General features: G+C 58.6%; 107 protein-coding genes, 1 tRNA gene and 1 pseudogene (2 of these 109 only partly in view). 37 read left to right on the forward strand and 72 right to left on the reverse strand.

The window, feature by feature from the left end:
* From nrdA to yfaE, 3 genes are all read left to right on the forward strand, one after another.
* Positions 1–2,261 carry the 3' portion of a class 1a ribonucleoside-diphosphate reductase subunit alpha gene (gene nrdA, locus MKS11_RS14305; RefSeq protein WP_004201691.1) on the forward strand. Its footprint begins 25 nt before the window's first position, so 2,261 of the gene's 2,286 nt are visible here — the last part of the coding sequence; its start codon lies beyond the left edge, outside the window; it ends in the stop codon at positions 2,259–2,261.
* A 101-nt stretch (positions 2,262–2,362) separates the two neighbouring features.
* A complete protein-coding gene (nrdB, locus tag MKS11_RS14310) occupies positions 2,363–3,493 on the forward strand; it encodes a class Ia ribonucleoside-diphosphate reductase subunit beta (RefSeq protein ID WP_004140835.1) in 1,131 nt (376 codons plus the stop codon).
* Entirely contained in the window at positions 3,493–3,747 is a 255-nt protein-coding gene (gene yfaE, locus MKS11_RS14315; RefSeq protein WP_004201692.1) for a class I ribonucleotide reductase maintenance protein YfaE, read from the forward strand. Before nrdB ends, yfaE begins: the two co-directional genes overlap by 1 nt.
* Positions 3,748–4,210: 463 nt before the next feature.
* Here the strand turns inward: yfaE and glpQ are convergent, their stop codons facing one another.
* Together glpQ and glpT are read right to left on the reverse strand one after the other, a co-directional pair.
* The gene (glpQ, locus tag MKS11_RS14320) at positions 4,211–5,281 is read right to left on the reverse strand and encodes a glycerophosphodiester phosphodiesterase (protein WP_004201693.1); all 1,071 of its coding nucleotides are present in this window, start codon (positions 5,279–5,281) and stop codon (positions 4,211–4,213) included.
* Between the two features lie 9 nt (positions 5,282–5,290).
* Positions 5,291–6,637 (reverse strand): glycerol-3-phosphate transporter, encoded by a 1,347-nt coding sequence (gene glpT, locus MKS11_RS14325; RefSeq protein WP_023318769.1) that lies wholly within the window; start codon positions 6,635–6,637, stop codon positions 5,291–5,293.
* A 272-nt stretch (positions 6,638–6,909) separates the two neighbouring features.
* Here glpT and glpA point away from each other — a divergent pair, with 272 nt between their 5' ends.
* From glpA to glpC, 3 genes are read left to right on the forward strand one after another with little or no spacing between them, the layout of a single operon-like run.
* On the forward strand, positions 6,910–8,532 hold the full coding sequence (gene glpA, locus MKS11_RS14330) for an anaerobic glycerol-3-phosphate dehydrogenase subunit A (protein ID WP_053810123.1): 1,623 nt from the start codon (positions 6,910–6,912) through the stop codon (positions 8,530–8,532).
* Entirely contained in the window at positions 8,522–9,781 is a 1,260-nt protein-coding gene (gene glpB / locus MKS11_RS14335; protein ID WP_211773117.1) for a glycerol-3-phosphate dehydrogenase subunit GlpB, read from the forward strand. The genes glpA and glpB overlap by 11 nt, the downstream gene beginning before the upstream one ends.
* Positions 9,778–10,956, forward strand: a complete 1,179-nt coding sequence (gene glpC, locus MKS11_RS14340; RefSeq protein WP_023318771.1) for an anaerobic glycerol-3-phosphate dehydrogenase subunit GlpC — start codon at positions 9,778–9,780, stop codon at positions 10,954–10,956. Before glpB ends, glpC begins: the two co-directional genes overlap by 4 nt.
* A gap of 21 nt (positions 10,957–10,977) precedes the next feature.
* Here glpC and yfaU read toward each other — a convergent pair whose 3' ends face one another.
* From yfaU to MKS11_RS14370, 6 genes are all read right to left on the reverse strand, one after another.
* The gene (gene yfaU / locus MKS11_RS14345) at positions 10,978–11,781 is read right to left on the reverse strand and encodes a 2-keto-3-deoxy-L-rhamnonate aldolase (protein ID WP_048325201.1); all 804 of its coding nucleotides are present in this window, start codon (positions 11,779–11,781) and stop codon (positions 10,978–10,980) included.
* Between the two features lie 14 nt (positions 11,782–11,795).
* The gene (locus tag MKS11_RS14350; RefSeq protein WP_004201705.1) at positions 11,796–13,085 is read right to left on the reverse strand and encodes an MFS transporter; all 1,290 of its coding nucleotides are present in this window, start codon (positions 13,083–13,085) and stop codon (positions 11,796–11,798) included.
* Between the two features lie 41 nt (positions 13,086–13,126).
* On the reverse strand, positions 13,127–14,332 hold the full coding sequence (rhmD, locus tag MKS11_RS14355) for an L-rhamnonate dehydratase (protein WP_284109605.1): 1,206 nt from the start codon (positions 14,330–14,332) through the stop codon (positions 13,127–13,129).
* 10 nt (positions 14,333–14,342) lie between these two features.
* Positions 14,343–15,128, reverse strand: a complete 786-nt coding sequence (locus MKS11_RS14360; protein ID WP_284109606.1) for an IclR family transcriptional regulator — start codon at positions 15,126–15,128, stop codon at positions 14,343–14,345.
* A gap of 203 nt (positions 15,129–15,331) precedes the next feature.
* Positions 15,332–16,528 (reverse strand): nicotinamide mononucleotide deamidase-related protein YfaY, encoded by a 1,197-nt coding sequence (locus MKS11_RS14365; RefSeq protein WP_211773116.1) that lies wholly within the window; start codon positions 16,526–16,528, stop codon positions 15,332–15,334.
* A gap of 102 nt (positions 16,529–16,630) precedes the next feature.
* On the reverse strand, positions 16,631–17,173 hold the full coding sequence (locus MKS11_RS14370; protein WP_004201712.1) for a YfaZ family outer membrane protein: 543 nt from the start codon (positions 17,171–17,173) through the stop codon (positions 16,631–16,633).
* Positions 17,174–17,587: 414 nt separating this feature from the next.
* On the opposite strand from MKS11_RS14370, the gene nudI reads away from it, so the two are divergent.
* A complete protein-coding gene (nudI, locus tag MKS11_RS14375; protein ID WP_186384452.1) occupies positions 17,588–18,013 on the forward strand; it encodes a nucleoside triphosphatase NudI in 426 nt (141 codons plus the stop codon).
* Here nudI and MKS11_RS14380 read toward each other — a convergent pair.
* Both MKS11_RS14380 and tctD read right to left on the reverse strand, forming a co-directional pair.
* The gene (locus MKS11_RS14380; protein ID WP_004201716.1) at positions 18,005–19,411 is read right to left on the reverse strand and encodes a HAMP domain-containing histidine kinase; all 1,407 of its coding nucleotides are present in this window, start codon (positions 19,409–19,411) and stop codon (positions 18,005–18,007) included. The two genes, nudI and MKS11_RS14380, sit on opposite strands and share 9 nt — an antisense overlap.
* Entirely contained in the window at positions 19,398–20,075 is a 678-nt protein-coding gene (tctD, locus tag MKS11_RS14385; RefSeq protein WP_004201723.1) for a transcriptional regulator TctD, read from the reverse strand. The genes MKS11_RS14380 and tctD overlap by 14 nt, the downstream gene beginning before the upstream one ends.
* Positions 20,076–20,208: 133 nt before the next feature.
* Here tctD and MKS11_RS14390 point away from each other — a divergent pair, with 133 nt between their 5' ends.
* The 3 genes from MKS11_RS14390 to MKS11_RS14400 are packed head-to-tail and all read left to right on the forward strand — an operon-like array spanning position 20,209 to position 23,165.
* Positions 20,209–21,189 (forward strand): tripartite tricarboxylate transporter substrate binding protein, encoded by a 981-nt coding sequence (locus MKS11_RS14390; RefSeq protein ID WP_017899284.1) that lies wholly within the window; start codon positions 20,209–20,211, stop codon positions 21,187–21,189.
* A 15-nt stretch (positions 21,190–21,204) separates the two neighbouring features.
* Complete coding sequence (locus MKS11_RS14395) at positions 21,205–21,636, forward strand: tripartite tricarboxylate transporter TctB family protein (protein ID WP_004201725.1); 432 nt, start codon at positions 21,205–21,207, stop codon at positions 21,634–21,636.
* An 11-nt stretch (positions 21,637–21,647) separates the two neighbouring features.
* Entirely contained in the window at positions 21,648–23,165 is a 1,518-nt protein-coding gene (locus MKS11_RS14400; RefSeq protein WP_004201726.1) for a tripartite tricarboxylate transporter permease, read from the forward strand.
* Here MKS11_RS14400 and menE read toward each other — a convergent pair.
* The 7 genes from menE to MKS11_RS14435 all read right to left on the reverse strand — a co-directional run bounded on the left by menE (position 23,162) and on the right by MKS11_RS14435 (position 30,750).
* On the reverse strand, positions 23,162–24,523 hold the full coding sequence (gene menE, locus MKS11_RS14405) for an o-succinylbenzoate--CoA ligase (RefSeq protein ID WP_211773115.1): 1,362 nt from the start codon (positions 24,521–24,523) through the stop codon (positions 23,162–23,164). The two genes, MKS11_RS14400 and menE, sit on opposite strands and share 4 nt — an antisense overlap.
* On the reverse strand, positions 24,520–25,485 hold the full coding sequence (menC, locus tag MKS11_RS14410; protein ID WP_085845911.1) for an o-succinylbenzoate synthase: 966 nt from the start codon (positions 25,483–25,485) through the stop codon (positions 24,520–24,522). The genes menE and menC overlap by 4 nt, the downstream gene beginning before the upstream one ends.
* The gene (gene menB, locus MKS11_RS14415; protein WP_004201730.1) at positions 25,485–26,342 is read right to left on the reverse strand and encodes a 1,4-dihydroxy-2-naphthoyl-CoA synthase; all 858 of its coding nucleotides are present in this window, start codon (positions 26,340–26,342) and stop codon (positions 25,485–25,487) included. Before menB ends, menC begins: the two co-directional genes overlap by 1 nt.
* A gap of 14 nt (positions 26,343–26,356) precedes the next feature.
* Positions 26,357–27,115, reverse strand: a complete 759-nt coding sequence (gene menH, locus MKS11_RS14420) for a 2-succinyl-6-hydroxy-2,4-cyclohexadiene-1-carboxylate synthase (protein WP_114506356.1) — start codon at positions 27,113–27,115, stop codon at positions 26,357–26,359.
* Positions 27,112–28,782, reverse strand: coding sequence for a 2-succinyl-5-enolpyruvyl-6-hydroxy-3-cyclohexene-1-carboxylic-acid synthase (gene menD / locus MKS11_RS14425; protein ID WP_049004649.1), 1,671 nt, complete (start codon positions 28,780–28,782; stop codon positions 27,112–27,114). The genes menH and menD overlap by 4 nt, the downstream gene beginning before the upstream one ends.
* A gap of 81 nt (positions 28,783–28,863) precedes the next feature.
* Positions 28,864–30,153 carry an isochorismate synthase MenF gene (gene menF / locus MKS11_RS14430; RefSeq protein ID WP_087771676.1) on the reverse strand — a complete coding sequence of 430 codons (1,290 nt, stop codon included), beginning with the start codon at positions 30,151–30,153 and terminating at the stop codon, positions 28,864–28,866.
* A gap of 135 nt (positions 30,154–30,288) precedes the next feature.
* A complete protein-coding gene (locus MKS11_RS14435; protein WP_004201734.1) occupies positions 30,289–30,750 on the reverse strand; it encodes a GNAT family N-acetyltransferase in 462 nt (153 codons plus the stop codon).
* 57 nt (positions 30,751–30,807) lie between these two features.
* Between MKS11_RS14435 and rnz the strand changes: the two genes are divergently transcribed.
* Entirely contained in the window at positions 30,808–31,728 is a 921-nt protein-coding gene (gene rnz, locus MKS11_RS14440; protein WP_004201736.1) for a ribonuclease Z, read from the forward strand.
* Between the two features lie 56 nt (positions 31,729–31,784).
* Here the strand turns inward: rnz and nuoN are convergent, their stop codons facing one another.
* From nuoN to MKS11_RS14510, 14 genes are all read right to left on the reverse strand, one after another.
* Positions 31,785–33,242 carry an NADH-quinone oxidoreductase subunit NuoN gene (gene nuoN, locus MKS11_RS14445; RefSeq protein ID WP_004201737.1) on the reverse strand — a complete coding sequence of 486 codons (1,458 nt, stop codon included), beginning with the start codon at positions 33,240–33,242 and terminating at the stop codon, positions 31,785–31,787.
* 6 nt (positions 33,243–33,248) lie between these two features.
* Complete coding sequence (gene nuoM, locus MKS11_RS14450; protein ID WP_004201738.1) at positions 33,249–34,778, reverse strand: NADH-quinone oxidoreductase subunit M; 1,530 nt, start codon at positions 34,776–34,778, stop codon at positions 33,249–33,251.
* Between the two features lie 298 nt (positions 34,779–35,076).
* A complete protein-coding gene (gene nuoL / locus MKS11_RS14455) occupies positions 35,077–36,918 on the reverse strand; it encodes an NADH-quinone oxidoreductase subunit L (protein ID WP_004201740.1) in 1,842 nt (613 codons plus the stop codon).
* A complete protein-coding gene (nuoK, locus tag MKS11_RS14460) occupies positions 36,915–37,217 on the reverse strand; it encodes an NADH-quinone oxidoreductase subunit NuoK (RefSeq protein ID WP_002913148.1) in 303 nt (100 codons plus the stop codon). The genes nuoL and nuoK overlap by 4 nt, the downstream gene beginning before the upstream one ends.
* Positions 37,214–37,768: an NADH-quinone oxidoreductase subunit J gene (gene nuoJ, locus MKS11_RS14465; protein WP_004201743.1), complete on the reverse strand. Its 555-nt coding sequence runs from the start codon at positions 37,766–37,768 to the stop codon at positions 37,214–37,216. The genes nuoK and nuoJ overlap by 4 nt, the downstream gene beginning before the upstream one ends.
* 10 nt (positions 37,769–37,778) lie before the next feature.
* The gene (gene nuoI, locus MKS11_RS14470; RefSeq protein ID WP_002913152.1) at positions 37,779–38,321 is read right to left on the reverse strand and encodes an NADH-quinone oxidoreductase subunit NuoI; all 543 of its coding nucleotides are present in this window, start codon (positions 38,319–38,321) and stop codon (positions 37,779–37,781) included.
* Between the two features lie 14 nt (positions 38,322–38,335).
* Positions 38,336–39,313, reverse strand: a complete 978-nt coding sequence (gene nuoH, locus MKS11_RS14475; RefSeq protein WP_002913156.1) for an NADH-quinone oxidoreductase subunit NuoH — start codon at positions 39,311–39,313, stop codon at positions 38,336–38,338.
* On the reverse strand, positions 39,310–42,036 hold the full coding sequence (gene nuoG, locus MKS11_RS14480; protein ID WP_004201744.1) for an NADH-quinone oxidoreductase subunit NuoG: 2,727 nt from the start codon (positions 42,034–42,036) through the stop codon (positions 39,310–39,312). The genes nuoH and nuoG overlap by 4 nt, the downstream gene beginning before the upstream one ends.
* A gap of 33 nt (positions 42,037–42,069) precedes the next feature.
* Positions 42,070–43,407 carry an NADH-quinone oxidoreductase subunit NuoF gene (gene nuoF / locus MKS11_RS14485; RefSeq protein ID WP_002913158.1) on the reverse strand — a complete coding sequence of 446 codons (1,338 nt, stop codon included), beginning with the start codon at positions 43,405–43,407 and terminating at the stop codon, positions 42,070–42,072.
* Positions 43,404–43,904, reverse strand: coding sequence for an NADH-quinone oxidoreductase subunit NuoE (nuoE, locus tag MKS11_RS14490; protein WP_002913160.1), 501 nt, complete (start codon positions 43,902–43,904; stop codon positions 43,404–43,406). Before nuoE ends, nuoF begins: the two co-directional genes overlap by 4 nt.
* Before the next feature lie 2 nt (positions 43,905–43,906).
* Positions 43,907–45,715, reverse strand: coding sequence for an NADH-quinone oxidoreductase subunit C/D (gene nuoC, locus MKS11_RS14495; protein WP_004201746.1), 1,809 nt, complete (start codon positions 45,713–45,715; stop codon positions 43,907–43,909).
* Between the two features lie 87 nt (positions 45,716–45,802).
* Positions 45,803–46,477, reverse strand: a complete 675-nt coding sequence (gene nuoB / locus MKS11_RS14500; RefSeq protein ID WP_002913178.1) for an NADH-quinone oxidoreductase subunit NuoB — start codon at positions 46,475–46,477, stop codon at positions 45,803–45,805.
* Positions 46,478–46,492: 15 nt separating this feature from the next.
* The gene (gene nuoA / locus MKS11_RS14505) at positions 46,493–46,939 is read right to left on the reverse strand and encodes an NADH-quinone oxidoreductase subunit NuoA (RefSeq protein ID WP_002913181.1); all 447 of its coding nucleotides are present in this window, start codon (positions 46,937–46,939) and stop codon (positions 46,493–46,495) included.
* Positions 46,940–47,588: 649 nt separating this feature from the next.
* On the reverse strand, positions 47,589–48,515 hold the full coding sequence (locus tag MKS11_RS14510; protein WP_004201747.1) for a LysR family transcriptional regulator: 927 nt from the start codon (positions 48,513–48,515) through the stop codon (positions 47,589–47,591).
* Positions 48,516–49,390: 875 nt separating this feature from the next.
* Here MKS11_RS14510 and alaA point away from each other — a divergent pair.
* Positions 49,391–50,608 (forward strand): alanine transaminase AlaA, encoded by a 1,218-nt coding sequence (gene alaA / locus MKS11_RS14515; RefSeq protein WP_004201748.1) that lies wholly within the window; start codon positions 49,391–49,393, stop codon positions 50,606–50,608.
* Between the two features lie 81 nt (positions 50,609–50,689).
* Complete coding sequence (gene yfbR / locus MKS11_RS14520; protein WP_004201749.1) at positions 50,690–51,289, forward strand: 5'-deoxynucleotidase; 600 nt, start codon at positions 50,690–50,692, stop codon at positions 51,287–51,289.
* 45 nt (positions 51,290–51,334) lie between these two features.
* On the opposite strand, the gene MKS11_RS14525 is transcribed toward yfbR, so the two are convergent.
* The 4 genes from MKS11_RS14525 to yfbV form a co-directional block, all read right to left on the reverse strand.
* A complete protein-coding gene (locus MKS11_RS14525; protein WP_004201750.1) occupies positions 51,335–53,167 on the reverse strand; it encodes an SLC13 family permease in 1,833 nt (610 codons plus the stop codon).
* 76 nt (positions 53,168–53,243) lie between these two features.
* Positions 53,244–53,903, reverse strand: coding sequence for a sugar phosphatase (locus MKS11_RS14530; RefSeq protein ID WP_004201751.1), 660 nt, complete (start codon positions 53,901–53,903; stop codon positions 53,244–53,246).
* A gap of 11 nt (positions 53,904–53,914) precedes the next feature.
* Positions 53,915–54,409 (reverse strand): YfbU family protein, encoded by a 495-nt coding sequence (locus MKS11_RS14535; protein ID WP_004201754.1) that lies wholly within the window; start codon positions 54,407–54,409, stop codon positions 53,915–53,917.
* Between the two features lie 87 nt (positions 54,410–54,496).
* The gene (yfbV, locus tag MKS11_RS14540) at positions 54,497–54,952 is read right to left on the reverse strand and encodes a terminus macrodomain insulation protein YfbV (RefSeq protein ID WP_002913194.1); all 456 of its coding nucleotides are present in this window, start codon (positions 54,950–54,952) and stop codon (positions 54,497–54,499) included.
* A 338-nt stretch (positions 54,953–55,290) separates the two neighbouring features.
* Here yfbV and ackA point away from each other — a divergent pair, with 338 nt between their 5' ends.
* Positions 55,291–56,493, forward strand: a complete 1,203-nt coding sequence (gene ackA, locus MKS11_RS14545; RefSeq protein ID WP_284109608.1) for an acetate kinase — start codon at positions 55,291–55,293, stop codon at positions 56,491–56,493.
* Between the two features lie 190 nt (positions 56,494–56,683).
* Positions 56,684–58,831 (forward strand): phosphate acetyltransferase, encoded by a 2,148-nt coding sequence (gene pta / locus MKS11_RS14550; protein ID WP_004201759.1) that lies wholly within the window; start codon positions 56,684–56,686, stop codon positions 58,829–58,831.
* Positions 58,832–58,919: 88 nt separating this feature from the next.
* Here pta and yfcD read toward each other — a convergent pair whose 3' ends face one another.
* From yfcD to yfcF, 3 genes are read right to left on the reverse strand one after another with little or no spacing between them, the layout of a single operon-like run.
* On the reverse strand, positions 58,920–59,471 hold the full coding sequence (yfcD, locus tag MKS11_RS14555) for an NUDIX hydrolase YfcD (RefSeq protein WP_002913197.1): 552 nt from the start codon (positions 59,469–59,471) through the stop codon (positions 58,920–58,922).
* Positions 59,472–59,528: 57 nt separating this feature from the next.
* The gene (gene yfcE / locus MKS11_RS14560) at positions 59,529–60,080 is read right to left on the reverse strand and encodes a phosphodiesterase (protein ID WP_087771673.1); all 552 of its coding nucleotides are present in this window, start codon (positions 60,078–60,080) and stop codon (positions 59,529–59,531) included.
* A 56-nt stretch (positions 60,081–60,136) separates the two neighbouring features.
* A complete protein-coding gene (yfcF, locus tag MKS11_RS14565; RefSeq protein WP_004201762.1) occupies positions 60,137–60,781 on the reverse strand; it encodes a glutathione transferase in 645 nt (214 codons plus the stop codon).
* A 169-nt stretch (positions 60,782–60,950) separates the two neighbouring features.
* Here yfcF and yfcG point away from each other — a divergent pair, with 169 nt between their 5' ends.
* The 3 genes from yfcG to MKS11_RS14580 all read left to right on the forward strand — a co-directional run bounded on the left by yfcG (position 60,951) and on the right by MKS11_RS14580 (position 62,920).
* Positions 60,951–61,580: a GSH-dependent disulfide bond oxidoreductase gene (gene yfcG / locus MKS11_RS14570; protein ID WP_004201763.1), complete on the forward strand. Its 630-nt coding sequence runs from the start codon at positions 60,951–60,953 to the stop codon at positions 61,578–61,580.
* Positions 61,581–61,645: 65 nt separating this feature from the next.
* Positions 61,646–62,008, forward strand: a complete 363-nt coding sequence (gene folX, locus MKS11_RS14575) for a dihydroneopterin triphosphate 2'-epimerase (protein WP_002913200.1) — start codon at positions 61,646–61,648, stop codon at positions 62,006–62,008.
* Positions 62,009–62,026: 18 nt separating this feature from the next.
* Complete coding sequence (locus MKS11_RS14580; RefSeq protein ID WP_004201764.1) at positions 62,027–62,920, forward strand: TIGR01777 family oxidoreductase; 894 nt, start codon at positions 62,027–62,029, stop codon at positions 62,918–62,920.
* On the opposite strand, the gene MKS11_RS14585 is transcribed toward MKS11_RS14580, so the two are convergent.
* A complete protein-coding gene (locus tag MKS11_RS14585; protein WP_032425776.1) occupies positions 62,900–63,016 on the reverse strand; it encodes a hypothetical protein in 117 nt (38 codons plus the stop codon). The two genes, MKS11_RS14580 and MKS11_RS14585, sit on opposite strands and share 21 nt — an antisense overlap.
* A gap of 119 nt (positions 63,017–63,135) precedes the next feature.
* Here MKS11_RS14585 and MKS11_RS14590 point away from each other — a divergent pair, with 119 nt between their 5' ends.
* Complete coding sequence (locus tag MKS11_RS14590) at positions 63,136–63,663, forward strand: GNAT family N-acetyltransferase (RefSeq protein ID WP_017899517.1); 528 nt, start codon at positions 63,136–63,138, stop codon at positions 63,661–63,663.
* A gap of 5 nt (positions 63,664–63,668) precedes the next feature.
* Here the strand turns inward: MKS11_RS14590 and hisP are convergent, their stop codons facing one another.
* From hisP to argT, 5 genes are all read right to left on the reverse strand, one after another.
* Positions 63,669–64,442, reverse strand: coding sequence for a histidine ABC transporter ATP-binding protein HisP (hisP, locus tag MKS11_RS14595; protein ID WP_002913206.1), 774 nt, complete (start codon positions 64,440–64,442; stop codon positions 63,669–63,671).
* A 7-nt stretch (positions 64,443–64,449) separates the two neighbouring features.
* Positions 64,450–65,166 (reverse strand): histidine ABC transporter permease HisM, encoded by a 717-nt coding sequence (gene hisM, locus MKS11_RS14600; RefSeq protein ID WP_002913207.1) that lies wholly within the window; start codon positions 65,164–65,166, stop codon positions 64,450–64,452.
* Positions 65,163–65,849 (reverse strand): histidine ABC transporter permease HisQ, encoded by a 687-nt coding sequence (locus tag MKS11_RS14605; protein ID WP_004201769.1) that lies wholly within the window; start codon positions 65,847–65,849, stop codon positions 65,163–65,165. Before MKS11_RS14605 ends, hisM begins: the two co-directional genes overlap by 4 nt.
* Positions 65,850–65,915: 66 nt before the next feature.
* Positions 65,916–66,698, reverse strand: a complete 783-nt coding sequence (gene hisJ, locus MKS11_RS14610; protein ID WP_002913209.1) for a histidine ABC transporter substrate-binding protein HisJ — start codon at positions 66,696–66,698, stop codon at positions 65,916–65,918.
* A 268-nt stretch (positions 66,699–66,966) separates the two neighbouring features.
* Positions 66,967–67,749, reverse strand: coding sequence for a lysine/arginine/ornithine ABC transporter substrate-binding protein ArgT (gene argT, locus MKS11_RS14615; RefSeq protein WP_004180753.1), 783 nt, complete (start codon positions 67,747–67,749; stop codon positions 66,967–66,969).
* A gap of 40 nt (positions 67,750–67,789) precedes the next feature.
* Here argT and MKS11_RS14620 point away from each other — a divergent pair, with 40 nt between their 5' ends.
* Positions 67,790–67,951, forward strand: a complete 162-nt coding sequence (locus MKS11_RS14620) for a hypothetical protein (protein WP_004140952.1) — start codon at positions 67,790–67,792, stop codon at positions 67,949–67,951.
* 65 nt (positions 67,952–68,016) lie between these two features.
* On the opposite strand, the gene MKS11_RS14625 is transcribed toward MKS11_RS14620, so the two are convergent.
* From MKS11_RS14625 to pdxB, 10 genes are all read right to left on the reverse strand, one after another.
* Positions 68,017–68,601 carry a UbiX family flavin prenyltransferase gene (locus MKS11_RS14625; RefSeq protein WP_259595846.1) on the reverse strand — a complete coding sequence of 195 codons (585 nt, stop codon included), beginning with the start codon at positions 68,599–68,601 and terminating at the stop codon, positions 68,017–68,019.
* 137 nt (positions 68,602–68,738) lie between these two features.
* Complete coding sequence (purF, locus tag MKS11_RS14630) at positions 68,739–70,256, reverse strand: amidophosphoribosyltransferase (RefSeq protein ID WP_004180758.1); 1,518 nt, start codon at positions 70,254–70,256, stop codon at positions 68,739–68,741.
* 33 nt (positions 70,257–70,289) lie between these two features.
* Complete coding sequence (cvpA, locus tag MKS11_RS14635) at positions 70,290–70,778, reverse strand: colicin V production protein (RefSeq protein WP_002913214.1); 489 nt, start codon at positions 70,776–70,778, stop codon at positions 70,290–70,292.
* A 217-nt stretch (positions 70,779–70,995) separates the two neighbouring features.
* Positions 70,996–71,682, reverse strand: a complete 687-nt coding sequence (gene dedD / locus MKS11_RS14640) for a cell division protein DedD (RefSeq protein ID WP_004201770.1) — start codon at positions 71,680–71,682, stop codon at positions 70,996–70,998.
* Complete coding sequence (gene folC, locus MKS11_RS14645) at positions 71,672–72,940, reverse strand: bifunctional tetrahydrofolate synthase/dihydrofolate synthase (RefSeq protein ID WP_017899514.1); 1,269 nt, start codon at positions 72,938–72,940, stop codon at positions 71,672–71,674. Before folC ends, dedD begins: the two co-directional genes overlap by 11 nt.
* Before the next feature lie 75 nt (positions 72,941–73,015).
* Positions 73,016–73,936, reverse strand: a complete 921-nt coding sequence (accD, locus tag MKS11_RS14650; protein ID WP_004201773.1) for an acetyl-CoA carboxylase, carboxyltransferase subunit beta — start codon at positions 73,934–73,936, stop codon at positions 73,016–73,018.
* A gap of 185 nt (positions 73,937–74,121) precedes the next feature.
* A complete protein-coding gene (locus MKS11_RS14655) occupies positions 74,122–74,781 on the reverse strand; it encodes a DedA family protein (protein ID WP_002913221.1) in 660 nt (219 codons plus the stop codon).
* A 26-nt stretch (positions 74,782–74,807) separates the two neighbouring features.
* Positions 74,808–75,620, reverse strand: coding sequence for a tRNA pseudouridine(38-40) synthase TruA (truA, locus tag MKS11_RS14660; protein ID WP_004201775.1), 813 nt, complete (start codon positions 75,618–75,620; stop codon positions 74,808–74,810).
* Entirely contained in the window at positions 75,620–76,633 is a 1,014-nt protein-coding gene (locus MKS11_RS14665; RefSeq protein ID WP_004201776.1) for an aspartate-semialdehyde dehydrogenase, read from the reverse strand. Before MKS11_RS14665 ends, truA begins: the two co-directional genes overlap by 1 nt.
* A gap of 63 nt (positions 76,634–76,696) precedes the next feature.
* Positions 76,697–77,833 (reverse strand): 4-phosphoerythronate dehydrogenase PdxB, encoded by a 1,137-nt coding sequence (pdxB, locus tag MKS11_RS14670; protein ID WP_284109610.1) that lies wholly within the window; start codon positions 77,831–77,833, stop codon positions 76,697–76,699.
* Between the two features lie 110 nt (positions 77,834–77,943).
* Here pdxB and flk point away from each other — a divergent pair, with 110 nt between their 5' ends.
* Positions 77,944–78,921, forward strand: coding sequence for a flagella biosynthesis regulator Flk (flk, locus tag MKS11_RS14675; RefSeq protein ID WP_087771672.1), 978 nt, complete (start codon positions 77,944–77,946; stop codon positions 78,919–78,921).
* 86 nt (positions 78,922–79,007) lie between these two features.
* On the opposite strand, the gene MKS11_RS14680 is transcribed toward flk, so the two are convergent.
* Both MKS11_RS14680 and fabB read right to left on the reverse strand, forming a co-directional pair.
* Entirely contained in the window at positions 79,008–80,183 is a 1,176-nt protein-coding gene (locus tag MKS11_RS14680; RefSeq protein ID WP_043520214.1) for an MFS transporter, read from the reverse strand.
* A gap of 209 nt (positions 80,184–80,392) precedes the next feature.
* On the reverse strand, positions 80,393–81,613 hold the full coding sequence (fabB, locus tag MKS11_RS14685; protein WP_002913291.1) for a beta-ketoacyl-ACP synthase I: 1,221 nt from the start codon (positions 81,611–81,613) through the stop codon (positions 80,393–80,395).
* Between the two features lie 158 nt (positions 81,614–81,771).
* On the opposite strand from fabB, the gene mnmC reads away from it, so the two are divergent.
* Entirely contained in the window at positions 81,772–83,760 is a 1,989-nt protein-coding gene (gene mnmC, locus MKS11_RS14690; RefSeq protein ID WP_032456482.1) for a bifunctional tRNA (5-methylaminomethyl-2-thiouridine)(34)-methyltransferase MnmD/FAD-dependent 5-carboxymethylaminomethyl-2-thiouridine(34) oxidoreductase MnmC, read from the forward strand.
* A gap of 61 nt (positions 83,761–83,821) precedes the next feature.
* On the opposite strand, the gene MKS11_RS14695 is transcribed toward mnmC, so the two are convergent.
* The 6 genes from MKS11_RS14695 to prmB are packed head-to-tail and all read right to left on the reverse strand — an operon-like array spanning position 83,822 to position 88,379.
* On the reverse strand, positions 83,822–84,103 hold the full coding sequence (locus MKS11_RS14695; protein WP_017899509.1) for a YfcL family protein: 282 nt from the start codon (positions 84,101–84,103) through the stop codon (positions 83,822–83,824).
* A 31-nt stretch (positions 84,104–84,134) separates the two neighbouring features.
* The gene (locus tag MKS11_RS14700) at positions 84,135–84,683 is read right to left on the reverse strand and encodes an elongation factor P hydroxylase (protein WP_004201786.1); all 549 of its coding nucleotides are present in this window, start codon (positions 84,681–84,683) and stop codon (positions 84,135–84,137) included.
* A complete protein-coding gene (locus tag MKS11_RS14705; protein ID WP_004201787.1) occupies positions 84,683–85,492 on the reverse strand; it encodes a sulfite exporter TauE/SafE family protein in 810 nt (269 codons plus the stop codon). The genes MKS11_RS14700 and MKS11_RS14705 overlap by 1 nt, the downstream gene beginning before the upstream one ends.
* A complete protein-coding gene (gene mepA, locus MKS11_RS14710; RefSeq protein WP_048295254.1) occupies positions 85,492–86,316 on the reverse strand; it encodes a penicillin-insensitive murein endopeptidase in 825 nt (274 codons plus the stop codon). The genes MKS11_RS14705 and mepA overlap by 1 nt, the downstream gene beginning before the upstream one ends.
* 2 nt (positions 86,317–86,318) lie before the next feature.
* Entirely contained in the window at positions 86,319–87,404 is a 1,086-nt protein-coding gene (gene aroC / locus MKS11_RS14715) for a chorismate synthase (protein WP_017899506.1), read from the reverse strand.
* A gap of 42 nt (positions 87,405–87,446) precedes the next feature.
* Positions 87,447–88,379 carry a 50S ribosomal protein L3 N(5)-glutamine methyltransferase gene (gene prmB, locus MKS11_RS14720; RefSeq protein WP_002913346.1) on the reverse strand — a complete coding sequence of 311 codons (933 nt, stop codon included), beginning with the start codon at positions 88,377–88,379 and terminating at the stop codon, positions 87,447–87,449.
* 167 nt (positions 88,380–88,546) lie between these two features.
* On the opposite strand from prmB, the gene smrB reads away from it, so the two are divergent.
* A complete protein-coding gene (gene smrB / locus MKS11_RS14725) occupies positions 88,547–89,098 on the forward strand; it encodes an endonuclease SmrB (RefSeq protein ID WP_004201792.1) in 552 nt (183 codons plus the stop codon).
* 18 nt (positions 89,099–89,116) lie between these two features.
* Here the strand turns inward: smrB and sixA are convergent, their stop codons facing one another.
* The 4 genes and pseudogenes from sixA to MKS11_RS14745 all read right to left on the reverse strand — a co-directional run bounded on the left by sixA (position 89,117) and on the right by MKS11_RS14745 (position 93,709).
* Entirely contained in the window at positions 89,117–89,602 is a 486-nt protein-coding gene (sixA, locus tag MKS11_RS14730; protein WP_004201794.1) for a phosphohistidine phosphatase SixA, read from the reverse strand.
* A gap of 209 nt (positions 89,603–89,811) precedes the next feature.
* Positions 89,812–91,956: a fatty acid oxidation complex subunit alpha FadJ gene (gene fadJ, locus MKS11_RS14735; protein ID WP_087771671.1), complete on the reverse strand. Its 2,145-nt coding sequence runs from the start codon at positions 91,954–91,956 to the stop codon at positions 89,812–89,814.
* Positions 91,956–93,266 (reverse strand): annotated as a pseudogene (gene fadI, locus MKS11_RS14740) (acetyl-CoA C-acyltransferase FadI). Before fadI ends, fadJ begins: the two are co-directional and overlap by 1 nt.
* Positions 93,267–93,424: 158 nt before the next feature.
* Complete coding sequence (locus tag MKS11_RS14745) at positions 93,425–93,709, reverse strand: YfcZ/YiiS family protein (RefSeq protein ID WP_004201797.1); 285 nt, start codon at positions 93,707–93,709, stop codon at positions 93,425–93,427.
* A 373-nt stretch (positions 93,710–94,082) separates the two neighbouring features.
* Between MKS11_RS14745 and fadL the strand changes: the two genes are divergently transcribed.
* A complete protein-coding gene (gene fadL / locus MKS11_RS14750; RefSeq protein ID WP_023318794.1) occupies positions 94,083–95,405 on the forward strand; it encodes a long-chain fatty acid transporter FadL in 1,323 nt (440 codons plus the stop codon).
* A gap of 59 nt (positions 95,406–95,464) precedes the next feature.
* On the opposite strand, the gene mlaA is transcribed toward fadL, so the two are convergent.
* Positions 95,465–96,226 (reverse strand): phospholipid-binding lipoprotein MlaA, encoded by a 762-nt coding sequence (gene mlaA, locus MKS11_RS14755; protein WP_004201799.1) that lies wholly within the window; start codon positions 96,224–96,226, stop codon positions 95,465–95,467.
* A 289-nt stretch (positions 96,227–96,515) separates the two neighbouring features.
* Between mlaA and MKS11_RS14760 the strand changes: the two genes are divergently transcribed.
* The 5 genes from MKS11_RS14760 to MKS11_RS14780 all read left to right on the forward strand — a co-directional run bounded on the left by MKS11_RS14760 (position 96,516) and on the right by MKS11_RS14780 (position 101,136).
* On the forward strand, positions 96,516–97,445 hold the full coding sequence (locus tag MKS11_RS14760) for a formate/nitrite transporter family protein (RefSeq protein WP_048295258.1): 930 nt from the start codon (positions 96,516–96,518) through the stop codon (positions 97,443–97,445).
* Positions 97,446–97,534: 89 nt separating this feature from the next.
* A tRNA-Arg gene (locus tag MKS11_RS14765) sits at positions 97,535–97,609 on the forward strand.
* Positions 97,610–97,972: 363 nt separating this feature from the next.
* Positions 97,973–99,310, forward strand: coding sequence for a sensor domain-containing diguanylate cyclase (locus MKS11_RS14770; protein WP_087771670.1), 1,338 nt, complete (start codon positions 97,973–97,975; stop codon positions 99,308–99,310).
* 118 nt (positions 99,311–99,428) lie between these two features.
* Positions 99,429–99,911, forward strand: coding sequence for a WbuC family cupin fold metalloprotein (locus tag MKS11_RS14775; RefSeq protein WP_023318837.1), 483 nt, complete (start codon positions 99,429–99,431; stop codon positions 99,909–99,911).
* A 364-nt stretch (positions 99,912–100,275) separates the two neighbouring features.
* Positions 100,276–101,136, forward strand: a complete 861-nt coding sequence (locus tag MKS11_RS14780) for a hypothetical protein (protein ID WP_065802946.1) — start codon at positions 100,276–100,278, stop codon at positions 101,134–101,136.
* A 30-nt stretch (positions 101,137–101,166) separates the two neighbouring features.
* On the opposite strand, the gene cynR is transcribed toward MKS11_RS14780, so the two are convergent.
* Entirely contained in the window at positions 101,167–102,075 is a 909-nt protein-coding gene (gene cynR, locus MKS11_RS14785; RefSeq protein ID WP_048295260.1) for a transcriptional regulator CynR, read from the reverse strand.
* Between the two features lie 132 nt (positions 102,076–102,207).
* Between cynR and MKS11_RS14790 the strand changes: the two genes are divergently transcribed.
* From MKS11_RS14790 to ypdK, 3 genes are all read left to right on the forward strand, one after another.
* Positions 102,208–102,666, forward strand: a complete 459-nt coding sequence (locus tag MKS11_RS14790; RefSeq protein WP_284109611.1) for a nucleoside deaminase — start codon at positions 102,208–102,210, stop codon at positions 102,664–102,666.
* Complete coding sequence (locus MKS11_RS14795; protein WP_004202032.1) at positions 102,663–103,859, forward strand: CynX/NimT family MFS transporter; 1,197 nt, start codon at positions 102,663–102,665, stop codon at positions 103,857–103,859. Before MKS11_RS14790 ends, MKS11_RS14795 begins: the two co-directional genes overlap by 4 nt.
* A 337-nt stretch (positions 103,860–104,196) precedes the next feature.
* Positions 104,197–104,268, forward strand: coding sequence for a membrane protein YpdK (gene ypdK, locus MKS11_RS14800; RefSeq protein WP_099119320.1), 72 nt, complete (start codon positions 104,197–104,199; stop codon positions 104,266–104,268).
* A 69-nt stretch (positions 104,269–104,337) separates the two neighbouring features.
* Here the strand turns inward: ypdK and alaC are convergent, their stop codons facing one another.
* Positions 104,338–105,552 (reverse strand): alanine transaminase, encoded by a 1,215-nt coding sequence (gene alaC, locus MKS11_RS14805; protein WP_004202031.1) that lies wholly within the window; start codon positions 105,550–105,552, stop codon positions 104,338–104,340.
* Positions 105,553–105,935: 383 nt separating this feature from the next.
* Here alaC and MKS11_RS14810 point away from each other — a divergent pair, with 383 nt between their 5' ends.
* The gene (locus MKS11_RS14810; protein WP_017899496.1) at positions 105,936–107,633 is read left to right on the forward strand and encodes a sensor histidine kinase; all 1,698 of its coding nucleotides are present in this window, start codon (positions 105,936–105,938) and stop codon (positions 107,631–107,633) included.
* An 11-nt stretch (positions 107,634–107,644) separates the two neighbouring features.
* Positions 107,645–108,382 carry a LytTR family DNA-binding domain-containing protein gene (locus MKS11_RS14815; protein WP_004202028.1) on the forward strand — a complete coding sequence of 246 codons (738 nt, stop codon included), beginning with the start codon at positions 107,645–107,647 and terminating at the stop codon, positions 108,380–108,382.
* Between the two features lie 54 nt (positions 108,383–108,436).
* On the opposite strand, the gene glk is transcribed toward MKS11_RS14815, so the two are convergent.
* Positions 108,437–109,402, reverse strand: a complete 966-nt coding sequence (gene glk / locus MKS11_RS14820; protein WP_004202027.1) for a glucokinase — start codon at positions 109,400–109,402, stop codon at positions 108,437–108,439.
* Between the two features lie 263 nt (positions 109,403–109,665).
* On the opposite strand from glk, the gene MKS11_RS14825 reads away from it, so the two are divergent.
* Positions 109,666–110,901: an ion channel protein gene (locus MKS11_RS14825; protein ID WP_284109612.1), complete on the forward strand. Its 1,236-nt coding sequence runs from the start codon at positions 109,666–109,668 to the stop codon at positions 110,899–110,901.
* Here MKS11_RS14825 and MKS11_RS14830 read toward each other — a convergent pair.
* On the reverse strand, positions 110,898–112,559 hold the full coding sequence (locus tag MKS11_RS14830; protein ID WP_064183433.1) for an alpha-keto acid decarboxylase family protein: 1,662 nt from the start codon (positions 112,557–112,559) through the stop codon (positions 110,898–110,900). The two genes, MKS11_RS14825 and MKS11_RS14830, sit on opposite strands and share 4 nt — an antisense overlap.
* Positions 112,560–112,739: 180 nt before the next feature.
* Between MKS11_RS14830 and MKS11_RS14835 the strand changes: the two genes are divergently transcribed.
* Both MKS11_RS14835 and MKS11_RS14840 read left to right on the forward strand, forming a co-directional pair.
* Positions 112,740–113,732 (forward strand): aldo/keto reductase, encoded by a 993-nt coding sequence (locus tag MKS11_RS14835; protein WP_065878302.1) that lies wholly within the window; start codon positions 112,740–112,742, stop codon positions 113,730–113,732.
* A 130-nt stretch (positions 113,733–113,862) separates the two neighbouring features.
* On the forward strand, positions 113,863–114,222 hold the full coding sequence (locus MKS11_RS14840; RefSeq protein WP_004202022.1) for a DUF2502 domain-containing protein: 360 nt from the start codon (positions 113,863–113,865) through the stop codon (positions 114,220–114,222).
* A 57-nt stretch (positions 114,223–114,279) separates the two neighbouring features.
* Here MKS11_RS14840 and MKS11_RS14845 read toward each other — a convergent pair whose 3' ends face one another.
* Positions 114,280–114,966, reverse strand: partial view of an Nramp family divalent metal transporter gene (locus tag MKS11_RS14845; RefSeq protein ID WP_004202021.1) — the 3' portion only. 555 nt of this gene lie beyond the right edge of the window; the window shows 687 of its 1,242 coding nt (coding positions 556–1,242); its start codon lies beyond the right edge, outside the window; it ends in the stop codon at positions 114,280–114,282.

Below are 114,966 nucleotides of genomic sequence, written 5' to 3' on the forward strand. Positions count from 1 at the left end.
AGCGCGACGGGACCACCGAGCGCATCAATCTCGACAAAATCCATCGCGTACTGGATTGGGCGGCAGAAGGACTGAATAACGTTTCGATTTCCCAGGTAGAGCTGCGCTCGCATATCCAGTTCTATGACGGCATTAAAACCGCGGACATCCACGAAACCATTATTAAAGCCGCTGCGGACCTGATCTCCCGCGAGGCGCCGGATTACCAGTACCTCGCCGCGCGTCTGGCGATCTTCCACTTGCGTAAAAAAGCCTTCGGCCAGTTTGAGCCGCCGGCGCTTTACGATCACGTGGTGAAGATGGTCGAGAAGGGTAAATACGATCATCATCTGCTGGAAGACTACACGGAAGAAGAGTTCCAGCAGATGGACGGTTTCCTCGACCACTGGCGCGACATGAACTTCTCCTATGCTGCCGTGAAGCAGCTGGAAGGCAAGTATCTGGTACAGAACCGCGTCACCGGCGAAATTTATGAGAGCGCGCAGTTCCTTTATATTCTGGTGGCTGCCTGCCTGTTCTCTAACTACCCGCGCGAAACGCGTCTGGACTACATCAAGCGTTTCTACGACGCGGTGTCGACCTTTAAAATCTCGCTGCCGACGCCGATCATGTCCGGTGTGCGTACCCCGACCCGTCAGTTCAGCTCCTGCGTGCTGATCGAGTGCGGCGACAGCCTGGATTCCATCAACGCCACCTCCAGCGCGATTGTGAAATACGTTTCCCAGCGCGCCGGCATCGGCATCAACGCCGGCCGCATTCGCGCGCTGGGCAGCCCGATCCGCGGCGGCGAAGCCTTCCACACCGGCTGCATTCCGTTCTACAAACATTTCCAGACTGCGGTGAAGTCCTGCTCGCAGGGCGGCGTTCGCGGCGGCGCGGCGACCCTCTTCTACCCAATGTGGCATCTGGAAGTGGAAAGCCTGTTGGTGCTGAAAAACAACCGCGGTACCGACGCCAACCGCGTTCGTCACATGGACTACGGGGTGCAGATCAATAAGCTGATGTACACCCGTCTGCTGAAGGGCGGCGACATTACCCTGTTCAGCCCTTCCGACGTCCCGGGCCTGTATGACGCCTTCTTCGCCGATCAGGACGAGTTTGAGCGCCTGTACACCCAGTACGAGCAGGACGACAGCATTCGCAAGCAGCGCATTAAAGCGGTTGAGCTGTTCTCGCTGATGATGCAGGAGCGCGCCTCCACCGGCCGCATCTACATCCAGAACGTCGACCACTGCAACACCCACAGCCCGTTCGATCCGGTGGTCGCCCCGGTGCGCCAGTCTAACCTGTGCCTGGAGATCGCTCTGCCGACTAAACCGCTGGAAGACGTCAACGACGAAAACGGCGAAATCGCGCTATGCACCCTGTCGGCCTTCAACCTCGGGGCTATCGACAGCCTCGACGAGCTGGAAGAGCTGGCGGTGCTGGCGGTGCGTGCCCTGGACGCGCTGCTCGACTATCAGGATTACCCCATCCCGGCCGCCAAACGCGGCGCAATGGGCCGCCGTACGCTGGGCATCGGCGTGATCAACTTCGCTTACTATCTGGCGAAGCATGGCAAACGCTACTCCGACGGCAGCGCCAACAACCTGACCCACAAAACGTTCGAAGCGATTCAGTACTACCTGCTGAAGGCCTCCAACGAGCTGGCTATCGAACAGGGCGCCTGCCCGTGGTTCAACGAAACCACCTATGCGCAGGGTATCCTGCCGATCGATACCTACAAAAAAGACCTGGACGGCATCGTCAGCGAATCCCTGCACTACGACTGGGAAGCGCTTCGCGAGTCCATTAAAACCCACGGCCTGCGCAACTCTACGCTCTCCGCGCTAATGCCGTCCGAGACCTCGTCGCAGATCTCCAACGCCACCAATGGCATCGAGCCGCCGCGCGGTCACGTGAGTATCAAAGCCTCGAAGGATGGGATCCTGCGCCAGGTGGTGCCGGATTACGAAAACCTGCAGAACGCCTACGAGCTGCTGTGGGAAATGCCGAACAACGACGGCTACCTGCAGCTGGTGGGTATCATGCAGAAGTTTATCGACCAGTCGATCTCTGCAAATACCAACTACGATCCGACGCGCTTCCCTTCCGGAAAAGTGCCGATGCAGCAGTTGCTGAAAGACCTGCTCAACGCCTATAAATTCGGCGTCAAAACGCTGTACTATCACAACACCCGTGATGGCGCTGAAGACGCTCAGGATGACCTGGCCCCGTCCATTCAGGACGACGGCTGCGAAAGCGGCGCTTGTAAGATCTAAGGTATTTTTGCCGGGTGGTGCTACGCTTACCCGGCCTACGATTTTGTAGGCCCGGCCAACCCATTCCCGCCGGGCAATACAGTTCAACAGGACTCACTTCAATGGCATACACCACTTTTTCACAGACGAAAAACGATCAGTTGCTTGAGCCAATGTTTTTTGGCCAGCCGGTTAACGTGGCCCGCTACGATCAGCAAAAATACGACATCTTTGAAAAGCTGATTGAAAAGCAGCTCTCCTTCTTCTGGCGCCCGGAAGAGGTTGACGTTTCCCGCGATCGCATCGACTACCAGGCGCTGCCGGAACATGAAAAACACATTTTCATCAGCAACCTGAAGTACCAGACGCTGCTCGACTCCATCCAGGGCCGCAGCCCGAACGTCGCTCTGCTGCCGCTGATCTCCATCCCGGAGCTGGAGACCTGGGTGGAAACCTGGGCCTTCTCTGAGACCATTCACTCGCGCTCGTACACCCATATCATCCGCAACATCGTCAACGATCCGGCGACCGTGTTCGACGATATCGTCACCAACGAGCAGATCCAGAAGCGTGCCGAGGGGATCTCCCACTATTACGATTCGCTGATCGAGATGACCAGCTACTGGCACCTGCTGGGCGAAGGCACCCACACCGTCAACGGCAAGACCGTGACCGTCAATCTGCGCGAGCTGAAAAAGAAACTCTATCTGTGCCTGATGAGCGTTAACGCCCTGGAAGCGATCCGCTTCTACGTCAGCTTCGCCTGCTCCTTCGCTTTCGCCGAGCGCAAACTGATGGAAGGCAACGCCAAAATTATCCGCCTGATCGCCCGCGATGAAGCGCTGCACCTGACCGGCACTCAGCATATGCTGAACCTGCTGCGCTCCGGCAGCGACGATCCGGAAATGGCGGAAATCGCCGAAGAGTGCAAACAGGAGTGCTATGATCTGTTCGTGCTGGCGGCCCAGCAGGAGAAAGAGTGGGCGGACTACCTGTTCCGCGACGGCTCGATGATTGGCCTGAACAAAGATATTCTCTGCCAGTACGTCGAGTACATCACCAATATCCGCATGCAGGCGGTGGGCCTTGATCTGCCGTTCCAGACCCGCTCCAACCCGATCCCGTGGATCAACACCTGGCTGGTCTCCGACAACGTTCAGGTGGCGCCGCAGGAAGTAGAGGTCAGCTCTTACCTGGTCGGCCAGATCGACTCTGAAGTCGATGCCGACGATCTGAGCAACTTCCAGCTGTAATGAAGCGGATCTTCTTGAAAATCTCTGACACTCGCCTTGAGTGTCAGGATGAACACCCTTCCCTGTTGGCTGCTCTTGAATCGCATAATATCGACGTCGAGTATCAATGCCGCGCAGGCTATTGCGGCTCCTGCCGCACCCGTCTGGTCTCCGGCCAGGTTGACTGGCTGACCGAGCCGCTGGCCTTTATCCAGCCGGGCGAGATTTTGCCCTGCTGCTGCCGGGCGAAAGGCGATATTGAGATCGAGATGTAGTCTTGTCAGGTGGCGCTACACTTACCTGAGCTACTGTTCCAGGACCGGCCGTTTACGTACTGCCGCCCTGGGCTGCTGAAACTGACGGTGTTGACGGCCTCAAAATCGCTGAGACGTTCCCGGAAGGCCGGGGCAGCCCGCATGGATGCGGGCTGAGGGCCGTGTTTTGCTTGGATGCTGCCTCAGCCCGATCCGAAGCCTGCAGGGATAAGTCGAAGGGACCGCGCAGCGGCGATTTTGCTGGCCGGAGCCCGGGGGTACAGGGGGAGGCGGCGACTGGCCTCCCCCTGTGCACTCCCTTCGCTATGAAAGGCATAACGCAGAAGAAATATCGGGAGCACAATCTTCCAGGAAATATCATAGAACAAACGTTATTCCCGGGTCGAAATCGTTGCACGCCGAGAACCGTGTCAACAAAACCGCAGTTCGTACGCCGGGTAAGGCGCAACCGCCACCCGGCTTTTTAGCGTTTCGCGTCCAGGAACTGCACCGCTTTATCCGGGAAATCGGTAAACAAGCCGTCGACGCCCGCCTGGTTATACAGCAGGTCATAGAGCTGATTAACGTTAGTCGCGTACTCCGGCAACTGATCCGCGCGCACGGTGTACGGATGCACCTGCAGATGGCTGGCGTGCGCCTCTTTCACCATCGCCGTCAACTTCACCGCCCCCGGCTTTGAGCCTTCCGCCACCAGCATATGGTAATCCGGACCAATACCGTCGGCGTATTGTGCAATCTGCGCCATGGCCCCCGGCTTGAACATCCAGTCATAGCTGTAGTTCACCCATTGGCCATCGGCCTGTTTCTGCTGGGTTTCATTCCAGTCGGTATAGGCGATGAGCTGCACCAGATTAAGATCCATGCCCATCTTCGGCTCCAGTTCATTTTTAATGCGCTTCAGCTCGTTGGCGTCAAAGCACTGCAGATAGACCTTATCCTGCTTGCTGGTATAGCCATATTCTTTCAGCACTTTCAGGGTGCTGGCAGCAATATCTTTGCCTTCCTGATGGTGGAACCACGGCGCTTTGATTTCCGGGTAAATACCGATGTTTTTGCCGGTGGAATGATTCAGCCCCTGGACAAACTCAATCTCCTCTTCAAAGGTATGAATGCGGAAATCGGATTTGCCCATCGGGAAACGCCCGGGATAGGTTTGCACGTTCTTGCCATCTTTCGGCTCAAAGCCTTCGGTAAACTTCAGCGACTTAATCTCGGCCAGGGTAAAGTCGATGGCGTAGAAACGGCCATCTTGACGCGCCCGCTGCGGGAAGCGCTGAGCGACGTCGGTCACCCGGTCGAGATAATGGTCGTGCAACACCACCAGCCGGTCGTCTTTGGTCATCACCAGGTCTTGCTCAAGGTAATCCGCCCCCTGCGCGTAGGCCATCGCTTTCGCCGGCAGGGTATGTTCGGGCAGATAACCGCTGGCGCCCCGGTGGGCGATAACCATTTTATCCGCCGCTGTCGCGCTGAAGCACAGCGCCGAACTGGCCAACATCATGCCGCTCATTAGCGTGGTGAGTTTCATGTTCATCGCCGCTCCTTAGGCTTGTTTCAGCTGTTGATGATGACGGCGTTCACCGAGCATCACGATAACCAGCAGGACGACCGCCAGCACACTGCCGCCGATCATTACCATAAAGCCGCCGTCCCAGCCGAAGAAATCGACGGTGTAGCCGACGATGGCGCTCGCGGCCACGGAGCCGCCGAGATAACCGAACAGACCGGTGAAGCCTGCCGCGGTGCCGGCAGCTTTCTTCGGCGCCAGCTCCAGCGCATGCAGACCAATCAGCATCACCGGGCCGTAGATCAGGAAGCCGATAATAATCATACAGGCCATATCCACGCCCGGGTTACCCGCCGGGTTCAGCCAGTACACGATGGTAGCGATGGTCACCAGGGTCATAAAGAACACGCCGGTGGCGCCGCGGTTGCCTTTAAACACCTTATCCGACATCCAGCCGCACAGCAGGGTGCCCGGGATCCCCGCGTACTCGTACAGGAAGTAGGCCCAGGAGGATTTATCCAGCGCGAAGTGCTTCACCTCTTTCAGGTAGGTCGGCGACCAGTCGAGAATGCCGTAGCGCAGCAGATAAACGAAGACGTTGGCGACCGCGATGTACCACAGCAGCTTGTTCGGCAGAATGTACTGCATAAAGATCTGCTTCGCCGTCAGCTCTTCTTCGTGCTTTTCGCTATAGTCATCCGGATAGTCGTTTTTATACTCTTCGATTGGCGGCAGGCCGCAGGATTGCGGAGTATCGCGCATCATCGCAAAGGCGAAAATCGCCAGCAGGATAGCGGCGAACGCCGGCATATAGAGCGCCGCGTGCCAGTCGTTAAACCAGGCCATACCCAACAGGAACAACAGCGGCGGGATCCCGCCGCCGACGTTATGCGCGCAGTTCCACACTGAAACAATTCCGCCACGCTCTTTCTGCGACCACCAGTGGACCATGGTACGGCCGCACGGCGGCCAGCCCATCCCCTGGAACCAGCCGCAGAGGAACAGCAGCACGAACATGATCATGATGCTCGAGGTGGCCCACGGTACGAAGCCCATCACCAGCATCACCAGCGCGGCGAGGATCAGCCCCGCCGGCAGGAAAATGCGTGGATTCGAACGGTCAGAGACCGATCCCATGATGAATTTCGAAAATCCGTAGGCAATGGAGATGCCGGAAAGGGCGAAACCGAGGTCGCCGCGGGAGAAACCCTGCTCGATAAGATAGGGCATCGCCAGGGCAAAGTTCTTACGAACCAGATAGTAAGCGGCATAACCAAAGAAGATGCCGATAAAAATCTGCCAGCGTAACCGACGATAGAGCGGGTCGATCTCCGCGGCTGGCAAACGCGCTTTATGCGCGGCGGGTTTAAAAATACTTAACATATCAGCCTCCGTGGCCCTTGCTGTTTTTTACTGACGTCACGACAACAATCCCAGATTAATCACTAACTTCGAATCTGGCCGCGATGGTAGGCAATACGTAGAGCTGATACTGTGAAACATCGCACAATTTGTTACAGAAATATGACAAAAGGTTCCAATGTGAGCACGAAATCACATAACACGCTCAAATAACGCGCGAATGTGCTCGAAATCAAACAATAACCTTATAGACTGTGGCTAAATGGTGTTAAACGAAAGCAAAGGAGCTGAAGATGACGGGACGTCTGGATAGCGAGGTCATAATCATCGGCGGCGGAGCAACCGGCGCCGGTATCGCCCGCGATTGCGCCCGGCGCGGATTACGCACACTGCTCATTGAGCGTCATGATATCGCCACCGGGGCCACCGGCCGTAATCATGGGCTGTTGCACAGCGGCGCCCGCTATGCGGTGACTGACAACGAATCCGCCCGCGAATGCATCAGTGAGAACCGCATCCTGCGCCGCATCGCCCGTCACTGTATCGAACCTGCCGGCGGTCTGTTCATAACCCTGCCTGAAGACGATCTGGCATATCAGCAGACCTTTATCGCCGCCTGCCAGCAGGCTGGCATAGAGGCCACGCCGCTCTCTGCGCAGGAGGCGCTGCGCCGCGAGCCCGCCGTCAACCCGGCGCTGCTGGGGGCGGTGCAGGTTCCGGACGGCACCATTGACCCGTTTCGCCTCACCGCGGCCAATATGCTCGACGCCCGCGAACACGGCGCGCAGATCCTCACCGGCTGCGAAGTCACTGGCCTGCTGCGCCAGGGCGATCGCGTCTGCGGCGTCCAGGTGTACGACCGTCAGCTTCACCAGACCCGCACGCTGCACGCCGGGGTAGTGGTTAATGCCGCCGGGATCTGGGGGCAGCGCATTGCGGAATATGCCGACCTGCGCATCACCATGTTCCCGGCGAAGGGATCGCTGTTGATCCTCGACCACCGGATTAACAACCTGGTGATCAACCGCTGCCGTAAGCCGGCCGATGCCGATATTCTGGTGCCCGGGGATACCATCTCGCTGATCGGCACCACCTCGATGCATATTCCTTATGACGAAATTGACGACAACCGGGTCACGACCGCGGAAGTTGATACCCTGCTGCGCGAAGGCGAAAAGCTGGCGCCGGTCATGGGCCGCACCCGGATCCTCCGCGCCTACTCCGGCGTCCGCCCGCTGGTGGCCAGCGACAACGATCCCAGCGGACGCAGCGTCAGCCGCGGCATCGTCCTGCTCGACCATGCTCAGCGTGACGGCATGGAAGGCTTCATTACCATCACCGGCGGCAAGCTGATGACCTATCGCCTGATGGCCGAGTGGGCCACCGACGCCGTCTGTCGTAAGCTGGGAAACACTATCCCCTGTACCACGGCCGAGAGCCCGCTGCCCGGCTCACAGGAGCCGACGGAAAGCACCCTGCGAAAAATTATCTCCCTGCCTGGCCCGCTGCGCGGCTCTGCCGTCTACCGCCATGGCGATCGCACTCCGGCCTGGCTTGGCGACAGCCGCCAGCACCGTAGCCTGGTCTGCGAATGCGAAGCCGTCACCGCTGGTGAAGTGAAATACGCGGTGGAAAATCTGGCGGTCAACACCCTGCTCGACCTGCGCCGCCGTACCCGGATTGGCATGGGGACCTGCCAGGGGGAACTCTGCGCCTGCCGCGCCGCCGGGCTGCTGCAGCGCTTTAACGTCACCACCCCCGCGCAGTCGTTGGCCCAGCTGTCGGCGTTTCTCAATGAACGCTGGAAGGGCGTGCAGCCCATCGCCTGGGGCGACGCGCTGCGCGAAAGCGAATTCACCCGCTGGGTCTACCTCGGCCTGTGCGGACTGCCACAGGAGCATCAGGATGAAATTTGACTGCGCGATTATCGGCGGCGGACTGGCCGGTCTGCTGTGCGGCCTGACGCTGAATCAGTCCGGCCTGCGCAGCGTTATCATCAGCCGCGGGCAAAGCGCGCTGCATTTTTCCTCCGCGTCGTTAGATCTGCTCTCGGCGCTGCCGAACGGCGATAACGTCACTGACCTCGCGCAAGGTCTGCAGCAGCTCGCTGAACTGCTTCCTGAGCACCCTTATTCCCGGCTCGGTGCCGGGGCGGTGCTCGAATACGCTAAACAGACTGAAGCCCTGCTGACCACCTGCGGGGCGGTGATGCAGGGCGACGCGCACCACCCGCACCGGCGAGTAACGCCGCTGGGGACGCTGCGCGCGGCGTGGCTATCGCCGCAGGAGGTTCCTGTCGCGCCACTCCCCCGACAAGGGGTCTGCCTGGTGGGGATCAGCGGCTTTGCCGATTTTCAGCCGCATCTCGCCGCCGCCGCGCTCGGGCAAACCGGCGTTACCGCCGTGGCGGCGGAAATCGAGTTACCGCTGCTGGATGTGTTGCGTGACAACCCCACCGAATTTCGCGCCGCCAATATCGCCCGCCTCCTCGACGATGAAAACCACTGGCCTGCCCTGCACGCGGCGCTGCTGCCCCTGGCGCAGCAGCATGAGCTGCTGATCATGCCCGCCTGCTTTGGTCTCGCCGACGATCGCCTGTACCACTGGCTGCAGGCGCGCCTGCCCTGCCCGCTGCGTCTGCTGCCGACGCTGCCGCCTTCGGTTCCCGGGATGCGCCTGCACAGTCTGCTGCAGCGGCAGTTTATTCGCGGCGGCGGCACCTGGCTTGCCGGCGATGAAGTGGTGAACATCAGCCATCGACAGGGCGCCGTCGAGGCCGTCTGGACGCGAAATCACGGCGATATTGCGCTGCGTCCGCGTTTTACCGTGCTGGCCAGCGGCAGCTTTTTCAGCAACGGTCTTGTCGCCACGCGGGAGAGCTTGCGCGAACCCATTCTTGGTCTCGATCTGCAACAGACCCTGCCGCGCGACGACTGGTACCAGCGGGACTTCTTTGCCTCCCAGCCGTGGCAGCGCTTCGGGGTGAAAACCGATGCCCTGCTGCGTCCCCTGCTGGGCGGGCAGCCGTTCAGCAATCTGTTCGCCATCGGTTCGCTGCTCGGCGGGTTCGATGCCATTCAGCTCGGCTGCGGCGGCGGGGTCTGTGCCGTCACCGCGCTGCACGCCGCCAGACAGATCCACGCTCTTGCCGGAGGCCGGCCATGAACGATACCCGTTTTGAAAGCTGCATTAAGTGCACGGTCTGTACCACCACCTGTCCGGTAAGCCGGGTCAATCCGCGTTATCCCGGGCCGAAACAGGCGGGGCCGGATGGCGAACGCCTCCGCCTGAAGGATGGCGCGCTTTACGATGAGGCGCTCAAGTACTGCATCAACTGCAAGCGCTGTGAGGTGGCCTGCCCGTCGGATGTGAAAATTGGCGATATCATTCAACGCGCCCGGGCACAGTACGGCCAGCAAAAGCCGACCCTGCGCGACGCCATCCTCAGCCATACCGACCTGATGGGCACCCTTTCCACCCCCTTTGCCCCACTGGTTAATGCCACCACCGGCTTAAAACCGGTACGCCGCCTGCTCGACGCAGCGCTCCATATCGATCATCGCCGCACGCTGCCGAAATATGGCTTCGGTACCTTCCGCCGCGCTTACCGCCAGCTCGCGGCCCACCAGACGCAGTACCCTGAGCAGGTGGCCTTCTTTCATGGTTGCTACGTCAACTATAACCACCCGCAGCTGGGCAAGGACCTGATTCGCGTCGTCAATGCGCTGGGCACCGGCGTGCAGTTGTTATCAAGGGAAAAATGCTGCGGCGTGCCGCTGATCGCCAACGGCTTTTTTGACAAAGCGCGTAAGCAGGCGCTGAGCAACGTCGCCGCGATGCGGGAAAACGCGCTGCCGATCATTGCCACCTCTTCGACCTGCACCTTTACCCTGCGCGATGAATACCCTCACCTCCTGGATGTTGACAACAGCGACCTCCGCGACCGGGTGGAACTGGCCACTCGCTGGATCTGGAAACAACTGGATAGTGGCAAAACGCTGCCGCTGCGCCGGCTGCCGCTGAAGGTGGTCTATCACACCCCGTGCCATATGGAGAAAATGGGCTGGTCGCTGTATACCCTCGAACTGCTACGGCTGATCCCCGGCCTGCAGCTGGAGGTGCTGGATTCCCAGTGCTGCGGCATCGCCGGCACCTACGGGTTTAAGACTGAGAATTACGCGGTATCCCAGGCTATCGGCGCCCCGCTGTTCCGTCAGATTGAGGAGAGCGGAGCCGACATCGTCGTCACCGACTGCGAGACCTGCAAATGGCAGATAGAAATGTCCACCAGCAAACGCTGCGAACATCCGCTGACGGTGCTGGCGCAGGCGCTCGCCTGAGTCCGGCGCCAGCCTGCGCCGTCAATAGCTCGCTTTCCCCTGCGGCTGAGCGCTGGCGGATTTAAACATCGCCAGCCGGCGGTCCAGCGCCTCGGTGTAGAGCATGGTATCGACCCCGACGGCGACGAAATTGGCCCCCCAGGCGAGACATTTTTCCGCCATCGCCGGGTCGACCGCCAGAAATCCGGCCGCTTTTCCCGCCGTGCGAATGCGCCGGATGCTCTGCTCAATCACCCGCTGCACGTCAGGATGGCCGGCATCGTCCGGGTGCCCCAGCGAAGCGGAGAGATCCGCCGGACCGATAAATACGCCGTCAATGCCCTCCACCTCGAGGATAGCGTCCAGATTTTCCAGCGCGGTTCGGCTCTCTACCTGAATCAGCAGACAGAGTTCGTCATTCGCCTCCGCCATATAATTCTCCACTCTGCCCCAGCGTGCCGCCCGGGCCACGCCGGCGCCCACGCCGCGGCTACCGACGGGAGGATAACGGGTTGCCGAGACGACTTCCCGCGCCTGCTCGGCGGTATCGACCATCGGCACCAGCAACGTTCTGGCGCCAATATCCAGCACCTGTTTTATCAGACTGCGGCTGCCCTCCACCGGTCGGATCACCGGCTGACTGGCATAGGGAGCGATGGCCTGGAGCTGATGATAAAGGTCCTGAATGGTGTTCGGGGCATGCTCGCCGTCGATCAGCAGCCAGTCATATCCTGAGGTGGCGGCAATCTCCGCCATATAGGAGGAGGTCGAGCTCAGCCACAGGCCAATTTGCGTCTCACCGCGTAATAATCCACGTTTGAAGGGGTTAGATAATAGTGCGTTCATAGCGATTCCTTTAATCAATGCTGTACGCTGCCGCGCTGAGGAACCGCACGGGTGAGGCTTAATGAGAAGATGATGATCACCCCGACGATGGCCACGCCGGCCAGGGTTAACAGTCCGGCGGCGCTGCTGGCGAACAGCGTTTCGGCCTGCACACGCACGATCGGCGCCAGAAAGCCGCCGATGGCGCCAAACAGGTTAACGAAGCCAATCCCGGCGGCCAGCGCCGTGCCGGAGAGCAGCTGCGTCGGCATCGTCCAGAAGACCGGCTGCACGGCAATCACCCCAACCGCCGCCACGCACAGCGCGATGATAGCCAGCACCGGCGCCACCAGTCCGGAAACCGCAATCCCGACCGCTGCCGCCAGCAGCGTCAGCGCGGCAATATTGCGCCGCTCGCCGGTGCGATCGGAGTAGCGAGGGATAAGCCAGGTGCCGAACAGCGCCGCCACCCATGGGATAGCCGTCACCACCGACGCAATGAAGCCGACTTTGGTGCCCAACAGCGCGGCGACCTGAGTAGGCAGGAAGAAAATCAGGCCATAGACCGCCACCTGAATGGTCATGTAAATCAGCGCCAGCTGCCAGACCCGCCCGTTACGCAGCGCATCGGACAGGCGCGAGGTGACCTTTTTCTCCTCCTCTCGCGCCAGCTCGCCGATCAGCGCCTGTTTCTCCGCAGCGCTCAGGAAGCGGGCATGCTGCGGCGAATCGTCCAGCCAGAAGAAGGTGAACGCTCCCGCAGCGACGGCAAGCAGGCCTTCAATCACAAACATCCAGAACCAGCCGGGATGGCCCATAAACCCATGCATCTCCAGCAGCGCGCCGGATAAAGGCGAACCGAGCGTCAGCGCCAGCGGCGCCCCCATATAAAAAAGCCCCATAATGCTGGCGCGGTTTTGCTGGGGAAACCACTGTGAAGTGAGGTAGATCATGCCGGGGAAGAAGCCCGCCTCCGCCGCGCCCAGCAGGGTGCGTACCAGCAGGAATTTCGCTTCCGTATCCGCCCACGCCATCGCCGCCGACAGCACGCCCCACAGCAGCGTGGTGCAGCCGATCCATTTTCTGGCGCCGAATTTGCGCATCAGCAGGTTGGCCGGTACCCCGAGAAAGGCATAGACCACAAAGAAAATCCCCGCCCCCAGCGCATAGGCTTCGTTGCTGAGGCCCGTATCCAGCTGGTAGGTCTCTTTGGCGAAACCGATATTCGAACGGTCAAGAAACGCCAGCACGTACAGCGCCAGCATAAAGGGGATTAAGCGGGCGCGGTTTTTCTTCACCACGCTCTCCAGCAGAGTGTTGCTCATCATAATATCCTCAGGCGTGGGCCGCCGGGCGGCCCGGGGGATCAGTGTTGATAAGGACGTTTCAGGTTGCAGTCGCGATTGAGCTCGACGCCAAAGCCGGGTTTATCCAGGACCGATTTATGAATGCGCCCCCTCTCAGGCACCGGCTCGCCGAGCAGGATCGGGTCGAACTGCGGACGCAGCGTGGCGCAGTCCGGACTGGTCATCAGAAACTCGCTGAACGGCGTGTTGGTGAAGGTGATCACCGCATGATGTGAGTACACCGACGAGCCGTGCGGCACCACCAGCTGCCCGCGCGCTTTAGCAATAGCCGCTATCTCCACCAGCGTGGTTAAGCCGCCGCACCAGCCGACGTCGGGCTGCATAATATCAATCCCGGTCTCCGACAGGGTGCGGAAGGACTGCTGGGTGCCGTGGTGCTCGCCGCTGGTCACCATCATCCCGGCGGGCGCCTGGCGCTTCAGCTCGCGATAGCCTTCATACTGCTGCGGCGGCAGGCACTCTTCGATCCACTTAAGGTTGTAAGGGGCGCAGGCATGGGCAAGTTTGGTGGCATAGTTAACGTCCTGGCTCATCCAGCAGTCCAGCATTAACCAGAAATCCGGGCCGCATTTTTCGCGCATGTCCGCCACCATGGCGACGTCTTTGCGGATCCCGGCGTCGCCATCGTGCGGCCCCCAGTGGGTGGGCATTTTGCCGCCGATAAAGCCCATCTCCTGCGCCAGATCCGGACGAGCGCCGGTAGCATAGAACTGGATTTCGTCACGCACCGCTCCGCCCAGCAGTTTGTAGACCGGCAGGCCAACCACTTTCCCGAACAGATCCCACAGCGCGAGGTCGACACAGGAGATAGTGTTCATCACCAGACCGCCGGATCCTGCGTAGTAGAGGGTGGCGTTAAGCATCTGGTCATGGATCAGTTTGATATCGCTGACGCATTTGCCTTCGATAAAGCGGTTGAGATGTTTCTCCACGATAAAGCAGCCCATCTCTCCGGCCGTCGACACGGCAAAGCCGGTCTGCCCGTTGTCAGCCTCCACTTCCACAATCAGCGTGCCCAGCACGTTGATGCCAAACGACTGGCGGGACTGCTCATACTGTTTATATTTGCTCATCGGGGTAGCGATATGATCGTCAATCCAGTGGTTAGCCCCCTGATCGTGGTAATCGCCGCCGCCGGCGCCCTGCTCTGCCGTGGCGCCGCCGGTAAACCAGGCACGGACGTGTTTAATTTTCGGTAGGGTCATGGTGTTCTCCTTATGATGAGGCGAGTTGTTCGAAGGGGCTTTTCCACCCCAGCAGTCGTGAAATATCTTTCGCGCAGGCAATCGCCTTACCGGCCAGATAATCGCGATTGTCTTCATTGATTTGCAGACGGGTGCCCACCACCGAGATGGCGGCGGTCAGGTCGTTATTGGCGTTAAACACCGGGGCGGCCTCGCAGCGCACGTCCGGGTAGTCCTCGCCATTATCAAAGCTCCAGCCCCGGGCGCGGATCCGCCCCAGCTCCTCCCGCAGCTGTTGAGCATTGCTGATGGTCGTTGGCGTAGCCCGCTCCCACTGCAGTTCATCGATAATGGATGCCTGAACCCCGGCGGGCTGCCAGGCCAGCAAACATTTGCCGATCCCGGAGCGGTAAAGCGACAGGCTCTTTCCTTCGTGCGAACGCACGCTAATGGTGGCGGGTGATTCAATTTTCAGAATGTAGTAGGCGTTACCGTGATCGATAATGCCCAGATGGCAGAGCAGGCCGCACTCATCCATCAGCCGGGTCAGGCGTGGCCGCGCCAGCTCGCGCAGGTCCATTTTGCTTAGCGCCTGCCCGGCCAGCTCCACCAGTTTGGTCCACAGGCAGTAGTTATCCTGATTATCCATACTGATGAAGCGCTGCTTTTTCAGCTCGCCCAGCAGCAGATAAACCGTGCTTTTCGGGATCCCCAGCTCCGCTATTATCGTCGCCGCGCTGCAGGGTCCGATGCGGCCAATTAAATTGAGGATCTCAATCGCGCGGGTCAGCGCCGGGACTTTCGTTGATTCCAACATACTGGACTCCAATCCTGAATACTGGAATCAGTGTTGCGGTTGTCCGGGCGGTAAAGTGTGAGCGACATCGCGGGGCAATCGCTTTCCCGTATGCTGGACCGTTCGCAGCGGAAAATTGCGACTTAACGCACAGAATTTTTTCAGGAGAGTACAACAGGCTGGACAACCGGCGCCAGGGAGAAGCCCGTGCGCCGGGAAACGACTTACAGCGAGAGGGAATCCACCACGTTAATCCAGCCATGTTCGCTGGCCAGCGGTTGGCCATTCAGCCAGCGACGCAGCAGGTTTAATGCCATCATGGCGCAGACTTCCTGACGTACCGCCAGGCTGTGGCGGGTGACGCTGAACTTCACCCGCAGCGCGAAGGTGCCGTCCGGGGTGGCCAGGGCCACGTTAAGATGCTCGTTCTCCTGGCCGCTCACCGCCAGGGCCAGGCCGGCAAAATGGTTTATGCGCCGCTCGGCCGCCCAGCGGGCCGCCTGCGCCAGCGTCTCCTCCTGCGCCGGGACCACTTCGCTGGCCAGCAGCGGCGCGCCGGCGCGGGACAGCTGGAGCGCCAGCAGACCGCCGGTAAACTGCTCGCTGAGCGTCAGGCTCAGCTGCCGCTCCTGCAGGGAGCGTGCAATCTGCGCCGGTAACCCTTCAGTGCCTTCGAAAATCAGGCTGTCGCCAGCCACTTTACGCACTTCCGGCCACAGAGCCAGCATGGCGTCACGCTGCTCAGCCGGTCCGGTCAGCTTCAGCTCAATGATCGGCATCGACGAGCGGTAGCCCATCACGACGCCAGGCGGTAACGTCAGCGGATTGAGGTTTTGCGCCAGCTCGCTTTCCGAGCGGCCAAAAGTGGTCAGCCGCAGGCATACCGGCGGCTCCGGCAGCGTAAAGCGCTGGCGCAGACGCGGTAAAATCTCCTGCTCGACCATCACTTTAAATTCAGAGGGTACGCCGGGGGTGAAAAACATCAGGCAGCGATTGAGCTGGATGGCAAAGCCACAGGCCGTGCCCACCGGGTTATTGATCATCTCGGCGCTGGCGGGGATTTCCGCCTGCTTACGGTTGCTTTCCGCCATCGGCCGCCCACGTTCGGCAAAGAAGCGGGTCATGGTATCCAGCCACTCCGGATGCAAAATAAGCCCTTCGCCTTTCGCGGTGGCCGCGGCCAGCGCGCTCAGGTCGTCGCTGGTGGGGCCGAGGCCGCCATTGACGATCAGCACATCCGCCTGTTCGCTGCGTTCGCGCAGAATCGCCACCAGCGCATCGAGATCGTCGCCGACGGTATGACGGCGCGTTAACGGTAAACCCTGATTAAAAAAGAAATCCGCCAGCCATGCTGCATTGGTGTCAACGATTTGACCATGCAACACTTCATCGCCAGTGGACAGCATTTCCACATTCAACATTGCTCACTCCTTGCCTGCCAGGTGGCAAATACTATAACGCAAAGCGGGAGGCTGACGAGGAGGAAAATCTGGCGCGGCAAGAAGAGACCGCGCCGGAGGAGATTAGAAGCTGGCGCTGGCGCCGATGTACGGGCCGTCGGCGATGGTGTTATCGCGGTTGCCATCTTTACCCGCCAGGTTCAGATAGCGATAGCCCGCCTGGATGCTGAGCGGACGCATAATGGTCCAGCTGGCGCCGACGTTGGCTTCCTGATAGCTGTCAATACCGCTGGAGAGGGAATCTGGAGAATAGTAGTAGTCGCCATACAGACGGAAGCTGTCGCCGATTTTCCACTGCAGGCCGCCGCCGACCGCGGCCGCATAGCCTTCATCACCCTGTTTCGGGTTGGTGTATACCCCTTTACCGCCCACGGTCGCGAGGAACGGCCCCAGCGGAATATTCAGGCCCAGGCCTAAACCCGCGGCGTCGCCGTCGTTATCGCTGTGCAACCAGTTACCCGAAACAGCCAGACCGGTGGACTCGGTGCCGAAGCCGACCCCAAGGTTGGTGTAATGCTCGCCTGCTTCGCCGGTAACGCTGATCGCATGGGCCGCCGAAGAAACCAGCATGACGCCAGCCAGCGCCATAAAAATGCTTTTTTTCATTATTTACTCTATCCAGAAAATTAAAATCAAAGAAGTCCCGAAAAAACTCGAAAATTCTACTGCGCACTCGTCAGGAATCAATGACCTGGCGAAATGATTTTTCACAAGAGTGTAACCAGTTGCGTCTTTTTACGGCATCGGACGTTGCCGGTGCGGGGCGTCGGGAATTCAGCGTCATTCATATTGATGTTTAATATGATTTACGCCAAATACATTGACGTTAAAAGGGGCACACCGCACGATCGGCGCGGCGAGGGGGAATTCGTCGCCCTTTCCATGGCGGTGCTCCATACGGTTATTTTCGCTTAACGTAGCACTCGACAAGGCCAGGGCTTTATTTCTGTTGCGATTTACCGAGGCGGCTCGCAAACTGTTTCATCAGCCTACCGCCCTATCCCCTGAAGGAGAAAAACCATGCGTCAAAGGACGATTGTTTGCCCGCTAATCCAAAATGATGGCCATTACCTGTTGTGCAAGATGGCTGCCGACCGCGGCGTTTTTCCCGGACAATGGGCCTTATCCGGCGGCGGCGTAGAGCCTGGGGAACGTCTTGAAGAGGCGCTGCGCCGGGAAATCCGCGAAGAGCTCGGCGAAAAACTCATCCTTACCCATATTGCGCCGTGGAGCTTCCGCGATGATACCCGTGTTAAAACTTACCCCGACGGGCGCCAGGAAGCGATCTATATGATCTATCTGATCTTCGACTGCGTCAGCGCCAATCGTGACGTGACGATCAACGAGGAGTTTGACGATTACGCCTGGGTGAAAGCGGATGAGCTTAAAAACTACGATCTCAACGCCGCTACCCACCTCACCCTGAGCATGAAGGGGCTACTCTGACGCCACGGTCGGCAGGCGCAGCGTCGCCTTCAGTCCGCCCAGGCTTTCGCTGCGCGAAAGCTGCAGGTGGCTACGATGCAGACGCGCGATATCGTTTACCAGCGCCAGCCCCAGCCCGGCGCCGGGTATCGCGCCCGCGTTATCGAGGCGGCGAAACGGCATCAGCGCCTGGTGTACCTGCTGGTCGTCAATTCCCGGGCCGCTGTCTTCCACGCTGAGCAGCACGGCGTCGCCGTCGCGATGCAGGCTAAGCGTGACCGTACCATATTCCGGGGTATAGCGAATGGCATTGTCGAGCAGGTTAGCGCACAGTTCCCCCAGCAGAACGCTATCGCCTGCCACCTGTACCGCCGACTGCTCGCCCTCATAGCCAAGATCGATATGTTTGCTCCGCGCTTGCGCAATACGCGAAAAGCAGCTGTTGCGCACAATTTCCGGCAAGTTAATCACCGCAAACGCCTGCTCCCGCTGTTTTACCGTCGCCAGCTGCAGCAACCGCTCCGTTAACAAGACCGTATCGTCCAGCGTGGCGCGCATCGCCTGCAGGCTTTCGCGCCACAGTTGCGGATCGTCGCTGGCCAGCGCAACCGAAGCCTGCGTTTTCAGCACCGCCAGCGGCGTTTTCAGCTGATGGGAAGCATCGGCGCTGAAGCGCTCCTGACGGGAGATCATCACCCGCAGGCGGTCGATATAGCGGTTGAACGCGACAATCAGCAGCCGCGTTTCTGACCAGGGCAGCAGCTCCGGCAGCGGCGTCAGCAGGCCGGGTTCACGGCGCACCATCAGCGCGGAGAGCTGGCGCATGGGCCGCAGCACGCGGCGCAGCAGCCAGGCTGCCAGCACCAGCGTCAACAGGACCAGTAACCCCTGCGACACCCAGGATGAGAAGAGTAATTGTCCAGCCAGCCAGCGGCGGGACTGCAGCGTTTCGGCAATATAGATCTCCGCCATGCCCACGATGCCCCCTTCGTTGATGGGCTGCAGCAGGCGCGCCACGCGAATTGCCTGACCGCGATATTCGGTATGATAAAACCATGCCAGCGCCGGATAGAGCTGAGTTCGCGAGGTGGAGGGCGGCATCGCGGGCAGATCGTCATAGCCGGAAATGACCTTCCCCTGCGGGTCAAGCACCTTGTAATAGAGGCGATCGTTCATGTTGAGCTCGAAGCTGTCCAGCACCACCCAGGGCACATTCACCTCCAGTTGCCCTCCGCGCACCACCAGCCGTTCGGCCACCGTCCGCGCCGACGACAGCAGGGTACGATCGTAGGCTTGCGTCGCCGCCTGCAGCGCGCTGACGTAGCTATTAAACGCGGAGAGTCCCCACAGCAGGACCAGCGGCAGGCCGAGAAACAGCAACAGTTGGGCATAGAGCGATTGCGGCTTACCCCATCTCATGGCGCTCGCACTCAAGCAGATAGCCTAACCCGCGCAGGGTGGTTATACGCACATTGCTCGCCTGAAGTTTCTTGCGCAGACGGTGAATATAGAGTTCGATGCTTTCCGGACTGACGTCGTCGCTAAGACTGAACACCTGTTCGAATAACTGCTGGCGCGAAACCGGGCGGGTGCGGCGAAACATCAGCACCTTCAATAACGCCAGCTCACGCGGCGTCAAAGACAGCATCTGGCCACGGAGTAAAAAATAGCCTTCGTCACAATACGCCAGCTCGCCAAGCTGCTGCACCTCATGCACCTGCCCTTCGCTGCGCCGGAGCAGCGCCCGCAGGCGGGCGTCGAGCTCTTCCAGCTCAAAGGGCTTGGGTAAATAGTCATCCGCGCCGGCATTTAAACCTTTCACCCGGTCCGCTACCGCGCTGCGGGCGGTCAGCAACAGCACCGGCAGAGTCTGCCCGCGCTTGCGCAGCCGCTGGACCACTTCAAGGCCATCGTACCCCGGCATACCGATATCCAGCACCGCCAGCGCATATTGCTCGCTTTGCAGCAGATGGTCGGCCGCACGCCCGTCAGCGACGCAATCCACGGCAAAACCGCCCTGCACCAGCGCTTTTTCCAGCCAGTGAGCCAGCTCACGATTATCCTCGGCTAATAAGAGACGCATATCACATCCTGTAACGTTGCTGCCGCATTGAAAGGGAAATGAAAGGTAACTGTTTTAACAATCATGCAACCGAATCGCCATATGTCGGTTCACATAATCAAAAAAACCTGCCCTGTACCTGCTGAGGAAGCCTATGAAAACGCCATTTCTCCGTCATCTGAGCGCCATCGCGCTGTGCCTCTGTACCACATCCGCCTTCGCCGCGGAGGCCCCGTCCCGCACCGAATGTATCGCGCCTGCTAAACCGGGCGGCGGCTTTGACCTGACCTGTAAGCTGATTCAGGTGAGCCTGATGGAAACCGGCGCCATCGAAAAACCGATGCGCGTCACCTATATGCCCGGCGGCGTGGGCGCGGTGGCCTACAACGCCATTGTCGCCCAACGCCCGGCAGAGCCGGGGACCGTCGTCGCCTTCTCCGGCGGCTCGCTGCTAAACCTGTCGCAGGGTAAATTCGGCCGTTACAGCGTCGATGACGTGCGCTGGCTGGCGAGCGTCGGCACCGACTACGGCATGATCGCCGTGCGCGCCGATTCGCCATGGAAAGATCTGAAATCGTTTATGACCGCGATGGAGAAAAACCCCTCCAGTATCGTGATTGGCGCCGGGGCCTCTATCGGCAGTCAGGACTGGATGAAAGCGGCGCTGCTGGCGCAAAAAGCCAACGTCGACCCGCATAAAATGCGCTATGTCGCCTTTGAAGGCGGCGGCGAGCCGGTGACCGCGCTGCTCGGTAACCATGTGCAGGCAGTCTCCGGCGATCTCAGCGAGATGGTGCCCTATCTGCAGGGTAATAAAATCCGCGTGCTGGCGGTCTTCTCCAGTGAACGACTGCCGGGCGCGCTCGCCGATGTCCCCACTGCAAAAGAGCAGGGCTACGACCTGGTCTGGCCGATTATTCGCGGCTTCTTTATGGGCCCGAAAGTCAGCGACGCCGAGTACCAGTGGTGGGTCGATGAATTCACTAAACTGCAGCAAACCGAAGCGTTCAAAAAGCAACGTGAACTGCGCGGCCTGTTTGAATTCAATATGAACGGCAAGGCGCTCGATACCTACGTTAAGCAGCAGGTCAGCGACTACCGCGAACAGGCGAAAGCCTTTGGCCTGGCAAAATAAACCGCGGAGGCGCTCATGAGCGATCGTATTTTTGCCGGAGTATGGCTGTTGTTATGTACTGGCGGTCTGTTTATCGCCTGGCAGATCCATAGCGAATACTCCTATGAACCCGTCGGCCCGCGCCCCTTCCCGCTCGGGATCATCGGCCTGATGCTGCTGTGCTCGGCGTTAATGCTGCTGCGTCGCCCGGACGCCGTCGAGTGGCCGGGACGGCATGTGCTGCAGCGTCTGCTGACCATGGTCGTGGTGCTGGTGGTGTACGCCTGGGGGTTTGAATGGCTCGGTTTTCCGTTGGCCACCGCGCTGCTGACGGCGATCATTGGTCTGCTGTTCGGCGCGACGCTGCCGGCGGCGGGCATTGCCGGCGTCGCGATGGGCGTGTCGTTATGGTACGCCTTCGACACCCTGCTCGATGTCACCCTGCCCCTCGGCATCTGGTTTAATTAACGGAGGCGTTTATGGATACCTGGATCTATCTCTCGCAGGGCTTCGCCGTCGCCATGACGCCGGAGAACCTGCTGATCGCCCTGATCGGCTGCTTTGTCGGGACTATCGTCGGCCTGCTGCCGGGGCTGGGCCCTATCAACGGCGTGGCGATCCTGCTGCCGCTGGCTTTCGCCCTTCACCTGCCCGCGGAATCGGCGCTGATCCTGCTGGCGACGGTCTATATCGGTTGCGAATACGGCGGGCGAATCTCATCGATTCTGTTGAACGTGCCCGGCGATGCCGCCGCCATTATGACCGCCCTCGACGGCTATCCGATGGCCCAGCAGGGTCGCGGCGGCGTTGCGCTGTCGATTTCCGCCGTCAGTTCCTTCTTTGGCTCACTGATCGCCATCGGCGGTATTATTTTGTTCGCGCCGCTGCTCGCCCAGTGGTCGCTGGCGTTCGGTCCGGCGGAATACTTCGCGCTGATGGTCTTCGCCATCGCCTGTCTTGGCAGCATGATGGCGCAGAACCCGCTGAAGTCGTTCCTCGCGGCGTTAATCGGCCTGGGTCTGGCGACGGTGGGCGTAGACGCCAATACCGGGGTTTACCGCTTCACCTTCGACAGCGTCCATCTCTCCGACGGCGTGCAGTTTATTGTGGTGGTGATCGGCTTGTTCTCGGTTTCGGAGATCCTGCTGATGCTGGAGAGCACCAGCGGCGGACAAACCCTGGTGCGGAAAACCGGACGGATGCTGTTTAACACCAAAGAGGCCGCACAGTGCGTCGGCGCGACGCTGCGCTCCTCGGTGGTGGGTTTCTTCGTCGGTATTCTGCCCGGCGCCGGGGCGACCATCGCCAGCGCCATTACCTACATGACGGAGAAAAAACTCAGCGGTAACAGCGATAACTTCGGCAAGGGAGATATTCGCGGCGTGGCGGCGCCGGAAGCGGCCAATAACGCCTCCGCCTGCGGTTCCTTTATTCCCATGCTGACGCTCGGCGTGCCAGGGTCCGGCACCACCGCGGTGATGATGGGCGCGCTGACGCTGTATAACATTACGCCCGGCCCGGCGATGTTCACCGAACAGCCGGATATCGTCTGGGGGCTGATTGCCGCCCTGCTGATCGCTAACGTGATGCTGCTTATCATGAACATTCCGCTGATCGGCCTGTTCACCCGTATGCTGACCATTCCGCTGTGGTTTCTGGTCCCGGCCATCGCCGCGGTCTCCGCCGTCGGCGTTTACGCGGTACACAGCACCACTTTTGACCTGTTGCTGATGGTGGGGCTTGGCGTGCTTGGCTACATCATGCGCAAAATGCACTTCCCGATGTCGCCGCTGATCCTTGGCTTCGTGCTGGGGGAGATGCTGGAGCAGAACCTGCGCCGCGCGCTGTCCATCAGCAACGGCAACCTGGCGATCCTGTGGCAAAGCGGGGTAACCAAAACGCTGCTGGTGCTGGCCATCGCCGTGCTGGTGGTGCCGCCGCTGCTGCGTCTGCGGCGTAAACAGCGCCAGCGTCGCGCCGAAGCCAATATCGGCTAAGCCGGCGAATTGACCCATTCGCGCAGCGCCCGGCGCGAGATCTTAATCCCACCGTTCTTTAACGTTTCCGGCAGCCGCAGCCAACGCACCGGCTGCTGGAAACGCGCCAGCCGCTCCGCGCTCCATGCCGCCAGCACACTGATCTCGCAGCCATCATCGCATTCCACCACCGCGACCGGACGCTGGCCATATTCCGCATCGTCCAGCGGCACGACAAACGCTTGCTGTATCTGCGGATGCGCCACGATGATCCGTTCCACCTCCTCAGGCTGGATCCCTTCCCCACCGCTGAAAAAGAGATTATCCAGGCGCCCGAGGAGAGTGAGCCGTCCATTGATGATCTCGCCGCGATCGCGGGTGGCAAACCACCCTTCGTCGTTGGTCAATGGCAACAATTGACCGTCGCGCCAGTAGCCCGCGGCCATACTCGCCGCCCGCAGCCAGACCTCGCCGGCAACGATTTTCATCTCCCGCCCCGGCAACGGCGCGCCCACATCCGCCGCGCCGTCGGCCTCTTTGGCGCAGACGGTGGAAGCAAATTCGGTCAGGCCATAGCCGCAGTAGGTGCATACCCCCTGCCCCCGCGCCCGCTCGGTCAACTCGACGGGGATCGCCGCGCCGCCAAGCAGCACCGCCTTGAGGGAGAGCGCAGCATCGTCATTCAGCAGGCGCCACAGCTGTGTCGGCACCAGCGAAGCGTGGGTGCAGCCCTGCAGCATCTGCGCCAGCGGCTGTTTATCGCGCACCGTCAGCCGCGCGCCGGCCAGCAGCCAGCGCCACATAATCCCCTGGCCGGAGACATGAAACAGCGGCAGCGACAGCAGCCAGTCATCTTCTGCGGCAAACGGCATCAGCGCCAGCACGCCGGCGGCGCTGGCCAGATGGGCGCTGGCATCATGCACTGCCGCCTTCGGCAGACCGGTCGACCCCGAGGTCAGCGTCATTGAGGCGAAACGATCCCCGCGCCACGGCACAGCATGGGTTCCCACTGTCGTCTGCAGGGTTAACGCCGGTAAATCCCCCGGCAGCGCATCGCCGTTAAGCACCAGCTGATGCTGGACGGTCAACGCTGGCAGCAGTTCCTGCAGCAACGCTGCGGGCAGTTGCGGATTCAGCGGCAGCACCCGCGCGCCGCACTGCAGCAGCGCCAGCCAGGCCAGCAGCGTCGACGGCTGGTTAAAAGCCTGCAGCGCCACCCCATGACCTGCCGTTACGCCCTGCGCGGCAAAGCCGGCCGCCAGCGCGTCAACGTGGGCGCACAGGTCGCGCCAGGTCAGCGGTTGGTCATTCAGGCGCAGCGCCTGCGCCTCTCCGCGCCGCTGGCGCCAGTGGCGCCAGGGCCAGTCGCAAAAGGTCACAACAGCGCCTCCAGCGTATCCATGTTGATCATCGGCAGGGTGCTTTCCGGCCACGGCCGCACCAGCTGGGCGCCCATCAGCGACAGGGTGTCCAGTCCGGGGATGGTCTGCGGCGTCAGCCAGGCGGCAACCCGCGCCAGCTGAGTTAACCCGAGGCTGGACTCGATCGACGAACTGATCACCGCGCTCAGCCCCAGCGCATGGGCCGCGGCGACCTGCTGCTGAACCTGGTGTAAACTGCCGGTTAGCGTCGGCTTAATCACCACCGCGCGCACGCCCGGCTCGGCGACAAAGCGAAAATCCGCCTCGCGAAGGCTTTCATCCCAGGCGATAGCGATCCCGGCTTCGCGGCTAAAGGCCCGCGAGTCCTCCCGCGTTTTACAGGGCTCCTCAATAAACGCAATGCGCTGGCGATACGCCGGATTGACGTATTTCGCAAACTGCTGCGCTTTCAGCGGCGTCCAGGCCCGGTTGGCATCCAGACGCAGCTGCAGGTCGGGGATGGCTTCCAGCAGCAGATTAACCACCATGCCGTCGCGGACCGCCTCCCAGAGCCCCACTTTCACCTTAGCGACTTTCTCGCCGGGCATCGCCGCCAGTCTGGCGAACAGCTCATCCGGATCGCCGGAGCAGAGCGGCGCTGCGCGATAATCCGCGGCCAGCGGCAGCTCGCCGCTGAGCTCCGCCTGCGCGCAGCTGATGCCAAACGCGACAGAGGGCAGCGCAGGAAGCGCCGGCTCCGCGCCGTCGCGCCAGGCCTGCGCCCACGCCAATAGCGCCGCCTGCGCCTCCTCCAGGGTCTCTGCGCTGAATCCCGGCAGGGGAGATATTTCCCCCCAGCCCTCCCGTTCACCCTCCCGCAGGTGGATGAACAGCCCGTCGCGGGTTTTTAACCGCCGTTCGCGCAGCACCACGCCCGCGTCCATCGGTATCTGCCAGCGGTAAACCTGCGATACGCGCATTAGGGATTCCGTTTAAATTTGCTGAAGTCCGGCTGACGTTTCTGGTTGAAGGCATTGCGGCCTTCCTGCCCCTCTTCCGTCATGTAGAACAGCATGGTGGCGTTGCCCGCCAGCTCCTGCAGACCGGCCTGGCCGTCGCAGTCGGCGTTCAGCGCCGCTTTCAGGCAGCGCAGCGCCATTGGACTGTTCTGCAGCATTTCCCGACACCAGCGGACCGTCTCTTTTTCCAGATCCGCCAGCGGCACCACGGTGTTCACCAGCCCCATATCCAGCGCCTGCTGCGCGTCATACTGACGGCAGAGGAACCAGATTTCCCGCGCTTTTTTCTGCCCGACGATGCGCGCCATATAGGAAGCGCCCCAGCCGCCGTCGAAGGAGCCGACCTTCGGCCCGGTCTGACCGAAGATGGCGTTTTCCGCCGCGATGGTCAGATCGCACATCATGTGCAGCACATGGCCGCCGCCGATAGAGTAGCCGGCCACCATCGCCACCACCGGTTTCGGGCAGGTGCGGATCTGGCGCTGAAAGTCGAGTACGTTGAGATGATGTACGCCGGAGTCATCCTGATAGCCGCCGTAATCACCGCGAACTTTCTGATCGCCGCCCGCGCAAAAGGCTTTCTCACCTTCGCCGGTCAGGACAATCACCCCGATATTGTCGTCATAACGGGCATCCGCCAGTGCCTGGATCATTTCTTTGACGGTCAGCGGGCGGAAGGCGTTGCGCACCTGCGGGCGGTTGATAGTGATTTTGGCAATGCCGTCGGCCGATTTGTGGTAGCGAATATCGGTATAGCCTTCGGAACAATCGTGCCATTCAACAGGGGCATAGAGCATTGCTTCATCAAGAGAGATCATAGAATGTCCTTCAGTTAACTTGCCAAAATCTGCGCCAGACAGGCAATCACCGCCGCCGGGTTGTCCCGGTGCGCGTTGTGTCCGGCATGGTGAATAAGATGGAGATCCGCCGCGAGCGCCTGGGCGATGGCGCGAAACTTCGCGTCGCGCTCGCCGCACAGGTAGTGAAAGGGGAAATCGCGCGCCTGCAGGGACGCGCGCAGATCGACCTGCCCGGCAAGGGAGGTCGCCTGCAGCATCTCGGCCAGCGTCGCGCCGTTGTTCCGGCTGCGTAAGGCGACCAGCGCCGCGCGCTGCCCGGCGTTCAGTGAAGCGAAGACCGGCTGCTGATACCAGTCGGCAAAGACCTGCGCCAACGGCTCATGGCGAAAACGGTCCGCCCAGGCGCTGTCGTTGCTGCGCCGCGCCCGCCGCGCTTCGGCATCCTGCAGGCCAGGATGGCCGCCTTCGACGATCAGGCCGCGCAGGCCCGCGCGCGGCTGGCAGGCGAAGTTCATCGCCACCCGGCCCCCCAGCGAGTAGCCGATCAGCCAGTAGTTAAGTATGTTGTAACTATTAAGCGTAGCCTGCAGCAAAATATTGACCCCGGCAAAGTCCTGCACTGCGATATTCGCGGAGCCGCCGTGGCCCGGCAGATCGAGATACAGCCGCGGCCAGGCGCGAAACGCGTCGCCCACTTCCCGCCACTCGTTGCGGTCGCCGGAAAAACCGTGCAGAAAGACCAGCCAGGGATAACCCGGCTGGCCATGTTCGACAGCCGCGCTGAGGGTCACAGGCGGCTTACCTGCGCCAGCAGCTGCTGGAGGGTCTGTGTGCCGTCGGTCTCATTGACCGCCAGCTCAATCACCGTCGCCCCTGCCCTGCGCCAGGCGCCGGCCAGCGCCTCATCCAGCGCCTGCCAGTCAGCCGGGCGATGATAGGCCAGACCGAACATCGCCGCCGCGTGGCTGAAATCAACATCCTGCGGCATTAAGTAGAACTGACGCCGCTCGTCCTGCGGCGTCGGCAACATGGAGAAAATCTGCCCGCCGTTGTTGTTCACCACGATCAGCACCAGCGGCGCCGACGCCTGGCGCAGTAGGGCCAGCGAGTTGAGATCGTACAGCGCCGAAAGATCGCCGACGATGGCCAGGGTTGGCCTGGCGCTGGCGCGCTGCACGCCGGCGGCGGTGGCGATCAAGCCATCAATGCCGCTGGCGCCGCGGTTGCTGTAAACCGGGTAGCCGGCCGGCAGCTGCGCCAGGGCGTCGATCAGGCGCACCACCAGGCTGTTGCCGACAAACAGTTGCCCCTGTTCCGGCAGATAGCGGCGAATTCGCTGCGCCAGCTGCGCTTCGCCAAAGGGTTCGTTGCTGGCGACCGCCGCCTCCCACGCCTGACGGGCCAGTTCAGGAATGGCCGTCGCCCACGGCTGGCGTTTCTCCGCCGGGTGCAGCTCAAGCCAGCGGTCAACGCTGGCAAGCAGACGGCGGCCGCGGTGCTGTGCCGGATCGAGACGACCGGGCAGATTATCCACCAGCCAGTATTCATCAGGCTCGCAGGTGGCCTGCCACTGCAGAACCCGCTTGCCGGTCAGGCTGCTGCCGAGCTGAACCACGATCTGCGCCTGCGCCAGCTCGCTCACCGCTTTGCCATTGCCCAGCCACAGGTCAGCGCACGGCAGCGGCTGCCCGGTCTGCGACAGGACATCGCCGATCAGCGGCCAGCCGAGTGTTTGGGCCCACTCGGCCACTTTTTTCCCTTCGGCAGCGCTCATTCTGCCCGCCACGACCACGCCGCGCTTTTGCCGCCAGAAGAACCAGTCGCGCTGTTTCTCACTTTCCCTCTGCAGCGCCTGACGTAACCAGGGCTTATCGCTCTGCCACCAGCTGCCGAGCTGCTGCTGCCACTCCACGCCGGTATCATCCATATCGCCATACAGCGGTTCGGCGAACGGGCAGTTGATATGCACCCCGCCGGCGTGCAGCTCGCCCAGCACCTGGTCGATGGTCGAGACCAGCCAGCGGGCGGAAATATCCTGCGAGGGACGCGGCAGAGAAATCGTCTGCGACGGATGGGAGGCGAACATCCCCGGCTGACGAATCGCCTGATTGGCGCCGCAGTCGATCAGCTCCGGCGGACGGTCGGCGGTCAGGAGAATCAGCTTTTCCCCGGTGAGCCCTGCCTCAATCAGCGCCGGGTAAAGGTTCGCGGTGGCGGTCCCGGAGGTCACAATGACCGCCACCGGCTGGCGGCTGGCTTTCGCCAGACCGAGCGCCAGGTGGCCGAGGCCGCGTTCGTCAAAATGGGTATGATGGATAAAGGCGCGGTTTTCCGCCGCCGCCAGGGTTAAGGGTGTCGAGCGCGAGCCCGGCGCGATGCAGATATGCTGCACACCGTGGCGCGTTAAAGCTTCCAGGATCACCGCCGCCCAGCGTCGGTTAAATGCGCTTACTGACATGAAATTGTCCGGTATCAAATATTGATGCTAAGTATAGATAAGCCAAAGTGACGGCGTTTTGATATGCATCGTCATTCCCGCTTATGGACAGAGTAGCGAGCGCAGCCCGGCCGCTTTGTTGTCAATCTCCTGCCACTCCTGCAGCGCATCGGAGCCGCTGACGATCCCCGCCCCGGCATACAGTCGCAGGGTGTCGTTGTCCACTTTCGCCGAACGCAGCGCCACGCAAAACTCGCTTTGCGCCAGCGACAGATACCCGGCGGAACCGGCGTACCATTCACGGGAAAAAGGTTCATGGCGCTGAATGAATGCCAGCGCCGCCCGCCGCGGCAGGCCGGCCACCGCGGCGGTAGGCTGCAGCTGCAGCAGACAGCGGCTGTCGTCAGGCTCCGCCAGTTCGGTCCAGATGCAGCGTCGAAGATGCTGTACCTTGCGCAACCTCACCACCTGCGGCGGCAGAACGTCCAGCGTCGAGGCCTCACTCTGCAGGCGCTGGCAGATATCCTCCACCACCAGCATGTTTTCCCGCTGATTTTTGTCGTCTTTCATCAACCAGTCGGCCAACTGCTGCGCCTTCGCGTCATCCTGATGATTAGCGACGGTGCCCGCCAGCGCTTCGGTGCGCAGCAGCGCGCCGCGCCGGCGCCACAGCCGCTCCGGCGTGGAGCCGAAAAACGCGTGACGGGCATTGAACGCCATCAGGAAATGAAAACAGTTAAGATTGCGGCTGCGGCTGGCGGCCATGATGCTCACGGCATCCAGCGGGGCGGCAAACTGCAGGTCGGTTGCCCGCGCCAGCACCACTTTATCCATGTCGCCGGCGGCGATGGCCTGCGTCGCCAGCTCTATCATTGCCTGCCACAGGGGATAATCGGAGGAGTGGCGCTCGCTCAACAGCGGCGGTACGCCGCCAGGGGTCGCCTGGACGGTGGTCAGGCTGGCGAGAAAATCACGCGCCGTCATGGCATCGTCGCGCAGTGAGAGGTCGCTGTGCAGCACCAGCCGCATCACGGCCCTGCCGCCGCACCGACGCCATTCCAGACGCGGCAGCACCAGCCGGCCTTGCTGCGGGGCAAACGCATTCAGGCCGCAGATGCGCAGATCCTGCCGTCCGGCCTGGTGTAAAAAGCGGTTCGCCGCGTCGAGCGAGGGAAAGCTTTTTACCGCCCCCAGCGCCGCCAGCTCCTCGTCGCCATTGCGCTGTTGCCAGTAGAACTGCGGCCACTGCGGCTGCTGGCCGCACCATAGCAGCGGATCGAAGGCATCATTCAGCGGAAAGGCAATATCGATAATTCGCGTGCCGGGTGAGTCAGGAAAGGGCTCACTCAGGCCGTCACGTAAACGGGCCAGCGCAGTGGAAACAGACAGCACGCAAACCTCCACGGTAGTAAAACCCCACATTATAAGGGGTTCGACGGCGGAATAGCAGTACCCATGACGAGGGAGCGGGTTTTATCTTACCTGCTCGCCGGCCCGGAACAGGGTTGGAATGTGAGTGTTGAGGGGTCAAACAGCGCGGCTTTCCCGCGCCATGCCGATGTGCGGAATGCCATCCTCATCATAGACCTCAGTCACCGGCGTAAAACCGAAGTGGGCGTAAAAAGCTTGCAGGTGCGCCTGCGCCCCAAGGTAAATCGACTTTTGCGGCCAGTGCCGCTGACAGCTGGCCAGCGCCTGCGCCATCAACTGATGGCCAAGCTTTTCGCCGCGCGCGGCGGGGCTGACGATAACCCTGCCAATCACCACCGGATCGTACATCTCTTCGCTTTTAAGGATCCGCGCATAAGCCACCAGTTCGCCATCGCGCCAGCCGAGCAGATGGCGATTTTCCCCGACCAAATCATCGCCGTCGACATCCTGATAGGCGCACTGCTGCTCCACGACAAAGACTTCGCTGCGCAGCTTCAGCAGCGCATACAGCTGGGGAACGGTGAGTTCACTATGATGGAGATCCTGCCAGGTCATCATCTGCTGCTCCTTATTGATATACTGATGTTTTGCGACTCGCCCTGAGGACACTGGACGATGGAATTAACTTTTTTGGGGACATCCGCCGGGGTGCCGACCCGCACGCGTAATATGACGTCGATAATACTCAATTTGCAACAGCCAACCCGCGCCGAAATGTGGTTGTTTGACTGCGGCGAAGGGACCCAGCATCAGTTTCTGCATACGCCCCATCATCCTGGCAAACTGAATAAGATCTTTATTACCCATTTGCACGGCGACCATCTGTTCGGCCTGCCCGGGCTGCTGTGCAGCCGCTCGATGCAGGGGAATTCGCTGCCGCTGACGGTCTACGGACCAACAGGAATAAAAGAATTCATTGACACCGCGCTGCGCCTCAGCGGCTCGTGGACCGACTATCCTCTGACCATCATCGAAGTCGGCCCCGGTCTGGTGTTCGACGAAGAGGGCTATCGGGTCACCGCGTTCCCGCTTAGCCATCCGGTGGAGTGCTACGGGTATCGCATTGAGCAACACGACAAGCCCGGCGCCCTCGACGCCGCCCAGCTGATTGCCGACGGCGTGCCTCCCGGGCCGCTGTTTCACCGCCTTAAGCGCGGTGAACAGGTGACGCTGGCGGATGGCCGGGTGATCGACGGCAGCCGCTACCTGGGGCCCGCCACGCCGGGTAAAACGCTGGCCATCTTTGGCGATACCGCCCCCTGCCCGCAGGCGCTGGAGATGGCGCGCGGGGCGGATGTGATGGTCCACGAGACCACCCTGGAGCAGGCGATGGCGGAGAAAGCCAATAGTCGCGGCCACTCCTCCAGTCAGCAGACCGCGACGCTGGCTAAAGAGGCAGGCGTCGGCACGCTTATCGCCACCCACTTTAGCTCACGCTACGATGCCGAGGGCTGCCTGCGGATGCTGGCGGAATGCCGGGAGATTTTCCCGGACACCCTGCTGGCGGAAGACTTTATGGTTTACACGGTGGCGTAACATTCCGGGCATAAAAAAACCGCCATTCCGGCGGTTTTTTTATTGAGACAATCCACTTACATCAGCGGCGTCGCCAGCTGCACGATGCTAATCAGCGGCTGCGGCCAGATACCGAGCACCAGCACCAGCAGGGCAGAGATCAGCACCACGATACCGCCGGCGCTGTACTGCCAGTTCGACGGCGCATCACGGTTCAGCTGCTCCGGCGCGCTCAGGTACAGGCTCACCGCCACGCGCAGGTAGTAGTAGAGACCGATCGCCGAGCCGACAACCACCGCGGCAACCAGCCACCACAGATGGGCGTGAACACCGACGGCCAGCACGTAGAACTTACCGATAAAGCCAAGAGTCATTGGGATACCGGCCAGGGAGAGCATCATCACCGTCATCACCGCCGACAGGATCGGACGGTGCCAGAACAGACCGCGGTAGGAGAACAGCGAGTCCGCGTCCGGGCCACGGTATGGGCTGGACATCAGGCTGACCACGCCGAACGCGCCGAGGCTGCTGAACAGGTAGCCGGCCAGGTAGACGCCAACGGCTTCCATCGACATTTCGCCGCTTTGCAGGGCGATCAGCGCCACCAGCAGATAGCCGAGGTGGGAAATAGAAGAGTAACCGAGCAGACGTTTGATATTGGTCTGGCTCAGCGCCATCAGGTTACCGAAGATGATAGAGGCGAAGGCGATCAGCCCCAGCACCACGCGCACCGCTTCGCTGTTGCCCACCGGCATGTACAGGAACAGACGCATCACCACGCCGAAGATGGCGATCTTGCTGGCGGTCGCCAGGAAGGTGGAGACCGGCGCAGGCGCCCCCTGGTAAACGTCCGGCGTCCACAGGTGGAACGGCACCAGCGACAGCTTAAAGCCAAGACCGACGATCATCAGGCCGAGACCCGCCAGCAGCAGCGGCTCGTGCAGCGTGTTGTCCGCCAGGCTCTTGCCCAGCGCAAGGAAGGACAGGTTGCCGGAGTTCGCATACACCAGCGCCATACCGAACAGCAGGAAAGAGGAGGCTGCCGCGGAGAGGATGGTGTATTTGATGCTCGCTTCCAGCGAACGCTTCTGGCGGAAGGCGTAGCCGACCAGACCGAACAGCGGCAGCGAGATTAACTCAATGCCGAGGAACAGCGCCGCCAGATGATTCGCACCGGCCAGCAGAATGCCGCCCAGGGCGGCGATCAGCACCAGCAGGTAGAACTCTTCTTTGTTGTCCTTGTAACCCTCAAGCCACGGATAGGCGAAAGTACAGGTGGCGAGACTCGCCAGCAGCACCAGCCCAGTGTAGAGCATCGCGTAGCCGTCAACGCGGATCAGCGGCGTGACGTCCATTGCCCCATTCTGGCCGACGAACCAGAGCGAGACCAGCGCGGCGTTAAGCCCGAGAACCGACAGCGTGGCATTGAGAAAATGATTGCGTCGCCACGCAATGGAGAGCATCACAACCACCACCGTCAAGCCGACGATCAGCAGCGGTAGCAGTGCGATCAGTTGTTGTGGAGTTATTGTCATGGCGAATTACGGCCTTGTAGTAGAAACAGAATTAACAAACCACTGCTGAATGTTGCTCATCGCAGCATGCGAGGTGTCGAGGATCGGCTGCGGGAAGAAGCCCAACAGCACCAGCAGCACCACCAGCAGCAGGATGATAGACAGTTCACGCAGGGACATCCCCGGCAGCGCTTTCGCCGCGATTTCGCTTTTCGCTTTACCGAAGTAAGCGCGATGCAGCATCGACAGCGAGTAAACGGACGCGAATACCAGACCAAAGGTCGAGATCACGGTGATCACCGGCACCACTTTATAGCTGCCGAACAGGATCATAAATTCGCCGACGAAGTTACCGGTGCCCGGCATCCCCAGGGTGGCGACGGCGAAGAACATCGACATCGCCGGCAGCCATTTGATTTTGCTCCACAGACCGCCCATCTGACGCATGTCACGGGTATGTAGACGTTCGTACAGCTGGCCGCAGAGAATAAACAGACCCGCCGCGGAGAGACCGTGAGCAATCATCTGGATCACCGCCCCCTGATACGCCAGCTGGCTGCCGGTGTAGATAGCAATCAGCACGAAGCCCATGTGGGACACGGAGGTGTAGGCGATGAGACGTTTGATATCAGTCTGGGCAAAGGCCATCCACGCGCCGTAGAAGATCCCGATCACGCCCAGCCACATGGCGATAGGCGCAAACTCGGCGGAGGCGTTCGGGAACAGCGGCAGCGCAAAGCGCAGCAGACCGTAGGCCGCAGTTTTCAGCAGGATCCCCGCAAGGTCGACGGAACCGGCGGTCGGCGCCTGGGAGTGGGCGTCCGGCAGCCAGCCGTGCAGCGGCACCACCGGCATTTTCACCGCGAAGGCGATGAAGAAGCCGAGCATCAGCAGATATTCCACGCCGTGGGACATCGGGGTTTTCAGTAGCTCTTCATAGTTGAAAGTCCACACGCCGGTGGCGTTGAAGTGGACGAATGCCAGCGCCAGAATGGCAATCAGCATCACCAGGCCGCTCGCCTGGGTATAGATGAAGAACTTGGTGGCCGCCGTGATACGCGTTTTACCATCAGAGGCTTTGTGGCCCCACAGCGCGATCAGGAAGTACATCGGCACCAACATCATTTCCCAGAAGAAGAAGAACAGGAACATGTCGATGGCGAGGAACACGCCGATGACGCCGCCCAGGATCCACATCAGGTTGAGGTGGAAGAAGCCCTGGTATTTTTCGATTTCGCGCCAGGAACAGAGCACCGCCAGCACGCCGAGCAGGCCGGTCAGCACTACCATCAGCAGCGACAGGCCGTCGATCGCCAGATGAATGCTAATGCCGAAGCGTGGGATCCACGGCAGCACGAACTCAGATTGCCACTGCGGAATACCCGCGGATTGCGTCAGAGAATAGCCGCCCTGCATCCACAGCTGCAGGCCAAGCACCAGCGTCAGTCCCATGGTAATCAGCGCGATCCAGCGCGGCACTTTCACGCCAAAGCGTTCGGTCTGCCAGCACAGGAAGCCGCCGATAAAGGGGATTAATATCAACCAAGGCAATAACATGGTGATTTTTATTCCTTATTTAAGTCCGGTTCAGGCTATCTTACTCGTCATAACGAACTCCGGCTGTGCTCACAATCCTCACGTACTTTAGTACGCTCCGATTGCCCCGCGCAGGCGGCGTCCACTTTGACTTCGCCGATAACGCCTGTCCTTTACGACCTGATTTTCAACGAATTCTCACAGAAAATTCACTTCGGTTTGAGGCTTGTTTTGTCGGGTGGCGCTAACGCTTACCCGACCTACGCTCCCGTAGGCCCGGCAAGCACCGCGCCGCCGGGCAACACAATCGTTCTCAAACTCAACGCAATACCATCAGCAGCGCCAGCACCACCACCGCGCCAATGCTCATTGACGCCACATACCAGCGCAGATAGCCGTTCTCGCTCACCAGCAGGCCTTTACCTGCGAAGCGGGAGAGGAGCGCCGGGATGTTCATCAACGAGTTCAGCGGATCGCTCTTCAGCAGCCAGGCAATGCCGAGGAATGGCTTAACGAATACTTTGTCGTATAACCAGTCGAAGCCCCAGGCATGGAACCACCAGGTACCGAAGAAGCGGCCAGGCGCGCTGTTGGCGATAGAGGTCACCAGGGTGCGTTTGCCCAGCCACAGCCATGCGGCGATCAGGATGCCGGCAATAGCGATGATCCCGGAGGCAATCTCCAGCGTCATCACGCTGCCGTGCGCCAGTTCAGTGGTCTGCGGTAAGACGCCTTCCAGCGGCGGCACGATCAGCGCGCCAACGAAGGTGGACAGCACCAGCAGCACAATCAGCGGCAGATGATGGGTGATCCCCTTCCCTGCGTGCGCGTGAATTTGCTCTTTACCGTGGAACACAATGAAAATCATGCGGAAGGTGTACAGCGAGGTCATAAAGGCGCCGACCAGGCCCGCCACCATCAGGTTGATATGACCGTTGGCCATCGCCCCCGCCAGGATCTCATCCTTACTGAAGAAGCCTGCGGTAATGAGCGGCAGAGCGGACAGCGCCGCGCCCCCCACCAGGAAGCAGACGTACACCAGCGGAATAGATTTGCGCAGGCCGCCCATCTTGAAGATGTTCTGTTCGTGATGGCAGGCGAGAATCACCGAACCAGACGACAGGAACAGCAACGCTTTAAAGAACGCGTGAGTCATCAGATGGAAAATCGCCGCGTCCCATGCCTGCACGCCCAGCGCGAGGAACATGTAGCCAATCTGGCTCATGGTGGAGTAAGCGAGAACGCGTTTAATGTCGGTCTGCACCAGCGCGGCGAAGCCCGCCAGCACCAGGGTAACCGCCCCGACGATCCCGACCAGATGCAGCACTTCCGGCGTCATCAGGAACAGACCGTGGGTACGGGCGATCAGGTAGACGCCGGCGGTGACCATGGTCGCGGCGTGGATCAGCGCGGAAACCGGCGTCGGACCCGCCATCGCATCGGCAAGCCACGTTTGCAGCGGCAGCTGGGCGGATTTACCGACCGCGCCGCCGAGCAGCATCAGCGTCGCCCACTGCAGCGTGGTGCTGCCGTTAGCAAAGTGCTGCGGCGCCAGCTCAACCATTTCGCGGAAGTTGAGGGTACCCAGTTCGTTGTAGAGGATGAACAGCGCGAAGGCGAGGAACACGTCGCCGACGCGGGTCACCACAAACGCTTTCATCGCTGCGGCGCCGTTCTTCGGATCGGTGTAGTAGAAGCCGATCAGCAGGTAAGAGCAGAGACCCACCCCTTCCCAACCCAAGTACATCAGCAGCAGGTTGTCGGCCAGTACCAGAACCACCATGCTGGCGATAAACAGGTTGGTGTAGGCGAAGAAGCGGGAGTAGCCCTCTTCACCGCGCATATACCAGGAGGCGAACATGTGGATCAGGAAGCCGACGCCGGTCACCACGGAGAGCATGGTCAGCGACAGGCCGTCCAGCACCAGGTTGAAGCCGATGTTGAAATCCCCTACCGACATCCAGGTCCACAGCGGCACGCTGACCGCCTGTTTGCCGTTAGCGAAAAAGTCGACGCCGACATAGGCGGTGACCAACGCCGCCAGGCCTACCGAGCCCATGCCAACGGTGGCGGAAAGGTTTTCCGACCAGCGCCCGCGGGAGAAGGCCAGCAGCACAAAGCCAATCAATGGCAAAAGAATGGTTAAGGCAAGCATGTTCATCCACGCAACTCACTTACTGAATCGATGTTCAGGTTCTGGCGGCGACGATGGAGCTGCAGCAGCAGCGCCAGACCGATACTCGCTTCCGCAGCCGCAAGGCTGATGGCGAGGATATACATAATCTGACCATCTGCCTGGCCCCAGTAGCTGCCCGCCACCACAAAGGCCAGCGCGGCGGCGTTAATCATGATTTCCAGGCTGATCAACATAAACAGCAGATTGCGGCGGATCACCAGCCCCGTCAGACCAAGCACAAACAGGATGGCCGCGAGGATCAGTCCATGTGTTAAGGGGATCATGCGTGTTCCTCCGTTTTTCTTTTGTCGCTGTCGTTCACGCGGTTGCTCAGCACCTCGCCGGCGCGCTCTTCGCGACCGATGTGGAAGGCGACCACCAGGCCCGCCAGCAGCAGCATGGAGGCCAGCTCCACCGCCAGGACGTACGGCCCAAACAGCGCAATACCCACTTCTTTAGCGTTGATTGCCGCGCCGTCGATACCCTGGTCGTTAATCCCCAGAATGGCGTAAACGATAACCACCAGCAGCACTGCGGAGAGGATGGCCGGGCCAATCCAGATCCCCGGCTGCAGCCATTTGCGTTCCTGTTCGATTTCGCTGCCGCCCAGGTTGAGCATCATCACCACGAAGACGAACAGCACCATAATGGCCCCAGCGTAGACGATAATCTCCAGCGCCCCGGCGAAGTACGCGCCCAGCGAGAAGAACACCCCGGCAATCGCTAACAGCGAAATGATCAGGTACAGCAACGCATGCACCGGATTGGTGTGGGTGACGACCCGCAAGGTTGCGAGGATGGCGATCAGGCCACAGATATAAAAAGCGAATTCCATTGCCCTCTCCTTACGGTAACAGGCTCTTGACGTCGATCGGCTTAGCTTCGTTTTCCGCTTCGCCCTTATCTTTGCCGTCGATTGCCATACCCGCCATCCGGTAGAAGTTATATTCCGGGTATTTGCCCGGACCGGAAATCAGCAGATCCTCTTTTTCGTACACCAGATCCTGACGTTTGTATTCACCCAGCTCGAAGTCAGGGGTCAACTGGATCGCCGTGGTCGGGCACGCTTCTTCGCACAGACCGCAGAAGATGCAGCGTGAGAAGTTGATGCGGAAGAACTCAGGGTACCAGCGGCCGTCTACCGTCTCTGCTTTCTGCAGCGAAATACAGCCCACCGGGCAGGCTACCGCACACAGGTTACAGGCGACGCAGCGCTCTGCACCGTCCGGATCGCGCGTCAGCACGATGCGGCCGCGATAACGCGGCGGCAAATAGACCGGCTCTTCCGGGTACATCCGGGTTTCACGTTTGGCGAAGGCATGCAGGCCAATCATCCAGATACTCCGGACCTGGGTGCCGAACCCCACCAATAATTCTTTTAAGGTCATGTTCAATTCACCCCTTATTGCGCCTGCCAGAGAATGACAGCCGCCGTTACCAACAAGTTGACCAGCGTTAATGGCAGGCATACCTTCCAGCCAAAGGACATTACCTGGTCATAGCGCGGACGCGGTAATGATGCGCGGATCAAAATGAACATCATCATGAAGAACGCGGTTTTCAGCGCGAACCAGATGAAAGGAGGTAACCACGGGCCATTCCAGCCGCCGAAGAACAGCGTGACGATCAGCGCTGAAACGGTGACGATACCGATGTATTCACCCACGAAGAACAGACCGAACTTCATGCCGGAGTATTCAATGTGGTAACCATCGGCCAGCTCCTGCTCCGCTTCCGGCTGGTCGAACGGGTGACGGTGACACACCGCCACGCCGGCGATGGCGAACGTCACGAAGCCGAAGAACTGCGGGATAACGTTCCACAGATGCGCCTGGTTGTTGACGATATCGGTCATGTTGAATGACCCCGCCTGCGCCACCACGCCCATCAGGGAGAGGCCGAGGAACACTTCGTAGCTTAGGGTCTGCGCGGAAGCACGCATCGCCCCCAGCAGGGAGTATTTGTTGTTGCTCGACCAACCGGCGAACAGCACCGCGTAAACCGCCAGGCCTGCCATCATCAGGAAGAACAGGATCCCGATGTTCAGGTCAGCCACCACCCACGTCGGGCTGACCGGCACGATAGCGAAGGCCAGCAGCAGCGAGGTAAAGGCGATAACCGGCGCCAGAGTAAAGATCACGCGATCGGAAAAGCGCGGGATCCAGTCCTCTTTAAAGAACATCTTGATCATGTCGGCGACCAGCTGCAGCGAACCACCCCAGCCCACCCGGTTTGGCCCGTAGCGGTTCTGGAACAGACCGAGCAGACGACGCTCGCCGAAGCTCATGAACGCGCCGCAGGTGACCACCACCAGCAGAATGACCACGGCCTTCAGGATGCTTAACAGAATGTCGATAAGATCCGGCGTTAACCAGCTCATGCTTTCGCCTCCTGCAGTGAATCAATACGCGATCCGGTCAGTACCGGCGCAATGCCCGGCATGCCCATCGGTAAGCCAACCTGTCCTGCGGTCAGACCTTCAGAGATAACCAGCGGCAGACGCAGGGTCTGGCCTTCCACGCTAAAGGAGAGCATCGCCCCGGCGTTGACGCCAAGCTTCGCGGCATCCGCCGGGTTCAGCTTGATGTACGGCTCAGGCATCCGGCTTTGGAACACCGGCGCGCGCTGTGACAACTCATCGCTGCCAAACAGGTGATAATAAGGTGCGATACGCCATTTCCCCTCTTCCGCCTGGAAGCTGGCCGGCACCGCCGTGAAGTATTCCAGCCCGCTGGCGGAAGCTTCAAACAGGCGGACGCCCGGATCGCCATGGCGCAGTTTCCCGCCCACTTCATCCTGGAACTTGTTCCATGCCTGCGGGGAGTTCCAGCCCGGCGCCCAGGCGAACGGGATCTGCGAACGCGGGGCAGACGGCTGGTTGTTCCCTTCCATAGAGAAGGCGAACATCGTGTCTTTATCCTGCGGCTGACGCGGCTCGTGGACGCTGATGTTAGCGCGCATCGCCGTGCGGCCGCTGTAGCGGTGCGGTTCACGCGCCAGTTTCTGCCCACGAATGCGGAAGGTCGCATCCGGCGCGGCATCTTTTATGCCCGCCAGCTGCGGCAGTGCGGCAATCGCGGCATCGATAACGTGGTCCAGCTGCGTCCAGTCAACCTGACGGTTGTTAACGGTGCTGTGCAGAGAATGCAGCCAGCGCCAGCTTTCCAGCATCACGGTTTTCGCGTCGTAGTAGGCCGGGTCGTAGACCTGGAAGAAACGCTGGGCGCGGCCTTCGTTGTTCACCACGGTACCGTCGCTTTCCGCAAAGCTTGCCGCGGAGAGCACCAGGTGCGCTTTGTCCATAATCGCCGTGCGCTGATGGTCAACCACCATCACCAGCGGCGCTTTGGAGAGCGCTGCGTCGACGCGGGCGGCGGAAGCATGACGGTGAAGGTCGTTTTCCAGCACGATAACTGCGTCTGCGGCGCCGCTTTCCAGTTCGTCGAGCGCCTCCTCAAGCGAGCCGCCGCCGATCATACCCAGACCGACGCTGTTCACCGCGCGGGCAACCATGGTCACGCCGACGTCGGCGCCACGGCCTTTCAGGGCTTTCGCCACGTTAGCGGCGGCCTGGATGATCTCCATGCTGCCGGCGTTGGTCCCGGAAATAATCAGTGGTTTTTTCGCCCCGGCCAGCGCCTGGACGATGACATCGACTTTACCCTGCAGTTCGCGGCTCAGGCCGTCAACCGCCGGCGCGCTGTCGTCCAGCGCATGGGCGATGGCGAAGCCGAGACGCGCCTGATCTTCTACCGGCGCGCGGTAGGTCCACGCGGCGATGTCATCCAGGCGGGTGTCATCGATGTTGGTGACGAATAGCGGGTGCTTGGCGCGCTGGCCGATGTTGAGGATCGCCGCAATCTGCCAGTCGGCCACTTTCTGTGCCGCCGCCATTTCGCGTGCTTTCCCTTTCACCGCCTGACGCACCGCCAGCGCGACGCGCGCGCCGGTCTGGGTAATGTCTTCGCCCAGCACCAGTACCGCGTCGTAGGATTCGATATCGCGCAGGCTTGGGGTGTGGATCCCACCTTCGCGCAGCACTTTCAGCATCATCTGCAGGCGCGCTTGTTCGCCTTTGGCGATGCCGGTATAGAAGTTGTCGGCGCCCACCAGCTCGCGCAGCGCGAAGTTGCTTTCAATGCTGGCGCGCGGGGAGCCGATGCCGATCACTTTCTTCGACTGGCGCAGAATATCCGCCGCGCCCTGCATCGCCTGCTCGGCGTTGAGGGTAATCAGATCGTCGCCGCGGCGCTGAACCGGCTGACGCGGACGGTCTTTCAGGTTCACGTAGCCATAGCCGAAACGACCGCGGTCGCAGAGGAAGTAGCGGTTAACGGTCCCGTTATAGCGGTTTTCGATACGACGCAGCTCGCCATAGCGTTCGCCCGGGCTGATGTTGCAGCCAATGGAACACTGCTGGCAGATGCTCGGCGCAAACTGCATGTCCCACTTACGGTTATAACGCTCAGAGTGCGTTTTATCAGTGAAGACGCCGGTCGGGCAGACTTCCACCAGGTTGCCGGAGAATTCGCTTTCCAGGGTGCCATCTTCCGGGCGGCCGAAGTAGACGTTGTCGTGGGCGCCATAGACGCCCAGATCGGTGCCGTCGGCATAATCTTTGTAGTAGCGCACGCAGCGGTAGCAGGCGATGCAGCGGTTCATTTCGTGAGAAATAAACGGCCCCAGATCCTGGTTGCGGTGGGTACGCTTGGTAAAACGATAGCGGCGGAAGCTATGGCCGGTCATCACCGTCATATCCTGCAGGTGGCAGTTGCCGCCCTCTTCGCAGACCGGGCAGTCGTGCGGGTGGTTGGTCATCAGCCACTCCACCACGCTTTCGCGGAACTGCTTCGCTTCGCCGTCGTCGATAGAAATAAAGGTGCCGTCGGATGCCGGAGTCATACAGGACATCACCAGGCGACCACGCGTGTCTTCCGCGTTCTGATATTGCTTCACCGCACACTGGCGGCAAGCACCGACGCTCCCTAGCGCCGGATGCCAGCAAAAGTAGGGAATATCAAGCCCAAGAGAGAGACAAGCCTCCAGCAGGTTGTCCGCTCCGTTGACCTCGTATTCTTTGCCGTCTACATGAATCGTAGCCATTAGCGTGCTTCCAAAAATAAAAAAACCTTTAGATTACCAGCGCGTCTTAAGCAGGTTCGGCTGAATCCCGTTGATTGCATGGGTATTGCTGAACTGCTGCTTAATGCCAGCCTCGAATTCTTCGCGGAAATATTTAATCGCGCTCTGCAGCGGCTCAACCGCGCCCGGCGCGTGCGCGCAGAAGGTTTTCCCTGGGCCCAGGAATCGACACAGTTGCTCAAGCGTTTCGATATCGCCAGGCTGACCTTCGCCGCGCTCCAGGGCGCGCAGGATCTTCACGCTCCACGGCAGACCATCGCGGCACGGCGTACACCAGCCACAGGACTCGCGGGCAAAGAACTCTTCGAGGTTGCGCACCAGCGAGACCATGTTGATCTCGTGGTCAACGGCCATCGCCAGCGAGGTGCCCAGACGGCTGCCCGCTTTACCAATGCTTTCGAACTCCATCGGCAGATCGAGGTGCGCTTCGGTGAGGAAGTCGGTCCCTGCCCCACCCGGCTGCCAGGCTTTAAACTTCAGGCCATCGCGCATACCGCCGGCGTAATCTTCAAGGATCTCGCGGGCCGTGGTGCCGAACGGCAGCTCCCAGACGCCCGGGTTCTTCACGCGGCCGGAGAAGCCCATCAGCTTGGTGCCGGCATCTTTACTGGTGGAGATGTTCTGGTACCACTCGACGCCGTTAGCCAGAATCGCCGGCACGTTGCACAGGGTTTCCACGTTGTTGACGCAGGTCGGCTTACCCCACACGCCGGAGCTCGCCGGGAACGGCGGCTTGGAGCGCGGGTTAGCGCGGCGGCCTTCCAGGGAGTTGATCAGCGCCGTCTCTTCGCCGCAGATATAGCGTCCTGCCCCGGTGTGGACAAACAGCTCGAAGTCAAAACCAGTGCCGAGGATATTTTTCCCCAGCAGGCCCGCCTCGGTGGCTTCGGCAATCGCGCGGCGCAGATGCTGGGCCGCTTCGATATACTCTCCGCGCAGGAAGATGTAGCCGCGATAAGCCTTCAGCGCAAAGGCGGAGATCAGCATGCCTTCCACCAGCAGGTGCGGGAGCTGCTCCATCAGCAGGCGGTCTTTATAGGTGCCCGGCTCCATCTCATCGGCGTTACACAGCAGGTAACGGATGTTCATGGATTCGTCTTTCGGCATCAGGCTCCACTTCAGACCGGTGGAGAAGCCCGCGCCGCCGCGCCCTTTCAGGCCAGCGTCTTTTACCGCCGTGACGATCTCGTCCGGCGCCATGCCGGTCAGCGCTTTTCGCGCCCCTTCATAGCCATTTTTGCTGCGATACTCGTCCAGCCAGACCGGCTGCTTGTCGTCGCGCAGGCGCCAGGTGAGCGGATGCGTTTCCGCAGTACGAATTACGGTTTTCATTTGTACTGCTCCAGCAGGTCAGGAATTGCCTCCGGCGTCAGATGGCTGTGAGTGTCCTCATCAATCATCATGGTCGGTCCCTTGTCGCAGTTGCCCAGGCAGCAGGTCGGCAGCAGGGTAAAGCGGCCATCAAAGGTGGTCTGCCCTGGCTTGATGTTCAGCTTCTTCTCGATGGCGGCCTGAATCCCCTGATAGCCGGTAATGTGACACACCACGCTGTCGCAGTAGCGGATCACGTGACGGCCAACCGGCTGGCGGAAAATTTGGCTATAGAACGTCGCCACGCCTTCGACGTCGCTGGCCGGGATGCCCAGCACATCGGCAATGGCGTAGATCGCGCCATCCGGCACCCAGCCGCGCTGTTTCTGAACGATTTTCAGCGCTTCGATGGACGCCGCACGCGGGTCTTCGTAGTGGTGCTTCTCGTGCTCAATAGCCTCACGCTCTGCCGCACTCAGCTCAAAAGCCTCGGTTTGTGGTTGTTGATTCTCGTGCATAATTAGCGGTCCACGTCTGACATAACAAAATCGATACTACCCAGATAGACGATCAGGTCGGATACCAGGCTGCCGCGGATCGCCGACGGGATCTGCTGCAGGTGCGCAAAGCTCGGCGTGCGGACGCGGGTACGGTAGCTCATGGTGCTGCCGTCGCTGGTCAGGTAGTAACTGTTAATCCCCTTGGTCGCCTCAATCATCTGGAAGGATTCGTTGGCCGGCATGACCGGGCCCCACGATACCTGCAGGAAGTGGGTGATCAGGGTTTCGATATGCTGCAGCGTGCGCTCTTTCGGCGGCGGCGTGGTCAGCGGGTGATCCGCTTTGAACGGCCCTTCCGGCATATTGTCGAGGCACTGCTGAAGAATGCGCAGGCTCTGGCGCAGCTCTTCGACTTTCAGCATCACACGGGTGTAGCAGTCAGAAACGCCACCGCCGGTCGGGACTTCGAAGTCGAAATTTTCGTAGCCAGAATAAGGACGCCATTTACGCACGTCGAAGCCGATACCTGTGGCGCGCAGGCCTGCGCCGGTGGTGCCCCACTCCAGCGCCTCTTTGGCGGTATAGGCTGCCACGCCGACGGAACGGCCCTTCAGAATGGTGTTGCGCAGGGCGGCTTTTTCATAGGAGTCCAGACGCTTCGGCATCCACTCGAGGAACTCACGCAGCAGACGATCCCAGCCGCGCGGCAGATCGTGCGCGACGCCGCCGATGCGGAACCACGCCGGGTGCATACGGAAACCGGTGATCGCTTCCACCAGATCGTAGATTTTCTGCCGATCGGTAAAGGCGAAGAAGACCGGCGTCATCGCGCCGACGTCCTGAATAAAGGTTGAGATATACAGCAGGTGGCTGTTGATGCGGAACAGTTCGGAGAGCATCACGCGGATCACGTTGACGCGATCCGGCACGGTGATCCCGGCCAGTTTTTCTACGGCCAGCACGTACGGCATCTCGTTGACGCAGCCGCCAAGGTATTCGATACGGTCGGTGTACGGGATGTAGCTGTGCCAGGACTGGCGCTCGCCCATCTTCTCGGCGCCGCGGTGGTGGTAACCGATATCCGGCACGCAGTCGACGATCTCTTCGCCATCCAGCTGCAGAATAATGCGGAAGGCACCGTGCGCGGACGGGTGGTTCGGACCGAGGTTGAGGAACATGAAGTCCTCGTTGTCGGTGCCGCGTTTCATGCCCCACTCTTCCGGTTTGAAAGTCAGCGCTTCCATCTCCAGATCCTGTTTGGCTTTGGTCAGCTCAAACGGATCGAATTCGGTGGCGCGCGCCGGGTAGTCTTTACGCAGCGGGTGGCCTTCCCAGGTCGGCGGCATCATGATGCGACGCAGATTTGGGTGGCCATCGAAGGTAATACCAAACATTTCCCAGGTTTCACGCTCATACCAGTTGGCGTTGGGGAACAGTTTGGTGAAGGTTGGCAGATGCAGATCGTTTTCAGACAGCGCCACCTTGAGCATGATGTCGCGGTTGCGGTCGATGGAAATCAGGTGATAGAAAACGGAAAAATCCGCGGCGGGCAGGCCATCGCGGTGCGTGCGCAGACGTTCGTCCATACCGTGCAGGTCAAACAGCATCACGTAAGGCTTCGGCAATTTCTTCAGGAAATCACCCACCTCAAGCAGCTGCTCGCGCTTGACCCATACCACCGGTACGCCGGTGCGGGTTGGCTGAACGGTAAAGGCATCCGGCCCAAAGCGGTTGCGCAGTTCGCCGATCACCGGGTCATCAAGGTGATCGCGGGTTTGCCAGGCTGGTGCGGCGTCATGCGCGGTTAAATCGGTCATATTGTTCACCATTGCAAAAGGTCCGTGGTGACTGCCGGGCGAGACTTCGCGCTGTTGTAGATTGATTTGCGAAGTGATTCTCCCGCCCGCAGGCGCAAATTAAATCTCGTCCGGCGTCCGCAGATTGGTCACTGCAATACGTTCGCCGCGTTTACGCTCGCGTTCCGACTGCATATTGGCGCGATAGACGCCCTGATCGCCAACCACCCATGAGAGCGGACGACGTTCTTTACCAATGGACTCCTGCAGCAGCATCAGCGCCTGCATATAGGCCTCCGGACGCGGCGGGCAGCCCGGGATGTACACATCGACCGGGATGAATTTATCCACGCCCTGGACGACGGAATAGATGTCGTACATGCCGCCGGAGTTCGCGCAGGCGCCCATGGAAATCACCCACTTCGGCTCCAGCATCTGATCATAGAGACGCTGAATCACCGGCGCCATTTTGGTGAAGCAGGTTCCGGCGACCACCATCAGGTCCGCCTGACGCGGAGAGGCGCGCAGAACTTCGGCCCCAAAGCGCGCAACGTCATGCACCGCAGTGAATGACGTCACCATTTCCACATAACAGCAAGAAAGGCCGAAGTTATACGGCCAAATTGAGTTCTTACGGCCCCAGTTCACCATGTCATGCAGCGCGTGTTCGAGTTTCCCCATATACACGCTTTTGTTGACTTCCTGCTCCAGGGGGTCGGTAACGATCTCCTGTTTCTGCAGGGGGTAACGGTCGTTCTCACCGTTAGGATCTATGCGGGTGAGCGTATAATCCATCTTATTGCCTCGCTTTTACTGCATATGACGGTTAGTGGGACTGTCTGTTTCCGGGTTAACCAGCGTGCGACGGGAACGCGCAGGCGTCCAGTCCAGTGCGCCGATGCGAACGAGATAAACCAGACCAGCCAGTAGCACTAAAATGAAAATTGCGGCTTCCACAAAGCCGACCCAACCGCTCTCGCGGATGGAGGTCGACCATGCGTAGAGATACAGGGCTTCCACGTCGAAGATAACGAAGAACATGGCAACCAGATAAAACTTCGCAGAAAGACGTAAGCGGGCCGAACCAACGGAGTCGATCCCCGATTCAAACGGCGTGTTTTTGCTACGCGCGCGCGCGCGACCGCCAAGGTACCAGCCGCCGACGAGCATCAGGCAGCACAGGCCGATAGCGATGATGAGAAATATAGCGAATGCCCAGTGATGAGCGATGACTTCAGTGGATGTTGACATACGCATTGCTTAACCAAAAAAGTGTAGCGCCAAAACCCTCTGCTCTTACTGGCAGATGAACGCCACAGCGTTTCACGGGAGGAATAAAAAATAACCGTGCAAAAAAGCGTCCCTGGAAGATGTGAGAAGCCCAGATGCCGTGGCTTTTTACCCCTTTCTTTAACCTTTTGTCAACTTTAACAAAAGTTTTCATAACATTAATTTACATTGGAATCTTTTCATTAACATTAAATGCCCTTTTATGCGAAATAACCTTGCATACTGTTCGGTTTTAGTGTTGTTGAATCGTGTCCGTTTCCGTCGTAAATCAAAAATCCCTGCTATTTTGACAGGATTTAGCCTCGATTCCTCCCCCCAAAGAGGGGTATTTTCTTGATCTGCGACACGGTTTTGTTAATTACCCCAGGAAATCGGCAACAATCCATCCGGTTTTTTAACATTAGCAGGAAGTGTTGAAAGTGCTGGGAAAAGTCGGCAAGGTGAGCGCCAGGTCACGCCAATATGCTGATTTTCTTGCAAAGAAATAAAAAAAAGATTCAAAACATCAATAATAGTGCAAAAAAAGAGCCACCAGACGGGAAACCCACCCTTGAGGCTCTTTTTGGGCACTTACATTCTGTTACCAGTTTTTGTGATCTTTGTTAGCAAAATAACCTCACAAAATGAAGGTGCTTCCTCCCTCTTCCGGAGTAAGTGCCGGCCCGGCGCGCCAGGGATCGCTCTCCTGGCTCAGAGACTGAAAAATCGCCTGCGGTAGTTCGCCCACCGTCTGCGGATTGCAGCTAACGACGTACCGGGTATCCGGCAGGACCGGCAGGCCATCGCTGATGCCGGCCACGCGCAAATCCGGGCTCATCATTTCGACCGGACGCGCGGTGACCCCCAGCCCGGCTTTCACCGCCGCTTTCACCCCGGAGAGCGACGAGGCGCCGTGAGCCAGATGCCAGGAGACGCGGGCAGCCTCCAGCGCGGCGATGATGTCCTCACGGAACGGGCCAGGCTCTTCGAGCAAGATGAGGGGGATCGATTCCCCTTTCGCCAGCACGTAGTCCGCTGCACAGTACCAGAGGGTAGGCGACGTTCTCAGCGTGAAAGCGGTAAAACCGGGAAGCTGATGGGTGGTTAATGCCAGATCGACCTCTCCCGCGCTCAGCATCGCCATGATGACGGCATGGGGATGGACTTTAATCTCCAGCGTCATTCTGGGATAGAAGCAGCCGATGCGGTTTAACAGAAACGGCAGGATAGTATCAGCGGTTTCTTCCGACGCGCCGATGGTCAGTCCCCCCTGCAGGCTGCCATACATCAGCGACATGCAGGCTTCATCGTTAAAGCGCAGGATTTTGCGGGCATAGCCCAGCAGCTGGATGCCCTGCTCGGTCAGCAGTTTATTGCGTCCGTGACGAGCGAAAAGCTCCTTGCCAACCAGTTGCTCCAGGCGTTGCATTTGCTGGCTGACCGCGGACTGGGTACGACACACTGCGGCGGCGGCGGCGGCGAAGGTGTTCAAATCAGCGACTGCTACAAAGGTGCGCAGCAGATCGAGATCGAGGTTGAGTATCGGACGTGTTGTATTAATCATCTTTCTTCACTTACAGGTGGCTAACGCTGACCTGCCTTGTTGATGCTTTACGCCAGGTTTCCGGCTATTCCCTGAGCCTCGTGCTCACCGTCTGATGGCGGATAAACAACTGGACGAACGTTATTACATGCCAAAGTACTCGTCTGAGCAAATGCGCAGAACACCGGAGTAATATATTGTTCGTATTTCTCATTATTATTTATTACCACGGCCAGCCAGGCGTCTTACGTCGCCCCGGAAAATCGCGCAGTAGTGGTGAGAAAGCCTCTCTTTCGCCGGACTTCTTTTTGGCGAACAACGAACAATAAAATCCTGTAATAACAATATATTAAATATCAATTCAGCCATAATTCATGCCGACTACCACTGATATTAACGGCGATATTCTAACCGATTCCCATCCTTTTTATAAGCCTTAATAAGGATTAACTGAGATAATTTTAAATTTTTTTCAACATTTTATATAAATTAACAAACCTCAGATTATTACCTGTCAAAAATAATAATAATGCGCTTGCGCGCAGTTTTTTATTAAAATTATTTAACATCAAAATTACAAATCAACCGCTATGAGATTAAAAATAGCGTTTTCTAGCCGCCCCCCATTCTCCAGCGCCCCGTTTACCTAACCAACAAACCAGATAAATGATGGTAAAAAAGGCACTACATCAACATAGACGACCGAAAAAATGCCATGAAAAGGCATAAACAATAGGAAAAACCAGCAACCAACAGATAAATCAATTACGCTTAAAATCCTGCATTAGCAAAATCTTCTCCTGCAAAGCCTTCAAAACAGCGGGGAGGCGGAGTACATTGTTCCGTGCTGACTTCCACGGCAGGGAGTGGCGATAACAGCTAAAAGGTCAAGATTCATGTCCCCCATCGAAAAATCCAGCAAGTTAGAGAACGTCTGTTATGACATCCGCGGACCGGTTCTGAAAGAAGCGAAACGTCTTGAAGAAGAAGGCAATAAGGTTCTGAAACTGAACATCGGCAACCCGGCGCCCTTCGGCTTCGAAGCCCCTGACGAGATCCTCGTCGACGTCATCCGCAATCTGCCTACCGCCCAGGGATACTGCGATTCGAAAGGATTGTACTCGGCGCGTAAAGCTATCATGCAGCATTACCAGGCACGGGGAATGCGCGATGTCACCGTGGAAGATATTTACATCGGCAACGGTGTGTCCGAGCTGATTGTGCAGGCGATGCAGGCGCTGTTAAACAGTGGCGATGAGATGCTGGTTCCCGCTCCGGACTACCCGCTGTGGACGGCGGCGGTGTCTCTTTCCAGTGGTAAAGCGGTGCACTATCTGTGTGACGAATCCTCTGACTGGTTTCCGGATCTTGACGATATCCGCGCCAAAATCACGCCTCGCACCCGCGGGATCGTGATCATCAACCCCAACAACCCCACCGGCGCGGTCTACTCCAAAGAGCTGCTGCAGGAGATCGTGGAGATCGCCCGCCAGCACAACCTGATTATTTTCGCCGATGAGATCTACGACAAGATCCTCTACGACGAAGCCCAGCATCACTCGATTGCCGCTCTGGCGCCGGATCTGCTGACGGTGACCTTCAACGGACTGTCGAAAACTTACCGCGTCGCTGGCTTCCGTCAGGGCTGGATGGTGCTGAATGGCCCGAAAAAACACGCGAAAGGCTATATCGAAGGACTGGAAATGCTGGCCTCGATGCGTCTGTGCGCCAACGTGCCGGCCCAGCATGCTATCCAGACCGCGCTGGGCGGCTACCAGAGTATCAGCGAATTCATCATTCCCGGCGGGCGTCTGTATGAACAACGCAACCGCGCCTGGGAGCTGATCAACGATATTCCGGGCGTCTCCTGCATGAAGCCAAAAGGCGCGCTGTACATGTTCCCGAAAATTGACGCCAAACGCTTCAATATTCACGACGACCAGAAAATGGTGCTCGATTTCCTGCTGCAGGAGAAAGTGCTGCTGGTGCAGGGTACTGCCTTTAACTGGCCGTGGCCGGATCACGTGCGTATTGTGACCCTGCCTCGCGAAGACGACCTGGAGATGGCGATCTCCCGCTTTGGCCGCTTTCTCTCCGGCTACCATCAGCTTTAGTCGTGCTGCCGCCGGCATTTGCATCCGGCGGCGATCCCTGCGCACAATGGAACCCGATGTTGTCACTGATTAAGGGTCCCTATGAGTCAGAGTCATTTCTTTGCCCACCTCTCCCGTCTGAAACTGATTAACCGCTGGCCGCTGATGCGCAACGTGCGCACCGAAAATGTCTCCGAGCACAGCCTGCAGGTGGCGATGGTCGCCCACGCGCTGGCGGCGATTAAAAACCGCAAATTTGGCGGCCAGGTCAACCCAGAGCGTATCGCCCTGCTGGCGATGTACCACGACGCCTCCGAGGTTTTAACCGGTGATCTCCCTACCCCGGTGAAATATTTTAATTCACAGATTGCTCAGGAATATAAGGCGATTGAGAAAATCGCCCAGCAGAAGCTGGTGGATATGGTGCCTGACGAGCTGCGCGATATTTTCGAACCGCTGATTGACGAGCATCATTACAGTGAGGAAGAGCAGTCGATCGTCAAACAGGCTGACGCCCTCTGCGCCTACCTGAAATGCCTCGAAGAGCTGTCGGCGGGCAACAACGAATTTCTGCTGGCCAAAGGCCGTCTGGAAAAAACGCTGGCGTCGCGGCGCAGCGCGGAGATGGATTACTTTATGCAGGTGTTTGTCCCGAGCTTCCAGCTGTCGCTGGATGAAATCAGCCAGGATTCGCCGCTGTAATTTTTCAGGCCGGGCAGCGGTCGCCCCCTACCCGGCCTGCATCTCTTAAAACGGGAAGAGCACCGGGATCAGCAGAACGCAGACCACCATCACCAGCACGGTAAAGGGCACGCCGATTTTGACAAAATCGCTAAATGAGTACTTACCCGGGCCAAGCACCAGAGTATTAACCGGCGAAGAGACCGGGGTCATAAACGCCGCCGAAGCCGCCATCGCCACCACCATGGCAAAGGGATACGGCGACACACCCATCGACTTCGCCGCCGCCAGGGCAATAGGCGCCATCAGCACCGCGGTGGCCGTGTTAGAGATAAACAGGCCTATCGCCGCGCACATCACAAACAGGCAGCCGAGCATCAGATAAGGCCCCTCGCCTCCGGCGACGTCCATTAGTCCCTTAACCACCAGATCCACCCCACCGGTTTTCTGCAACGCCAGGGCGAACGGCATCATCCCGACAATCAGAATGATGCTCGGCCAGTGGATCGCCTTGTAGGCGCTTTCGGCGTTGATACAGCGGAATTTGCCCATCAGCAGACAGGCGATGATCGCGGCGATGGGGTTGGGGATTTCATCCGTCAGCATCAGGGCCACCATCAGGACCAGACAGAAAATCGCGTGCGGAGCCTGGCTGTGGGCCGGCGAAGCGTCATCGACCTCAACCGGCATATTGAGCACCACGAAATCCCGGCCGCGCTTCGCCAGCAGGGCAATTTGCCGCCAGTTGCCGACCACCAGCAGAATATCGCCGAGCTGCAGCGGCTCATCGACCACGGAACCATCCATCGCCTTGCCATCGCGCTTCATGCCGACGATATTGAGACCAAACCGGGTGCGGAAGGCTATCTCACGCACCGTTTTGCCTATCATCTCTGAATCCGGGATCAGCGCCACCTCCGCCATCCCCACATCCAGCGCCTGATCGGCAAAATACTCCCCGCGCAGCACCATCGGCTCGAGCATTTGCTCGCCGCAGAACTGGCGCAAGTCGACATCGGAGGCAGACATATCGATCAGCAGGACGTCGCGGGCGCGAAATTCCGAGACCCCATTAACGTTAACAATCACCCGACGGAACCGCCGCCAGCGCTCAACGCCGATGACGTTGGCACAGTAGCGCTCACGCAGCTTTAAATCATCCAGCCGCTGACCGATCATCGGCGAACCGGGTCGGATCGCCAGCCGGCGGGCGCGGCCGGTGAGGTGATATTCGCGGATCAAATCGCGAAAGGTACTTCTTTTTCGCCCATCGCGCGCGGAATCGCCATTATCCGTCTTCAGCATAAAGCGCACCGCCAGCATATAGACGATGCCCAGGATCAGCACCACCAGGCCAATCGGCGTGACGCTGAAAAAACTGAAGCCGTGCAGTCCTTCGCGCAGCAGTTCACTGTTGACCACCAGGTTGGGCGGCGTCGCCACCAGGGTCATCATCCCGCTGATAAGCCCGGCGAAGCTCAGCGGCATCATCAGCCGCGAGGGTGAGGTATTCATCCGCGCCGAGACGCTAAGGACCACCGGAATGAAAATGGCGACCACGCCGGTGGAGCTCATAAACGCGCCCAACCCGGCGACGGTGAGCATCAGGTAGATCAGCATTTTGGTTTCGCTGTTGCCTGCCACGCTAACCAGCCAGGCGCCCATCTTGGTGGCCACCCCGGTACGCACCAGGCCGTCGCCGATAATAAACAGGGCGGCAATCAGGATCACGTTAGGATCGCTGAACCCGGAAAAAGCTTCAGTCAGCGTCAGCGTGCCGCTGAGGACAAAGGCGACAATGACCATCAGGGCGATAGCATCCATGCGCACCTTACCGGTAGCAAACAGCACAACCGCGATGGCCAGGAGGGATAAAACCCAAATCAATTCACCGTTCACAACGTTTCCTTGTCACAAGTGGGAGTCGACATAGTGGCATAAAAAAGCCCCGACGACGCGGGGCGAAATCATGGGTTTACGCTTTAAGACGCACATTTACCACGCCGTCAGTCTGGCGTTCAACCACCAGATCTTCCAGGCTGCTCAGCACGAGGTCAGCTTCATCCCGACGGGGGGCATCGGCGGGCACGTTGACCGCGATAGTGCGACAGCCGGCCGCCAGTCCGGAGAGGAGCCCCGCCGGCGCATCTTCCACCACCGCGCACTCCCCGGCAGGCAGACCCAGCCGCTCGGCGCCCAGCAGATAGGCGTCCGGCGCCGGCTTGCCATGCTTCACCTGCTCAGCGGTGACAAACACCTCCGGCATCGGCAGGCCCGCCGCGCGGTGACGCGCGTGGGCAACCGGAATCGAGCCGGAGGTGACAATCGCCCACGGGATCCCGGCCTCATTGAGCGTATTCAGCAGGGCTAACGCCCCCGGTAGAGCGACGATGCCTTCGATATCAGTGGCTTCCATCTGCTCGAGATAACGGAATTCGGCCTGGATATCCTCCTCGCTGCGACCCGGCATAAAATGGCGAATGGAGGTAATGGCCTGCTTGCCGTGAATAAAACTGAGAATTTCATCATGGTCAATGGCGAAACGATCCCCCCATTTGCACCATGAACGCTCCACCACCGGCAAGGAATCCACCAGCGTCCCGTCTAAATCGAACAGGAAACCTTTACACTGCACGGGCACCTCCCTCAGGCATTGATGATTTGGTTAATTTCGTTACTGCTCAGATGATACTGGCGTGGGCAGGCGTGCCAGACGCTCAGCATCCGCTGATATTTCTCCCACATCGGGGTCTGCGAGTTAAAGCCATGGGTGCCGGCGTCAAAGTGGCTGTAACGGCCTTCAACGTTGACCATAAAGCGCACGTAGCCGAGAAAACGCGCTTCGGTGGCGGCATCAAATCCGAGGAAGGTGACCCGACGCTCGTCGATACCCGCCGCATCTTTCAGGTTGGTCCAGGAGACGTGTAGCGCGTGGTACATCTCCATGATGTCGATAACGGTACGGCAGGTTTCTTCCGTCAGCTGGCCGAACTCGCGGTCCAGTTCACGCATCTGCAGCCCATACCCACGCTCAATGATGGTTTGTAGACGACGGTAGCGCTCCGCATTGTCCGGGTCGAGCATCGTCATCATCTTGTACTGATTGGATAAAATCAGACGCTGCGCATTGGTCATTTCCATGTTGTGACTCCTGTAGCACGGTAGGGCGTGAAATAAAGAAGGCGCATAAATCATGCGCCTTCTTTTATATGCGTTTTCCGTAGTGAATTACAAATCATCAAGGAAAGTTTTATCGAGTTGTTTGAAGGCGCGCTTAAGCGTGTCAGCCAACGCCTGATAATCGGGCTTGCCTTCGACAGGCGCCAGCGCCTGCCCCGCCTCCTGCAGTTTGCCGCGTACTTCGTAGAACCAGTTAAGAATGGAAGGCGGCAGCGGCGTCACTGAACGTTTACCCAACCACCATAACCCCTGCATCGGCAGGCTCAGTGCAAACAGCGCGGTGGCCACGGCGGGCCCCAGCTGGCCGCCCAGCGCTATCTGCCAGCAGAGGGTGAAAATGGCGATCGGCGGCATGATGCGGATGGCGTAGCGGGTGGCACGAATGATGCGGTTTTCAATAAATACCGGCGCGAGGCGCTTGTCGAGAGGCCAGGTCTTCGCGTAGTGCTGCCCGCGGTTGAACAAGCTAAAGAAGCTAACGGGGCGTTTCTCAGGGGTCGACATGGCTTTACCTCAACTTTACATATAAAACTTAAAAAATTCGTGCAAAACACCAACTATGCATGACATCGTTCAAAAGATTTTGGCAAAGGATGCCGCAATCAGGTATCCTGTGCCCGCCTGAAAGGGCGGATAGACTCTTTTGCCAGGCTAGTCAAATTATCGCATATTCTGCCATTGGCTGAAAATTATGCAAAATGGCATAAAATCAAATGTACTTATCTCATCGTGCCTGAAAACAGAACAAGGCATGATGTTAATCATAAATGTCGAGGTCATCCTGCGCTACGCTAATGACACACTGACGTTTTTTTAGCCACGTATCATAAAAAGGTACTTCCATGTCGAGTAAGTTAGTACTGGTTCTGAACTGCGGTAGCTCCTCTCTGAAATTTGCTATCCTTGACGCCGTTAACGGCGACGAATACCTGTCCGGTTTAGCGGAATGCTTCCACCTGCCAGAAGCCCGTATCAAATGGAAAATTGACGGCGGCAAACAAGAAGCCGAATTAGGCGCGGGCGCCGCGCACAGCGAAGCACTGAACTTTATCGTTAACACTATTCTGGCACAAAAACCAGAACTGTCTGCTCAGCTGACCGCAATTGGCCACCGTATCGTCCACGGCGGTGAAAAATACACCAGCTCCGTCGTCATCGACGAGTCCGTGATTCAGGGCATTAAAGACGCGGCGTCCTTCGCACCGCTGCACAATCCGGCACATCTGATCGGCATCGCTGAAGCGCTGAAATCCTTCCCGCACCTGAAAGACAAAAACGTGGCAGTATTCGATACGGCGTTCCACCAGACCATGCCGGAAGAATCCTATCTCTACGCCCTGCCGTACAGCCTGTACAAAGAGCACGGCGTTCGTCGTTACGGCGCACACGGCACCAGCCACTTCTACGTGACTCAGGAAGCCGCTAAGATCCTGAACAAGCCGGTTGAAGAGCTGAACATCATCACCTGCCACCTTGGCAACGGTGGTTCGGTTTCCGCTATTCGTAACGGCAAATGCGTTGACACCTCCATGGGTCTGACCCCGCTGGAAGGCCTGGTGATGGGTACCCGCTCCGGCGATATCGATCCGGCAATCATCTTCCATCTGCACGACACCCTGGGCATGAGCGTTGACGCCATCAACAAAATGCTGACCAAAGAGTCCGGCCTGCTGGGCCTGACCGAAGTCACCAGCGACTGCCGCTACGTAGAAGACAACTACCAGGAAAAAGCCGACGCTAAACGCGCGATGGACGTCTACTGCCACCGCCTGGCGAAATACATCGGCTCCTACACCGCGCTGATGGACGGCCGTCTCGACGCCGTGGTCTTCACCGGTGGCATTGGTGAAAACGCCGCGATGGTGCGTGAGCTGTCGCTGGGCAAACTGGGCGTACTGGGCTTCGAAGTTGACCATGAGCGTAACCTGGCTGCCCGCTTCGGCAAGTCTGGCTTCATCAACAAAGAAGGCACCCGTCCTGCCGTGGTTATCCCGACCAACGAAGAGCTGGCCATCGCGCAAGACGCCAGCCGTCTGACCGCATAATTCCACACCGCCAGCCCTGACCCGCAATACTTCGCGCTGCAGGAAGGCGGCGACACAGCAGATCCCCGGCGCATACGCGACCGGGGTGAGCAAGTAGAGCCAACGCACGTGCAACGTGGAGTATGACGGGTCGCTGGTGGTGCTGTTTTGTATCCCGCCTGATACTGGCGGTAACGAAAGAGGATATACCGTGTCCCGTACTATCATGTTAATTCCTACCGGTACCAGCGTAGGTCTGACCAGCGTCAGCCTCGGTGTGATCCGCGCTATGGAACGCAAAGGCGTTCGTCTGAGCGTCTTTAAACCTATCGCCCAGCCGCGCTCCGGCGGCGATGCCCCGGACCAGACCACCACCATCGTTCGCGCCAGCTCCTCCACCACCACCGCTGCTGAACCGCTGAAGATGAACCACGTTGAATCTCTGCTCTCCAGCAATCAGAAAGATGTGCTGATGGAAGAGATCATCGCCAACTATCACGCGAACACCCAGGACGCGGAAGTGGTGCTGGTGGAAGGCCTGGTGCCGACCCGTAAGCATCAGTTCGCCCAGGCGCTGAACTTTGAAATCGCCAAAACCCTGAACGCGGAAATCGTCTTCGTCATGTCGCAAGGCACCGATACGCCAGAACAGCTGAACGAGCGTATTGAACTGACCCGCAACAGCTTTGGCGGCGCGAAAAACACCAGCATCACCGGCGTTATCATCAACAAACTGAACGCGCCGGTCGACGAGCAGGGCCGTACCCGTCCTGACCTGTCGGAAATTTTCGACGACTCATCCAAAGCGAAAGTCGTGAAGATCGACCCGGCTCAGCTGCAAAAAGGCAGCGCGCTGCCGGTGCTGGGCGCCGTACCGTGGAGCTTCGATCTGATCGCCACCCGCGCGATCGACATGGCCCATCACCTGAATGCGACCATCATCAACGAAGGCGATATCAACACCCGCCGCGTGAAATCCGTGACCTTCTGCGCGCGCAGCATCCCGCACATGCTGGAGCACTTCCGCGCAGGTTCGCTGCTGGTTACTTCCGCAGATCGTCCTGACGTGCTGGTTGCCGCCTGCCTGGCAGCGATGAACGGCGTGGAAATCGGCGCCATCCTGCTGACCGGCGGCTATGAAATGGACGCGCGCATCAGCAAGCTGTGCGAACGTGCCTTCGCCACCGGCCTGCCGGTGTTTATGGTCAACACCAACACCTGGCAGACCTCCCTGAGCCTGCAGAGCTTCAACCTCGAAGTACCGGTTGACGATCACGAGCGCATTGAGAAAGTTCAGGAATACGTTGCCAACTACATCAACGCCGACTGGATCGAATCGCTGACCGCGACCTCCGAGCGCAGCCGTCGTCTCTCTCCGCCAGCCTTCCGCTACCAGCTGACCGAGCTGGCGCGCAAAGCCGGCAAACGCGTTGTTCTGCCGGAAGGCGACGAGCCGCGTACCGTGAAAGCCGCAGCCATCTGCGCCGAACGCGGGATCGCCACCTGTGTGCTGCTGGGCAACCCGGATGAGATTAACCGCGTTGCAGCAGCGCAGGGCGTTGAGCTGGGCGCCGGTATCGAAATCGTCGACCCGGAAGTGGTGCGCGAAAGCTACGTGGCTCGCCTGGTCGAACTGCGTAAGAACAAGGGCATGACCGAAGCCGTCGCCCGCGAGCAGCTGGAAGATAACGTGGTTCTCGGCACCCTGATGCTGGAACAAGACGAAGTCGATGGCCTGGTGTCCGGCGCGGTACACACCACCGCCAACACCATTCGTCCGCCGCTGCAGCTGATCAAAACCGCACCGGGCAGCTCGCTGGTCTCTTCCGTGTTCTTCATGCTGCTGCCGGAACAAGTTTATGTTTACGGCGACTGCGCGATCAACCCGGATCCGACCGCAGAGCAGCTGGCGGAAATCGCGATTCAGTCCGCTGACTCCGCGATTGCCTTCGGCATCGAACCGCGCGTGGCGATGCTCTCCTACTCCACCGGTACTTCCGGCGCGGGTAGCGATGTAGAAAAAGTCCGCGAAGCGACCCGTCTGGCGCAGGAAAAACGTCCTGACCTGATGATCGACGGCCCGCTGCAGTATGACGCCGCGGTGATGGCTGACGTCGCGAAATCCAAAGCGCCGAACTCGCCGGTAGCTGGCCGCGCGACCGTGTTCATCTTCCCGGATCTGAACACCGGTAACACCACTTACAAAGCGGTACAGCGCTCTGCCGACCTGATCTCCATCGGGCCGATGCTGCAGGGTATGCGCAAGCCGGTCAACGATCTGTCTCGTGGCGCGCTGGTTGACGATATCGTCTACACCATCGCACTGACCGCGATCCAGTCAGCTCAGCAGCAGAAGTAATCGCCCGCTGAGAGAAAGCAAAAGGCAGCCAGATGGCTGCCTTTTTTGTCAGGAGGCGAACAGCAGTTGCTGCCACGCGTTAGCGCGTTTATTCGCGCTCGCTCTCTTCCGCGTCATCATACTCGTTGCCGGCGTTACGGGTCATCCACAGCGCCAGCGCTTTCAGCGAGTCGGGCGTGAACTCATCGCAGCGGGCGGTGATCTCTTCCGGCGTTAACCAGCACACCTCGCTCACCTCCTCTTCCTGCAGGGCAAACGGCCCGTGGGAGACGCAGCTGAACAGGCTTCCCCAGACGCGGCAGAATTTATCTTCGTAGTAGAACTGGCCGTGATCGGCAAACGGCACCCCGGCGATGCCTAACTCCTCTTCCGCCTCCCGACGGGCCGACTCCAGCAACTGCTCATCAGCCTGCACGACGCCGCCGGCGGTGGCATCCAGCATGCCCGGATGAAAGTCTTTTGTCTCGGTGCGTCGCTGCACCAGAATTTTCCCCATTCCGTCGTGAACGACGATATAGGTCGCCCGGTGGCGCAGGCACTGCGCGCGCATCTGCTCGCGGCTGGACTGTGCTATCACCTCATTGTTTTCATTAACAATATCGACCCATTCTGTGCTTGCCAAATGATTCTGTTCCGCCATCAGGAAACCTTACTTTAAAAGCGCTCTTGCGGCGCGTCTTTATGATTGAGGGCTAAATTACGGGTAAATTGCGACCTCTGCAATAACCTGATTATCATTGAGTGCTAAAACCTGCAGACGCCCCTCATCCAGTAGCCCATAGCTGGCGGAATATCCCCCTTTTGGGATACTCACTGAGCCTGGATTAAACAGAGAGAACGCCCCGCGTTTTTCAGCAACCGGAATATGAGTATGGCCATACGTCAGGACATCGCCAGCGGCAAGTGGCGGCAAATTGTCCGGGCTATAAAGATGACCGTGGGTCAGAAACAGGCGGTAGCCTTCGCCAAGCACCTGCTGCCAGGGCGCGGTCATGGGAAAACGAAGCAGCATTTGATCCACTTCGCTGTCGCAGTTACCGCGAACCGCAATGATGCGCTCCGCCACGCTGTTCAGCCGCTCGACCACCTCCGCCGGAGCATAGCCTTCCGGCAGCGCGTTGCGTGGCCCGTGATTAAGCACATCGCCGAGGATGATCAGCCAACTGGCGCTACTTTGCGCGAACCGCTCAAGCACGCGTTCCGTCGCAGGTAGCGAACCATGAATATCGGAGGCAAACATCAGCTTCATAGGTTCCATCTCCACTGGTTACGATGCCTCTATGATAGCGGAAGCGCGGCGGGTTATCAGCCTCCGCGTTTGGCGGAAAGCGCCGCGTAACGCTGGATTGAGGCCCGCTGCCACTGGAAAGTCGCATAATCCGCCAGCGCCTCCGGCACCTCATCACCATTGAGAACCAGACGATTGAGCATCAGCGCCAGGTCGGCATCGGCAATAGACCATTCGCCGAATAAATTTTGCCCGCCGTGGGCCAGCAGCGTGGTAGCGGTGGCAAACAGTTTTTCCGCCGACCGCTTGCCTGCCTCGCTGAGCGCCGGCATTTTCACCCCGCCAAACACCACGGCGGTGGATCGCTCTTCACGAATGGGCACCAGATCGCTGCGTAGCCAGGCCTGGATCTGCCGGGCGCGGGCCCGCTTTTGCAGATCGTGTGGATAAAGGCGCTCCCACTCAGGCGGCGCGAAACGCTCATCCAGATATTCGGTAATCGCCGAAGACTCGCTCAGCGCGAAATCGTCAACCTCCAGCAGCGGTACGCGACGGGTGGCGGTATAGCCCGTCCAGCCGGCCTGCAGATGTTCGCCGCTGCCCAGGTCGATGGTTTTAAGGCTAAAAGGCAGGCTCTTTTCCTGCAGCGCGACATAAACAGACATCACGTACGGTGAGAAAAAATCGGCATCGGACCACAGGGTAATCACAGGCTGGCTCATAACTTCCTCAGGGTTGGTAGACAGGGCAATAAACCAACATAGCCTGTCTTACCAGCGATGTCACTGCTCGTCCGCTGCGTGGCTGGCGCCCCGCTCGCGGATTTTTTCCCGGGTCGCGCAGCTTCACCTATACTCGATCAGTTTGCGACCCACGACGGCGGGAAATATTATGATCGATCTCTACTATGCACCCACCCCAAACGGCCACAAAATCACCCTGTTTCTCGAAGAGGCGCAGCTGGCCTATCGGCTAATTCGGGTCGATATTGGCAAAGGGGAGCAGTTTCATCCGCAGTTTCTGGCGATTTCGCCGAATAACAAAATTCCAGCTATCGTCGACCACATGCCTGCCGACGGCGGCGCGCCGTTGAGCGTCTTCGAGTCCGGCGCCATCCTGCTCTATCTGGCGGAAAAAAGCGGCAAGCTGCTGAGCGGGGAGCTGCGGGCGCGCTATACCACCCTGCAGTGGTTGTTCTGGCAGGTCGGCGGCCTGGGGCCGATGCTGGGGCAAAATCAGCATTTTTCCCACTCAGCGCCGCAAACCGTGCCCTACGCGATTGAGCGTTTTCAGGTGGAAACCCAGCGACTCTATGGGGTACTGAATCATCGCCTGGGATCCAGCCCGTGGCTGGGCGGGGACCACTACAGCATCGCCGACATCGCCGCCTGGCCCTGGGTGAACTGCCATGTCCGCCAGCGGATCGATCTGGCGAACTATCCGGCGGTGCATAACTGGTATGAGCGCATTAAGCAGCGGCCGGCGACGGTGGAAGCGATGCTAAAAATTCAGCCTTATTAACCCCCTGCTCGCCCGTCGCGCTTTGTTGTATGATTGCAGGACTTAAACCACGGAGGAAGCCTGCAATGTCTCAACCAGACGCCATTATTCGTATTAAGAACCTGCGCCTGCGTACTTTTATTGGTATTAAAGAGGAAGAGATCGCCAACCGCCAGGATGTGGTAGTGAATGTGGCCATTCACTACCCTGCCGATAAAGCGCGCGACAGCGAGGACATTAATGATGCGTTGAACTACCGCACCATTACCAAACGCATCATTAGCCATCTTGAGAATGGTCGTTTCTCGCTGCTGGAAAAATTAACTCAGGATGTGCTGAATATCGCATGCGAACATCACTGGGTCACATATGCTGAAGTGGAGATCGATAAACTTCACGCGCTGCGCTATGCCGACTCGGTATCCATGACCATGAGCTGGCGGCGCTAACCATGTCAGGGAGGTGGTATGAAGATCCTGCTTACTGGTGGTACCGGCCTGATTGGCCGACATCTGATACCCAGACTGCTGGAGCTTGGGCATAGCGTCACGGTCTCCACCCGACATCCGGATACCGCCCGCGCCCGTCTCGATCCGCGCGTCACGCTGTGGCGCGATTTCGAGGGCCATCACCACCTCAATGACATCGATGCCGTCATCAATCTGGCGGGCGAGCCCATCGCCGATAAACGCTGGACCGCCGAGCAGAAACAGCGCTTATGCCATAGTCGCTGGGATCTCACTCAGCGGCTGGTGGGCTTGTTCCACGCCAGCGATACTCCTCCCTCCGTGCTGATCAGCGGGTCAGCCACCGGCTATTACGGCGACCTCGGCGAAGTGGTGGTGACTGAAGAAGAGCCGCCGCACAATGAGTTTACCCATAAGCTCTGCGCCCGCTGGGAGCAAATTGCCTGCGAAGCGCAAAGCGAGCGCACCCGCGTCTGTCTGCTGCGCACCGGTGTGGTACTGGCGCCGCGGGGCGGTATTCTTGGCAAAATGACCCCGGCCTTTAAGCTCGGCCTCGGTGGGCCTATCGGCAGCGGCAGACAGTACCTGGCCTGGATCCATATCGACGATATGGTTAACGGCATTCTGTGGCTGCTGGATAACGATCTGCGCGGCCCATTCAATATGGTTTCGCCCTATCCCGTGCATAACGAGCAGTTCGCCCACGCGCTGGGGCATGCGCTCAATCGACCGGCGATTTTCCGCGTTCCCGCCGCCGCCATCCGCCTGCTGATGGGCGAATCCGCTGTGCTGGTGCTCGGCGGCCAGCGCGCGCTGCCTAAGCGACTGGAAGCCGCCGGCTTCGCCTTCCGCTGGTACGATCTCGACGAAGCGCTAAAGGATGTGCTGAGTTAATGGCTGACACAGGGGAGCATTGGCTCCCCTGATTCCATTCTGCTGGCTCATGCTCCACGCCTGGATGGCCTCAGCCTGGCGCTGCAGCATCGCCATATCCCGGACAGCCAGCGCCCTGAAGCGCCTGAGTTCATCGCCAGCCGGCCGGTTCGCCGGTGTTACCTGGCGAAGCAAAGTGCTAAGGTAGGCCTTTCCTTCTTCGAATTGACTGCTTTATGACGACCATCACCACGCCTCGCCTTTCGCTTACCCGCTTTGTTACCGATGACTGGCCCTTTTTTCTGCGCCTGCGCCAGGATCCGCAGGTGATGCGTTTTATGGGCGAAGTGTTAAGCGAGGAGGCGTTGCGCAGCGTGTTCGCCAGTCGCTGCGCCGATCCCGGCGTGTATGTTCTGCGTAATAAGCGCGGCGATGCGCTGGGCGATATTGGGCTTCGCATCAGCCCTAAAAATCCGCACGAGGCCGACGTCGGCTATGCGCTGCTGCCCGAGGCTCAGGGAAAAGGCTATGCCAGCGAAGCGCTGCGGGCGATCTGCGATTATGGTTTCAGCACGCTGGGGGTACAGGCCATCAATGCCTGGGTGTTGGGAGAGAATCGTGGATCATCGCGCCTGCTGGAGAAGCAAGGCTTTGTGCGCACGCAGGTGCTGGAGAAAGCCTATCATCTGAACGGCGTCGATTACGATGACTGGATTTACCGGCTGGAGCGTGAATCCCACCCGGCGCCCGCAGACGCCGGGTAAGCCGTTTATTTCAGCGAACCTTTCAGAAACTGCTGCAGGCGCGGGCTTTTCGGCGCGCCGAACAGCGCGTCCGGATGCCCTTCCTCTTCGATTTTTCCCTGATGCAGGAAAATGACATGCGAAGAGACGTGGCGGGCAAAGCCCATTTCGTGGGTCACCACCACCATGGTTTTCCCCTCTTCCGCCAACTGCTGCATGATGCGTAACACTTCGCCCACCAGCTCCGGATCCAGCGCGGAGGTCGGCTCATCGAACAGCAGCACTTCCGGCTCCATCGCCAGCGCGCGGGCAATAGAGACACGCTGCTGCTGGCCGCCGGAAAGATGCACCGGGTATTTCGCCTGCTGACGTTCGTCTATCCCGACCTTGGCCAGGTATTTTACCGCCCGTTCGCGCGCTTCCTGTTTGCTTAAGCCCAGCACCTGAATCGGCGCCTCCATGACGTTCTCCAGCACCGTCATATGGCTCCACAGATTGAAATGCTGAAACACCATGGTCAACCGGGTGCGCAGCAGGCGCAGCTGGTTCTTGTCGGCCACCTTCAGCTGACCGTCTTTATCCCGTACCAGGCCAATATTCTGGCCGCTGACGACGATCGTGCCTTCGCTCGGTTTTTCAAGGAAGTTAATACAGCGTAGAAAGGTACTTTTCCCGGAACCCGATGAACCGATGATACTGATAACGTCCCCGGCTTTCGCCTGCAGCGAGACGCCCTTCAGCACCTCGTGTTCCCCATAGCGTTTATGCAGATCGATAACGTTTAATTTATTGTCGGACATGGCGTTCTCAATGCGTCGAAGAAGGTTTGATATGCTGCAACCAACGCTTTTCCGCTTTGCGGAACAAGCTAATCAGCACATACGAGATAATTAAATAGAGCACCGCGGCGATGCCAAAGGCGGTGAACGGCTGATAGGTGGCCGAGTTGATATCGCGGGCGATTTTCAGCAGATCCGGCACCGTAGCGGTAAACGCCAGCGCCGTCGAGTGCAGCATCAGGATCACTTCGTTACTGTAGGCCGGCAGCGCAATCCGCAGCGCGGAAGGCAGGATGATGCAGCGGTACAGTTTGACCGAAGAGAAGCCGTAGGCCCGCGCCGCTTCAATTTCGCCCGCCGGTACCGAGCGGATCGCGCCGGCGAAAATTTCGGTGGTATAAGCGCAGGTGTTCAGGGTCAGCGCCAGCACCGTACAGTTTAGCCCGCTGCGGAAAAAGGCGTTCAGCAGTTCAGTGCCTTTGACGATTTCCAGGGTGTACATACCGGAGTAAAAGACCAACAGCTGCACATACAGCGGCGTGCCGCGAAATATGTAAGTAAACAGCCAGATGGGAAACTGGATGAACTTATTGCTCGAAACGCGGCCGATTGCCAGAAAGACCGCCAGGATGCCCCCCATGACCACCGAAGAGATCAGCAACCATAAGGTAATCGCCACGCCGGTAAAGCGATAGCCGTCGGTCCACAGCAGGGATTTCCAGTATTCCTGAATAATTTCAATCACAGGTCAGCCCTCTTGACGCCAACGGTATAGCGGCGTTCGAGCAGCAGCAGTACGCCATTAGAAAGGGTGGTAAATACCAGATAAATCAGGCCGCAGACGATGGCGAAGTAGAACGGCTGCCAGGTGCTTTTGCCCGCCAGCTGCGTGGCTTTGACCACATCCTCCAGCCCCAACAGCGAGACCAGCGCCGTCGCCTTGAGGATAACCTGCCAGTTGTTGCCGATCCCCGGCAGCGCGTAGCGCATCATCGCCGGGAACAGGATGCGCCGGAACGTCTGCCCGCCGCTGAAGCCAAAGGCGGTGGCCGCTTCGATATGCCCCTTCGGCACCGCCAGGTAGGCGCCGCGGAAGGTTTCCGTAAAATAGGCGCCATAGATAAAGCCAAGGGTAATAATCCCGGCGATCATCGGGTCAATATCAAACTGCGCCATGCCCAGCGCGTCGGTAACGCTGTTAAGCGCAATCTGCAGGCCGTAGAAAATCAACAGCATCAGCACCAGGTCGGGGACGCCGCGGATCAGTGTGGTATAGCCTTCAAATACCAGCGCCAGAGGACGATTGCTCGATAGCTTTGCGCCAGCGCCCGCCAGCCCAATCAGGACGGCGAGAACGACCGAGCTGAGCGCAAGCTCCAGGGTGACAAGCGCACCCTGCAAAATAACCTGTGAAAACCCATACAGCATGCTGCCTACCCTGTCTGTCATCCACCATTGCGCGTGAATCGGACGCGCAATGGTGAGGCGTGAGAATTATTCGCCGTATACGTTAAAATCGAAATATTTTTTCGCCAGCTTGTCGTAGGTGCCGTCCTTACGCATCTCTGCAAACGCTTTATTCAGCGCTTCGCGCAGTTCGTTGTCTTCCTTACGCAGCCCCATACCGGTGCCGACGCCGAACAGCTTTTCGTCCTTAATCGACGGACCGCCAAACTGATAATCTTTACCGATAGGCTGTTTCAGGAACCCTTCGCTGGCCGCGACCTCATCCTGGAAAGCGGCGTCAATACGGCCGGCGGTCAGGTCGGAATAGATATTGTCCTGCCCCTGATAGGAGACAATTTCGATACCTTTCGGCGCCCAGTGCTCATTACCATAAGTTTCCTGCGTCGTACCCTGCAGCACGCCCACGCGCTTACCCTTCAGGGTGGCAAGATCCGGCGTTACCGGGCTGCCCTTTTTCACCACCAGACGCGAATCAGCCGCATACAGTTTGTCGGTGAAAGCGATTTCCTGCTGACGCTTTTCGGTAATCGACAGCGAAGACATAATCGCGTCGATTTTCTTCGCTTTTAAAGAGGGGATCAGCGCATCCAGCGGGTTTTCCACAAAGGTACATTGGGTATTAATACGCTTACACAGCTCTTTTGCCAGATCGATATCAAAACCCACCAATTCCCCCTGCGCATTCTTCGATTCGAAGGGAGCATAAGTCGGATCGGTACCGATACGAATTTTTTGCGGAATAGCGGCAAAGACCGTGGAAACGCTGGAAAGGGCCAGCGCTAAAGAGAGAGACAACGCCAGTTTTTTCATAACTATCCTCGACAGACTGTCATTCTAACGGGTTTATTAGAACTATTAACACCAGTTATCGTGCCATTATTCGCCCCTTGAGGGCAAAGATTTATGCACCAGAAAGGCCATTTTTTTGCATCACAAACGCTTAACTATGCATTTTTTTAGCCACAAAAGCGCCTGCCTTTGCACTAAAATGATCCACAGCGTCTGACGATGCACCTTTTCAGGGCTTTTACACGAGCATGGCGGCAGGCCCACCCGATAGCGCGGGCCTGCGGCAGTCTTAGTCGCCGTAGACGTTAAAATCGAAGTATTTCTTCGCCATTTTGTCGTAAGTGCCGTCTTTGCGCATCTCGCCCAGCGCTTTATCAAACGCGGCTTTCAGCTCGGCGTCGTCCTTACGCAGGCCGATACCGGTGCCGTCGCCAAAGTACTTTTTGTCTTTAACGGACGGGCCGGCAAAGGCGAAATCTTTCCCGGCAGGCTGCTTCAGGAAGCCTTCGCTGGCGGCGACTTCATCCTGCAGCGCCGCATCCAGACGACCAGCGGAGAGGTCGGAATAGATCAGGTCCTGGTTCTGATATGCCACCACGTCAACGCCCTGGCTGCGCCAGCGATCGTTAGCATAGGCTTCCTGCGTGGAGCCCTGCAGCACGCCGACGTGCTTACCTTTCAGCGCCTCCAGCGTCGGCTGGATCGGCGAGCCTTTGGCCGCGATCAGCCGGGAGTCGGCGGCATAAAGCTTGTCAGAGAAGGCGATCTCTTGCTGGCGCTTCTCGGTGATGGAGAGCGAGGAGATGATGGCGTCAATTTTCTTCGCCTTGAGGGAGGGGATCAGGGAGTCAAAATCACTGCCGACCCAGGTACATTTCACCTTAATACGGGAGCACAGTTCATTGCCTAAATCGATATCAAAGCCAACAAAGTCCCCTTTCGCGTCTTTCGACGAAAAGGGCGCATAGGTCGCGTCAGTGCCAATGCGAATGCTCTGCGGCAGAGCAGCAAACACACTGGCCGTGCTGCTCATTCCCACGAGTAAAGAGAGAGCCAGAATCGTCTTCTTCATACAGTACCCTTAAGTGTCGTGATGTGGTGCGTTGCTTGTTATGGTGATTGCCGATCAATCCTGCAGTTTTTGTGCCATCTTCCCGGTGCGTGCCGGGAACAGGGTTAAATTTGTTAAAATAAAGTTGCAGGATTGTCTCAAAAGGGAAGATACCAGCATTACTGGCGAAACCGCAGCGCCTGAGCGCAAAAAGACGAAATAAATGTCGAGGATTTGATCGGGACGACAAATTTGCACCAGCGCAGCGCAAGCGTACATTTCACGCACCTATTTGGTGCAACCCTGTGACCCTTGCCAGCGCGTAAATAAGTCTTGTTCCAGGCTAATGTCGAACTGATCGAGTACCCGGTTGACGGTCTGGTTGATAACATCATCCAGGCTTTGCGGCCGATGGTAGAAGGCCGGCACCGGCGGCATAATCACCGCCCCCAGCTCCGCAGCCTGCACCAGCAGTCGCAGATGGCCAAGATGGAACGGAGTCTCCCGCACGCAGAGCACCAGCGGACGACGCTCCTTCAGCACCACATCCGCCGCCCGCGTCAGCAGACCATCCGTGTAGCTATGGACAATACCCGAGAGCGTTTTCATTGAGCAGGGTAAAATCACCATCCCGGCGGTTTTAAACGAGCCGGAGGAGATACTGGCGGCGATGTCGCGGGCATCATGCACCACATCAGCCAGCGCCTGCACTTCACGCACGGTAAAGTCGGTCTCCATCGCCAGCGTCTGGCGCGCCGCCTGACTGAGGATCAGATGGGTTTCAATATCCGGCACATCCCGCAGCACCTGCAGCATCCGCACGCCATAGATGGCGCCGCTGGCGCCGGAAATGCCAATAATCAGTCGTTTCACGTTCTGTTACCCCTTGCGCGTCGTGCCGCAGACTTTGCCGGATTATAGCCGTTGGCGCAACCATTGACGCACCGTTGCCGGGCGAAAAAAAGGCCCGCCGTCCATCAGGAACGGCGGGCCCGTGACGCGTGAACGGCTTAACCCTCGTTGTGCATCTCGAGGTTTTCGACTTCGTTCTGCAGCTGAACCGCTTTGGCATCATCGTTACGCAGGGAATCGAGGTAGTCGAGGTACTGCTGGTCGACATCCCGGGTGACGTACACGCCGTTGAACACAGAACATTCAAACTGCTGAATATCCGGATTTTCCGCGCGCACCGCCTCGATCAGATCGTTGAGATCCTGGAAAATCAGGCCATCGGCGCCGATGATCTGGCGGATCTCATCCACTTCGCGGCCATGAGCGATAAGTTCGTTGGCGGTCGGCATATCGATACCGTACACGTTCGGGAAACGAATTTCCGGCGCGGCTGAGGCCAGATACACTTTTTTCGCCCCTGCTTCGCGCGCCATCTCGATGATCTGCTCCGAGGTGGTGCCGCGAACGATGGAATCGTCCACCAGCAGCACGTTCTTATCGCGGAACTCCGCACGGTTGGCGTTGAGCTTGCGGCGCACAGACTTACGACGCAGCTGCTGGCCAGGCATGATAAATGTGCGGCCGACGTAGCGGTTCTTCACGAAGCCCTGTCGATAAGGCTTGTCGAGGATGCGGGCGATCTCCAGCGCGATATCGCAGGAGGTCTCCGGGATCGGGATAACGACGTCAATATCCAGATCTTCCCACTCGCGGGCAATCTTCTCGCCCAGCTTGGTCCCCATATTAACGCGGGCGCTGTAGACGGAAATTTTGTCGATAAACGAGTCCGGACGGGCAAAATAGACGTACTCGAACAGGCACGGGTTGCTGACCGGGTTATCGGCGCACTGACGGGTAAACAGCTGGCCCTTCTCGGTAATATAAACCGCTTCGCCCGGCGCCACATCGCGCAGGAATTCAAAGCCAAGGGTGTCAAGCGCCACGCTTTCCGAGGCCACCATATACTCGGTGCGGCCATCGCCTACGTCACGTTTGCCCAGCACCAGCGGACGAATGCCGTTCGGGTCGCGGAAGGCCACCATGCCATGACCGATGATCATCGCCACGCAAGCGTACGCGCCGCGGATCAAGCGGTTGGTCGCCGCAATCGCGGCAAAGATGTTATCCGCTTCCAGTGGGTAGTGACGGAAGTTATCCAGCTCACTGGCGAAAATATTGAGGAGGATTTCGGAATCTGAGGTGGTATTGATGTGGCGGCGTTTTTCTTCAAACAGCTTTTTACGCAGCTCATGGGCGTTGGTCAGGTTGCCGTTATGCGCCAACGTGATGCCATACGGCGAGTTGACGTAAAACGGCTGCGCTTCGGAGGCGCTGGAGCTGCCCGCCGTGGGGTAACGCACGTGGCCAATCCCCATATTGCCCTGCATACGCTGCATATGGCGGGCTTCGAATACGTCGCTTACCAGCCCGTTAGCCTTACGCAACCGGAAGCAGTTGTTGGCATCAATGGTGATGATGCCAGCGGCATCCTGTCCACGGTGCTGGAGCACCGTTAGCGCATCATAAATCGACTGGTTAACCGGCATAACACCGGCGATACCGACAATACCGCACATACGTCTTTTCCTCGTTCAGCAACGACCTAAAGTCTATACTTTAGGCAAGAAACTTGACGAGCTTTGCAGGTATTCAAAAAACCATCTGATGACGGGGGTAAAATAGGGAATAAACTGCGACTGATGCCAGTCATCGCTCTTCGCCATCCCGGTAAAGGTGTCAAGGAAGAACAGAATAGCGGCGATGATCAGCACCCCACGTAGCGCGCCGAAGCAGATCCCCAATACCCTGTCGGTACCTGACAAACCGGTTTTCTCCACCAGCTGGCCTATCACATAGTTCACGATAGCGCCAACGATGAGCGTCACGATAAACAGCGCCGCAATAGCAATCCCATTTCGAACCCGTTCATCCTCAAAGCCCGTAAACCAGACAGACAGATCAGCGTAGTAGTGGCTGGCGACATAAAACGCGCAACCCCACGTGACTAACGATAAAGCTTCGCGAACGAAGCCGCGGATCAGGCTGACCAGGCAAGAAAGACCCAGCACCGCCATAATGGCGTAATCAATCCAGACCATATACGTCCCACGATTTTACGCCCTGTCGTCCAGTTCGGGGCGCATTCTAACAGAAAAAGAAAACGTTTGCGTAGGGATTTCCTTGCCCTACAGAAATAAAAATGGCGCTGAAAAAACATTCAACGCCAGACTGTCTTTCGCCTCTTCAGGGCGGCTGAGACAGGGTTTACGGGGCGTTTAGCCCCGCCGCGTTCTTTCCGCATCGCGGAAAAAACAATCAGTTCGGGGTGAAGCCCATCACTACCCCGCTGAGCCCGGAGATCTGTTGCAGATCGCCCAGCTGGCCCTTGAGCTTGTCTTTTGACGCATCCGGCCCGACGAGGATACGGGTAATTTTACCCTGTACCGGCGTCGAAGGCGACGTATACACTTTGAAGCCCGACGCCCGCAGTTTACCAACGATCTCGTTCACCTTATCGGCGTTCTTCAACGCGCCCAGCTGAACCACATAGGCTTTGCCGGTCGGCGCCGGCAGGGCCGCCTGCTGCTGCGGTTGTTGCTGCTGTGGCTTAGCAGGCGGTGGCGTTGGCGTCGCGGCCTGCTGTTGCGGCTGCGGCTTCGGCTGAGGTTTAGGCTGGGGTTTCGCGGCCACTACCGGCTCCTGAACGTCATCGAAGCTGTTGCTGTTCACCGGGATACGCGACGGATCTAACGATGGCGCGGCGGCATCGCCCGCCCGCACCTCTTCCGCCGCCCCTTCCGGCGGCTGCGAAGGCAGCGCCTGAGTCGCCGCCGGCAGCATATCCGGTTCATCACGATCGCCCGGTTTCGGCACCAGCGGGATCGCGGCAAACTCATCCTGGTAATGCTTTTTCTGCCCGTCCAGCAGCCCTGGCAGGATAATCACCCCCAGCGCCACCAGCACGATTGTCCCGACTAAACGGTTCTGAAACTTACTCGCCACCGATTCTCCCCGCGTCTATCTCTTCCATAACCTGTGCGACCGTGTGAAACGAACCACACACCAGCACGGTATCTTCCACTTTAGCGTCAGCCATGGCCGCATGCCACGCCTGCGCCACGCTGCTATAGACTGTGCCGCCACGCAAATGTTCCACCAGCTGCTCCGCCGTCGCCCCGCGCGGCCCTTCCAGCGGCGCGCAGTACCAGGCGTCGACTTCCGGGGCCAGATTGGCCAACGTGCCGGCAATGTCCTTATCATGCAGCATACCAATAACCGCCAGCACGCGTCCCGTTTTCGCTAACGTTTTGAGACGCCCGGCGAGATAAGCCGCCGCGTGCGGGTTATGCGCCACATCGAGGATCACCCGCGGGGCGTCGCTGATTATCTGAAAGCGTCCCGGCAGCATCGCGTCGCGGATCCCCGCGCGCAGGATAGCGTCATCCACGGCAAGTCCGCTGGCGCGCAGCGCCGCCACGGCCGTGGCGGCGTTAGGCAACGGCACCTGAGGCAGAGGCAGGCGGCTTAACGCCCCGCCCGCGTCGCGGAAAGACCATGTCTCGCCTTCCACCTCATAGCGCCAGTCGACGCCGCGGCGCTGGAGCAGGGCGCCCTTCTCGCTCGCCACTTCAGCAATGGTGTGCGGCATATCCGGCTCCCCTACTACCGCCGGTTTTCCGGCACGGAAGATACCGGCTTTCTCCCGGCCGATACTTTCGCGATCCGGTCCCAGCCAGTCGGTATGATCGAGAGCGATGCTGGTAACCACGGCGACATCGGCATCCACGATATTAGTGGCGTCGAGACGGCCGCCGAGCCCCACCTCCAGGATCACCACATCCAGCTGCGCCTGCTTAAACAACCATAGCGCAGAGAGCGTGCCGTACTCAAAGTAGGTCAGCGAGATGTCGCCCCGCGCCGCTTCAATCTCCGCAAACGAGGCCGTATGCGCCGCCTCCGGCAGTTCCGCTCCCTGAATGCGCACGCGTTCGGTGTAACGCACCAGATGCGGAGAGCTGTAGACCCCCACTTTATAGCCGGCCGCCATCAGGACGGTTTCCAGCGTGCGGCAGGTGGTGCCTTTGCCATTGGTACCCGCGACCGTAAAGACGAACGGCGCCGGTTTGACGATATCCATCTGCCGCGCGACCTCGCTGACGCGCGCCAGCCCCAGGTCGATGGTTTTACTGTGCAGATGTTCCAGATAAGAAAGCCACGTAGCCAGGGGCGACGTGGCCTGAGGAATAGGATCTTTTTCCATGATGCCCGCAAGAATTGACGGTTAACGCGTATGAATAAAAAAGGGCAGCGCCGCCAGGCCCTGCCCTCTGCTTTATCAGGCCTCGGGTTCCTGATCCGGTGCCGGCGGCACCACCACGCCTTCATGAGGCGTTTCCGAAGCGGCAACCGGCGCCGGCAGGTTCATCAGCTTCGCCAGAATGCTGGCCAGCTTGAGACGCATTTCCGGACGGCGAACGATCATATCGATCGCCCCTTTTTCAATCAGGAACTCACTGCGCTGGAATCCCGGCGGCAGCTTCTCACGTACGGTCTGCTCAATGACGCGAGGACCGGCAAAGCCGATCAGCGCTTTCGGCTCGGCAATGTTCAGGTCACCCAGCATCGCAAAGCTCGCCGATACGCCGCCCATGGTCGGGTCGGTCAGCACAGAGATGTACGGTAATCCGCGCTCCTGCATTTTCGCCAGCGCCGCGGAGGTTTTCGCCATCTGCATCAGCGACATCAGCGCTTCCTGCATACGGGCGCCACCGGAGGCGGAGAAGCAGATCAGCGGGCAGTTATCTTCCAGCGCCTGCTCCACCGCGCGCACAAAGCGTGCGCCAACGACGGAACCCATCGATCCCCCCATAAAGGAGAACTCAAAGGCGGCGGCCACAACCGGCATCGCGTAGAGCGTACCTTTCATTACCACCAGCGCGTCTTTCTCGCCCGTCTCTTTTTGAGCGGACGCCAGGCGGTCTTTGTATTTTTTTGAATCGCGGAACTTCAGCACATCTTTTGGCTCAAGTTCGCTTCCCAGTTCCACCAGAGAACCTTCATCCAACAGGCTATGCAGGCGATTACGCGCCGACATGCGCATATGGTGATCGCACTTAGGACAAACCTCCAGGTTGCGCTCCAGCTCGGCGCGGTAGAGTACCTGACCGCAGCTGTCGCACTTGGTCCATACACCCTCAGGAATGCTCGCCTTGCGGGTGGGAGTGATGTTGCTTTTAATTCGTTCAATCCAGCTCATTGATAACCTTTCTGCCTGAACCTGGTCGATGCCAGTTTTGTCGTAAGGGGCGCATAATGCCATTTTTGCCTCTTACAGACCATGAATGTTGCACATTAAATCATATCATCCCGGAACATGGGATAAAAAAGTGGTCAAACCGCTGCGCGTGACGCTCTGCACCGTCACGCGCAACACAGGCTAAACTACTTCGCCTGCTTCGCCGCCGCCCGCTTATGGCGAATAATCTCAATCACGCCCGGCAGGACGGAAAGCACGATGATCGCCACGATCAGCAGCTTAAGGTTCTCCTGCACCACCGGCAGATCGCCAAACAGATAGCCGGCGTAGGTGAACAGCAGCACCCACAGCAGCGCCCCGACGACGTTATAGGCCGCAAAATGACGATAGGACATATGCCCCATTCCCGCCACAAACGGCGCGAAGGTTCGGACTATCGGCACAAAGCGCGCGAGGATAATGGTTTTTCCGCCGTGACGTTCGTAGAAGCTATGGGTTTTATCCAGATAGCTGCGACGGAAAATCTTCGAGTTCGGATTGCTGAACAGCTTTTCGCCGAACAGCCGGCCAATGGTGTAGTTGACCGCATCGCCGACGATAGCCGCGATAACCATCAGCAATACCATCAGATGGACATTAAGATCGTTGGTGGGCAGGGCCGAGAGCGCGCCCGCGACGAACAGCAGGGAATCTCCCGGCAGAAACGGCGTCACCACCAGCCCGGTTTCGCAGAACAGAATCAAAAACAGAATGGCATAAACCCAGACGCCGTACTGGGCGACCAGCTCGGCCAGGTGCACATCAATATGCAGGATGAAATCAATTAAAAAGTGAATCAAGTCCATGTTTGTCTTTACCCTTAATGACCCTATTAGTCCGCCAGAAACAGCGGGCCCATTGGCAGCACCGGTAAATCATAATGGGCCGGGTAATCCACCGACACCAGATACAACCCTTCCGCTTTTGCCGTTGCCGCAGCGAGCGTCCTGTCTTTTGCTGCCAGCAGTTCTGCCATCCAGCTCTCCGGCTGGTTTCCGGCCCCGATTTCCATCAGGCTGCCCACAATATTCCTGACCATATGATGTACAAAGGCATTCGCTTTGATATCCACCACCACATAAGCGCCGTAACGGGTAACGTTAATGTGCATCACGTTGCGCCACGGGGTTCGCGACTGGCACTGCACTGCGCGAAACGAGGTAAAGTCATTCTCCCCCAGCAGACACTGCGCGGCGCGCTGCATGCGCGCGGCGTCGAGCGGCTGGTGAAAATGCGTGACGCCATGACTCAATACCGCCGGACGCAGGCGATGATTATAGATGACGTAACGATAGCGGCGCGCCGTGGCGCTGAACCGGGCATGAAAATCCGCCGGTACATGTTTGACCCAACGCACCGCAATGTCACCAGGTAAATTCGCATTTACCCCCAGCGTCCAGGCGGCATCTTTACGCTGCGCCCGGGTTTCGAAATGCACCACCTGGCCGGTGCCATGGACACCGGCGTCGGTGCGGCCGGCGCAAAAGACGGTAATCGGTTCGTTCGCCACCTGCGAGAGCGCCTTTTCCAGCTTCTCCTGCACGCTGCGCACTTCGTTTTGCCGCTGCCAGCCGTAATATTTGCTACCGTCGTACTCGATGCCCAGCGCGATTTTACAGACCGGCTGTTGCTCCATCTCAGACATCAGTACAGGTACTCCTCAATCAGCTTCTCGGCGATCTTCACCGCCATCAGCGCGCCGCCGAAGCGGACGTTATCCGCCACCGACCAGAACTGGACCTGCTCCGGCATGCCGTAGTCATTATGCACGCAGCCGATGGAGAGACGGGCGTTACCGGAGGCGTCGCCAACCTGAGTGGGGAATTCGCCCTCTTCAGACAGTTCGATCTCCTCGCCGCGGGTAAAGGCGTCACGCGCCTCTTCCGCCGCCAGCGGACGCATCGCTTCAAAGTTCACCATCTGCGCATGGCCGTAGAAGACCGGCGACTGGACGACGCTGGCGGAGATCATCAGCCCGTCATCCTGCAGAATTTTGCGCGCTTCATCGACGATACGGCGCTCTTCGCGCACGCTACCTTCACGATCCGGCAGCAGCGGCAGCATGTTGAACGCCAGCTGGCGGCCAAAGAAATCGTCTTCATCGATGGGGATGCCGTTCAACAGCTTGGCGCTCTGCCCTGCCAGCGCATCCACCGCTTTTTTCCCCTGCCCTGAGGCGGAGAGCAGGTTAGTGACGCTAATGCGCGACAGTCCACCCTGATCGATAAGCGGCTTGAGCGCCGTCAGCAGCTGGCTGGTCAGACTGTTGGGCACCGCAATCAGATTGCGGTTGCGGTAATCGCCTAACACAAACGGGTTCACGTCCGGCACCACCAGCGGTACGTCCGGCTCCAGCGCAAACAGGCCGCTGAGATCGATAACCAGACACCCGGCGTTTGTCGCATCTTCGACATACGCCGCACTGGCTTCTGCGCCTGCGGCAAAGAAAGCCAGCTGGGCCTGGGTCCAGTCAAACTCGGCGGCGTCCTTGACGATCACCGACTTGCCACCAAAACGCAGATGTTCGCCCGCGCTTTCATTGCGCGCCAGAGCAAAAATCTCCCCCACCGGGAACTGGCGTTCAGCAAGAGTTTCGAGCAGGGCTTCGCCTACGGCGCCCGTTGCGCCCAGTACGGCAATATTCCAGCCTTCAGACATGGTGGTTTACTCCAGAAATAAAGCGGCCCTGCCGGAGTATCCGGCAGGGGCATTAAGAAGACATTAACGAACAGGATGATGCACGGCGTTAAAACCGAGCTGGCGCAACAGGGCCGCCGCCTGCTCATCGCTGCACTGCACGTACAGCGAAGACCATTCGCGACGTTCCTGATAATTTTTACGCAGCTTGTCGAATTCACCGGCGACGCCCGCCACCTTCCGCAGCGGCGCATCATCGCGGCGCACATCATACACCAAATGAACCAGTCTTTTCAGCGTCGGCTGATCGAGCGGGCCATGCAGGGTGATGCGGCCAAACTCCGGGGCCGGCAACAGGGTATCCAGCGCCACCTGCTGCGGATGGCCGATAAAGGCGCTATAGGCTTCGAACACCTGCGTCGTCCCGCGCGCCTTCCCTTCAAGGGTATAGCCGGCGATATGCGCCGTGCCGATATCCACTCGCTTAAGAAGCTCTACGTTGAGATCCGGCTCCGGCTCCCAAACGTCCAGCACCACGCTCAGGGACTGACCGGCTTCCAGCCGTTTCAGCAATGCAGCGTTATCCACCACCGGCCCGCGGCAGGCGTTGATCAAAATCGTTCCGGGCTTAAGGCGGCTAATCAGCGCCTCATCCGCCAGATGCAGGGTTTTATATTGCCCTTCTTTATACAGCGGGGTATGGAAGGTGATGACATCAGCTTGCTGGACCAGATCGTCGAGGGAGCGGAAGTCGCCTTCGTCGCCGCGGTCGGCACGCGGGGGATCGCAAAGCAGGGTTTTGATACCCAACGCCTCCAGGCGCTTTTGCAGCCGCCCGCCGACGTTACCGACGCCGACGATCCCGACGGTGCGATCGCGCAGCGCGAAGCCGTCACGTTCGGCCAGCATCAGCAGCGCTGAAAAGACATACTCCACCACCGCGATAGCGTTGCAGCCGGGCGCCGCGGAGAAACCAATCCCCGCCTGCTGCAGCCACGCCTGATCGACATGATCGGTGCCTGCGGTCGCGGTGCCGACGAACCTGATGGCCTTGCCGGCAAGCAATGCTTCATTGACCCGGGTGACCGAGCGCACCATTAAGGCATCCGCATCGCTCAGGGCATCGGCCGGAACCGGGCGGCCCGGGATCGCCTGCACGTCGCCTAAACGGCTAAAAAGCTCACGGGCATAGGGCATATTTTCATCAACGAGGATTTTCACAGTTCAGTACCTGTCTGAGAACGAGAGTTAACCGGGGAAGTGTGCCATAATCTGGCCGCCAGGCATACTCATCACCTGGTTCCAGTACCGCGATATCGAAAGGATGAATCATGACGCACCCCCTTGCAGATATGCCAGACCGTCCTCCTGGGCGAGGCCCATCAGGCACTGCCGCCACCGGCGAACCTTCGCTTTCCATGCAGCAACGCACCGTCCTGGAGCGATTGATCACGCGCCTGGTGGCGCTGACCTCGCAGCAGAATGCGGAAGTGTGGGCCTGCGTCAAACATGATCTCGGACTAAAAGGCGACACGCCCCTGCTGGCCCGCCATTTCAGCGCCGCAGAGGCCAGTCTCAACCAGCGCTTAGCCGCCGCGCAGGACAATCATCATCATCGCCAGACCCTGGCGCAGCTCAGCGATCTGCTCGGCCAGGGCAATAACCGTCAGGCGGTGAGCGATTATATTCGTCAGCATTATGGGCAAACGGCGCTGCATGCCCTCAGCCAGACGCAACTGGAGCACATTCTGCATCTGCTGCAGCGTGGTCAGCTGTCTATCCCGCAGCCGCAGCAGCGCCCGCCGACCCTCCGCCCGCTGTTGCCAGCCGAGCACAACACGCTCAATCAGCTGGTGACGAAGCTGGCGGCCGCCACCGGCGAACCAAGCAAGCTGATTTGGCAGTCCATGCTGGAACTTTGCGGCGTCAAGTCAGGGGAGCTGATCCCGGCGACGCACTTCACGCCGCTTTCCTACTGGCTACAGGCGCGGCAGACCCTCAGCGCGCAAACCGCGCCGACGCTGACCTCACTGCAGGGGGCGCTCAAGCAGCCGCTTGAGACCGCAGAGTGGCAGAAGATTGTCGACTTTGCCCGTCGCAACTGGCAGGTTACGCCGCAGACCACGCTGAGCCCGGCGCAGATCCTGGCGCTGTTGAACAAGGTGTTTGTGCTGCGGGTAGCCCGCGCCCAGGAGACGCTGGCGATCCCGCAGGAGGAGCCCGTGACCCGGCGGACATGGGCCGCTAAGCCCTGGCAGCTGGCGCTGGGAGCGGTTGTCCTGCTCCTGATGCTGTGGCTCCTGCTGTAGCCCAGCAGGCACAGGTGGCGTTTACGGCTCCCTTTCATGCCAAACGCCACGGTGTTGACTACAGCGGTTTCAGGCCGGACAACAACCTAGCGGCGAAATGAGATGAGGGTGACGAGGATCCCCAGCGCCGCGCAGAGGGCGCCGGCAAGAAATACCGACGAGTAGCCCAGCGAAGTGGCCAGTAGACCGGTCAGCGGCCCGGTCAGGCCATAAGAGATATCCTGAAAGGCCGCATAGCCGCCGAGCGCAGTGCCGCGCACCTGCGCCGGGACGCGCTTCACCACCTCCACGCCAAGCGACGGGAAAATAAGCGAACAGCCGCATCCGGTCAGCGCCGCGCCGGCCAGCGCTACCCAGACGCCCGACGCCAGCCCCAGCAGCGTCAGACCGACCGCCTCTATCAGCAGCGAGACCATCGCCACTTTAACGCCGCCAAACCGATCCGGCATCCAGCCGAACAGCACCCGCATCAGCACAAAAGCGCCGCCAAACGCCGTCAGGGTAAAGCCGGCCATCGGCCAGTGATGGCTGGCAAAATAGAGGGAGACGAAGGTGCCGATCACCGCAAAGCCGACGCCCTGCAGGCCCAGACCAATCCCCGGCCGCCAGATCATGCCGATGACGCTCCACAGTGAAGGCCGCTCGCCTCCGTGCGCCGCCACTTTGCGCACCGTCCCGTTGATGAGCCAGGCGACGAGCGGCAGTGTCATGGTGACGCAGGCGAGGACCGCCACGCCAAAATGGCTATATATTAACAATCCCAGCGGGGCGCCCACCGCCAGCGAACCGTACATCGCCATGCCGTTCCATGACATCACTTTGCCGGAGCGGGCCGGCCCCACCAGGCCCATCCCCCAGCTCAGGTTGCCGGTCAGCAGCTGGCTTTCGCCAAACCCGAGGATCAGGCGGCCCAGCAGCAACAGGCCCAGCTTCGCGAACACCGGCAGCGGCAGCAGCGCAGCGGCCAGCCAGGCCGCACCGGCCAGGGCGCAGGCCAGCATCCCCTGCAGGACGGAACGTTTGGCGCCGTACTGGTCTGCCAGACGCCCGGCGTAGCCGCGGGTCAGAACGGTGGCGAGGAACTGGATCCCCACCGCCACGCCGACCACAGTGTTACCAAATCCCAGCTCCTGATGGACAAATAGCGGGATCACCGGTAGCGGCAAACCGACGGTCATATAGGTCAAAAAGACGGCGAATGTAATGCGAAAAAGCGAAAAATTCGCGGAAGAATGAGATGTTGTTTCAGTGACTGCGGACATGCATTACTCCAGATTCGCAGAGTAAGGCGAGCAAAGCGACACGCCCCCTCCACCTGACTATCAGGGTTAAGGCGCGTTGGTTGACGTTAAACGCTTACGCATTAGTGGAGAGACTAATGGATTCGCCAGCAGTGTGCCTGCGGGACCTTACCCTGTCAAGATGACAAAAAAGGGGAGCCGGTGGCTCCCCTCAGTGCATCGCGTGCTGATTAGGCGTTGTATTTACGCATCACCAGCGTGGCGTTGGTGCCGCCGAAGCCGAAGCTGTTGGACATCACGGTGGTCAGCTTAGCGTCAGTCGGTTTGGTGACGATGTTCAGGCCGGCTGCCTGCTCGTCCAGCTCTTCGACGTTGATGCTCGGCGCGATAAAGCCGTGCTCCAGCATCAGCAGGGAGTAGATAGCTTCCTGTACGCCCGCCGCGCCCAGCGAGTGGCCGGTCATCGCTTTGGTCGCCGAGATAGCCGGGCTGTTATCGCCGAACACTTCGCGGATCGCGCCCAGCTCTTTCACGTCGCCGACCGGCGTGGAGGTGCCGTGAGAGTTCAGGTAGTCGATCGGGGTATCCACGCCGTGCATCGCCATCTGCATACAGCGCACTGCGCCTTCACCCGATGGAGCTACCATGTCTGCGCCATCGGAGGTTGCGCCATAGCCGACGATTTCGGCATAGATGTGCGCGCCGCGCGCCAGAGCATGTTCCAGCTCTTCCACCACGACCATACCGCCGCCGCCGGCGATAACGAAGCCGTCACGGTTGGCGTCATAGGTGCGGGAGGCTTTTTCTGGAGTGTCGTTGTATTTGGTGGACAGCGCGCCCATGGCGTCAAACTCGCAGGCCATTTCCCAGCACAGCTCTTCGCCGCCGCCGGCAAAGACGATATCCTGTTTGCCCAGCTGAATCTGCTCTACCGCATTACCGATGCAGTGTGCGGAAGTGGCGCAGGCGGAGCTGATGGAGTAGTTAACGCCGTGGATTTTAAACGGCGTGGCGAGGCAGGCAGAAACGCCGGAAGCCATCGCTTTGGTGACCACATACGGACCCACGGCTTTCAGACCACGCGGGCTACGCATGGCATCAGCGCCGAAGACCTGGAATTTCGGGGAGCCGCCGCCGGAGCCTGCGATCAGGCCGACACGCGGGTTATTCTGGTATGCTTCCGGCGCCAGACCTGCGTCGGCAACGGCCTGTTCCATGGACAGGTAAGCATAGATGGAGGCGTCGCTCATGAAGCGCACTACTTTGCGGTCAATGAGGCCAGTGGTATCCAGTTTGACGTTGCCCCATACGTGGCTGCGCATCCCTGAATCTTTAAGCTCCTGAGAGAAAGTGATCCCTGAACGTCCTTCACGCAGAGATGCCAGGACTTCCTGCTGGTTATTACCGATGCTGGAAACGATGCCCAAGCCAGTAATCACTGCACGTTTCATTAAATACCTCTGTAAGTCTAACTATTTTAAGTTTCGTGTCGCACAATAGCGTACACTTGTACGCCGAACAAGTCCGATCAGACATTTTGTGTATAAATTTGCGCCCTCAGGCACACATCGCTAAGATCGCGCTACGCCTTGTGATTCGAGTAACTTACGTGAAACAAAACGCTATACAACCCGCCAACCTGGAATTCAATGCTGAGGGTACACCTGTTTCCCGAGATTTCGACGATGTTTACTTTTCCAATGACAACGGTCTGGAAGAGACGCGCTACGTCTTTCTCGGCGGAAATCGCCTGCCGGAGCGCTTCTCCAGCCACCCTCGCCCGCTGTTGATCGTCGCGGAGAGCGGCTTCGGCACCGGGCTCAATTTCCTCACCCTCTGGCAGGCGTTTGACGTTTTTGTTCGCGATAACCCGGACGTTACCCTGCAAAGGTTACATTTCATCAGTTTTGAGAAATATCCGCTGAAGGCGGAAGATCTCCGCCTGGCGCACCAGCGCTGGCCAGAGCTGGCCCCATGGGCAGAACAGCTGCAGGCGCAATGGCCTTCGGCCTTCGCCGGGTGCCATCGTCTGCTGCTCGACGGCGGACGGGTGACGCTCGATCTGTGGTTTGGCGATATCAACGAGCTGACCAGAGAGCTGGATGATTCGCTGAATCAGCAGGTGGACGCCTGGTTTCTCGACGGCTTTGCCCCGGCGAAAAATCCCGACATGTGGACCCAGGATCTGTTCAATGCCATGGCGCGCCTGGCGCGTCCCGGCGGAACGCTGGCCACTTTTACCTCCGCCGGTTTTGTCCGCCGCGGCCTGCAGGAAGCCGGATTTACCCTGCGTAAAACCAAAGGCTTCGGCCGCAAACGGGAGATGCTGACCGGCGAGATGGCGCAAACGCTGGCCTTTCCGGCGCGCGCGCCCTGGTTCGCCCGCCGCGGCAGCGAGGCCCGCGAAGCGGCCATCGTCGGCGGCGGTATCGCCAGCGCCCTGCTCTCCCTGGCGCTGCTGCGTCGCGGCTGGCAGGTGACCCTCTACTGCGCGGACGACGCCCCGGCGCAGGGCGCCTCCGGTAATCGCCAGGGCGCGCTCTACCCGCTGTTAAGCCAGCACGATCCGGCGCTGGCGCGCTTTTTCCCGGCCGCCTTTACCTTCGCCCGCCGCACCTACGACGCGCTGCCGGTGCTGTTCGATCATCAATGGTGCGGGGTCACCCAGCTTGGCTGGGATGAAAAAAGCGCGCACAAAATCGCCCAGATGCTGGCCCTGGAGTTGCCCCCTGATATCGCCTGCGCGGTGACGGCGGATCAGGCCGCGGAGCTGACCGGCGTCGAGACCGGCTGCGGCGGCATAACCTATCCGGCCGGCGGTTGGCTGTGCCCACAGCAGCTCACCGCCGAGCTGCTGGCGCTGGCGGCGACTCGCGGTCTGCACGTGCATTATGGTTATCAGGTCGAGACGCTGAGTGCGGAAGGCGATGGCTGGCTGCTCAACCACCAGCGCTATCATCAGGCGGTCGTGCTGGCCAACGGCCACCGCATCGCGGATTTTGCGCAAACCGCGCCGTTGCCCGTCTATCCCGTGGGTGGCCAGGTCAGCCATATACCCACCACCCCGCGGCTTTCCGCCTTGCGCCAGGTGCTGTGCTACGACGGCTACCTGACGCCGCAGAATCCGCAAAACCAGCAGCATTGTATTGGCGCCAGCTACCATCGCGGCAAAACCGACACCACCTTCAGCGAAGAAGATCAGCAGCACAACCGGCAACGGCTGGTCGACTGCTTCCCGGGCGCGGAGTGGCCGCAGGACGTGGATATCAGCGCCAGTGACGCCCGCTGCGGCGTGCGCTGCGCCACCCGCGATCATCTGCCGATGGTCGGCAACGTCCCGGACTATGCGGCGACATTGACGCAATACGCCAACCTCCACGAACGGCAGGATAGCGCCGGTAGCGCGCCGGTCTTTCATAACCTGTTTATGCTTGGCGCCCTCGGATCGCGAGGCATTTGCACCGCGCCGTTAAGCGCTGAGATACTGGCGGCGCAGATGAGCGCTGAACCGCTGCCGCTGGATAGCGACACCCTGGCGGCGCTGAATCCGAATCGGCTATGGGTGAGAAAACTGCTGAAGGGAAAAGCGGTGAAATAAAACCATGAGGGCAGGCAATTTCCCGGGTACGGCTGACGCCTGACCCGGGCTACAACATGGCTCAGGCCTGATTTTTTGCCTGCAGATACAGGTTTTCCCACATGCCCTGCACCAGAATTTGGTCCGGCGGCGACAGCTCGCCAGCGCCGATGGCTTTCTCCAGGCTATGGCTGACTTTGCTGTGTATCGCTTCAGCTGAATGCTCGCCCTCACCTTCCAGCTCAGCCACCGCCAGCGTCAGGTGGCCGCGCAGATAACCGCCGGCAAACAGTTCATCATCACTGGCGTGGTCTACCATGTTGTCAATCAGCGCCAGAATGCGTGATTCAAACTCCGCGATCATCGTCTTACCTCTTGTCATGTAATGTGTGGCCTTAGTGCAGGTCTTCCGGCCACGGAAAGTGTTCTGCCGTCAATGGCGGCGTTTGATAATAGTGTTGTAGTGCGCGTATAAGACGCGCCGGACGTTCGGGGATCCCTTGTTCAAGCAGAGTCATCACCTGGGCATGTACCCGGCGCTGAAAGGCGATGCGATCGGGTTCGACGTCACCTTCCAGATTGTCACAGCTGACGTTAAACGGAAATCCCGCCGCTACGCAGAACAGCCACTCCAGGGCCTGCGGTTTCACCTCGACGTCCTCAAACTGGCTTTGGGTCATTGCATCGCGACCGTCCGGGCAGTACCAGTAGCCAAAATCCACCTGTTCGCGGCGAGCCTTGCCGGCGATACACCAGTGGGAGATCTCGTGCAGGGCGCTGGCAAAAAAACCGTGCGCGAAGACGATACGGTGATATGGCGTGCCATCGTCTGCCGGAAGGTAGATCGGCTCATCGTCGCCTTTCACCAGGCGAGTATTAAAATCTGCGGCAAAGCAGCTATCGAAGAGATCGATCAGCTGCTGATAATGGTGTTGCTGTTGCATTAATGAATTCCCAACCACTGCAAAATTTCAGCCCCGTGGCTGTCGTAGAGAAGCTTCGCGCTCATCACCGCCGAGACGATAACGATCATCGGTCGGATCAGCGATTGCCCTTTACTCAGCACCAGTCGGGAGCCGGCGCGGGCGCCAATAAACTGTCCGGCCATCATCACAAAGCCGGTAGCCCAGATAACCTTCCCGCCGATAATAAACAGCAGCAGGCCGCCGACGTTCGAGGTGGCGTTGAGCAGTTTGGCGTGGGCCGTCGACTTCGCCAGGTTAAACCCGGCGAGGGTGACAAACGCCAGCGCATAAAACGAACCGGCGCCGGGGCCGAAAAAACCGTCGTAAAACCCGACGCTGCCGCCGGCGACCAGCGCAAACGGAAGACCGTAGAGCCGACGCTGCCGGTCCGCTTCGCCCAGTTTCGGCATCAGCAGAAAATAGAGACCGATGCCGATCACGAGCAACGGCAGGATCTGCTTAAGAATATCGGACTGCACGTGCTGGACCAGCAGCGCGCCGGCGGTTGAACCGATAAAGGTCATCAGAATATTCAGCTTCTGATCGGCGAGATTGACCACCTTGCGCCGGACAAAGTAGAGGGTCGCCGACAGCGATCCGCCGCAGGCCTGCAGCTTATTGGTCGCCAGCGCCTGGGCCGGCGGCATGCCTGCCGCCATAAGCGCCGGCACGGTCAGTAAGCCCCCGCCCCCGGCCAGTGAATCAATAAAACCGGCCAGGATGGCGACAAAAAAAAGCACCACCAGCACCAGCGGCGATACGGAAAACAACTCGATAAAACTATCCATTACAGCACATGCTCATCCAGTAGCGCCTGGCAGGAAGGCGGCAACGGCGGCGGCGTCTTCTTCACAGGTGGGGTAGACCCGGGTTTAGGTGGCTCGAACCAGCTCTGCAGCTCCGCTCCGCAGCCATCACCGGCCGGCGGTGGCGCCTGATCTTCGCACTCCAGGCTGCCTGCCGGGCAGCGCAGACGGACGTGCATATGGGCGCGATGCTGGAACCAGGGACGAACTTTGCGCAGCCACTGGCGGTCGCTTCCCGCGTCCAGGCACAGCTGCTGTTTAATCGCCGGGTTGACGAAGATGCGGGTCACCTCGCTATCTTCCGCCGCCAGCTTGATCAGCTGGCTGATTTGCGGACTCCACAGCGACGGTACCACGCGTTTGCCATCGCTGGCGACCAGATCCAGGGCCTGCGGCTTCAGCAGCTGGGACGATGTCCAGCGCGTCTGCGGCAGCTGGAGGAAGATATCGACATCGAGGCCCGTCTGATGGCTGGCGTGGCCGCCGTTAAAACGGCCGCCTGCCGGCATCCCCATGTCGCCAATCAGCACGGTCCCCATGCCTTTATTGTGCACCTGATTGCTCAGGCGCTGAATAAACTGAATCAGATCCGGATGACCGAAGTAGCGCCGCTGATCGGTACGCATCACCTGATAGCCGACAGCGTTCAGCGGCAGCGCCTCGGCGCCAACGATACAGCCATTGGAGAACGCGCCAATCGACTGCGCGCTGCCGCCGATAGGCTGGGATATCTTCTGCCATGGCGTGGCGGCCAGGCTGCTGGCGCTGGCCAGCAGCGCCAACAGGGCGATAACGGTGTTTTTCATGGTTACCAGCGTGGAATTGTCGTCGTCACGTCGCCATTCTGCGCGCGCTGACGCATAAAATGATCCATTAAAACGATCGCCAGCATGGCCTCAGCGATCGGTACGGCGCGAATGCCGACGCACGGATCGTGACGCCCTTTGGTGATCATCTCCACCTCTTCGCCAAAGCGGTTAATGGTATGACCGGGAACGGTAATACTGGAGGTCGGCTTCAGCGCGATGTTGGCAACGATCTGCTGACCGCTGCTGATGCCGCCAAGAATGCCGCCAGCGTGGTTGCTCTGGAATCCGGCTTTGGTGATCTCATCGCGGTTTTCGCTGCCGCGCAGCTTCACCACCTCGAAACCGTCGCCAATCTCCACGCCTTTCACGGCGTTGATGCTCATCAGCGCATGGGCGATATCGGCGTCAAGGCGGTCAAAGACCGGCTCGCCAAGGCCCGGCGGTACGCCGTCGGCGACGACGGTAACTTTGGCGCCAATGGAGTCGCCCTCTTTTTTCAGACCGCGCATCAGTTCATCGAGAGCGTCGATTTTCTCCGGATCCGGGCAGAAGAAGGGATTCTGTTCAACCTGTTCCCAGTCCTTAATGGCCAGCGGAATGTCGCCCATCTGCGTCAGGCAACCGCGAATGACGATGCCGAACTTCGCGGCGAGGAATTTTTTGGCAATCGCCCCGGCCGCCACGCGCATCGCGGTTTCGCGGGCGGAGGAGCGACCGCCGCCACGATAGTCGCGTAGACCATACTTTTGTTCGTAGGTGTAATCCGCATGGCCAGGACGAAACAGATCTTTGATCGCGCCGTAATCCTGCGAACGCTGATCGGTGTTCTCAATCAGCAGCCCGATACTGGTCCCGGTGGTGACGCCTTCGAAGACGCCGGAGAGGATTTTGACCTGATCCGGCTCGCGACGCTGCGTGGTGTAACGCGAGGTGCCCGGGCGACGACGATCGAGGTCGTGCTGCAGATCGGCTTCGGTCAGCGGAATGCCCGGCGGCACACCATCAACGATGCAGCCAAGCGCCAGGCCGTGCGACTCGCCGAAGGTGGTGACGCGAAAGAGTTGTCCAATTGTATTTCCTGCCATCACGGCTCCATTATTTGTCGTTATGTTGGCGTGTTGTTTTTTTTAGTCTTTATAAATACCGAAGTGCGCGCGAGCGTCAATCAGCTGTTGTTTGGTCAGCATAAAGACGCCGTCGCCGCCGTTATCAAACTCAAGCCAGGTAAACGGCACGTCCGGATACTGCTCCATCAGATGTACCATGCTGTTACCGACTTCACAAATCAGAATGCCGTCGTCGCTGAGATAATCCGGCGCATTGCCGAGGATGCGGCGCGTCAGCTTCAGGCCATCGCTTCCGGAGGCCAGACCCAGAACCGGCTCATGCTCATACTCTTCCGGCAGGTCGGCCATGTCCTCTTCATCGACATACGGCGGATTAGTGACGATCAGATCGTACTGTAGCTTCGGCAGATCGCGAAACAGGTCGGAACGGATCGGGGTCACGTGATGGATCAGGCCATGGGATTCCACGTTGTGCTCGGCGACGGCCAGCGCGTCCGGGGAGATATCCACGGCGTCGACTTCGGCTTCCGGGAAGGCATAGGCGCAGGCGATGGCGATGCAGCCGCTGCCGGTGCACATATCAAGGATATGCTGCGGCTTATGGTTAATTAGACCGGCAAACTGGTTATTGATCAGTTCGCCGATCGGGGAGCGCGGCACCAGCACCCGCTCATCAACGTAAAACTCATGGCCGCAGAACCACGCTTTGTTGGTCAGATAGGCGACGGGAATACGCTCGTTCACGCGGCGAATCACCCGCTCTACAATGCGGTGTTTCTCGCTGGAGGTCAGGCGCGCAGTGCGCATATCTTCCGGGATATCCAGCGGCAGATACAGCGAAGGCAGCACCAGCTGTACCGCCTCGTCCCACGGGTTGTCAGTCCCGTGACCGTACCAGATATTAGCAGCGCTGAAACGGCTTACCGCCCAGCGCAGCATGTCCTGAATGGTATGCAGCTCATTGACTGCCTCATCAACAAAAATTTTATCCACGACATCCTCCAGGGCACACTCTGCTATAAATTCGGCGGCTAGTGTGCCATGAAGACGGCGATAAATCAGCATTCTTGCGTAGGGTGGCGGGGGAAAAAACAGGTTTTCCTTGCCCGAAGGGATATTGAGTCGGGTAAACTAGCGCAAAGTATTAATGAGAGCGGACAATGAAAAAGAAGACATCGCTTAGCGAGGAGGATCAGGCGCTGTTCCGTCAGCTGATGACCGGCACGCGGAAGATCAAACAGGACACCATCGTGCACCGCCCGCAGCGCAAGAAAATCACCGAGGTTGCCCCTAAGCGTCTGTTGCAGGAACAGGCCGACAACAGCCACTATTTTTCCGATGAGTTTCAGCCGCTACTGAATACCGAAGGCTCGACGAAATATGTCCGCGCCGACGTCAGCCATTTTGAGCTGAAAAAGCTGCGCCGTGGGGATTATTCGCCGGAACTGTTTCTCGATTTGCATGGGCTCACCCAGCAGCAGGCCAAACAGGAACTGGGCGCGCTGATTGCCGCCTGCCGCCGCGAGCATGTGTTTTGCGCCTGCGTGATGCACGGGCACGGCAAGCACATTCTCAAACAGCAAACCCCGCTGTGGCTGGCGCAGCATCCACACATTATGGCTTTTCATCAGGCGCCAAAAGAGTACGGCGGTGACGCCGCACTGCTGATTCTGATTGAGGTCGAGGAGTGGCAACCACCGGAGCTGCCTTGACGGCGAGCTCCGGGGCCGTCAGATGGCGTTGGCCATTTTGAGGTTGCAGGGGCTTTTCTGCCAGAGGTATTCACCCTTGCCGTCGGCGTCCAGATTGACGCAGGCGATAGCCGAGGTGGTGAACATCGGGGGCGTTTCCCCCGGGCACAGCTCTGAGACGAGGTACCCCACCAGCGGCAGGTGGGAGACGACCAGCGCCGTCGCCACGCCTTCATTTGCCAGCGCCTGCAGATAGGCGCTCACCATACCTACATCGCCGCACGGCGTGAGTTCCGGCATCACGTCGACATGTTTCGGCAGGTTCATGCACTCCCCAACAATATCCAGCGTCTGTTCCGCACGCAGATAGGGACTGACAAGAACGCGCTCAATATCCACTTTTTGACCTTTCAGCCAGGTTGCCATCTGACGAGACTCATCACAACCGCATACGGTTAATGGACGAACCGAGTCGCTGGCTGCATCGAGGGCAGCGTCGCCGTGACGCATAATAAAAACTTGCATATTGCACCGCTTTTGTTAACCAGAAGCACCGAAGTTTAGCCTGCGAAGACAATACGCAGGCAACCCGGTGGCCGGGCATTGTGCCTGATCCATTCAACGAATGAAACGCTGTTTTTTACCTCAATGGCGTAAGTATAGTCAATGATTGTTTACAAAACAGCCAATCAACAGCGTCATCCGCAGCCGGATTTACCTTCTTTGACCACAACTTAGGTCAGCCATTCATCCGCTGGCCAAAAGGTGGTCCCCTGTTCGGCCATGCGTAACAAAGTGTCACAGGGTGTAAAACGTGGGCCGTACTGGGCGGCCAGGCGCTGCAGGATCGCGGCAACTTCACCCGCGCCGATAGTATCCATATACCGGAACGGGCCGCCAAGAAATGGCGGAAACCCTATACCAAATACGGCGCCGATATCACCATCGCGCGCGCTACGGATGATCTGCTCATCAAAGCAGCGCGCCGCCTCGTTAAGCATCAGCATCACACAGCGCTCGGCCACCTGCTGCGCGGACAACCGCGACTGCGGGCGGTCGATGCCCAGCAGCGGATAGACTGCCGGGTCGGGCCGTTTTTTGCTTTTACGCCCTTTTATCTCATAAAGATAGAAACCACGATTATTTTTTCTACCTTTGCGATCGTCCTTCAAAATCGCGTCAATGATGTTTGCAGGCGGGCTAAAACGTTCTCCAAAGGCATTCTCCAGTACGGGAATAATTTTGGTGCCGGTATCGATACCCACCTCATCCAGCAGTTGAACCGGTCCCACCGGAAAACCGAATTTCACCAGGGCCTTATCAATCACCTCAACCGGTTCTCCCTCCACCAGCAGACGCATCGCTTCATTTATATACGGCGCGAGAATGCGGTTCACATAGAAGCCCGCTTTGTCCGCCACGACGATCGGCGTTTTTCCCTGACGTTTAGCCAGTTGCACCACCGTGGCAATGGTCCGCGGATCGGTTCCCTTATGCGGGATCACCTCAACCAGCGGCATTTTCTCCACCGGACTGAAAAAGTGCAGGCCGACCACCCGCTCAGGGTGGCTGGCATGGGCAGCTATATCGCCTATCGGTAACGACGACGTATTCGAGGCAAAGATAGTCTGCGGCCCGCCGTTTTGCTCCACTTCACTGACCATCCGCTGTTTCAGCGCCAGGTCTTCGAATACCGCCTCAATCACCACGTCGCGATGGGCAAAGCCCTGATAGTCGGTAGTGCCTGTGATCAGCGCCAGCTGACGATCGCGCTCGCTGGGGCGCAGTCGGCGCTGGCGAACCTGTTTGTTCAGCAGATCCCAGCTGTACTTTAAGGCGTGGTTGATCCCGCTCGGCTGAATATCTTTAATTCGCACCGGCAGTCCGCCTTTACAGGCGGTCACATAGGCGATCCCCCCGCCCATCAGGCCGCCGCCCAGGACTGCAACGCTTCTCAGCGGAGCGGGTTCCGCCTCAGCGCCACGGTCTTTTTTCAGATCGGTACTGGCAAAGAAGATCGATCGCAGCGCCTGCGACTGCGGGGTCATCGCCAGTTCGCCAAACGCGCGGGCCTCTTCGGCGTAACCGCTGCTGCAGCCGTGGGCCAGACCATTCTCGACGACCTGCAAAATTCGCTTCACCGCCGGGTAGTTGCCCTGGGTCTTGCGCTGCGTTTGCTTGCCGACGTACTGAAATAACAGATGGCGACCGAGGGGGCCCGCCAGCACGCGTTCGCGAACCGGCACCTCGCGGCTGGTCGGGCGTCCCTTCAGCGCCAGCTCCACCGCCGCCTGCAGTAAAATTGTCTGCGGCACCACCTCGTCCACCAGACCGGCCTTCAGCGCCTGGCGCGGCCGTAATTGCCTGCCGGTGAGCATCATATCCAGCGCCGTGCTGACGCCGATTAGCCGCGGTAAACGCTGCGTCCCACCGGAACCCGGCAGCAGACCAAGCTGTACCTCCGGCAACCCGAGTCGGGTTTTTTCGTCATCGCTACAGATGCGGCCATGGCAGGCCAGCGCCAGCTCCAGTCCGCCGCCCAGACAGGCGCCATGGATGGCGGCAATGACCGGAATCGACAAGCCATGGATTTCGGCCATAATCTGCTGCCCCTGGCGCGCCAGCGCTTCCGCCTCCTGCGCGCTGCGGCAGCGGGTAATCATGTTGATGTCTGCGCCGGCGATAAAGTTATCGGCTTTGGCGGAGATAAATACCACGCCGCGCACCGACTTATCGTCGCGTATCTGGCGTATCAGTCCCCGCACCTGATTGCCGAACTCGGCCTTCAGGGTATTCATTTTTTTACCCGGAGCATCAATGGTGATCACCGCGATTTTGTCCTCACGGACCTCAAGCTTAAAAGCGGAAACAGTATCCATTATTCAGCCTCCACAATCATCGCCGCGCCCAGACCGCCTGCCGCGCAGGCCGTCACCAGACCAAATCCCCCTCCCCGTCGCCGCAGCTCATGCAGCGTCTGGGTGATCATCCGCGCGCCGGTGGCGGCAAAGGGGTGACCGTAGGCGATAGAGCCGCCGAGGACGTTAAATTTACTCTCATCCACCTCACCGGTGGCCTGCGCGCGGCCCAGCACCTCGCGGGAAAAGCGGTCGCTTGCCAGACACTGGAGATTGGCCAGCGTCTGCGCGGCGAAAGCTTCGTGCATATCGATAAGCGTGAGATCCGCCAGCGTCAGGCCAGCGCGCTCCAGCGCCAGCGGCGTGGACCATGCGGGCCCCAGCAGCATATCCTGCCAGACATCGATGGCGGTAAAGGCATAGCTGCGCAGATAACCCAACGGCGTCAGACCCAGCTCTTTGGCCCGCGACTCGGTCATCAGGATCACCGCCGCCGCGCCATCCGTCAGCGGCGTGCTGTTGGCGGCGGTAACGGTGCCATGTTTACGGTCGAAGGCCGGACGTAACTTTTGGTAATCCGCGAGGGTTGAATTTTTACGGATATTGTTATCCTGCTCCAGCGGTTAGCGGAAGGGAGAAGCATAGGCGGTCATCACCTCTGCGGACAGCTTGCCCTCCTCCCAGGCTTTCGCTGCCAGCTGGTGTGAACGATGTGCCAGCGCATCCTGTTGTTCCCGGGTGATCCCCCAGCTTTTCGCCATATGCTCGGCGGTATCGCCCATCCGTAAGCCGGTTGAATATTCAGCAACCGCCGGGGGAACCGGCAGCAGGTCGCGCGGCCGCAGGCGGGAAAACAGCTTCAGTTTCTGGCTCAGCGTGCGGGCTTTGTTCGCATCTACCAGCGCGCGGGCCAGCGTTTTGCTGACGCCGATAGGCAACACAGAGGAGGAGTCGGCACCGCCGGCGATACCGGCGCGGATGGTGCCGGCCATCAGGCTTTCGGCGACATTCGCCACGGCCTGGAAGCTGGTGGCGCAGGCGCGACTGACACTGTAAGCGTCGGTGTGCACGCTCATTCCGGTACCGAGCACAATTTCCCGGGCGATATTCGGCGCCTCCGGCATCTGCACGACCTGACCAAAGACCAGTTGCTCAATGGCTTGCGCAGGAATGTCGCTGCGCGCCAGCATTTCGCCAACCACCATTTTTCCTAAATCAACGGCGGGAATGCCATGAAATGCCGTCGCCTGACGCGCAAACGGCGTGCGTAACCCTGTGACAATGGCAATGCGATCGCCCTGCCGGGTGATAAGCGGTAATGCCTGACTCATAACTCTCCCCTGTTAACCAAGACAAACAAGTGGTCTGACCTGATAGCATTGTTAACTAATTTTTTACATTAAGCCAATCGGGGAAGCGAAAAATTGCGAGCCAAAACACATTGAACGGAAAAGATAACGCCCCTTTCACGGGGCGTTAAGCGGAGGGATTAACGCAGACCCAACTGGAAGATCAGGGATTCGGCCTCACAGCTAAACACAAAATCGATATCCAGCTGTACGCCGCCGTCAACGTCGGCGAAGACGGGATTAATCTTGCACGGTTCAGATTCCACACTGCGGGCTTTTTCGCTCAGCGCGGCGAGCATTTGCTCTGCTTCCGCACGGTTGGCGAATACGCGGCTGTATGAGGCGGTGCAGTCGGTGTTGTCGACAATGGTCCCAACATCCATACAGCAGCAAACCGGGGTTTCATCAGCGCTACATTTACTCATCGTAGATTTCCTCTGGATATGCACCTGCGGTGCCAGACAATTTATGTGCCTATTTTACGCCCGCTCCCTGGTCTGCCTCCAGCCGATAATCGCCATCGCGGCGTTAAGTGACAGAAATCACACTTAAAAATGATCTAAAACAAAAATCACCTTTTCTCTCTCTCCTTCCCCCCGACAATTTTGCCAGCTGGATCGCGTTTCTGTTATCACAATTGAAAAACTTCATAAACAAACTTGCAACAACTCATCTGGTCAGACCTATACTCAGCGCACTGGTCTGATTTCTCTGTTGTACCGCAGACCCTACACTTCCGCGCTTCTGTTACGGCATGTAACATAGTTTAAAAAAAAATAACTCAATGAGGTTATGGGCATGAGCCAGAAAACCCGCTTTACCCAATCTGCCCTTGCAGTGGCTGTCGCACTTGTTTCCACCCAGGCCTGGTCAGCAGGCTTCCAGCTCAACGAATTCTCTTCATCAGGGCTGGGTCGGGCCTATTCCGGTGAAGGGGCTATCGCAGACGATGCAGGCAATGCCAGTCGTAACCCGGCATTAATTATGATGTTTGACCGTCCGACCATGTCGGCGGGCGCCGTTTTTGTCGACCCGGGCGTCAATGTCTCCGGGACTTCACCCACCGGCAAAAGCCTGAATGCAGACAATATCGCCCCGACGGCGTGGGTACCTAACTTCCACTTTGTCGCGCCGATTAACGATCAGTTTGGTTGGGGGGCGTCCATCACCTCCAACTACGGCCTGGCAACCGAATACAACGATGACTATGCCGCCGGCAGCATGGGCGGGAAAACCGACCTGACCACCGCGAACTTTAACCTGAGCGGCGCCTACCGTCTCGACAGCAACTGGAGCTTCGGCTTAGGCTTTGACGCGGTCTACGCTAAGGCGAAGATCGAGCGCTATGCTGGCGATCTGGGGCAGATTGTCGCTGGCTCGGGCGCGCTGCCGCCGGCGCTGGCGGGCCAGGTAGCGAAGATCCCGGCCGACACGCAGATCGCCCATCTTAACGGCAACGCCTGGGGCTTTGGCTGGAACGCCGGTATCCTCTACGAGCTGGATAAAAATAACCGCTACGGTTTCACCTACCGTTCCGAGGTCAAGATCGACTTCGACGGTAACTACCGCAGCAGCCTGCCGGCAGCCTATAACCAGATCCTCGGCAACTTCGGTCTGCCAGCAGGTACTAATGGCCAAACCACCGACGGTTCACTGACCCTTAACCTGCCGGAAATGTGGGAGCTGTCGGGTTATAACCGCGTAGCGCCGCAGTGGGCGGTCCACTACAGTCTGACCTACACCAGCTGGAGTCAGTTCCAGGAGCTGAAAGCCACCGGCAGCAACGGCCAGACGCTGTTCTATAAAGAGGAAGGCTTTAAGGACGCCTACCGACTTGCGTTGGGGACCACCTATTATTATGACGATAACTGGACCTTCCGCACCGGTATCGCCTTCGATGACAGCCCGGTACCAGCCAACAATCGCTCCATTTCCATTCCGGATCAGGATCGCCTGTGGCTGAGCGCGGGTACCACCTACGCGTTCAACAAGGATGCGTCGGTTGACGTCGGGATTTCCTATATGCACGGGCAGCATGTTGAAATCAAGGAAGGCCCGTATACCTTCCGCTCCGAAGGGACCGCCTGGCTGTACGGCGCCAACTTCAACTACCGCTTCTGATAAGCGGCACACAACAAAAAAGGGTGAACATCATGTTCACCCTTTTTTTTCTTTGCCGATTACTGTGAATCGATATCTTTCAGTTCATCCTGAATGGCCTGGGCGTTCGGATTGTCCGCCGGGGTCAGCTTACCGCCGTTGGCGATAAAGTCATGACGCTGGAAGTAAGCTTCACGCACCATAATGTAAGGATCGGAAGACTGGCGCAGCAGGCCGTCGGAATCCAGCAGCTGAGCACGTGTTTCAATGCCTTCCACCGCCCATTTGCCGATCGACATCGGCCAGGTCAGCCAGGAGAGCACCGGATAGAGGCCATCGGCCATATCGCCGCCTTCGTCGCGCAGGGTAAAGCTGCCGTAGAATGGCAGTTGCACATACGGACCATAGCCGACGCCATAGTGGCCAAGCGTGCTGCCGAAACGATGCGGTTCAACGCGCTGCAGCTGCGGATTAGCCATCCCGGCGACATCGATCAGCCCCCCCATCCCGAGGATGGTGTTCAGGAAGAAGCGGGTAAAGTGGACCATCCCTTTATAGGGGTCGCCCTGCAGGAAGGAGTTCACCATCACCGCCGGCTCTTCCAGGTTGCTGGTGAAGTTACTTAAGCCATTGCGCGCCGGCTGCGGAACATAGTCACGCCATGCCACCGCGACGGGACGAAGCACGTAAGGATCAACCACGTTAAAGTTGAAATTGAACATCGTGCGGTTAAACCCTTCTAACGGGTCTGAGCGCCCCTGCGGCTGATCGCCAGAGCTGGAACTGGCACATCCCACCAGCAATGTGGCGCCAAGCGCAAGCGCCGACAGGCGATAATTCATAGATGTCTCCCTGGTTTTTATGGCTATCGCGAGTTGCCATCCATGACGGAAAGACAACGTTTCCGCCCGTAAAGATGTGAGCGATTGTAACAGCACGTTGAACGATGTCTATATCACCCAAGTTGTTGATTTGATCATAGCCTGGGAATAACGAGATCGCGGGGCTCCTATTCTAGCGGAGCGATAAAAATCTGGCGTAACCATTTTTGCGATTTAAGAGTATCCCCAGCCAGTCGCCAGGGAAAGCCGCTACGCTTTAACTAGATAACTTGTCAGCGAGGGCCGTGAAATGGATGAACCAGACGATAACAAATTAAAGCCTGCGGGTGACGAACGCGAGGTCGAAAGTGAAGAAAAACAGCGCGGTGAAGAGATAGAAGTTGACGAAGATCGCCTTCCCTCTCGGGCGATGGCGATCCATGAACATATTCGCCAGGAAGGGGAAAAAGAGATGGAGCGCGATGCGCTGGCCCTGCTGTGGTCGGCGATTGCGGCCGGTCTGTCGATGGGCGCCTCCCTGCTGGCGAAAGGGATTTTTCACGTCAAGCTGGAGGGGATCCCTGGCGGATTTTTACTCGAGAACCTCGGGTATACCTTCGGCTTTATTATCGTGATTATGGCCCGCCAGCAGCTGTTCACGGAAAACACGGTCACCGCCGTACTGCCGGTGATGCACAATCCCACCCCCGGAAACGTCGGTTTGCTGATGCGGCTATGGTCGGTGGTACTGGCGGGCAATCTCATCGGCACCGCGGTGGCCGCATGGGCCTTCAATTATATGCCTGTTTTTGATGAGCCGACCCGCCAGGCCTTCGTCAGCATCGCCGAAGATGTGATGAAAAACAGCCCGACGGAGATGTTCGCCAATGCGATTATTTCCGGCTGGCTGGTCGCCACCATGGTCTGGATGTTTCCCCTTGCCGGCGCCGCCAAGATCGTGGTGATCATTCTGATGACCTGGCTTATCGCCCTGGCGGATACCACCCATATCGTGGTGGGCTCGGTAGAGATCCTCTATCTGGTATTTAACGGAAGCCTTCCCTGGAGCGACTTCATCTGGCCGTTCGCCCTGCCGACGCTGGCGGGAAATATCTGCGGCGGAACCTTCATCTTCGCGCTGTTGAGCCATGCGCAGATCCGTAACGACATGAGCAACAAGCGAAAAGCAGAAGCCCGCGCGCAGGCCGCCGGAAAAGCCAAAAACGCCGACCGGGCATAAAAAAAGCGCTCAGAATGGCGAGGGTTTAAGCAGTCAGACGGTATGGCACTTACTCAGGCGGGCGAAAAACGCTATACTCGTGCCGCCTTGTCCCCTTAGTTAAATGGATATAACGAGCCCCTCCTAAGGGCTAGTTGCAGGTTCGATTCCTGCAGGGGACACCACGCCCCTCCTGTTTTATGACGGATCCACGGCGATTTTTGATGATTTTTCTGCAGCTCCGGTAGATAGTTCACTCAAGCTAGTACCGACCTGATCATCAATGCCCCTCCCTGTTAACGCACAAAGTGATTTATTTATAGATATAAAACCCGTTGCGCCATTCCTCTTTTTAAAAAGAGGAAAACACCAGTGATCATTTTACAAATAAAATGAAAGACTCACAGGAAAAGAAGAGTTGTAAAACGTAATGATATCGTCAGCAGCAACCGCACGAAAAGCATACTGCTCACTCCTCACCGTCATTCACAATATTGATATTCACGATCATAACAACATAGTTTTCTTACCCTGACAGGTATGACCTAATGAACAGGCCTTCAGCCTCATCAACGCTCCGGACACCGTTGTTTTTTATAGTATCTATACTGGCGCTATTTTGCTTAATTAATTTTACCACAACCTACATTAACACGATAACGACCCCGGCGCCGTTGTTGTTTTACGGCATGACCCTTATTATTCTGATATTTTACTTTTTAATATCAATAACTATCGCTTTAAAATACTTAAGTGATAAACGCTGTCTGTTTCTCATACCAGTAGCCTGTGCCTTTATTGGCTCTGCAATAATGATGATTCTTGCGTTACAAAATTACAGCAAACTGTTTTATTGCAATCTCAACGACTCAATCTCATACAATGAATTTCTGCGATATTACTTTTACCGCAACGCCTTAACACTCACCCAAATCATCACCGCGGCATTAGTATACAGATTTCGTTCTCATCGCCTGCTGGCCTCCCATAATCACATTATTATTACCTTTGCCTGCATAAGCCTTACTTTAGCTATCGTCCTGATTGTTGGATTTTCCTCAACGCACTTGTATGAACCAACGATTCGCTTAGCCAGTAATATAATGGTTTACATGTGGACGCTCCTCTTTTTCACGACGATTGCATTAACCCGCTTCAGAAATATATTCTGGACAGGAATCTATTTTTACTGCTTCGTTTATATCTTAACCTTCTCTTTCTTAACAACCGCAGATGTCGCTAGCGAAAACACATGGTATAAAGCGAGGCTTTTCGAAACGCTGGGCACTCTGATCTTTATTATTATTATTTTCCTTAATGCATTTAAGCTATATCAATTATCCAACAATAAATATGAGAATGCCTATCAGAACTCGATTCGTGATTATCTGACGCAGCTGTACAACCGTCGCTATTTTTACCTTGCGCTGACAAAAAAAATGCAACGGGTCTCTGTGCAAAAACCATTGTCTATCTTGTTATGCGACATCGATCATTTCAAACGCATAAATGACAAATATGGCCACTTTCAGGGAGATCTTGTTATTCAGTATGTAGCCTGGGTTCTTCAGGATCAGGTTCGAAGAGATGATATTGTGGCCAGAACAGGCGGCGAGGAATTTGCACTATTACTGCCTGACGTCGGCCAACAGCAGGCGCAACTCATCGCCGAGCGGATTCGCCAGGCTATTATCTCCCCAGGCGACGTCAGCAGCAGGGTTAAACTCCCCGAGAGCGTCACGATCAGTATCGGCCTTGCCACTACGGAGGATCCTAAAACGGTAGAGACTGAATTACTTAACCGCGCCGACGACGCCCTGTACCAGGCAAAAAAAGCAGGAAGGAATTGTGTGGTTGCCTGGCAGAAGTCCTCCTGTACTCGATAGCCTCGACAATTAACCGACAGCAACACGCTTTCTGCGTACAATATCGCGTGGCCTGGGCGTCAACCTGCCGCCCTGCCGATTCAACACTCTCTGGACAACAAAGGAGCCAGGCGTTGGTATGAAACAGATCACCCTTAGCGATATGCAGCAGCAGAGCGAAGCGGCAACCACTTCCCCGCGCTTACGTGCCCATCGCAATTTTCACCCTGAGCTGAGCGATCCGGTGCAGCGCCTGGCTATCGCTATGGAACCCGGCACCTATATCCGCCCGCACCGGCACCGACATACTTTTGAACTTTTGCTGCCGCTGAAAGGCCGCTTTGTGGTGCTAAATTTTGATGACCATGGCGTGATTACTAACCGGGTGGTGCTGGGTGAAACCTGCACGGCCCTGGAAATGGAGCCCGGCACCTGGCATACGGTGCTCTCACTTGACGCAGGAGGAATGGTATTTGAAGTCAAACAAGGCGCTTATCAACCGCTTGCTGAAATCGACACCATGGACTGGGCGCCAGCCGAAGGTCAGCCGGGTACCGCAGAGATGATGGCCTGGTATGCCATCGCGCAGCCGGGGGATCGCTATCCCTCTGTCAGCCGATAAGCATGGCCGCCGCAAACGGATGCCGAGAGCGTTCGTTTGCGTTATCCCTGTCGTCATGGCATTTATCTCGAGAGCCGCGTACTCCTCATGCTGCGTTCACCCTCGTCGGAGTCATTAATAAAAATAACAAAAAAGTGTTGTATTCAGGCGCTAAGCAAACTATTTTTCTCGAGCGAAATAAATGATAGGATAACGCAGTCAAGTTAATATCTGACGTAACAATAAGAATAATCAACTTATCGATATAATATTCTCTACGTGAATGCGTTTCATTAATCAGGTCAGGGAGTCCAGGCAATAAAACGTGGCTGTTAGATGATTACGCCCAATACTAACCGCTATTTTTTAGCAACAAAAAAAACTTATGAATATAACAGAACGGAATATCTGGAAATTAAATAATTTACCGCCAATGGAGTATTGCTCTCTCCCCCGGGCGCAAAAATTATTAAACTGCGAAATTGAAGACATTCTTCACTGGCATGATATCGGCGCGATCAATCTATGCCTGAAGCTTAACCCGACGCGGGGAACCTTAAAACTCGCCGTCCTTTCTCATCAGGAAAAAGAAGTAACCAGCACATTTAATCCACTCAATTCATCGGAGACGGTGGAAACCTTCTGGTCGCCACACTCTCATATCCATAGCATTCTGCGGCTTGATGGCGATATTCCCGTCATGGAAACCCTGCGCGGGAATACCGTCACGCAGTTCAACGTCAAGGTCACTGCGTCAGGACTCTGGCATCCGCACAGCCGGAATTTAATGGCGTTACTGGAGGCGCCTGACGATATTCATCATGAAAACAGGCTCAGCATGATGCTGCCTGAGAAACCGTTTGTATATTGTCACTTCATTCCGCAGGAGGCAGAAAACCCCACCCTGTCATTGAACCGGCTCTATATTACCAGTCAGGCAATTGAGAAAATATTTGCCCATAGCATTAGCGCCCGACCGATGGATGTCACAAAAAATCCGCTACGGCAACAAACCGGTTATATCCATCAGGAATTAACCTCCCTTCCGCAAAGTGAGGTACTGCTGGAATTTATCCACGATCTAATTCAGTCCCATACTTTATTTAATGTGAAATTGCAGAAGATGGCTGAGCCAGACAAGACCCAGCTCTTTCATCACGTGCTGGAAAGGCTTAAGGAGGAAGTCATGCTGAGAGAGGATGTCCTGCCCAATGAGGCCGACTTCAGCAGCGCAACCCACCGTTAGTCCAGGCTCGCCGCCGAGCGACGCAGGCCGTCAGGCAGGAGGCAGGCGGTTTTCCTGCTCAAGCGTTAGCGCAATCTCCCGCGCCAGGGCGATAAATTCGCGTGCCGCGGCGCTCTGCCATGCATCCCTGCGCTGTAGCAAACAGGCCGTTCGCTGCAGCAGCGCAGGTTCGAGCTCAATAGCCACTACATCATCAAACTGCCCGGCGATCGCCGCCGGCAGCAGTGTCGCAAGGGACGTGCGCCGAATGACCGACAGAACGGCGCCGATAGAGTTGGCCTCCATCCGCACGTCAGGTTCGAGCCGATGACGACGGCAATAACGATCGATCTGCTCCCGGGTGGCAAACTCGCTGCTCAGTAAAATCAGCGGCTGCGCGTCGAGCGCCTGCAGCCGGAGGGCGTTCTCTCTGGCCAGAGGATGACTGCGGCTCACCACCAACGCGAGGGTTTCCGTCAGCAGCGGATGAACGACAATATCCCGGGAGCGGCTTTCGTCAAAGGCAATGCCGACATCCAGTTCATCCTGCAGCAACATCGTTTCCATGCGCTCCTGGTTCATCTCCTGAATCAGCAATTTCACTCCGGGGTAGCGTCGATAGTAGTTTTCCACCAGCGGTCCCAGCATATAGGTGGTGAAGGTCGGCGTCATGGCAATGCGGAGTTTGCCACGCTGCAGATCCTCAGCGTCATGCAGAGCGCGCCGCCCTTCCTCAAGATCGCGTAACGCCCGGCGGGCATACTCCAGCCAGACCTCTCCGGCATCGGTTAACCGGGTATAACGGCCAGAACGATCGAAAAGCTGAACCTCCAGCATGGCTTCAAGCTGGCGGATCTGCTGTGACAGCGCAGGCTGGGAGACGTGCAGCGCCGCGGCGGCGCGAGTAAAGCCACGGTGTTCTGCCACGGCGATAAAGTAGGAAAGATGGCGCAGGAGCATCCGCTTACCTATAAGTAATTCAACTAGGGTTAATCATAAATAAGTCTTTTAACTTATGAAACAAGTTACGTACCCTCTACGCACGACCCGTTGCCTTTTTTTCCCTGAACAGCATCTTATGCAGGAGTGACTATGTCCGCTCACGATCGCTATCTCCAGCGCGCCCTAACGCTGGCAAACCACAACATCAGCCACGGCGGTCGTCCCTTTGGCGCCGTGCTGGTGCGCCATGACGAGGTTGTCGCCGAAGCCGTCAATACCTTTCATCTAAGCGGCGACCCAACGGCGCATGCCGAACTGAATGCCGTTCGCGATATTGCCGCCAGGCTGGGGAGCGAGGTTCTGCGCGAGTGCGTTATCTACGCCAGCGGACAACCTTGTCCGATGTGTCTTAGCGCCCTCTATTTAACCGGCGTGCGGGAAGTGTTTTTCGCCAACAGCAATCAGGACGGAGAACCTTTCCAGCTATCTACCGCCGCGATTTATCAGCAGTTGCAGCAGCCGCCGGCGCAGCAGACGTTGCCGATCCATCATCGCCCGCAGCCGGAGGGGCTGGCAGTTTATCAGCGGTGGGCGGAACAGCAGCCATGAAAGCCGTGTTGCGACAGAATCTGACGCTGGGGATCCTGGTGCTGATCGGCATAAATATGCGACCGCTGCTCACCTCCATCGGCCCTTTACTTCCGGAGATCCGTGCCGCCAGCGGGATGAGCTATACCCTGGCCGCGCTACTGACCGCCCTGCCGGTGATAGCGATGGGCGTGCTGGCGCTGGCCGCCGGTTCGGTCGATCGTTATGTCGGTCAAAACCGTAGCATTGCGCTAAGTCTGCTGATTATCGCGGCGGGCGCCCTGCTGCGGGAAATCGCTCCGAATAGCGGCCTACTGCTCACCAGCGCCCTGGCCGGAGGCGTTGGCATCGGCATAATCCAGGCTGCCATCCCGGCGGTAATTAAGCGCTTGTTCGCCCGCCGGACGCCGCTGGTGATGGGGCTATGGTCAGCGGCGCTAATGGGCGGTGGCGGGTTAGGCGCTGCGTTTACGCCATGGCTGGCGTCGCATAGCACAGCATGGCGGGATGCGCTGGCCTGGTGGGCGCTCCCCGCCCTCCTCGCCCTGTTCAGCTGGCTGGCGATTTGTCGGCACCTGCCCCGCGCCCCGCATCAGACCAGCGCCGCGCCCCGGGTGGCGATTATTGGCCAGCGCCGCGCCTGGACGCTGGGACTCTATTTCGGACTGATCAACGCCGGCTACGCCAGTCTAATCGCCTGGCTGCCGCCCTACTATATGCAGCTTGGCGACAGCGCCCAGTACAGCGGCTCGCTGCTGGCGCTGCTGACGGTTGGGCAAACCGCGGGCGCGCTGCTGCTGCCGGCGCTGGCTCGCCAGGATGACCGGCGCCAGCTTCTGCTGCTTGCTCTGGCGCTACAGCTGATTGGGTTCTGCGGCTTCATCTGGCTGCCGCAGCACTTCCCAGCGCTTTGGGCCCTCGCCTGCGGCGTGGGTCTGGGCGGCGCGTTTCCCCTGTGCCTGGTGCTGGCCCTCGATCACGCCGGGCAACCGACGGTGGCCGGCCGGCTGGTAGCCTTTATGCAAGGTATCGGATTTATCATCGCCGGCCTGTCGCCCTGGCTTTCCGGCCTGCTGCGTAGCCTGAGCGGGAACTACACCCTTGACTGGTCCTGGCATGCGCTTTGTGTCCTGTTACTCATGGCGCTCACGCTGCGCTTTATCCCAGCGCACTACCCGGCCGAGTGGCGACAGCGCGCCTCTGATCTGCATTAAACCGGCGGCGCGTGGCAACCTGAATGCCGCGCGCCAAGCCTGACTAGCCCCGCTAATCTCACTAACGAGAAACCCGTTTTGGTAGCGTCGCTGGCGCTAAATTTATTACCGGGCGAAATTAATGTGTCGCCGAATCACGACACTCGTAAGTAACTAAAAATTAATAAAAAAATGCCCCTTGTTTCCCTGATTTTTTAGGCGTACATTAGCGCCATCTGGAGCACTAAACGCACAGAATTGCGAGCTGCCGCAGGGTGAGATTTCACCGGCGACAGCCCTTGAAAAACAGAACAATTAATTCATTTGAACGTCGTATAAGCGCGTGGAGTGATGAGTCGTGAAATACTTCTTTATGGGTCTCTCTTTTATGGTCATCGTTTGGGCCGGTACTTTTGCCCTGATGATCTAGACTGCAGCGGTGTCAAAAAAACGGGAGCCCACAGGCTCCCGTTTTTGTTATAGCGTATTCGCCGAAGCGCTAGCTCGCAGCGGGCAGTAAGCCATCAGCGCGGAACATCGCCTTGATGCCGCGGATCGCCTGACGCGTCCGGTCCCGGTTCTCGATCAGCGCGAAGCGGACATGGGTATCGCCATAATCGCCAAAGCCAATCCCCGGAGAGACGCAAACCTTAGCTTCGTTAAGCAGCTTTTTCGCAAACTCCAGCGAGCCCATGTCGGCATAAGGTTCCGGAATTTTCGCCCAGACGTACATGGACGCCTTCGGACACTCAACCATCCAGCCGGCCTCGTGGAGCCCTTTCACCAGCACATCGCGGCGGCGCTTATACTGTTCCGCGATATCCCGCACGCATTGCTGATCGCCCTCCAGGGCCGCTATCGCCGCCACCTGCAGCGGCGTAAACGTGCCGTAGTCATGGTAGCTTTTGATGCGGGCGAGCGCGTTCACCAGGGTCTTATTGCCGACCATAAAGCCAATTCGCCAGCCGGCCATGTTATAGCTTTTCGACAGGGTAAAGAACTCGACGGCGACATCGCGCGCGCCGGGCACCTGCATAATGGAGGGCGCTTTCCAGCCGTCATACACGATATCGGCATAGGCCAGATCGTGGACGACCAGGATGTCATACTGCTTCGCCAGGGCGACAACCTTTTCAAAGAAATCCAGCTCGACGCACTGCGCGGTCGGATTCGAGGGAAAGCCAAGGATCATCATCTTCGGCTTCGGATAGCTCTCGCGGATGGCGCGTTCCAGTTCGTTAAAGAAATCCACCCCTTCCACCAACGGCACCGAGCGCACCTGCGCCCCGGCAATCACCGCGCCGTAGATATGGATCGGATAGCTGGGGTTCGGCACCAGCACGGTGTCGCCATGATCCAGCGTCGCCAGCATCAGGTGCGCCAGCCCCTCTTTCGAACCAATGGTGACAATCGCTTCCGATTCCGGATCGATATCGACGTTATAGCGTTCTTCATACCAGCGCGAAATAGCGCGACGCAGGCGTGGGATCCCCCGCGAGGTAGAGTAACCATGGGTGTCAGGCCGCTGCGCGACGGTGCAGAGTTTTTCCACGATATGCGGCGGCGTCGCGCCATCGGGATTGCCCATACTGAAATCGATAATATCTTCGCCGCGCCGGCGCGCAGCCATTTTCAGTTCGGCAGTAATATTAAAAACGTACGGGGGGAGACGATCGATACGCGTAAAACGGCGTTCAGGACTGGATTCAGCCATAGGTTCCTCTGATTAACGTTAGCGCCCGGACCGTCCGAGCGACGCTGCCGCTGTTGCGGCTCGTTTAGAAAATAACCTGAAAAAAAACACGTTGTCGAGTGCCCTGACGAAAAATAATCACTGGCGTTAAAAACGGGTATCGTCTGCGCTAAATACGGCAGTACGCCGCGGGATGAATACCGTTTTGTATGCAAGTGGTAACATATTGATATCTTTTCTATCACGGGTATTTATCGTTTCCTCTGGCGTCTAGCGGTTTGTCGCCTTGCCATGTTTCAATCCCCTTTTAAAGGTGTGCCTTTTCCTCATTATTTTTCTGCGGCTGGTCTTCTGTCGTCAGGTTTTTTATCATGTCCTTTTCTGGCCACTGACGCGGCGCACCCATGCACGAAATCTTTACTATGATGCTGGCGGTCTATGATCGTGCGGCCCTGATGCTTATTTGCCTGTTTTTCCTTATTCGCCTGCGCCTGTTCCGCGAACTGCTGCATAAATCAGCGCATACGCCGAAAGAGCTGCTGGCTGTCACCGCCATCTTCTCGCTGTTCGCGCTCTTCAGTACCTGGTCCGGTGTGCCGGTGGAAGGATCGCTGGTAAACGTGCGCATCATCGCCGTGATGTCCGGCGGGATCCTGTTTGGCCCATGGGTGGGAGCCATTGTCGGGGTGATTGCCGGTGTGCACCGCTATCTGATTGATATTGACGGCGTGACCGCTGTACCCTGCTTTATCACCAGCATCATCGCCGGTCTGCTGTCGGGGTTGATTAACCGCAAGGTGGCCCGCGATCAACGCTGGAAAATCGGCATTCTGGCCGGCATGGTCTGCGAGACCCTGACCATGATCCTGGTGATAGTCTGGGCGCCCTCTCTGAGCCTCGGCCTGGATATCGTCTCGAAAATTGGTATCCCGATGATCCTCGGCAGCGTCTGCATCGGTTTTATCGTGCTGCTGGTGCAGAGCGTGGAAGGGGAAAAGGAGGCCAGCGCCGCGCGGCAGGCGAAACTGGCGCTCGACATTGCCAACAAAACCCTGCCGCTGTTCCGTCAGGTCAACAGCGATTCTCTGCGCCAGGTTTGCGACATCATCCGCCGCGACATTACCGCCGACGCGGTGGCAATCACCAATACGGAACACGTGCTGGCCTACGTGGGCGTCGGTGAAGCCAACTATCAACACCATGACGATGTCATCAGCCCCACCACCCGACAGGCCATTCGTTATGGAAAGATCATTATAAAAAACAATGACGAAGCCCACCGCACGCCGGAGATCCACTCCTTAATGGTCATCCCGCTGTGGGAAAAGGGGGTGGTCACCGGCACGCTAAAAATCTATTACTGCCACGCCCATCGCATCACCTCGACGCTGCAGGAGATGGCGATAGGCCTGTCACAAATCATCTCCACCCAGCTGGAGGTTTCCCGCGCCGAACAGCTGCGGGAGATGGCCAACAAAGCGGAGCTGCGCGCTCTGCAAAGCAAGATTAACCCGCACTTTTTATTCAATGCCCTGAACGCGATCTCCTCCTCGATTCGCCTTAATCCGGACACCGCGCGCCAGCTCATTTTTAATCTGTCGCGCTATCTGCGCTATAACATCGAATTAAAAGACGATGAGCAGATCGATATCAAACGAGAGCTGTATCAGATCAAAGATTACATCGCCATTGAACAGGCCCGATTCGGCGACAAACTGACGGTCATCTATGATATTGACGACGACGTCAGCTGCGTGATCCCGAGCCTGCTTATCCAGCCCCTGGTGGAAAATGCCATTGTGCACGGCATTCAGCCATGTAAAGGGAAAGGGGTGGTGACGATCGGCATCAATGAGTGCGGCAATCGGGTTCGCATCAGCGTTCGCGACACCGGCAACGGCATCGATCCCGCCGTGGTCGCCCGCGTGGAAGCCGATGAAATGCCAGGTAACAAAATCGGCCTGCTCAACGTTCATCATCGGGTGAAACTGCTCTACGGCGAGGGGCTGCATATCCGCACCCTGACGCCAGGAACGGAAATCGCCTTTTATGTCCCCAATCACTCTACGCCGCAGGCGCTGACGGAGTCTCTGTTGTCATGAGCGGAGAAAAGATGAAAGTTATCATTGTGGAGGATGAGTTTCTGGCCCAACAGGAGCTCTCCTGGCTTATCAACACCCACAGCCAGATGGAGATCGTCGGCAGCTTTGACGACGGTCTGGACGTGCTGAAATTTCTCCAGCACAACAAGGTCGACGCCATCTTTCTCGATATCAATATTCCGTCGCTGGACGGCGTTCTGCTGGCGCAAAACATCAGCCAGTTCGCCCATAAGCCTTTTATCGTTTTTATCACCGCGTGGAAAGAACACGCCGTGGAAGCCTTTGAGCTGGAGGCGTTTGACTACATCCTCAAGCCCTACCAGGAGTCGCGCATCATCAATATGCTGCAGAAGCTGACCGCCGCCTGGCAGCAGCAAAATAACGCCGCCTCCGGGCTAGCCAGCGCGGCGCCTCGGGAAAACGACACCATCAATCTGATAAAAGATGAGCGGATCATCGTCACCAGTATCCATGATATCTATTATGCAGAGGCGCACGAGAAGATGACCTTCGTCTACACTCGCCGGGAGTCTTTCGTCATGCCGATGAACATTACCGAATTCTGCAGCAAACTGCCCACCGCACATTTCTTTCGCTGTCACCGCTCGTACTGTGTGAATCTCAGCAAAATTCGTGAAATTGAGCCATGGTTTAACAATACCTACGTGCTACGTCTGCGCGACCTGGAGTTTCAGGTTCCGGTCAGTCGCAGTAAAGTGAAAGAGTTTCGCCAGCTGATGAATCTGTAGACGACGGGGAGCCCCGCCTTGCCGGGCTACGGCGGTAGCCCGGGAGGAATGCGCTTACAGCACCTGACCCAGCGTCTGACGCAGATGCGCGCCGGAGCCCAGCAGGCCTGGGTTGTCATGCACGATCAGGTAAACCGGGATATCCTGGACATAGGCTTTAAATCGGCCTTTGTCCTCAAAACCGCCGCGGAAGCCGGAGGCTTTAAAGAACTCCAGGAAGCGCGGCACGATGCCGCCGGCGATATACACGCCGCCAAACGTCCCCAGGGTCAGCGCCAGGTTTCCACCGAAGCGCCCCATAATGACGCAGAACAGCGACAGCGCCCGGCGACAGTCGGTGCAGCTATCCGCCAGCGCCCGCTCGGTGACCTCACGCGGCTGCAGGTTCTCCGGCAGTCGACCATCCGATTTGACTATCGCGCGATAGAGGTTGACCAGACCAGGCCCCGAGAGCACGCGTTCTGCGGAGACGTGCCCCAGTTCAGCGCGAAGCTCTTCCAGAATAATGCCCTCTTCTTCACTGTTCGGCGCAAAATCGACATGGCCGCCTTCGCCAGGCAGGCTGACCCAGCGCTTATCAACGTGCACCAGATGGGCTACGCCCAGCCCGGTTCCGGCGCCATAAACGGCGATCGGTTTGCCGGCTACCGGCGCGCTGCCGCCGAACTGAATCAGGTGCTCAGCTTTCAGCATCGGGATGGCCATTGAAACGGCGGTGAAATCGTTAATAATCTCCAGGTGCGCAAAGCCAAGGTTGCGCTTCATCTCGGCGATGGAGAAGGCCCAGGTATGGTTGGTCATCGCCACCCAGTCGCCGGTGATCGGGCAAGCGATGGCGATACAGCCTTCGCTGACCGTCACCTGATGCTCCTCGAGATAGACGCGCACCACCGCCTCCAGACTGGGGTAATCGAGCCCGGAATAGGTCTTTGCACGAGAGATCTCTCCGCTCGCCAGATCACACAGCGCCAGGCGGGCGTTGGTCCCCCCGACATCTCCTACTAAAGCAAATTTTGTCATTCCGTTACGGCTCCGCTAAAGTCAAAATAAATCTTTTGGCACACTGTAAATTCATGGCGGCTTAACAACAACGTCCAACTCGCGGACGCCCCTTGTTTAGCGACACAGGTCACATTTAGTTTGTAATCAATGCAAAGTAGCCTATTAACGAGGCCACGGGTATCAGACGCCGCCTTAACTTTATCGTTTCAGCACCATTTGCATCGACGATCCCCGTCGACAAAGGCAAAGTAGTGCTCCTGAACTTTAACAAGGACATTTTCATGCTCCATCCTCGCGCCAGAACAATGCTGATCCTGTCGGTGCCAGCTATCCTGATTGGCATCGCCTCCAGTTTGATCCTGATCGGCGCGATGAAAGTTGCCGCGTTGCTGCAGCGCTTCCTGTGGAGCAATCTGCCTGTGCAGTTTGGGGTGAGCGCCGACAACCCGCTGTGGATCATCGCCATTCTCACGGCGACGGGGATCGCGGTGGGCCTGGTCGTCCGTTACAGCCCGGGGCACGCCGGGCCGGACCCGGCGACCGAGTCGTTAATCGGCGCGCCTATTGCCACCGGCGCGCTGCCCGGGCTGCTGGCGGCGCTGATCCTTGGCCTCGCCGGCGGCGTCAGCCTGGGCCCGGAGCATCCAATTATGGTGGTGAATATTGCGCTGGCCGTCGCCGTCGGCTCCCGACTGTTGCCCCGGGTCAGCTCTCTGGACTGGACCATTCTCGCGGCCTCAGGCACCATCGGCGCCCTCTTCGGCACCCCGGTGGCCGCCGCGCTGATTTTTTCGCAAACCCTGAACAGCAGCAACGAGTCGCCGCTGTGGGATCGTCTGTTTGCCCCGATGCTTGCCGCCGCCGCGGGCGCGCTGACGACCGGGCTGTTTTTCCACCCCCACTTCACGCTGCCGATCGCGCACTATAGCCAGATGCACTTCGTCGATATCGTCAGCGGCATGATCGTCGCCCTGATCGCTATCGCTGTCGGTATGGTCGCCGTCTGGTGTCTGCCGCGCCTGCACACGCTGATGCATCGCCTGAAAAACCCAATCCTGACGCTGGGCCTCGGCGGCTTGCTGTTAGGGATCCTTGGAACCATTGGCGGACATTTAACGCTGTTTAAGGGGCTGGATGAGATGCAGCAGTTGGCCTTCAGCCAGACGCTGACCGCCTCGGATTATCTGCTCATTGCGCTGGTCAAACTGGCTGCGCTGGTTCTCGCCTCGGCCTGCGGCTTTCGCGGCGGGCGGATTTTCCCCGCGGTCTTCGTCGGCGTGGCGCTGGGGCTGATGCTGCATGCCCACGTGGACGCCGTGCCGGCGGCAATTACCGTCTCCTGCGCGATCCTCGGCATGGTGCTGGTCGTCACCCGCGACGGCTGGCTGAGCCTGTTTATGGCCGCTGTGGTGGTTCCGGACACCACGCTGCTGCCGCTGCTGTGCATTGTGATGCTCCCGGCATGGCTGCTGCTGGCCGGGAGGCCCTTAATGATTGCCAGACACCATACCGACTAAACGCGGCTGTTTCGTTCCTCCAGCGCCTGCGTCACCGCGCGCAGGAAATCGGGGATATCCATTTTCGGTAGCATCACTTCCACCAGGGTGAGAGTATCGGAGGTGATACTCTCCGCCATCGCCTCCCGTAGCTCAGCAGTGTGCGTAACCCGCCAGCAGCGCGAGGCAACGTCCGGGGCGAAGGCTTCCGGCAGGCGCTGCCAGTCCCACAGGGCAATATCATTGTAGCGCTGCTCAGGGCCATGAATCGCCCGCTCCACGGTATACCCTTCGTTATTCAGCAGCAGAATAAGCGGCTTTTGCTTATCGCGCAGCATAGAGCCCATCTCCTGAATCGTGAGTTGGGCAGCGCCATCGCCGACGATCAGCACCACCCGCCGCTCTGCCGCCGCGGTTTGCGCGCCATAGGCGGCCGGGAGGGTAAAACCAATCGATCCCCACAGCGGCTGGACGATCAGCGATGCCTCAGAGGGGAGCTTAAGCGCCGCGATGCCAAATGCCGCCGTCCCCTGATCGGCGAGGATAATATCGCCGGGGCGCAGCGCATCCTGCACTGTCGACCAGAAATTCTTCTGGGTTAACTCGCCTTCGCCCTCCTCTTCCACTTCCGGCGCCACGACCTGAGGCGCCGTCCACTCCGCCGCCAGCGGGGCGGAAAGCGTCATTAATGCAGCCAGGGCTTGATCCATCGGCACGCCGCTGAACCAGTGGTCGCCCACCCTGACCGCGAAAGGCTGGATCTCTATCGTCTTCTCCCGCGCCAGATGCTGGGTGAATCCTGCGGTGATAGTGTCGGTGAAGCGCGTCCCAATGCAGATGATGGTGTCGGCGTTTTCGATAGCCTCCCGGGTCTGCGGCGCGCTGGCGATGCCGCTGTAGGTGCCGACAAAACCTCTCTGCTGCTCATCGAACAGCCCCTTGCCCATGAGCATGGTGGCGTGGGCGACGGGGGTTTTCGCTACCCACTCCCGGAGCGTGTTCTGCAGGCCATAGCGTTGCGCGAGGAAGTCCGCCAGCAGGGAAATGCGTCGACTGCCCCTCAGCAGGCGGCTGGCATGTTCGCAGAATCCGGCGAGCTGGTTTTGATCCGCCGGAGCGGCCTCCACCAGCAAGCGCTGCGCTGGGGCAATCGCTGCCGCTCTGGCGACATCGGCCGGCAACATCAGATAGCCGGGTCGATGATGCGTCAGCATATCGCGCAGAACACGGTCGATTTCATGGCAGGCGTTGCCAGCGGTCAGCAGCGCCTGGCTACAGGTGATCTGCTCGCTCATTCGCGCAAAATGGCGGAAATCGCCGTCACCCAGGGTGTGATGCAGCAGTTCGCCGCGCTGCTGAGCGCCAGTGGAGGGCGCACCGACGATATGTAATACCGGAATATGCTCCGCATAGCTTCCCGCCACGCCGTTCAGGGCACTTAGTTCGCCGACGCCGTAGGTTGTCAGTAACGCGCCGGCCCCCTTAATGCGTGCATAACCGTCAGCAGCATAGGCCGCATTCAGCTCGTTGGCGCAGCCGACCCACCCCAAGGCGCTGTGCGCGATGACGCGATCGAGAAACTGTAAGTTGTAATCTCCTGGTACGCCGAACAAGCGGTCAATACCGCAGTCAACAAGGCGATCCAGCAGATAATCCCCAATAGTGTAGGTCGGTTGCATGTCCATTATCCTCATTTTGGTGCAGGTGTAATTTGAGTATTGAATAAGCGATCCGCCTGTCCAGAAGGGGGACGATAAAGCCGGTGTAAAGCAATAGTTACGCCTAAAAAGCGGTGTACTCCACGCAAAACATTGATTAGTGTAAACGTATACACACCTTGTTTTATCTGCGGAGGAAGAATGGTTTACCAGGCAAGCACCACGCGATATCAAACGATGGCCTATCGTCGCTGCGGGAGCAGCGGCCTTCAGCTCCCGGCAATTTCTCTCGGTCTGTGGCATAACTTTGGCGATGAAACGCGGGTGGAAACCAGCCGGCAGATGCTCCTGCACGCGTTTGATCTCGGCATTACCCATTTCGACCTGGCCAATAATTATGGGCCGCCGCCGGGCTCGGCGGAGAGCAATTTTGGCCGCATCCTTAAAGAGGCCCTCCTGCCCTATCGCGATGAGTTGATCATCTCCACCAAAGCGGGTTACACCATGTGGGAGGGCCCTTACGGCGACTGGGGTTCACGCAAATACCTGGTGGCCAGTCTGAACCAGAGCCTGCGGCGCATGGGGCTGGAGTATGTCGATATTTTTTATCATCACCGCCCGGACCCGGAGACACCGCTGACGGAAACGATGCGCGCGCTCGATCATCTTGTCCGCCAGGGTAAAGCGTTGTACGTCGGCCTCTCTAACTATCCGCTCGCCCAGGCGCGAGAAGCGGTGAAAATCCTTAACGACCTCGGCACCCCCTGCGTCATTCACCAGCCTCGCTACTCCATGTTTGAACGCGGTGTGGAAGAGGGATTACTGGATTTTTTGCAGACCGAAGGGGTGGGAAGTATAGCGTTTTCACCGCTGGCCGGCGGCCAGCTGACCGACCGCTATCTTAACGGCATTCCGGCAGACTCACGCGCCGCCAGCAGCAGTCGTTTTCTGCAGCCGGAGCAACTGACCCGCGCCAAATTAGAAAAAATTCGTCAGCTGAATACGCTGGCGGAAGCCCGCGGGCAGAAGCTGTCGCAGATGGCGCTGGCCTGGGTGCTGCGCGAGGAGAAAGTCACCTCCGTGCTGATCGGCGCCAGCAAAACCGCCCAGCTGGATGATGCGGTAGGGATGCTGAAAAACCGTCATTTCAGCGCCGGGGAGTGCGCGGCGATTGATGCCATCCTGGCGCTGTAAAGTAAATGTTACTTTAGCAAAAAGTGCTCTTTTCTGCGCTTTCGGAGTTCGTCCGATGCGACGGGTCTTTACCGGCCCGTAATATCAGGTTAACAGGCCGCTTACGGCCCCGATCGTGAAGGAGAAGAGTATGTTCAGGTCACTGATTCTGGCAGCAGTACTGCTGGCCGCAGCGCCACTAGTCGCTAACGCTGGTGAAATCACCCTGCTGCCATCAGTAAAATTACAAATAGGCGATCGTGACAATTACGGTAACTACTGGGACGGTGGCGGCTGGCGCGACCGTGATTACTGGCGTCGTCACTATGAATGGCGTGATAACCGTTGGCATCGTCATGACAACGGCTGGCACCGCGGCTGGGACAAAGGCAGAGATAAAGCCTGGGAGCGCGGCTATCGCGCGGGCTGGAGCGACCGCGACGACCATCGCGGCGGCTGGGGACGTGGTCCCGGCGGACGCGGTCACGGTCATGGACATGGCCATCACTAACAGACGAAAAGGGGAGCCCATCGGCTCCCCTTTGCTTTATTCCGCAGCAGGAAGTCATCAATCCACCCCGAGCAGCGATCCCACAATTAACCAGCCGTTCAGGCTCACCACAATGGCGACTATCGCCCAGCCGATGCCTCTCACCCAACGGGTATTCACCAGGTCTCCCATTAGCTTTGCATTGCTGGTAAATATCAGCAGCGGCACCAGGGCAAGCGCAATACCAAAGCTGAGCAACACCTGACTCATCACCAGAATACGCGTTGGATCCAGTCCCAGCAGAATGACGACAAACGACGGCAGCATGGTGACCGCCCGGCGAAACCACAGCGGAATATGAAAGCGGATGAAGCCCTGCATGACCACCTGGCCTGCGAGAGTCCCCACCACCGTCGAGGATAAACCTGCAGCGACCAGGCTGAGGCCAAAGATAGTCGCCGCCGCGTGGCTCAGCAGTGGCTCAAGCGTTCTGTAAGCCTGATCGAGATCGGCGACGCCGGTATGGCCGTTGAAGTGGAATGCCGCCGCGGCGGTCGCCATCATCGCCAGGTTAACGAACCCCGCAATGGTCATGGCGATCGCCACATCCCAGCGGGTCGCGTTATAGCGTTCTTTTCGCGTCCCGCCGTGCAGATGCTGGGTAAGCGAGGAGTGTAAGTAGATCACGTGCGGCATAATAGTGGCCCCCAGCACCCCGGCGGCTAAGAATACCGCCTCGCCGTTGGGCAGCGTAGGGATCGCCAG

Source organism: Klebsiella sp. K5-45 (genome assembly GCF_030128605.1).
GTDB lineage: Bacteria > Pseudomonadota > Gammaproteobacteria > Enterobacterales > Enterobacteriaceae > Klebsiella > Klebsiella quasipneumoniae.

Excerpts from the sequence above, each read along its gene's own strand:
- nrdB (WP_004140835.1), top strand. The coding sequence starts at position 2,363 with ATGGCATACACCACTTTTTCACAGACGAAAAACGATCAGTTGCTTGAG.
- yfaE (WP_004201692.1), top strand. The coding sequence starts at position 3,493 with ATGAAGCGGATCTTCTTGAAAATCTCTGACACTCGCCTTGAGTGTCAG.
- glpQ (WP_004201693.1), bottom strand. The coding sequence starts at position 5,281 with ATGAACATGAAACTCACCACGCTAATGAGCGGCATGATGTTGGCCAGT.
- glpT (WP_023318769.1), bottom strand. The coding sequence starts at position 6,637 with ATGTTAAGTATTTTTAAACCCGCCGCGCATAAAGCGCGTTTGCCAGCC.
- glpA (WP_053810123.1), top strand. The coding sequence starts at position 6,910 with ATGACGGGACGTCTGGATAGCGAGGTCATAATCATCGGCGGCGGAGCA.
- glpB (WP_211773117.1), top strand. The coding sequence starts at position 8,522 with ATGAAATTTGACTGCGCGATTATCGGCGGCGGACTGGCCGGTCTGCTG.
- glpC (WP_023318771.1), top strand. The coding sequence starts at position 9,778 with ATGAACGATACCCGTTTTGAAAGCTGCATTAAGTGCACGGTCTGTACC.
- yfaU (WP_048325201.1), bottom strand. The coding sequence starts at position 11,781 with ATGAACGCACTATTATCTAACCCCTTCAAACGTGGATTATTACGCGGT.
- MKS11_RS14350 (WP_004201705.1), bottom strand. The coding sequence starts at position 13,085 with ATGAGCAACACTCTGCTGGAGAGCGTGGTGAAGAAAAACCGCGCCCGC.
- rhmD (WP_284109605.1), bottom strand. The coding sequence starts at position 14,332 with ATGACCCTACCGAAAATTAAACACGTCCGTGCCTGGTTTACCGGCGGC.
- MKS11_RS14360 (WP_284109606.1), bottom strand. The coding sequence starts at position 15,128 with ATGTTGGAATCAACGAAAGTCCCGGCGCTGACCCGCGCGATTGAGATC.
- MKS11_RS14365 (WP_211773116.1), bottom strand. The coding sequence starts at position 16,528 with ATGTTGAATGTGGAAATGCTGTCCACTGGCGATGAAGTGTTGCATGGT.
- MKS11_RS14370 (WP_004201712.1), bottom strand. The coding sequence starts at position 17,173 with ATGAAAAAAAGCATTTTTATGGCGCTGGCTGGCGTCATGCTGGTTTCT.
- nudI (WP_186384452.1), top strand. The coding sequence starts at position 17,588 with ATGCGTCAAAGGACGATTGTTTGCCCGCTAATCCAAAATGATGGCCAT.
- MKS11_RS14380 (WP_004201716.1), bottom strand. The coding sequence starts at position 19,411 with ATGAGATGGGGTAAGCCGCAATCGCTCTATGCCCAACTGTTGCTGTTT.
- tctD (WP_004201723.1), bottom strand. The coding sequence starts at position 20,075 with ATGCGTCTCTTATTAGCCGAGGATAATCGTGAGCTGGCTCACTGGCTG.
- MKS11_RS14390 (WP_017899284.1), top strand. The coding sequence starts at position 20,209 with ATGAAAACGCCATTTCTCCGTCATCTGAGCGCCATCGCGCTGTGCCTC.
- MKS11_RS14395 (WP_004201725.1), top strand. The coding sequence starts at position 21,205 with ATGAGCGATCGTATTTTTGCCGGAGTATGGCTGTTGTTATGTACTGGC.
- MKS11_RS14400 (WP_004201726.1), top strand. The coding sequence starts at position 21,648 with ATGGATACCTGGATCTATCTCTCGCAGGGCTTCGCCGTCGCCATGACG.
- menC (WP_085845911.1), bottom strand. The coding sequence starts at position 25,485 with ATGCGCGTATCGCAGGTTTACCGCTGGCAGATACCGATGGACGCGGGC.
- menB (WP_004201730.1), bottom strand. The coding sequence starts at position 26,342 with ATGATCTCTCTTGATGAAGCAATGCTCTATGCCCCTGTTGAATGGCAC.
- menD (WP_049004649.1), bottom strand. The coding sequence starts at position 28,782 with ATGTCAGTAAGCGCATTTAACCGACGCTGGGCGGCGGTGATCCTGGAA.
- MKS11_RS14435 (WP_004201734.1), bottom strand. The coding sequence starts at position 30,750 with ATGATGACCTGGCAGGATCTCCATCATAGTGAACTCACCGTTCCCCAG.
- rnz (WP_004201736.1), top strand. The coding sequence starts at position 30,808 with ATGGAATTAACTTTTTTGGGGACATCCGCCGGGGTGCCGACCCGCACG.
- nuoN (WP_004201737.1), bottom strand. The coding sequence starts at position 33,242 with ATGACAATAACTCCACAACAACTGATCGCACTGCTACCGCTGCTGATC.
- nuoM (WP_004201738.1), bottom strand. The coding sequence starts at position 34,778 with ATGTTATTGCCTTGGTTGATATTAATCCCCTTTATCGGCGGCTTCCTG.
- nuoL (WP_004201740.1), bottom strand. The coding sequence starts at position 36,918 with ATGAACATGCTTGCCTTAACCATTCTTTTGCCATTGATTGGCTTTGTG.
- nuoK (WP_002913148.1), bottom strand. The coding sequence starts at position 37,217 with ATGATCCCCTTAACACATGGACTGATCCTCGCGGCCATCCTGTTTGTG.
- nuoJ (WP_004201743.1), bottom strand. The coding sequence starts at position 37,768 with ATGGAATTCGCTTTTTATATCTGTGGCCTGATCGCCATCCTCGCAACC.
- nuoI (WP_002913152.1), bottom strand. The coding sequence starts at position 38,321 with ATGACCTTAAAAGAATTATTGGTGGGGTTCGGCACCCAGGTCCGGAGT.
- nuoH (WP_002913156.1), bottom strand. The coding sequence starts at position 39,313 with ATGAGCTGGTTAACGCCGGATCTTATCGACATTCTGTTAAGCATCCTG.
- nuoG (WP_004201744.1), bottom strand. The coding sequence starts at position 42,036 with ATGGCTACGATTCATGTAGACGGCAAAGAATACGAGGTCAACGGAGCG.
- nuoF (WP_002913158.1), bottom strand. The coding sequence starts at position 43,407 with ATGAAAACCGTAATTCGTACTGCGGAAACGCATCCGCTCACCTGGCGC.
- nuoE (WP_002913160.1), bottom strand. The coding sequence starts at position 43,904 with ATGCACGAGAATCAACAACCACAAACCGAGGCTTTTGAGCTGAGTGCG.
- nuoC (WP_004201746.1), bottom strand. The coding sequence starts at position 45,715 with ATGGTGAACAATATGACCGATTTAACCGCGCATGACGCCGCACCAGCC.
- nuoB (WP_002913178.1), bottom strand. The coding sequence starts at position 46,477 with ATGGATTATACGCTCACCCGCATAGATCCTAACGGTGAGAACGACCGT.
- nuoA (WP_002913181.1), bottom strand. The coding sequence starts at position 46,939 with ATGCGTATGTCAACATCCACTGAAGTCATCGCTCATCACTGGGCATTC.
- MKS11_RS14510 (WP_004201747.1), bottom strand. The coding sequence starts at position 48,515 with ATGATTAATACAACACGTCCGATACTCAACCTCGATCTCGATCTGCTG.
- alaA (WP_004201748.1), top strand. The coding sequence starts at position 49,391 with ATGTCCCCCATCGAAAAATCCAGCAAGTTAGAGAACGTCTGTTATGAC.
- yfbR (WP_004201749.1), top strand. The coding sequence starts at position 50,690 with ATGAGTCAGAGTCATTTCTTTGCCCACCTCTCCCGTCTGAAACTGATT.
- MKS11_RS14535 (WP_004201754.1), bottom strand. The coding sequence starts at position 54,409 with ATGGAAATGACCAATGCGCAGCGTCTGATTTTATCCAATCAGTACAAG.
- yfbV (WP_002913194.1), bottom strand. The coding sequence starts at position 54,952 with ATGTCGACCCCTGAGAAACGCCCCGTTAGCTTCTTTAGCTTGTTCAAC.
- ackA (WP_284109608.1), top strand. The coding sequence starts at position 55,291 with ATGTCGAGTAAGTTAGTACTGGTTCTGAACTGCGGTAGCTCCTCTCTG.
- yfcD (WP_002913197.1), bottom strand. The coding sequence starts at position 59,471 with ATGGCGGAACAGAATCATTTGGCAAGCACAGAATGGGTCGATATTGTT.
- yfcE (WP_087771673.1), bottom strand. The coding sequence starts at position 60,080 with ATGAAGCTGATGTTTGCCTCCGATATTCATGGTTCGCTACCTGCGACG.
- yfcF (WP_004201762.1), bottom strand. The coding sequence starts at position 60,781 with ATGAGCCAGCCTGTGATTACCCTGTGGTCCGATGCCGATTTTTTCTCA.
- yfcG (WP_004201763.1), top strand. The coding sequence starts at position 60,951 with ATGATCGATCTCTACTATGCACCCACCCCAAACGGCCACAAAATCACC.
- folX (WP_002913200.1), top strand. The coding sequence starts at position 61,646 with ATGTCTCAACCAGACGCCATTATTCGTATTAAGAACCTGCGCCTGCGT.
- MKS11_RS14580 (WP_004201764.1), top strand. The coding sequence starts at position 62,027 with ATGAAGATCCTGCTTACTGGTGGTACCGGCCTGATTGGCCGACATCTG.
- MKS11_RS14585 (WP_032425776.1), bottom strand. The coding sequence starts at position 63,016 with ATGGCGATGCTGCAGCGCCAGGCTGAGGCCATCCAGGCGTGGAGCATG.
- MKS11_RS14590 (WP_017899517.1), top strand. The coding sequence starts at position 63,136 with ATGACGACCATCACCACGCCTCGCCTTTCGCTTACCCGCTTTGTTACC.
- hisP (WP_002913206.1), bottom strand. The coding sequence starts at position 64,442 with ATGTCCGACAATAAATTAAACGTTATCGATCTGCATAAACGCTATGGG.
- MKS11_RS14605 (WP_004201769.1), bottom strand. The coding sequence starts at position 65,849 with ATGCTGTATGGGTTTTCACAGGTTATTTTGCAGGGTGCGCTTGTCACC.
- hisJ (WP_002913209.1), bottom strand. The coding sequence starts at position 66,698 with ATGAAAAAACTGGCGTTGTCTCTCTCTTTAGCGCTGGCCCTTTCCAGC.
- argT (WP_004180753.1), bottom strand. The coding sequence starts at position 67,749 with ATGAAGAAGACGATTCTGGCTCTCTCTTTACTCGTGGGAATGAGCAGC.
- MKS11_RS14620 (WP_004140952.1), top strand. The coding sequence starts at position 67,790 with ATGGTGATTGCCGATCAATCCTGCAGTTTTTGTGCCATCTTCCCGGTG.
- purF (WP_004180758.1), bottom strand. The coding sequence starts at position 70,256 with ATGTGCGGTATTGTCGGTATCGCCGGTGTTATGCCGGTTAACCAGTCG.
- cvpA (WP_002913214.1), bottom strand. The coding sequence starts at position 70,778 with ATGGTCTGGATTGATTACGCCATTATGGCGGTGCTGGGTCTTTCTTGC.
- folC (WP_017899514.1), bottom strand. The coding sequence starts at position 72,940 with ATGGAAAAAGATCCTATTCCTCAGGCCACGTCGCCCCTGGCTACGTGG.
- accD (WP_004201773.1), bottom strand. The coding sequence starts at position 73,936 with ATGAGCTGGATTGAACGAATTAAAAGCAACATCACTCCCACCCGCAAG.
- MKS11_RS14655 (WP_002913221.1), bottom strand. The coding sequence starts at position 74,781 with ATGGACTTGATTCACTTTTTAATTGATTTCATCCTGCATATTGATGTG.
- truA (WP_004201775.1), bottom strand. The coding sequence starts at position 75,620 with ATGTCTGAGATGGAGCAACAGCCGGTCTGTAAAATCGCGCTGGGCATC.
- MKS11_RS14665 (WP_004201776.1), bottom strand. The coding sequence starts at position 76,633 with ATGTCTGAAGGCTGGAATATTGCCGTACTGGGCGCAACGGGCGCCGTA.
- flk (WP_087771672.1), top strand. The coding sequence starts at position 77,944 with ATGACGCACCCCCTTGCAGATATGCCAGACCGTCCTCCTGGGCGAGGC.
- MKS11_RS14680 (WP_043520214.1), bottom strand. The coding sequence starts at position 80,183 with ATGTCCGCAGTCACTGAAACAACATCTCATTCTTCCGCGAATTTTTCG.
- fabB (WP_002913291.1), bottom strand. The coding sequence starts at position 81,613 with ATGAAACGTGCAGTGATTACTGGCTTGGGCATCGTTTCCAGCATCGGT.
- MKS11_RS14695 (WP_017899509.1), bottom strand. The coding sequence starts at position 84,103 with ATGATCGCGGAGTTTGAATCACGCATTCTGGCGCTGATTGACAACATG.
- MKS11_RS14700 (WP_004201786.1), bottom strand. The coding sequence starts at position 84,683 with ATGCAACAGCAACACCATTATCAGCAGCTGATCGATCTCTTCGATAGC.
- MKS11_RS14705 (WP_004201787.1), bottom strand. The coding sequence starts at position 85,492 with ATGGATAGTTTTATCGAGTTGTTTTCCGTATCGCCGCTGGTGCTGGTG.
- mepA (WP_048295254.1), bottom strand. The coding sequence starts at position 86,316 with ATGAAAAACACCGTTATCGCCCTGTTGGCGCTGCTGGCCAGCGCCAGC.
- aroC (WP_017899506.1), bottom strand. The coding sequence starts at position 87,404 with ATGGCAGGAAATACAATTGGACAACTCTTTCGCGTCACCACCTTCGGC.
- smrB (WP_004201792.1), top strand. The coding sequence starts at position 88,547 with ATGAAAAAGAAGACATCGCTTAGCGAGGAGGATCAGGCGCTGTTCCGT.
- sixA (WP_004201794.1), bottom strand. The coding sequence starts at position 89,602 with ATGCAAGTTTTTATTATGCGTCACGGCGACGCTGCCCTCGATGCAGCC.
- fadJ (WP_087771671.1), bottom strand. The coding sequence starts at position 91,956 with ATGGATACTGTTTCCGCTTTTAAGCTTGAGGTCCGTGAGGACAAAATC.
- MKS11_RS14745 (WP_004201797.1), bottom strand. The coding sequence starts at position 93,709 with ATGAGTAAATGTAGCGCTGATGAAACCCCGGTTTGCTGCTGTATGGAT.
- fadL (WP_023318794.1), top strand. The coding sequence starts at position 94,083 with ATGAGCCAGAAAACCCGCTTTACCCAATCTGCCCTTGCAGTGGCTGTC.
- mlaA (WP_004201799.1), bottom strand. The coding sequence starts at position 96,226 with ATGAATTATCGCCTGTCGGCGCTTGCGCTTGGCGCCACATTGCTGGTG.
- MKS11_RS14760 (WP_048295258.1), top strand. The coding sequence starts at position 96,516 with ATGGATGAACCAGACGATAACAAATTAAAGCCTGCGGGTGACGAACGC.
- MKS11_RS14770 (WP_087771670.1), top strand. The coding sequence starts at position 97,973 with ATGAACAGGCCTTCAGCCTCATCAACGCTCCGGACACCGTTGTTTTTT.
- MKS11_RS14775 (WP_023318837.1), top strand. The coding sequence starts at position 99,429 with ATGAAACAGATCACCCTTAGCGATATGCAGCAGCAGAGCGAAGCGGCA.
- MKS11_RS14780 (WP_065802946.1), top strand. The coding sequence starts at position 100,276 with ATGAATATAACAGAACGGAATATCTGGAAATTAAATAATTTACCGCCA.
- cynR (WP_048295260.1), bottom strand. The coding sequence starts at position 102,075 with ATGCTCCTGCGCCATCTTTCCTACTTTATCGCCGTGGCAGAACACCGT.
- MKS11_RS14790 (WP_284109611.1), top strand. The coding sequence starts at position 102,208 with ATGTCCGCTCACGATCGCTATCTCCAGCGCGCCCTAACGCTGGCAAAC.
- MKS11_RS14795 (WP_004202032.1), top strand. The coding sequence starts at position 102,663 with ATGAAAGCCGTGTTGCGACAGAATCTGACGCTGGGGATCCTGGTGCTG.
- alaC (WP_004202031.1), bottom strand. The coding sequence starts at position 105,552 with ATGGCTGAATCCAGTCCTGAACGCCGTTTTACGCGTATCGATCGTCTC.
- MKS11_RS14810 (WP_017899496.1), top strand. The coding sequence starts at position 105,936 with ATGCACGAAATCTTTACTATGATGCTGGCGGTCTATGATCGTGCGGCC.
- MKS11_RS14815 (WP_004202028.1), top strand. The coding sequence starts at position 107,645 with ATGAAAGTTATCATTGTGGAGGATGAGTTTCTGGCCCAACAGGAGCTC.
- glk (WP_004202027.1), bottom strand. The coding sequence starts at position 109,402 with ATGACAAAATTTGCTTTAGTAGGAGATGTCGGGGGGACCAACGCCCGC.
- MKS11_RS14825 (WP_284109612.1), top strand. The coding sequence starts at position 109,666 with ATGCTCCATCCTCGCGCCAGAACAATGCTGATCCTGTCGGTGCCAGCT.
- MKS11_RS14830 (WP_064183433.1), bottom strand. The coding sequence starts at position 112,559 with ATGCAACCGACCTACACTATTGGGGATTATCTGCTGGATCGCCTTGTT.
- MKS11_RS14835 (WP_065878302.1), top strand. The coding sequence starts at position 112,740 with ATGGTTTACCAGGCAAGCACCACGCGATATCAAACGATGGCCTATCGT.
- MKS11_RS14840 (WP_004202022.1), top strand. The coding sequence starts at position 113,863 with ATGTTCAGGTCACTGATTCTGGCAGCAGTACTGCTGGCCGCAGCGCCA.